Below are 114,159 nucleotides of genomic sequence, written 5' to 3'. Positions count from 1 at the left end.
AACAGCGTGAACTGGACGCGGCCCATCCGGTGCTCGGTCATCGCCCCGAAGACGTAGAGGAAGAGCATGTTGCCCAGCAGGTGCACCCAGCTGCCGTGGACGAAGAGCGCGGTCGCGGGGGTCAGGGCGGCCCGCGGGGAGCCCTCGAAGAGCTCGGCGGGGACCACGCCCCAGCGGCGGAAGTAGGCCCGCTGCGCGGCCAGCAGCGCGTCGCCGGCGCCGTATGCCGGATTGAGGCCCGAGGCCGGGCCGATGACGAAGAGCAGACAGCACAGGGCGATCAGTCCGTACGTCACCGGCGCCGCGGGGGTCCGGATCGTCCTGCCGACGGTTCCGCTCCAGTTGCCGATCATGAACACAGAGCATGACGTAACGGGACGCATGGGAGCAGAGCGCCTCGCCGCCGTGGACGGATGGGCGGCGAGTACCCGCCAGGCCGTAGGGTTACGAGCCACACAGACGGGGGAGCCTCCGGCGCGACCCCCCACCGAAGGCACGACACTAGAAGGAAGCGGACAAGTCACGATGACGGTTCCCCTGCCGACCGCCGCGACGCGGTGGCGCTGCACCCTCTGCGGCAACCTCACGAGGTTCGACGTGACGCGCTCGTCGAAGGTCGTCGAGTACGTCCACCTCGACCTCGCGGGCGAGCCGAAGGTGGAGGAGCGCGAGGTGGTCAGTGAGACCATCGAGTCGGTGCGGTGCCGCTGGTGCAACGCCGTGGACCAGGTGGAACTAGTGGATCGGCCGGGCGCCGACTCCTGACGGAGGCGGCCCCGCACAGGCATTGTGGGGTGTGACGGATGGTGGAGAGCGCAGGCGGGGGGCCGGGCGACGGCGCCGCTGAGGTGCTCGACCGTCCGCTGCCCGACGGCGTGCGCCGCCGGGTCGTGCAGATCGTCTCCGACGGTTTCGGCGGGCTGACCGTCGGCGAACTGCCCGCGCAGCTGCGGCAGTACGCCCGCTTCGCGCCGAACCGCCGGGCCAAGTTCGCGGGCAACGCGATGGCGGCCGCGCTGGAGGGCGATCCGCTGTTCCGGCAGCGCATCGCCGAGAAGTTCAGAGAGGCCCAGCCGGAGCTCGCCGGCGCCCTCGACTCCGGCTCGCCGCCCCCGGCCGCGGACCCGCTCGACGTGGCGGCCGCGGCCTATGTGCTGCGCCCCGTCGGCTGGGTGAAGCTGGTGACCGCGGCCGGCGAGGAGGCCCAGCGGGCGGACGCCGAGCGCGCCGACGAGGAGACCCGGGCCGAACTGGAGGGCCTGCGTGAACAGCTCGGGCAGGCCCGGGAGCAGACCCGGGCCGAGACCGAGCGGCTGCGCGCCGAGCTGGACTCGGCGAAGAGGGAAGCGGAATCGCTTCACCGCAAGCTGCGCGCCGCTCTCAGCGACGTCAAGCGGGGCGAGGCGGCCCTGCGCAAGGTGCAGGCCGAGATGGAGGCCGTGCGCAACGAGGGTCAGATCCAGGTCTCGGCCGCCGAGAGCGAGAGCCGGCGGCTGAAGGCACGGCTCGGGGAGTCGGAGGCCGCCCTGGAGGCCGCCCGGCGGGCGGCCCGCGAGGGCCGCAGCGTCGAGGACATGCGCGTACGGCTGCTGCTCGACACGGTGCTCGAGGCGGCCCAGGGGCTGCGCCGGGAGCTGGCGTTGCCGCCGGTGTCGGTGCGGCCGGCGGAGACCGTGGACGCGGTCGAACCGGGACGGATGACCCCCAAGGACATCGCGGCGCGCGCTCTTTCGGAGAACGATCCGGCCATTCTCGATCAACTCCTGGCGCTTCCGCAGGCGCATCTGGTCGTCGACGGCTACAACGTCACCAAGACCGGCTATCCGCAGATGCCGCTGGAGAAGCAGCGGCTGCGGCTGCTCGGGCAGCTCTCGCAGCTCGCCGCGCAGACCGGCGCCGAGGTCACCTGCGTCTTCGACGGGGCCGAACTGCTCGCTCCGGTGCTGCTCGCGCCGCCGCGCGGCGTACGGGTGCTGTTCTCCAAGCCCGGAGTGACCGCCGACGAGCTGATCCGCCAGCTGGTGCGGGCCGAGCCGCCGGGCCGGCCGGTGATCGTCGCCTCGACCGACCGGGAGGTGGCCGACGGCATCGCCAAGGCGGGCGCCCGACCGGTGGCTTCTGCGGTACTCCTGAAGCGACTGTCCTGACTGTTCTAAACGTCAAGATCCAGGTTTAATGCCCGAATTGACGCGATCGTCACGCAACGTAGCGTCAATCGAGCATCACTGCATGTGAGTTGAGTATAAATACTGCGTTGCGTGACGGGTTTTTTTCGCCAGGGGATTTGAACTGATCACGGCGAGGTCACTAAGGTCTGGTGATCGAACCTCCACACGGGTGATCACTCAAAAGAAGGAGCCCGTCTCCGTGGCGTCCCACCGTCGACCGAAGCAGCCGAGTCGCGCACGCGTGACCGTGCTGACCACCGCAGCCGCCGCTGCCGTCGTTCTGAGCTCGCAGGCCGCCAATGCCGCGCCGAGCGAGAAGCTCAGCAAGGACGAGGTCAAGTCCAAGGTCGACAAGCTCTACGAAGAGGCGGAGCAGGCCACCGAGAAGTACGTGGGGGCCCGGGAGAAGCAGGAGAAGCTCCAGAAGGAGATCTCCACCATCCAGGACAACGTCGCCCGCGGCCAGGAGGAGCTCAACGAGCTGCGCGACTCCATGGGCCTGGCGGCCGCCGCCCAGTACCGCACGGGCAGCATCGACGCCTCCCTCCAGCTCTTCCTGTCGTCGAACCCGGACGACTACCTGGACAAGGCGTCCACCGCCGATCAGCTCAGCGCCCAGCAGGTCGAGGCGCTGAAGAAGATCCAGGAGAAGCAGCGCGAGCTCGCGCAGGAGCGCTCCGAGGCCTCCGACAAGCTCAAGGACCTCGCCTCCACCCGCACCGAACTGGGCAAGAAGAAGAAGGAAGTCCAGACCAAGCTCGCCGCCGCGCAGAAGCTCCTCAACTCGCTGACGGCGAAGGAGAAGGCGGCTCTGGCGGCCGAGCAGGACCGCGCGAGCCGCTCCTCCACCGAGCGGGTCGACCTCGGCGACACCGGCACCGCCTCCGGCCGGGCCGCCGCCGCCTTCTCCGCCGCCCAGTCCAAGATAGGCGTGCCCTACGTCTACGGCGCCTCCGGCCCGTCCTCCTTCGACTGCTCGGGCCTGACCTCCTGGGCCTACGCCCAGGCCGGCGTCTCCATACCGCGGACCTCGGAGTCCCAGGCCAACATAGGCACGCGCATCTACTCCACCAGCGACCTGAAGGTCGGCGACCTGGTGTTCTTCTTCAACGACCTGCACCACGTCGGCCTGTACGCCGGCAACGGCCAGATCCTGCACGCCCCGCGCACCGGCACGGTCGTCCGCTACGAGTCGATGAGCACGATCGGCGGACCCTTCATGTTCGGCGTCCGCGTCTGATCCTCCCCGGTGCCCGGATCCGGTGACGCCGGGTCCATCACTCCCACGGATCCGTTCCAAGATCAGGACACGACGCCGCCCGAACGGGCGAATCGCGACAACCAGAAGTGACCCCACGCCCCGCCGGTGACCTGCGTCAGCGGCGGGGCGTCACTTTGTGTGCCCGCCGAGGTCTTTGGTCACCCCCCTGACACGGGGCTACTGTCTGCCGCGTTTCCTGTCCGCCAGTGGAAGGAGCGCGGCTTCCCGTGGGGTCCCATCGCCGTCTTGCACCGTCCGGGTTCGACCGGGGCGCCGGCAGCGCCCTGTGCGTACTGTCCGCCGCGGCCGCCGCACTCGGCGCCCTGTCCGCCGTACCGGCCACGGCCGCGCCGCACGACGACACCCGGGCCGAGGTGGACCGGCTCTACGAGGAGGCCGAGCAGGCCACCGAGGCCTACAACCGGGCCGACGAGCGCGCCGACACCCTGCGCGAGCAGGTCGGCGACGCGCAGGACCACATCGCCCGGCAGCAGGAGCGCATCAACGGCCTGCGCGAGCAGCTCGGTTCGCTGGCCGGCGCCCAGTACCGCTCCGGGGGCCTCGACCCCTCGCTGGCGCTGCTGTTCTCCGACGACCCGGCCGACTACCTCGACAAGGCGTCCGTCCTCGATCGGATCACCGCCCACCAGGCCGGCGAACTGAGGGAGCTCCAGAGCGTGATGCGCGATCTCGCCCAGGAACGCGCCGAGGCCGCCGGCAAGCTCGCCGCTCTGGAGCAGAGCCGCAAGGCGGTCGTGAGCCACAAGCGGACGGTCGAGCAGAAGCTCGCCAAGGCCCGGCGCCTGCTCGACTCCCTGCCGTCCGCCGAGCGCGACGCCTATGACCGCGCCTCGCGCTCCGGCCGCTCCGAGATGCCCGACCCGGCAGGCGGCGTCCCCGCCTCGGGCCGTGCGGCCGCCGCCCTCGCCGCCGCCCGCTCCGCGCTCGGCAGGCCGTACGTGTGGGGCGCCAACGGCCCCACCGGGTTCGACTGTTCGGGCCTGATGCAGTGGTCGTACGCGCAGGCCGGGGTCTCCCTGCCGCGCACCTCGCAGGCGCAGGCGCACACCGGGCGGCGGGTCCCGCTCTCCCAGGCCCAGCCCGGCGACATCGTCACCTACCGCTCCGACGCCAGCCATGTCGGCATGTACGTCGGCAACGGCCAGGTCATCCACGCCCCCTACCCGGGCGCGCCGGTGCGCTACGACCCGGTCGGGATGATGCCGGTGTCCTCGGTGTCCAGGCCCTGACCGGAGCCCGCGCCGGGCCGCCGCCGTACGATCGTCGACGATGGCTGGTCGAAGGCGGGCGCGCGGATCCGGGGTCGGGGGGCTCTGTCTGCTGCTCGTCTGCGTGCTGTGCCTGTCCCTGACGGCGTGCGGCGCACGGCCCGCGGCCGACACCACGCGGGCCGACGTGCAGCGGGTGCTGGACCGGCGGGCCGCCGCCTTCCTCGGCCGGGACGCGCGCGGGTACGCGGCCACCGGCACGTCGGCCGGATACGCCGAGCCGGCGGCCGTGCCCCTGGCCGCCTGGTCCTACCGGGTGACCGCCGTGCACCGGGACGGCGACTCCGCCACCGCCGACGCCGAGCTGAGCTATCGCGTCGAGGGCTACGACAAGGCGCCGGTGACCGCGGACCGCGTCCTACGGCTGACCCGGGCCGCCGGCGCCGCCGGGAGCTGGTCCGTGGCCTCCGAGAAGCCCGCGCCCAAGGCCGGCCAGCAGTTGTGGGACCAGGGCACGGTGACGGCCGTGCGAGGCGCGCACAGCCTCGTCCTGGGGGTCGGACAGTCGCGCGCACGGCTGCGGTCCTTCGCGGAGCTGGCCGACGACGCGGTGCCGGCGGTGTCGGCGGCCTGGGGCACCGACTGGGCCGGGCACGTCGTCGTCCTGGTGCCGAAGTCGTTGGACGGCATGGCGGGACTGCTGGGCTCGCCCGCCTCCGCCTACCGCGGGATCGCCGCGGTCACCACCGGCGAGAGCGGCGGACCGGCCAGGGCCCCGGCGGACCGGGTCATCGTCAACCCCGACGCGTACGGCCTGCTCGGCGCGGTCGGCCGGCAGGTGGTCCTCACCCATGAGACCACCCATGTCGCCACCCGCGCCCACACCGATGCGGCCACCCCGCTGTGGCTGTCCGAGGGGTACGCCGACTGGGTCGGCTACCGAGGCACCGGGCGGACCCCGGGCGAGGTCGCCCCCGAACTCCAGCACACGGTCGCCGAGGGGAACGCCCCGGCGGAGCTGCCGACCGACGCCGACTTCGGCTTCACCGGGGACGCGGACCGGCTGGCCCGGGCGTACGAAGGCGGCTGGCTGGCCTGCCGACTGATCGCCGAGCGGTGGGGCGAGGTGAAGCTGGACGCCTTCTACCGGGCCGTCGGGGAGCACCAGGAGCGGGCCGGGGCGGTGGAGGACGCGACGAAGAGCGTGCTGGGCGTCTCCCTGGAGGACTTCACGGCGGACTGGCGGGACTACCTCGAGGCTCAACTCGGCTGAGCCGCCTCGGGGCTCGGGGTTCAGGCCTGCCTCAGGGGTCAGGCCTCGGGGCTCAGTCCTGCCGGGACAGCTGCTCGATCGCCTCCGTCAGCCATGCCCGCTCCGCCCGGCCCGTCGCCCGCGCGACCCGCAGCATGCCCTGCCGGAACAGGTCCTCCGTCTCCTCCACGCCCATGGGTCTGCCGTCGGCGTAGAAGAAGCTCGCCGGCGTCTGGAGGAAGTCCAGCCGGCGGCGCAGCACGGCCGCCTGCTGCTGTCGGTCGGGCAGCTGCCGTAGGAACGCCAGGACCGTGTTGAAGCGGACCTGGTCGGTGATCTCGGCCTGCTTGGGCCGGCGGAGCCGCTCCAAGAGGTCCTCGCGGCCGGTCTCGGTCAGGGACAGGACCCGGCGGGGGGCCGCGCTCGTCCCTTCCTCCGTGTGCTGGTCGAGCTTGCCCGCGGCGACCAGACGGGTGATCGCCGGGTAGAGCGCGCCGTCGCTGACCGGGCGGACATGGCCGCTGAGCGCCTTGATCCGCTCCTTCAACTCATAGCCGTGCAACGGCTCTTCGGCCAGGAAACCCAGGATCGACAGCTCCAGCATGTGTCCCCTTCGTGCTTCTCCTTGCGGACGCGGCGGACCCCATGGTACCTCTAATCGAGCTACCTCTAAACGAGGTATGTCTAAACGAGGTATAGCGAGGCGCATCTCATCGAGGTGCGCCCGATCGAGGGAGTTCCGTGGTGAACGCTCATCGCCGACAGCTCATATCGCTCGCCCACCCCGTCTACTTCTCGCTCCTGGCCTCCGTCGCCGCCGGGATCATCAACACCGTCTGGGTCTCCCGGCTCGGCGGCCCCGCGGTCGCCGCCGTCGCGGTCGCCACCAACGCCGAGAACGTGCTGCTCGGCGTCGCCCTGGTCTTCGCCTCCGGGACGACCGTGCTGGTCGCGCACGCCAGAGGCGCCCGGGATCCGGCGGCCGTACGGGCAGCCGTACGCGGCGGCTGGGCGCTGTGCGCGGTCGTCACACCGCTGGTCGCCGTGGGCGGGTTCCTGCTGCGCGCGCCGCTGTCCCGGCTCGTCCTCGGCGGGGACGGCGGCCCTGCGCTGCCGCTCGCCGTCGCCTACTTCGCGATCTCGATGCCGGGCACGGCCGTGTTCTTCGTCCAGAACCTCGTCGACGGCCTCCTCAAGGGCGCCGGCGACACGAAGACCCCGCTGCGCCTGGCCCTCCTCGCCAACGGCCTGATCCTGGTCGCGGACCCCCTCTTCATCCATCTCTACGGCGTCCGGGGCGCCGCCGCCTCCACCGTGCTGTGCCGCTGCGCTGCCCTGGCGGTCGGGCTGGTCGCGCTGCGCCGCAACGCCCTGCTGCGGACGGCCGCCCGGGTCCCGGCCGGCGTCTCCAGGGGCGTCGCCCTGCGCCGGACCCTGCGCACCGGGCTGCCGATGTCCGTCGACTTCACCGTCCGCCAGGCCGGAACGCTCGGGCTGGTCGCGGTGGTGGCGCGGCTCGGCGTGACGGCGGTGGCCGCGTACGCGATCGCCTACAAGGTCATGTACGTGGCGACCATGGCCTTCTACGCCGTGCGTCAGGCGGCCTCCATCCACACCGCGCACACCCGGGGCGAGGGCAGGGACCAGCGGCGGGCGATCGGGCGGCAGGCCGTGGCCGTCTCCGGGAGTGTGGGCGTGGTCGCCGTTCTGCTGCTGGCCGGCACGGCCCCCTGGATCATGGCGGCCTTCGGCGCCGGGCCCGCCGTGGCCCACGAGGGCGTGCTGTTCCTGCGGTGCGTCGGGCCCTATCTGCTGCTGATGGCCGGGTTCATCGCGCTCGGCGGGGTCTTCGAGGGCAGCGGGGGCGCGCCGGTGCTGCTCCGGGTGACCGTGCTCGGCACGGCCGTCCAGCTGCCGCTGGCCTACGCGCTGTCCGGGCTCGGGCTTCCCGGGGTGTGCCTGGCGCTGGCGCTCGCGATGGCGGTGCAGTGTGCGGCCGTGGGGGCGGTGCTGCGGCGCCGGGCGTGGCGTCAGGAGGAGGAGCCGGCGGTCTCGCTGGTGCGGGCCGCCTGACCGGGGGCGGGGTCCGGGGACCGGTGCTCGGGTCGCGGGCCCGTCGAGCGCCGCAGCCGTACGGCCGCCAGGAGCGCGGCGGCCACCAGCAGGCCGTTGCGCAGCAGCAGGAGGGTGACGCCGAGGGCGTCGCTCGCGACGACGTCCGCGAACCACACCGGGAACTCCAGCACCGTCACGAACGACGCGGCCAGCACCAGGAGGGCGGGGGCCGTCATGGGACTGGCGCGGAAGCACAGGCACACCGCCGCGAGCCCGACCAGCCACACCAGGTACTGGGGGCTGATCACCCGGCTGGTCACGGTGAACAGCAGGACGGCCGTGAAGGCCGCGTCCGCGAGCGTCCACGGCGCGAACCGCTTCGCCCTCAGCCGCCACAGCAGCAGCCAGCCGAACGCCATGGCGCCCAGACCGAGGGCCACATCGCTCACCACGCCCACGTACGGGCCGAGGAACTCCACCGAGCCGTAGTTGAGCAGCACCTCGCCCCGCCAGCCGAACTGCCGGGCCACATGGAAGACGAGGGCCCCCAGCGACTCCACCTCGGTGCCCCGGTCGCGCTGGAAGGCGAGGAAGGCGAACGCGCCGGGCATGGCGAGGGCGAACACCGCCGACAGCGCCGCGACGGTCACCGCCGCCGCCCCCCACGCCCGGCGTCGCACCGCGCCCGCCAGCAGCAGCGCCGGCCACACCTTCAGCAGCGCCGCGAAGCCGGTCAGCACCCCCATCAGCCGGGGGCGCCGGACGCCCGCGACCAGGGCGGCCACCGCGACCGCCGTGACCATCACGTCGTAGCGCGCGTAGACGGTCGGGCCGAGCAGGGGGACGCCCGCCGTCCACAGCCAGGCGCCCCGCGGGGAGCGGCCGGGGCGCAGGCCGGTGTTGAGCAGGAGCATGAGGACGGCCAGATCGGCGAGGAAGGCCAGGACGAAGAAGGCCGACGCGTAGTCCAGGAACGGCAGCAGGCCGGGGGAGAGGATCGCGAGGGCGGCGGCGGGCGGGTACTGCCAGGTGACGTCGGTCTGCGGGAACGTTCCGGCGCGCAGGACGTCGTACCAGCCCTGGTAGATGACGGACACGTCGGTGGTGACGTCCGGGCCGGGGAAGACGAGGACCTTGAAGACGAACAGCAGCAGCGCGAGCCGGGTCAGGCCCCAGGTCGCCAGGAGCCAGGTCAGGGGCCGTCTCGCGTCCGTGGTCTCCATCCGCGTCCCCGTCCGTCGTCTGTCCGGTACGACCGCTCTGTCCGTTCCGTCCGCTTGTCGGAGGCCCGTGGGCACATGATCCCCCGCGGGGCTGTGAGGCGCGGCCTGGGGCGGCTGTGAGATGCGTTTGAGATGCGCCGGGATCATTTGGATAAGGTCTGCTGCGATGCGCGAGACGATGCACAAGACCCTGATCGTGACGAACGACTTCCCGCCCCGCCCGGGCGGCATCCAGGCGTTCCTGCACAACATGGCGCTGCGGCTCGACCCCGACCGGCTCGTCGTCTACGCCTCCACCTGGAAGCGCGGCCGCGAGGGCGCCGAGGCGACGGCCGCCTTCGACGCCGAGCAGCCCTTCACCGTCGTACGGGACTCCACGACCATGCTGCTGCCGACGCCCGGGGCGACCCGGCGGGCCGTGGGGCTGTTGCGGGAGCACGGGTGCACGTCGGTGTGGTTCGGGGCCGCCGCGCCGCTGGGGCTGATGGCCCCCGCGCTGCGCAGGGCCGGGGCCGAGCGGCTGGTGGCGACGACCCACGGGCACGAGGCCGGATGGGCGCAGCTGCCCGCCGCCCGGCAGCTGCTCGGCCGGATCGGCGAGGCCACGGACACGATCACCTACCTCGGGGAGTACACCCGCTCGCGGATCGCGACCGCGCTGAGCGCCCAGGCGGCCGCGCGGATGGTGCAGCTGCCGCCGGGCGTCGACGAGAAGACCTTCCACCCCGGTTCGGGCGGCGACGAGGTGCGGGCGCGGCTCGGGCTGACGGACCGGCCGGTGGTCGTCTGCGTCTCGCGGCTGGTCCCCCGCAAGGGGCAGGACACGCTGATCCTGGCACTGCCCCGGATCCTGGCCGCCGAGCCGGACACGGTGCTGCTGATCGTCGGCGGCGGACCGTACGAGACGGAGCTGCGCCGGCTCGCACGGGAGACCGGGGTCGCGGACTCGGTGCGGTTCACCGGGGCGGTGCCCTGGGCGGAGCTGCCCGCGCACTACGGCGCCGGGGACGTGTTCGCCATGCCGTGCCGTACGCGCCGGGGCGGGCTGGACGTCGAGGGGCTCGGGATCGTGTACCTGGAGGCGTCGGCGACAGGACTGCCCGTCGTCGCCGGCGACTCCGGCGGCGCGCCCGACGCGGTGCTCGACGGGGAGACGGGGTGGGTCGTGCGGGGCGGGTCTCCGGCGGACGTCGCCGAGCGGATCGTCGTCCTGCTCGGGGACGCCGAGCTGCGGAGGCGGATGGGGGAGCGGGGGCGGCGGTGGGTGGAGGAGATGTGGCGCTGGGATCTCCTCGCGGAGAAGCTGAGGACATTGCTCTAGACTTTTCCGTTCGCGCTCTAGGCGGACGGCGGATTTGCGCTGATGCTGCGCATATGACAGTCAAACTGATGCAGCGTCAGCTGACGAGACGTCAAATCCTTGGTATGGCCGCCCTCCAGACGGCGGCCACTCTCGGTTTCACCCGCGTGGGCCTGCAGTCCGCCCGTGCGAACGAGCCCGCCGCGGTCGAGTCCGCCCCCGCGATCGTCATCGGCTCCGGCTACGGCGCCGCCGTCGCCGCCCTGCGCCTCGGACAGGCCGGCATCCGTACGCTCATGATCGAGATGGGCCGGCTGTGGAACACGCCCGGCGCCGACGGCAAGGTCTTCTGCAACACCGCCAACCCCGACCAGCGCTCCATGTGGTTCAAGACCCGCACCGAGGCGCCGCTGGCCAGCTTCCTGTGGCTGGACGTCGTCAACAAGGACATCAACCCCTACCCCGGCGTCCTGGACCGGGTGCACTTCGACAACATGTCCGTCTTCGTCGGCCGCGGGGTCGGCGGCGGCTCCCTGGTCAACGGCTCGATGGCGGTCACCCCGCTCCAGTCCTACTTCGCCGAGCAGTTCCCGACCGTCGACGCGACCGAGATGTACTCCACGTACTTCCCGCGCGCCCGCGCCATGCTCGGCGTCAACACCGTCGACCCCACCTGGTTCGAGTCGACCGAGTGGTACCAGTTCAGCCGGGTCTCCCGTAAGCACGCGGCCAACACCGGCCTGAAGACCACCTTCGTGCCCAGCGTCTACGACTTCCCCTACATGCAGCGCGAGGCGGCCGGCACGGCGACCAGGTCCGCCCTCGGACAGGAGGTCATCTACGGCAACAACTACGGCAAGAAGAGCCTCGACAAGACGTATCTGGCGTCGGCGCTGGGCACCGGGAACGTCACCATCCACACCATGGAGAAGGTGCGCACCATCACCCGGGCCGCCGACGGGACGTACGTCCTGACCGCCGACCGCATCGACTCCACCGGCGCGGTCGTCGAGACCAAGCAGTACGGCTGCACCTACCTCTTCCTCGGCGGCGGCAGCCTCGGCACCAGCGAACTCCTGGTCCGCGCCAGGGAGACCGGCGCCCTGCCCGCACTCGACGCCAGCGTCGGGACCGGCTGGGGGACCAACGGCAACGTGATGCTCGGCCGGGCCAACCACCTGTGGGACACCGTCGGCGCCAACCAGTCGACCATGCCGGTCATGGGCATCGACGACTGGGCCAACACCGCCAACCCGGTCTTCGCCGAGATCGCCCCGCTGCCCACGGGACTCGAACACTGGGTCAGTCTCTATCTGGCGATCACCAAGAACCCGCAACGGGCCGCGTTCACCTACGACACGGCGAGCGGAGGCGTCAAACTGGGCTGGAGCGCGGCCCAGAGCGCGGTCTCCGTCGGCATGGCCAAGAAGCTGTTCGACCGGATCAACGCGGCGAACTCCACCATCTACCGCTACGACCTCTTCGGCTCCTCCAACAAGGTCTTCGCCGACGACTTCACGTACCACCCGCTCGGCGGCTGCGTGTTGGGGAAGTCCACCGACGACTACGGCCGGGTGAAGGGGTATTCGAAGCTGTACGTCACCGACGGCTCGCTCGTCCCGGGCAACATCGGGGTGAACCCGTTCGTCACCATCACCGCGCTCGCCGAACGCACGATGGCGCGGGTCCTCGCCGAGGACACCGCGCCATGACGCACCATCAGGAGAACTGAGGGGGCAGCCGCTTCGTGTAGAGAGGCCCGCTACTTCGCGTAGATCGCCTCGATCTCCGACGCGTAGTCCTTCGCCACGACATTGCGCTTGAGCTTCAGCGACGGCGTGAGGTGGCCCGAGTCCTCCGTGAACTGGGAGGAGAGAATGCGGAACTTCCGCACAGATTCCGCCTTCGACACCGCGGCGTTGCCGTCGTCGATCGCCGACTGGATCGCAGCCGCCAGGTCGGCGTCCTCGCGCAGCGACGCCGCGGTGGACCCCGCCGGCTTGCCGTGATCGGCGGCCCAACGGCCCAGGAACTCCTCGTCGATGGTGACCAGCGCGCCCACGAACGGCCGCCCGTCGCCGACCACCATGCACTCCGCGACCAGCGCATGCGCCCGGATCCGGTCCTCGATCACGGCCGGGGCGACGTTCTTGCCGCCCGCGGTGACGATGATCTCCTTCTTGCGGCCGGTGATCCTCAGGTAGCCGTCCTCGTCCAGGGTGCCGATGTCACCGGTGTGGAACCAGCCGTCGGCCAGCGCCTCCGCGGTCGCGCCCGGGTTGTTCCAGTACTCCCTGAACAGGTGCTCGCCGTGCAGCAGGACCTCGCCGTCGTCCGCGATGCGCACCACCGAGCCCGGCAGCGGCTGACCGACCGTGCCGATCTTCTGGCGGTCCCACGGGTTGAAGGCGGTGGCCGCACAGGACTCCGTCAGGCCGTAGCCCTCCAGGACGGTGAAGCCGATGCCGCGGAAGAAGTGCCCCAGACGCTCGCCCAGCGGGGCGCCGCCCGAGATCGCGTACTCGCCCTTGCCGCCGAGCACCGCGCGCAGCTTGCTGTAGACCAGCCGGTCGAAGACCTTGTGCTTGATCTTCAGGCCCAGGGACGGGCCCGCCGGAAGCTCCAGCGCCTTGCTGTAGGCGATCGCGGTGTCCGCCGCCTTGTCGAAGATCGCGCCCTTGCCGTCCGCCTGCGCCTTGGCGCGCGCCGAGTTGTAGACCTTCTCGAAGACCCGCGGTACGCCCAGGATCAGCGTCGGCCGGAAGGCCGCCAGCTCGTCGGTGAGGTTCTTGATGTCCGGGACGTTGCCCAGCTTGATCGGCGCCATCATCGGGGCGATCTGCACCAGCCGGCCGAAGACGTGCGCGAGGGGCAGGAACAGCAGGACGCTGCACTCGCCCGTGCGGAAGAGGGGCCGCAGCCGCTCGACGACGTTCCCGCACTCGGCGAAGAAGCTGCGGTGGGTCAGCACACAGCCCTTGGGCCGGCCGGTGGTGCCGGAGGTGTAGACGATGGTCGCCGGGTCGTCGGCCTTGGCGAGCGAGCTGCGCTCCTCGACGGTGGCGTCGGAGACGTCCTTGCCGAGCCGTCCGAGCTCCTCCACGCCCCCCGCCTCGATCTGCCAGACGTGTTTGAGGGCGGGCAGCGCCTCGCGCACCGACTCCACGGCGGCGGTGTGGTTGTCCAGCTCGACGATGCAGGCGGTCGCGCCCGAGTCGGAGAGGATCCACTGCACCTGCTCGGCCGAGCTGGTCTCGTACACCGGGACGGTGACCGCGCCCGCGCACCAGATCGCGAAGTCGAGCAGCGTCCACTCGTAGCGGGTGCGCGACATCAGGCCGACGCGGTCGCCCGGCTGGACGCCGGAGGCGATGAGACCCTTGGCGGCGGCGTGCACCTCGGCCAGGAAGGCCGTGGCCGTCACGTCCTGCCAGACGCCGCCCACCTTGCGGGCGATGACGGCGACGTCGGGATGCTGCGCGGCGTTTCTGCGGACGATGTCGGTCAGGTTGCCGTCCGCAGGGACCTCGTACAAAGCCGGAAGGCTGAACTCGCGCAAGACTGCTGCTCCTCATAGGGCGCCGGCGCCACGACGTTGTGTGCTGCGACGGTGCGGTCCAAGGCTCGGGCGGTGCTCCGGGGTCTCCCGGCGGCGGGAGGCCACTGGTTGAATTCCTGAGCACGACTGGACTGCGCGGACGTTACCCGCCGGTATGGCTTCTTCGACAGGGGGTCCCGGCGAGATGTTCGCCGCGTCACACAGATGGGTGTTTCCTCGCGCACAGTAGTCCACGCCCTAAGTCACTGGCCAGTAACCGCAAGGGCGGTCACCACTGTTCACGTATGCCGCACACGCCTACCCTTGATCGACATGGCATCCACACCCCCCGGTAACGGCAGGACCCGCATCCACGTGGTCAGCGACGTGCACGGCAACGCGCGCGATCTGGCCCGGGCCGGAGAGGGCGCCGACGCGTTGATCTGTCTGGGCGACCTCGTCCTCTTCCTGGACTACGCCGACCACTCCCGCGGGATCTTCCCCGACCTGTTCGGCGTGGAGAACGCCCACCGGATCGTGGCCCTGCGCACCGCCCGCCGCTTCGAGGAGGCGCGCGAGCTCGGCGCCCGGCTGTGGGGCGGCATCGGCGGCGACCGGTTCACCCACATCGAGCGGGCGGTGCGCAAGCAGTACGCCGAACTGTTCGCCGCGTTCCCGACCCCGACGTACGCCACCTACGGCAATGTCGACATCCCGCAGCTGTGGCCGGAGTACGCCAGGCCCGGCACCACCGTCCTGGACGGCGAACGGGTGGAGATCGGGGGCCTGGTCTTCGGCTTCGTGGGCGGCGGACTGAAGACGCCCATGCGCACCCCGTACGAGATCAGCGACGAGGAGTACGCGGCGAAGATCGAGGCGGTCGGCGAGGTGGACGTGCTCTGCACCCACATCCCGCCGGAGGTGCCGGAACTCGTCTACGACACCGTGGCGCGCCGTTTCGAACGGGGCAGTCGTGCGGTGCTGGAGGCCATCCGCCGGACCCGGCCCCGCTACGCGCTGTTCGGCCACGTCCACCAGCCGCTCGCCCGGCGGATGCGGATCGGGGCGACCGAGTGCGTGAACGTGGGGCACTTCGCGGGGAGCGGGAAGCCGTGGGCGCTGGAGTGGTGACGATCCCCAGGCCGACCGCCCGGTGACGGCGGTGAAGGCGGCCGGCCGGGTGCGCGGTAGCCTTCACGCTGCACACACGTGCGCACGTTCGGCGCACGGTGTCCTCTCTCTCCCTTACCGGCCCGCATCTGGAGGAGCCCCCGCGATGGCGGAACACACCAGCTCGAGCATCACGATCGAGGCGGCACCGGCCGACGTCATGGCGGTGATCGCCGACTTCGCCCGCTATCCGGACTGGACCGGCGAAGTGAAGGAGGCGGAGGTCCTCAAGACCGACGCACAGGGCCGCGCCGAACAGGTCCGCCTCGTCATGGACGCCGGCGCCATCAAGGACGACCAGACCCTGGGCTACACGTGGACCGGCGCCAACGAGGTGTCCTGGACCCTGGTCAAGTCCCAGATGCTGCGCCAGCTCGACGGCTCCTACCTCCTCAGGCCGGCCGGCGCCGGGGCGACCGAGGTCACCTACCAGCTCACCGTCGACGTCAAGATCCCCATGCTGGGCATGATCAAGCGCAAGGCCGAGAAGGTCATCATCGACCGTGCGCTGGCGGGCCTGAAGAAGCGCGTGGAGTCGGGGGAGACGGGCACGGAGCCGGGGACCGAGACGGCCGAGAAGTAGGCCGCGCGGCGGGTACGGGTCGGCCGCACAGCGGGTACACGTCGGCCGGGCAGCCAGTACAGGCACGTCCGGGAGCGGGTACACGTAGGTCGGGAAGCGGGAACGCGTAGGTCGGGAAGCGGGTACACGTAGGTCGGGGACCCCGTCCGACCTCGGTTACCGTTCACCCTCATGCGCACCCTCCTGATCACCGGCCCGGGCGGCAGCGGCCGTACGACCGTCGCTGCGGCCACTGCTCTGCGGGCCGCCGGCGAGGGGACCAAGACCCTCGTTCTCAGCGCCGACCGCACCGACACGCTCGGCGCGGCGCTCGGGGCGCGGACGGGGCCCGCGCCGGTGCGGATCACCCCGCAGCTCACCGCCTGGCGGCCCGACGCCACCGCCGGCTTCCGGGACGACCTCGCCGGATTCCAGGACCGCGCCTCCACCGTCCTCGACCTGCTCGGCGCCTCCCGGCTCGACCCGGAGGAGGTCACCCCCCTCCCCGGCGCCGAGGAGCTGACCCTGCTGCGCGCGCTGCGGGACGCCGCCCTCGCCGAGGCGCACGACCTCCTCGTCGTCGACCTCCCGCCCACCCCGCAGGCCCTCGCCCTCCTCGCCCTCCCCGAGGAGCTGCGCCGCTACCTGCGCCGTCTGCTCCCGCCGGAACGCCAGGCCGCCCGCGCCCTGCGCCCCGTCCTCGGCCGCCTGGCCGGCGTGCCCATGCCCGCCGAGTGGCTGTACGAGACGACCGCCCGCTGGGACGTGGAGCTGGCCGCCGTCGAGGCCGTCCTCGCCGACCGGAACACCGCCGTACGCCTGGTCGCCGAGCCGGGACCGGCCGGCGCCGACGCCGTCCGCGACGCCCGTCTCGGCCTCGCCCTGCGCGCCCTGCCCGTCGAGTCACTCCTCGCCAACCGCGTCCTGCCGGAGACGGCCGCCGACGCCGACGCCGACGCAGACGGTCTGCTCGGGCGGCTCGTCGCCCAGCAGCGCAAGGCACTCGGCGAGTGGGGCGAGGCGGAGACCGTGGCCCACCTCGGCCACGACCCCCGCGGCGCCGACGACCTCGCCGCGCTCGCCGTCCCCGGCGTCAACCCGGCGGCCACCCCGGTCGAGTGGCCCGTCGCCGACCGGCTCGCGGACGACGGCGTCCTCGTCTGGCACGTCCCCCTGCCCGGCGCCATACGCGACGAGCTCGACCTCATCCGGCGCGGCGACGAACTCGTCGTCAGCGCCGGGCCGTTCCGCCGCATCGTCGCGCTGCCCTCCGCCCTGCGCCGCTGCACCGTCGACGGCGCGGCCCTGCGCGACGGAGAGCTGTGCGTCCGGTTCGCGCCGGACCCCGGTCTGTGGCCGCGGACGAGGTGAACGACGTACCGCCGTTCGGGTAACGTCGTAGAGACGAGCCGTAGTGCGCGCGTAGTGCAGGAGCCGGCGGGAGCCAGTAGGAGCCAGCCGCAGTCGTCAGGAGTCCGTCATGAGCGAAGAGCGCCCCACGCCCGACGCCGCCGGGGAAGAGACCGTGGACGAGACCCACGACGAGGCCGTCGACGAGGAGCTTCACGCGACCGACGCCGACGCCTGGGCCACCGCCTGTGCCGAGGACCTGGCCGCGGAGAAGGCCCGCCGCCGCGCTCAGCACGCCCCGCCGCCCGGCTCGGCCGCCGAGGAGCTGCGCAAGCTCGTCGACAGCGTCGCCGACCGGCTGTCCGGCATCCAGTCCCCGCTCCTCGGCGCGGTCGCCGGACCCGCGGCCCAGCAGGTCGTGCGCCAGGTCGTCCAGCAGGCCAAGGCTGCCGTCGAGCCCGTCATCGAGCGCAACCCGGACGTCTTCGACCACCTGGCCGCGGCCGGCACCGAACTCCTCGCCGCCTACCGCTCCGCCGTCCAGGCCCAGGAACAGCGCTGGACCGCCCGCACGAGCGACCCGGCCGACCCGAACAACCCCACCGGCCCGACCAAGGGCGGCCGGGGCTTCGGCGAGGGCGGCGAGGGCGCCGGACCGGGCCAGCGCATCGATCTCGACTGACGGCCCTCGTGCCTCCGTTCCAGAACCCCGTCGCGCACCTGTTCCAGAACCTCCGTCGCGCCCCAGCTCCAGAACTCCCCTCACGCCCCGGCTTCAGAACCCCCGTCGCGCCCCTGCTCCGGGACTCCCGCCTGTCCGGCGACGCGAATCCGACGGCAGGGCCTCGGGTACGGTTGGCCGTAGCGGGGCTCGACCGAAACTGAGGGATTCATGGGACTCACCATCGGCGTCGACATCGGCGGCACGAAGATCGCGGCCGGCGTGGTCGACGAGGAAGGCAACATCCTCTCGACCTTCAAGGTGCCGACCCCCACCACGCCGGAGGCCATCGTGGACGCCATCGCCTCGGCGGTGGAGGGCGCGCGCGCCGGACACGACATCGTGGGCGTGGGCATCGGCGCCGCCGGCTACGTCAACCGTCAGCGTTCGACGGTCTACTTCGCACCCAACATCGACTGGCGCCAGGAGCCGCTGAAGGAGAAGGTCGAGGCCCGCGTGGGCCTCCCGGTCGTCGTGGAGAACGACGCCAACGCCGCGGCCTGGGGCGAGTACAAGTTCGGCGCCGGCAAGGGCCACCGCAACGTCATCTGCATCACCCTCGGCACCGGCCTCGGCGGCGGCATCATCATCGGCAACAAGCTGCGCCGCGGCCACTTCGGCGTCGCCGCCGAGTTCGGCCACATCCGCATGGTGCCGGACGGCCTGCTGTGCGGCTGCGGCTCACAGGGCTGCTGGGAGCAGTACGCGTCCGGACGTGCCCTCGTGCGCTACGCCAAGCAGCGCGCCAACGCCACCCCGGAGCACGCGGAGACCCTGCTGGGCCTGGGCGACGGCACCCCCGACGGCATCGAGGGCAAGCACATCTCCATGGCCGCCCGCCAGGGCGACCCGGTCGCGGTCGACTCCTACCGCGAGCTCGCCCGCTGGGCCGGCGCCGGTCTCGCCGACCTCGCCTCCCTCTTCGACCCGTCCGCCTTCATCGTCGGCGGCGGCCTCTCCGACGAGGGCGAACTGGTCCTCGACCCGATCCGCAAGTCCTACAAGCGCTGGCTGGTCGGCGGCAACTGGCGCCCGGTCGCCGACGTCATCGCCGCCCAGCTGGGCAACAAGGCCGGGCTGGTCGGCGCGGCGGACCTGGCACGGGAGCCCGACCCGATCATGTGACCGGCTTGATCCGCCGTAGGTGACGAGCCTGCTTCCGCAGGTGATGAGCCCGCCGTGCCCCGCCCCGGGGTCGGCGGGCTTCGTCGTATGTTGATCCGCATGGCGACCTCGACCCCGCTGCTGCCCAACTCCCGGACCGAATCAGACGGTTCGGCCGTCATCCGAGTCCTCAGCTACAACATCCGCTCGATGCGCGACGACACCGACGCCCTCGCCCGTGTGATCGCCGCCTGCGCCCCCGACCTGGTCCTCGTCCAAGAAGCCCCCCTCTTCTTCCGCTGGCGCAAGAAGCTCGCCCGGCTCGCCGCGGCCTCCGGGCTGGTGATCCTCACCGGCGGCGGCTCGGCCGCGGGCCCGGCGCTGCTGTGCTCACTGCGGGCGACGGTCGAGCGGACGGCGGACGTGCTGCTTCCGCTCACCCCGGGACAGTTCCGACGGGGCTTCGCCACGGCGGTCGTACGGTTCGGAGGCGCACGGCTCGGCGTACTGAGCTGTCATCTCAGCCTCCGACAGGACGAGCGGTACGAGCAGGGCGGCATGCTGCTCGACCGGCTGGCCGGGATGGGCGTCCCCCACGCGATCGCGGGCGGCGACCTCAACGACCGCCCCGACGGCCGGACCTTCCGCCGGCTGGCCGAGAGCCTCCAGGACTGCCGGGCGACCGCTCCCTGGGGCGGCGAGCACACGTTCCCGCAGCTCGGTCCGGACCGCCGGATCGACGCGATCTTCGCTACGAAGGGCGTCGAGGTACTGGGCTGCGGGGTGCCGCTCGGCCTCGAGGGCGTCACCGAAGCCGACCTGCGGGCAGCCACGGACCATCTGCCGGTGCTGGCCGCGCTGCGCGTGCAGGCTCTGGCCGACCTGCCGACCGACGGGCGGAACCGACCGCTCTCTCCGCCCTAGACGACCGCTCCCCGCCCCGGATCCCCCTCGTCCTCGTCGTCCGTGCGCATGCGCATCACCAGGGTGGCGAAGCCGCCGAGGAAGCCGCCGATGCCGACCGTCGTCAGCCACCACGTCATGTCCCAGCCCAGCAGCACCGCGATCAGCAGAAGGATCGGTCCGCCGATCACCCCGAGCCAGGCGAACTTGGCCGTGGTGTCGGCGGCGGGCAGGGGCGGCGGCTCCGGGGGCACGAAGTGGCCCTCGTCGTCCTCGTCGAAGTCCTCGTCGGCCGGCTCGGGCGTGGTGTAGTCGCGCGGGCCGACGCCGGGGGCGAAGGAGATGGAGCTGCCCAGCGGCTTGGCCGGATTCTGCTCCTCCTTCTTCTCCCCCTTCCCCCTTTTCTCCTCACCGGGCTCACCGGACTCACCGGACTCACTGGACTCACCGGGCTCGTCGGGCCCGTCGGGCCCGTCGGACGTCTTGACGGCGTCTTTCCCGGAGGTCTTTCCGGCGTCCTTCCTGGATTCCGACTTCGCGCCGAGCGTCTCGTCGTTCGTCTCCGGTTCGAGGAGCGCAAGGTCCTCGACCGACTTGAACGGTTTGGCGCCCGGCGGGTCCGGGGGCTCCTCGCCGTACCCCGCGACGATCGCCGCCCATGCGGCCTCCTCGTCGAAGGGCACGCTCTGCTCCTCCGGCTCGTGACCCTCCCGGGCATCCAGGCCGTCCCGCTCCTCCCGGTTCTCCCGGTCCTCGCGGTCGGAGTCGTGCTCAGCCACCTACGGCCGTCCCTTCCTTGCCGACACTGGGCGCGATCCGGGCGATGAACGCGTAGCTCTCCTCGAAGATCCGGTCCGCATCGAGGTCCAACGTTGCCACGTGGTAGCTCTGTTCCAGGAGGATCTCGGTCACGTCCGTGGACGACACCCGGCCGAGGATCCGGGCCGAGTCGGCCGGCGGCACGACATGGTCCTGCGCGCTGTGCAGAAGCAGCAGCGGCTGGGTCACCTGCGGCAACTCGCCGTCGACCTGCCGCAGGAAGGCCCGCAGGGAGTGCGCCGCGTGCAACGGCACCCGGTCGTACCCGGTCTCCACGGCGCCCTCCTTCGCGATGTCGCTCGCGATCCCCTTCGTCGTCCGCACGAGATGGCGGGCCACCGGAAGGGCGTACGCGGACAGACCGTGCACCTTGTTCGCCGGGTTGACGACGATGACGCCCTCGACCCCGCCCGCGGCTCCGCCGCCGCCCCCGCCGCCGAATCCGGCGCCGCCCGCGCCCTCCCCGTGCTTCGCGGCGAGGCGCAGCGCCAGCGCGCCGCCCATGGACAGGCCGGCCACGAACACCCGGGCGCAACGGTCCCGCAGGGCGCGCAGCTCGCGGTCCACCTCCGCGTACCAGTCCTGCCAGCCGGTGAGCGCCATGTCCTCCCAGCGCGTGCCGTGTCCCGGCAGCAGAGGCAGCGAGACGGTCAGGCCCTGCCCGGCCAGATACCGCGCCCAGGGACGCAGCGACTGCGGGGAACCGGTGAAACCGTGGCAGAGGAGGACCCCGACCTCCCCGCCCTCATGGCGGTACGGCTCGGCTCCAGGAAGGACCGGCACCATCGGTCTCCTGTCTTCGTCTGGTCTTGGTGTGGTCTGCGTCGGAGGGACGTGTGGTTCACGGTACGCGACCGCACTGACACCGACCAGGGTCGTCGGAGCCTTTGCAGCCGCCCCGGGATAAGGTCTGATGACACATACAGGAGGCACTGGGTTGTTGTACGGCGCGATGAAGGTCGCTATCGGAGGACCGCTGAAGGTCGCCTTCAGACCCTGGGTGGAAGGTCTGGAGAACATCCCCGCCGAGGGCGCCGCGATCCTGGCGAGCAACCACCTGTCCTTCTCGGACTCGTTCTTCCTGCCCGCGGTCCTCGACCGCAAGGTCACCTTCATCGCGAAGGCCGAGTACTTCACCACGCCCGGAGTGAAGGGCCGGCTGACGGCGGCCTTCTTCAAGGGCGTCGGCCAGCTCCCGGTGGACCGCTCCGGCGCACGCGGCGCGGGCGAGGCCGCGATCAAGAGCGGCATCGACGTCCTGGAGCGCGGCGAGCTGTTCGGCATCTACCCGGAGGGCACGCGCTCGCCCGACGGCCGCCTCTACCGGGGCAAGCCCGGCGGCCTCGCGCGCGTGGCGCTCGCCACCGGCGCGCCCGTCATCCCGGTCGCCATGATCGACACCGAGAAGATCCAGCCGCCGGGGCAGGTGATGCCGAAGCTGATGAGGCCCGGCATCCGCATCGGCCGACCGCTGGACTTCAGCCGCTACCAGGGCATGGACCACGACCGGTTCGTTCTGCGCGCGGTGACCGACGAGGTCATGTACGAGATCATGAAGCTCTCCGGCCAGGAGTACGTCGACATCTACGCGACCGCCGCCAAGCGGCAGATCTCGGACGCGGCGAAGGCCGAGAAGGAAGCCGAGAAGGCCGCGAAGGCGGCGCTTGCGCAGGCCGTCAAGGAACAGGCGGAGAAGGAGAAGGCCGAGCAGGAGCGGGCCGAGAGGGAAAAGACCGGGGAGCAGTAGCAGCAGTAGCAGCAGTAGCAGCAGTAGCAGCAGGAGCAGCAGGAGCAGCAGGCGCAGGTCCGGTCGTGGGCGGGGCGGGGCGGGGCGGGCACGGGGGCGGGGGACAGATGGCCAAGCGCGTGAAAGTCATGAGGATGTCGGTCGAGCTGCCGCTGTGGCGTGCGCTCACCGCCTACCGGGTGCTGACGATGCTCTACGCGGTCGGCCTGTTCGCCACCGCCTACGACGGGTTCGCCCGCCCCGGCGTCGCCATCGCCTACTTCGTCGTCCTGTGCGGCTGGACGCTCGCCACCCTGCCCCGTGTGCAGAACGCGGCCGCCTGCACGAAACGGTTCCTCGCCGTCGACCTCACGATCGCGCTCGGCGGCATCCTCCTCACCCCGCTCGCCGACGACCACCAGCGCATCCTCGACGGCGGCCCGACCCTGCCGTCGATATGGACCGCCGGCTCCGTCCTGGCGTTCGCCATCAAGGGCGGCTGGCGCTGGGCGGCCTTCGCCTCCACCGCCGTCGCCGTCGCCAACCTCGCCGAGCGCGGCGCCCCGGCCCGCGACACCGTCCACAACGTCATCCTCGTCTGGGTCGCCTCCATCGCCATCGGCTACGTCGTCGAGGTCGCCCGTGCCTCCGAACGCACCCTGGCCCGCGCCCTGGAGATCGAGGCCGCGACCCGGGAACGGGAGCGGCTCGCCCGGGACATCCACGACGGCGTGCTCCAGGTGCTGGCCATGGTGCAGCGGCGCGGCGCGGTCCTGGGCGGAGAGGCGGCCGAGCTGGGCCGGATGGCCGGCGAGCAGGAGGTCGCGCTGCGCACCCTGGTCGCCGGCGGCCTCCTCCCCGTCTCCCGGGTGTCGGAGGACGAGTCCGAGGGCGCGGTCGTACGGGTGGTGGAAGACGAGGACGACGAGGACGGGGCCGGGGCCGGGCACGTCGACGAGCGCACCCCCGTCGACCTGCGCGCCCTGCTCGCCCCGTACGCCGCCGCCCGGGTCAGCCTCGCCGAGCCCGGCGCCCCGGTGCTGCTGCCCCCGGCCGCCGCGAGAGAGCTGGCCGCCGCGGTCGGCGCCGCCCTGGACAACGTACGCAGGCACGCGGGTGAGGACGCCCGGGCCTGGCTGCTGGTCGAGGACGAGCCCGACGCGGTCGTCGTCACCGTGCGGGACGACGGGCCCGGCATCCCGGAGGGGCGGCTGGCCCAGGCCGAGGGCGAGGGGCGGCTCGGCGTCGCCCAGTCGATCCGAGGCCGGTTGCGCGACCTCGGAGGCAGCGCCGAGCTGATCTCGACGCCGGGACAGGGCACGGAGGTCGAACTGACGGTGCCGAAGAGCACACAGGACACGAAGGACGCACGGGGGAAGGCAGGCCGGCGATGAGCGACGAGGCGAGCGAAGAGACGAGAGGCGGGACGAGCGCGGGACAGGGGGGCGCGATCAGGGTCATGGTGGTCGACGACCACCCCATGTGGCGGGACGCGGTCGCCCGGGACCTCGCCGAGTCCGGCTTCGACGTGGTCGCCACGGCGGGCGACGGCGAGCAGGCCGTGCGCCGCGCGAAGGCGACCACGCCCGATGTGCTGGTGCTGGACCTGAACCTGCCCGCGAAGCCCGGCGTCCAGGTCTGCAAGGAGGTCGTCGCCGCCGACCCCGCGCTGCGCGTCCTGGTCCTGTCCGCGAGCGGCGAGCACGCGGACGTGCTGGAGGCGGTGAAGTCCGGCGCGACCGGCTATCTGCTGAAGTCGGCGTCCACGGAGGAACTGCTGGACGCGGTGCGCCGTACGGCGGTCGGCGATCCGGTGTTCACCCCGGGCCTGGCCGGACTGGTCCTCGGCGAGTACCGCCGCCTGGCCTCCGACCCCGGCCCCGCCGCCGGCGCCGACGAGCCGAACGCGCCCCGGCTGACCGACCGGGAGACCGAGGTGCTGCGCCTGGTCGCCAAGGGCCTGAGCTACAAGCAGATCGCCGAACGCCTCGTCATCTCCCACCGCACGGTCCAGAACCACGTCCAGAACACCCTCGGCAAGCTCCAGCTGCACAACAGGGTGGAACTGGTGCGGTACGCGATCGAGCGAGGCCTCGACGACGAGTGAGCGGCGCGCGACACTGACCCTGCGTCAGTCAACCGCGGCGAAGGGACACGTCCATGCGCGTCGGAGTACTGACCGGGGGCGGCGACTGCCCCGGCCTCAACGCCGTGATCCGGGCCGTCGTCCGCAAGGGCGTCCAGGAGTACGGCCATGACTTCGTCGGCTTCCGGGACGGCTGGCGGGGACCGCTCGAAGACAGGTCGATCCGCCTCGACATCCCCGCCGTACGCGGCATCCTGCCCCGCGGCGGCACGATCCTCGGCTCCTCGCGGACCAACCCCCTGAAGGTCGAGGACGGCATCCGCCGTATCAAGGACACCCTCGCCCGCCAGGACATCGGGGCGCTCATCGCCATCGGCGGCGAGGACACGCTCGGGGTCGCCGCCCGGCTCTGCGACGAGTACGCGGTGCCCTGCGTCGGCGTGCCGAAGACGATAGACAACGACCTGTCGGCCACCGACTACACCTTCGGCTTCGACACCGCCGTCGGCATCGCCACCGAGGCCATCGACCGACTGCACACCACCGCCGAGTCCCATATGCGGGTCCTGGTCTGCGAGGTGATGGGCCGGCACGCCGGCTGGATCGCCCTGCACTCGGGTCTGGCCGGCGGCGCCAACGTCATCCTCATCCCCGAGCAGCGCTTCGACGTCGAGCAGGTCTGCGCCTGGGTGACCTCCCGCTTCCGGTCGTCGTACGCCCCGATCGTGGTCGTCGCCGAGGGCGCGATGCCCAGGGACGGGGACATGGTGCTCAAGGACGGGACGCTGGACTCCTTCGGGCACGTCCGGCTGTCCGGCGTCGGCGAGTGGCTGGCCAAGGAGATCGAGCGCAGGACCGGGAAGGAGGCCCGCACGACCGTCCTCGGCCATGTCCAGCGCGGCGGCACCCCGAGCGCCTTCGACCGCTGGCTCGCCACCCGCTTCGGCCTGCACGCCATCGACGCCGTCCACGAGGGCGACTTCGGCGTGATGGTCGCCCTGCGCGGCACCGACATCGTCCGCGTCCCGATCGCCGAGGCCACGGCCAGACTGAAGACGGTCGACCCGAAGCTGTACGCGGAGGTCGGGGTGTTCTTCGGCTAGCGGGGTGTTCTTCGGCTAGCCGACCGGCCGCAGCGCCCCCATCAACTCCCGCACGATCACCGCCCCGTTCAGCGTCAGCACCGACTCCGGATGGAACTGCACGCCTGCGAACCCACGCCCCCGCAGCGCATGCACCTCCCCGTTCGCGGCCCGGCTCACCTCGACCCCGTGCGCGGCCAGTTCCGCCGCGGCCTCCTCGTCGCAGTGCGCCACGAAACTGTTGTAGAACCCGACGGTCTCCTCCCGCCCGAACAGGTCCACGGTCGTCTGCGCCCCCTGGAACGGCACCTCCTTGCGTACGATGTCCAGCCCCAGCTCGGCCGCGATCAGCTCGTGTCCGAGGCAGACGCCGAGGAGTCCGTGCCGGTGCTCCCGCAGCACCCGGGCGGTCAGCTCCCGAAGGAACCGCATCTTCGGGTCGGTGAGATCCGACGGGTCACCGGGCCCGGGGCCCAGCACGAGGGGTCCCTCGTGCGCGAGCACGGCCTCCCGCAGCCCGGGCACGTCGTACCGCAGGACGGTGACGTCGAGGCCGCCGGACCGCAGCACGTGCGCGAGCATCGCCGTGAAGGTGTCCTCGCCGTCCACGACGAGCGCGTGCCCGGAGAGCTCCTGCGTCCGCTCCTGCATCCGCAGCCAGAACGGCGCCAGCGAGGCCCGCCGTCCGTCCAGCGCGGCCCGCACCCGGGGATCGTCGGCCAGCCGCGGCCGTACGGCCTCCCCGTGCGGCCGCTGCTCCCGCACCCCCAGCGCCGCCAGCACGCCGGCCGCCTTCGCGTGCGTCTCCGCGACCTCGCCCGCCGGATCCGACCCACGCACCAGCGTGGCCCCGACCGGCACCCGCAGCCGCCCGGCCGCGTCGATGTCGGCGGTGCGGATGAGAATGGGGGAGTCCAGGGTCTGCGCCCCGCCGGAGTCCCGCCCGAGCAGCGCGAGGGCGCCGGCGTAGTAGCCGCGGCCGCCGACCTCGTGCCGTTCGATGACCCGGCACGCGTTCTGCACCGGCGCCCCGGTCACCGTCGCCGCGAACATGGTCTCCTTCAGGACCTCCCGCACATCCAGCGAGGACTTCCCGCGCAGCTCGTACTCGGTGTGCGCGAGATGCGCCATCTCCTTGAGCCGGGGCCCGACGACCACCCCGCCCATGTCGCCGACGGTGCACATCATCTTGAGCTCCTCGTCGACGACCATCGACAGCTCCTCGATCTCCTTGCCGTCGGCGAGGAAGCCGAGCAGGTGCTCCGGCGTCGGCCCTTCGGCCGGATAGCGGTACGTCCCGCTGATCGGGTTCATGACGACCGTGCCGCCGGCCATCCGGACGTGCACCTCCGGACTGGCCCCGACCAGCGTTCGCTCCCCGGTGTGCACGACGAACGTCCAGTACGCGCCCCGCTCGCCCACCAGGAGCCGCCGGAACAGTGCGAGCGCCTCGGCCCGGCCGAATCCGGCGATCTCACCCTCGTACGTCCGCCGGATCACGAAGTTCGCGCCCTCGCCCCGTCCGATCTCGTCCCGCAGCACCCGGCCGACGATCTCGGCGTACTCCTCGTCGGTCACGTCGAAGCCGCCGCCCTCGACGCGCACGTCGTGCGCGGGGAGCTGGGCCAGCGCTTCGGCGAGCGGGATCTCGTACGTCTCCTCGGGCGTCAGCGCCGCCAGGGGCGTCCCGTCGTCGCGGACGTCGAAGCCGCGTTCGCGGATCTGGCGGAAGGGGACGAGCGCGAGGCCCTCGTCGGGGAGGTCGGCGAGCCGGTCGTACGTGGCGACCGGGCCGAGCAGCACCTCGACCGTGTCGTGGTCGCGGCCCGGGGTGCGACGGCGCAGCAGGGCGAACGGGCGGTCGTCGTGCAGGAGGTCTGCCAGGTCCATGATTCCTCTTCCGTCGGTGAGCGGTGAGGAACGGCCCGGTGCTGGAAAACACGGAAGGCCGCCCCTCGGGCGGCCTTCGCGAAGTCTTGCGTACGCGCAGTCAGTGGGCCGCCGGATGAGCGGTCCACCACCAGTTCTGGGTCGGGTTCTGGGTCGAAAGCGCGAACATGCGAGGCACCATACCTCATGCGCATCCATGCGCATCCATGCGCATCCACGCGTATCCCCGCGCATCTGAGCGCCTGGGCGTCTCACCTGTCGAGCCGCGGGAAAACGACTCGACACGACCCCGTAATGTTGAGGGCGTGACCGTGAACGCTAAGACCAGCCCGAGTGCTGGCAACACCTGGCGAGACCTGCCCGCGGCGCAGCAGCCCGAGTACCCCGACACCGAGGCTCTGCGCGCAGTGATCGCGGAGCTCGAGTCGTATCCGCCGCTCGTCTTCGCGGGCGAGTGCGACCAGCTGCGCGCCCGGATGGCGGCCGTCGCCAAGGGAGAGGCGTTCCTCCTCCAGGGCGGCGACTGCGCCGAGGCATTCGACGCGGTGTCCGCCGACCACATCCGGCAGAAGCTCAAGACGCTGCTCCAGATGGGCGCCGTGCTGACGTACGCCGCGTCCGTGCCCGTGGTGAAGGTCGGCCGGATCGCCGGCCAGTACTCCAAGCCGCGCTCCAAGGGCACCGAGACCCGCGACGGCGTGACCCTGCCGACGTACCGTGGCGACTCCGTCAACGGCTTCGACTTCGACGAGAAGTCCCGCATCCCGGACCCCGAGCGCCTGAAGCGGATGTACAACGCGTCCGCCTCCACGCTGAACCTGGTGCGCGCCTTCACCACCGGCGGCTACGCCGACCTGCGTCAGGTGCACGCCTGGAACCAGGACTTCGTGAGGTCGTCCCCGTCCGGCCAGCGCTACGAGCAGCTCGCCCGCGAGATCGACAACGCGCTGCACTTCATGCACGCCTGCGGGGCCGACCCGGAGGAGTTCAAGACGGTCGAGTTCTACTCCTCGCACGAGGCGCTGCTGCTCGACTACGAGTCCGCGCTCACCCGCGTCGACTCCCGCACGGGTCAGCTGTACGACGTCTCCGCGCACATGGTGTGGATCGGCGAGCGCACCCGGCAGCTGGACCACGCGCACATCGAGTTCGCCTCGAAGATCCGCAACCCGATCGGCATCAAGCTCGGCCCGACGACGACGGCCGAAGAGGCGCTGCAGTACATCGAGCGCCTCGACCCCGACCGCGAGCCCGGCCGGCTGACCTTCATCGTCCGCATGGGCGCCGACAAGGTCCGCGACAAGCTGCCCGAGCTGGTCGAGAAGGTCACCGCCTCCGGTGCGACGGTGGCCTGGGTGACGGACCCGATGCACGGCAACACCTTCGAGGCGGCCTCGGGTCACAAGACCCGCCGGTTCGACGACGTGCTGGACGAGGTCAAGGGCTTCTTCGAGGTCCACAAGGGCCTCGGCACCCACCCGGGCGGCATCCACGTCGAGCTGACCGGAGACGACGTCACCGAGTGCGTGGGCGGCGGCGACGAGATCTTCGTCGACGACCTCCACCAGCGCTACGAGACGGCCTGCGACCCCCGCCTGAACCGCAGCCAGTCCCTTGACCTGGCGTTCCTCGTCGCGGAGATGTACCGGGACCAGTAGGGGTTCACCTGTTACAGGAGCGTGCCGTGGGGCGCGGATCACATACGATCCGCGCCCCACTCCACTTTTGCGGTCACCGAGTGCCGGGTAAGGTTAGGTTAGCCTCACCGATCATCGGGACGGCGACAGTAAGCAATCCCGGCGGGAGGTGGATCCGCGTGTACGTCTGCAGCTGCTTCGGTGTGACCGAGGCGCAGGTCAAGCAGCACGCGGACGGCGGCGCGTGCACGCCCCGCCAGATAGCCTCCGCCTGCAAGGCGGGCACGGACTGCGGCTCGTGCGTCCGCCGTATCCAGGCGATCCTCGGCCGCGGCGCCTACCCGCGCCGGGACCTGGTCGAACAGGGCGAGCCGGTCCTCGCCGAACTCGAGGAAGCGGCGTAGCTCAGCTCTCCGGCTGCTCGATCAGCTGCGCGAGGTAGAGCGGCTCGCCGAGCTTCTCCACCAGCTCCAGCTGGGTGTCGAGGTAGTCGATGTGGTGCTCCTCGTCCTCGAGGATCGACTCGAAGATGTTGGCCGACGTGATGTCGCCCTTCTCCCGCATCACCTTGATGCCGCGCTTGAGGCGGTCGATGGCCTCGACCTCGACCTGGCGGTCGGCCTCGAACATCTCCTTGACCGTCTGGCCCACGCGCACATGGAACAGCCGCTGGTAGTTCGGCAGCCCGTCGAGGAACAGGATCCGGTCGGTGAGCACCTCGGCGTGCTTCATCTCGTCGAACGACTCGTGCCGGGTGTACTTCGCGAGCTTCGTCCAGCCGAAGTTCTCCTGCATCTTGGCGTGGAGGAAGTACTGGTTGATCGCGGTGAGCTCACCGGTGAGCTGCTCATTGAGGAACTCGATGACCTCGGGGTCGCCCTGCATCGCAGAGGCTCCTTCCACGGTGGGGATGGGGGAGGTTGCCGCCGCATGATTTCACCGGCGCCGAAGATCGTCCAGTAAGTGCGTACTTAGTAAGTTAGTCCATGCTTAGTGGCAGATGCCCGATTCCGGATATGGCTGGTCATGTGCACCGCCCGGGGTCTGTCAGGATGGAGGCATGGGTCAGCCGGTGGAGCGCGAGTCTGGAGAAGCGGCGGTGTCCGAGCTTCCGCCGGGTCAGCGACTGCAGCGGGGCTGGCCGGTCACGCACTACGGCCCGGTGCCCAAGTTCCGGCCGGAGCGCTGGGAGTTCAGGGTCTTCGGGGCCACCGCCGACGGCGACAAGCGCTGCTGGAACCACGACGAGTTCACGGCCCTGCCGTACACCACCGTCGTGGCCGATCTGCACTGCGTGACGAAGTTCAGCATGCTCGGCTCCGAGTGGGGCGGGATCCCGGCCCGGACCATCCTGGAGAGCGCGCCGCCCGCCGCCGATGTCACCCATGTGATGGTGTGGGCGGAGTACGGCTTCAGCTCCAACCTGCGGCTGTCGGACTTCGCCTCCGAGCGCACGATCTTCGCCACCCACAAGGACGGCGAACTCCTCACCGCCGAGCACGGCTTCCCGCTCCGTCTGGTCGTCCCCCACCTCTACGCCTGGAAGGGCCCCAAGTGGGTCCGCGGCGTCGAGTACATGACCGCCGACCGCCGCGGCTTCTGGGAGGAGCGCGGCTATCACAACGTCGGCGATCCCTGGCGGGAGCAGCGGTACTCCTACCAGGAGAAGCCTGGGGACGGCCCCGAGCTCTGACTTCCGGTCCCCTCGCGGGTCAGTGGTGGTACTGGTGGACCACCGCGTGGCCCTTGCCGCGTCCGATCATCCACTTGTTGACGGGTGTCGTGACGGCGAAGGCGATGACGAGCGAGATCGCGAGCGAGGCCCAGAACAGGACGTCGGCGAGCTGTGCGTCCATCGCGTCCGGCCATAGCACGATCACCCCGTTGTCGATCAGCTCCATCACGGCGATCGACAGGGTGTCGGCGGCCAGCGCCACCCGGAAGGCGGCCCGGAAGCCGAGGCCCGCCTTCAGGATTCCGCGCAGGGTGAGCGAGTAGCCGAAGACGAAGGCCAGCGCGATCGCCAGGACGGTGGTCGGCAGATTGCCCCAGCCGAGCGCGGTGCCGATCACCATGCCGAGCACCTCGCCGATGGCGCAGCCGGTGAGGCAGTGCAGGGTGGCCTGGACGGCCATGGCCCAGGTCGCGGCGGGCGGGTGATGGTGCGCGTGCGTCTCGTGCTGCATACGTGCCCCCAATGTCGGACGACGGTTCCTGCACCGCGCATGAACCGTATACCCCCTAGGGGTATTCCAGGGCAGTGCCCAGGCTATCCGTCCCGCAACTTCTTCAGCCGCTCCACGTCCGCCGCGTGCCCCTCCTTGCCGCCGGGCGTCTCGATGATCAGGGGTACGTTCGCGGTCGCCGGGTGGGTCATCAGGGCGCGGAACGGATCCTCGCCGATGTGACCCGCGCCGATGTTCTCGTGCCGGTCCTTGTGGGCGCCGACGACGTCCTTGGAGTCGTTGGCGTGGATCAGCTTCAGCCGGCCCTCGCCGACCGTGTCCACCAGCAGGTCGAGGGTCTGGTGCATACCGCTCGGCCCGGTCAGATCGTGTCCGGCCGCGAAGATGTGACAGGTGTCCAGACAGACGCCCAGCTTCGGATGGGCGTCCAGCGCCTCGAAGTACGGCCCGAAGTCCCAGGTCCGTGAGCAGAGCGAGGAGCCCTGCCCGGCGGTCGACTCCAGCAGCAGGAACGGGTCGTCGTCATGGGTCAGCTCGTCCAACAGCGGCAGCAGACGCTCCCGCACCTGCTGCAGCGCCACGGACCGCTCCCGCCCGCCCGTCGCGCTCCCCGTGTGCACGACCACGCCCAGCGCGCCGATCTCCCGCCCCCGGCGCAGCGAGTGCCGCAGCGACTCCACCGACCGCTCCACCGTCGCCTCGGTGTGCGAGCCGAAGTTGATCAGATACGGCGCGTGCACGTACGCCGGGATCGACTCGGCCGAGCACGCCTCCCGGAAGGCCTCGTCCTGCCGCGGGTTCCCGGCGGGCGTGGCCCAGCCGCGCGGGTTGGCGACGAAGACCTGGACCGTCTCGGCCCGCAGGTCCTGGGCGTACGACAGTCCCACGGAGTGCAGTCCGCCGGCCACGGGGACATGGCCGCCGACGGGGTTGCGCGAGGGACCGGGCTGCTGATTGTTCACCCGTTCAGGGTGTCACGCGGCGGCGGGTCCCCCGGCCACGGGGGCGGTCCCGGGGGTGCTCCCGGTCATCGGATGGTGATCTTGATCGTCGAACCCTTGGGCGCGGACTCGCCGCCGTCCACGGACTGGCTCTTGACGGTGTCGCCGAACAGCCCCAGCAGTCCGCGGTCCTCCTCGACCTTGAAACCGGACTGTTCGAGGAGCGACTTGGCGTCGTCCACGCTCGCGCCGACCACGTCCGGGACCTCGACCATCTCCGGGCCCTTGGACAGCGTCAGCGTCACCGTGTCGCCGTCGGCGGCCTGACTGCCCTCGTCCGGGGTCTGCGCCGCGACCTGGCCCTTGTCGAACTCGGAGTTGATCTCCTCGGCGGAGACCTTCACCTCCAGACCGGCCTCCTCCAGCTCGGCCCTGGCGTCGTCCAGGTCCTCCCCGGTGACGTCCGGGACGTCGATCGGGCTGCCCTTGCTGACGACGATGGAGACCGCCGAGCCCGACCGCCGCTCCGTCCCGGCCTCCGGGTTGGTGCTGATCACGAACCCGTTGATGACGTCCTCGCTGAACGCCTTGGTGACCAGGCCCGGCTCCAGACCGTCCGACTTCAGCAGCTCCTCGGCCTTGTCCAGCCGGGAGCCCTTCACGTCCGGCACCTTCACGGTGTCCGGACCGTCGGAGACGGTGAGCGTCACCGAGTCGTTCTTGCGGATGCGGGAGCCCGGCTCCGGGTCCGTGCCGATGATCCGGCCGCGCTTGATGGTGTCGCTGTAGGCGTGCTCGACCTTGCCGACCTCGAGCCCGGCCGCCTTCAGCCGCTTCTCGGCCTGGCTCTGGGTCTTCGTCAGCACCGGCGGCACCTTGGTGAACTGACCGGAGTTGATGTACCAGACGCCCGTGCCGATGCCGAGCACCAGCAGGACGACGGTGACCAGCGCGAACACCCCGCGCCGGGGCCGCGCGAGGCGGCGCCGGGGCGGCAGCGGCGGCGGGCTCTGGAAGCGGGAGGTCCGGTGCACGCCGCCTTCGCCGTCGTAGGGGGCGTCGAGGCCGCCGTTCAGGAGCGGGTCGTCGTCCTCGTTGACGGGCAGCGGCCGCGGCACGGTCAGCGAGCGCGGGATCACGCTCGTGCGGTCCTCCGCGTTGTCGTGCTCCGCGGAGACGGCCTGCGGGGGCAGCGCGTCCAGCTGGTCCGCGCCGAGCGCACCGCGCGCCTCCCGCACCTGGGCGAGCAGCGCGACGGCGTCGTGCGGCCGGACGCTGGGCGTCCGGGCGGTGGCCGACGCGACCAGCTCGTCCAGCTCGTACGCCAGACCGGGCACGGCGGCCGAGGGCGGCGGGACGTCTTCGTGGAGGTGCTTGTAGAGCACGATCGCGGGGGAGTCCCCGTCGTGCGGCTTCTCACCGGTGAGCATCTCGTAGAGCACGACTCCGCACGCGTACACGTCGACCCGGGGGTCGGCGGCGCCCGGCTGCTCGATCTGCTCGGGGGCGAGATAGGCGACGGTGCCGAGGACGGCCCCGGTGGTGCTGGTCACGGTGTCCACCGACCGCACGAGCCCGAAGTCGGCGACCTTGACCCGCCCGTCGTCCCCTATCAACACGTTCTCGGGCTTCATGTCCCGGTGCACGAACCCGGCCCGGTGCGCGGCGCCGAGCGCGGCGAGGACCGGCTCCAGGATGTCCAGCGCGGCCCGCGGCTGCAGCGCCCCGCGCTCGCGCAGCACGTCGCGCAGCGTGCAGCCGGCGATGTACTCCATGGCGAGATACACATACGACCTGTCGGCGCCCTGGTCGAAGACCTGCACCACGTTGGGGTGCGCGAGCCGGGCGACGGACTTGGCCTCGCGGATGAACCGCTCGACGAAGGTGGCGTCCGCGGCGAGCGTCGGATGCATCACCTTGAGCGCGAGCACCCGGTCGAGGCGGGTGTCCACGGCCCGGTAGACCGTGGCCATCCCGCCGACCGCGATCCGCGCCTCGACGCGATACCGGCCGTCGAGCACCTGCCCGACGAGAGGGTCCTGAAGGGTCGTGTCCACATCCGCGAGTCTACGAGCCCCCGCTGACACCCCCACCGCCTCCGCCGATATCGCCGCAGGACTGCAGCTGACCTGTGACGCGAGAGCCAAGGAGGAGAGGCGCAGCGGAGGGCGGGCGAGGGGGGGACGGGCGAGGGGAGGAGGAGGGGGGCGGTCAGAAGGCGGGGCGCTCCGGGTCCAGCGTCGGCAGGCCCTCCGCGGGGGACGACGCCTCGGCGAAGTAACGGCGGGGGATCCGGCCCGCCAGGCGGGCCAGCCGTCCCGCTTCGACGCCGGCCCGCATGGCCGACGCCATCCGCTCGGGATCCTGCGCCCGCGTCACCGCCGACGCCAGCATCACCCCCGTACAGCCCAGCTCCATCGCCAACGCCACGTCCGACGCCGTACCGGCCCCCGCGTCCAGAATCACCGGCACGCGCGCGTGCTCGACGATCAGCTGGAAGTTGTGCGGGTTGCGGATGCCCAGGCCGGAGCCGATCGGCGAGCCCAGCGGCATGATCGCCGCGCATCCCACGTCCTGAAGCTTCCGCGCCAGCACCGGATCGTCGTTCGTGTACGGCAGCACCGTGAACCCGTCGTCCACCAGCGTCTCCGCCGCCTCCAGCAACTCGATCGGATCCGGCAGCAGCGTCCGCTCGTCGGCGATGACCTCCAGCTTCACCAGGTCCGTCCCCAGCGCCTCCCGCGCCAGCCGGGCCGTCAGCACGGCCTCCCCGGCGGTGAAGCACCCCGCCGTGTTCGGCAGCACCCGGATGCCCAGCCGCTCCAGCACCGACAGCACCGAGCCGTGCACGGAAGGGTCCACCCGCCGCATCGCGACCGTCGTCAGCTCGGTCCCGGACGCGACCAGTGCCCGCTCCAGCACCTCCAGGCTGGGCGCACCGCCCGTACCCATGATCAGACGGGACGCGAAGGACGTACCGCCGAGGAGGAAGGGATCGTCGGCCATGGCGCTCAACCCCCCTGCACAGCGGTCAGGACTTCCACGCGGTCGCCCTCCGAGAGGGCCGTGGCGGACCACTGCGCGCGCGGGACGACGGTCTCGTTGAGCGCGGCGGCCACTCCGGAGGGCGCGGGCGTCAGGGACCGTACGACGCTGTCGAGGGCCGTGCCGGGAGCGATCTCCCGTCGCTCGCCGTTGACGGAGACGTTCATGCGGGCTGCTCCGAGAGTGCGGCGGCGGCGAAGCGCCGGGGGGTGAAGGGGCGGGCCTCGTCCGGGAGCTCACCGGTGGCCAGGGCGTGCGCGAGGGCGTCGCCCGTGACCGGCGTGAGCAGCACGCCGTTGCGGTAGTGCCCGGTGGCCAGCAGCAGTCCGTCGAGACCGGTCGGCCCGAGCAGCGGCGCGTTGTCCGGGGACCCGGGGCGCAGCCCCGCGCGGGTCTCCGTGAGCGGCAGCTCGGTGATCCCGGGGACCAGTTCGTGGGCGTCGCGCAGCAGGCCGTACACGCCCCCCGCCGTCACCGTCGTGTCCCAGCCCAGTTCCTCGCTGGTCGCGCCCACGACCAGCTCGCCGTTCTCGCGCGGCACCAGGTAGACCTGGCTGCCGCGCACGACCGCCCGGACGGTGCGGCTCAGGAACGGCGCGTACCGCGGCGGCACGGTCAGCCGCAGCACCTGCCCCTTCACCGGGCGCACCGGCGGCAGCACGTCCGGCGGGACGCCCTCCAGCCGCCCGCTGAGACTGCCGGCCGCGAGGACCACCTGCCCCGCCGCCAGCGTCGTGCCGTCCCGGGTCACGACCCCCGTGGCCCGCTCGCCCGCCAGGGACAGCCGCTCGGCCCAGGCACGGTGGAAGACCACGCCCGCCCGCTCGCACGCGGCCACCAGCGCGCCGGCCAGCCGTCGCGGGTCGATCTGGTGATCGCCGTCCACGCGCAGCCCGCCCCGCACCCCCGGTGCGAGCAGCGGCTCGAGCCGTCGGCACTCCCGACCGGACAGCCACTCCGACTCCAGGCCCGACTGCCGTTGCAGGGTGTGCAGTTCCCGCAGATGGGCGCGGTCGTCGGAGTCCAGCGCGACCGCGAGCGTGCCGCACCGGCGGTAGCCGAGGTCATGACCGGTCAGATCGGTGAGCTCGGCCGCGAAGTCCGGGTAGCGGCGGGCCGAGGCCAGGTTGAGGCCGAGCAGGGTCTGCTCGCCGTGGTGCAGTTCGGTGACGGCGGCCAGCATCCCGGCCGCCGTCCGCGCGGCCCCGCCGCCCGGCTTCGGGTCCACCACGGCCGTGGCGAACCCGCGCTGCGCGGCCCGCCACGCCGTGACGAGCCCGATGATCCCGCCCCCCACGACCAGGACGTCTGAGGTGTCTGAGGTGTCCGAGGCGACTGCGGCAACTGCGGCAACTGAGGTCTCTGAGGTAACTGCGGTAGGTGTACGCGACATGGGCGTCCAGCCCCTCCCTTCGCCGGCATGACCCGGATCAGGTTCCTACGGTCGGAGGCCGCCAGCCTCCCTCTCAGCCCGGTGCGTCCGGACTCCCGCGAGTGCTCTAGTTTGGCCACCCTAGCGCCACGCTCCGTGACTCAGTAAGGGAGCCTCCTTCCGTGCCCCGTTCCCTCGACGGCCTCGTCCTGGCCCCCGTCGCCGACCAGGCCCCCGGTCAGGTCGGCGCCCGCACCCGCTTCACGTACCACGAGCAAGACGGCGTGATCTGGGCCGACTACGCGGGCGGCGACGTGGTACGCGGGCATCTGGTGGGCACCCGGGAGGGGGACCGGCTCGACTTCCGGTACGTGCAGCTCAAGCGGGACGGGACGACGTCCGCCGGGCACTGCGTGTCGACGGTCGTCGAGCTGCCCGACCGGCGGGTGCGCCTCGACGAGACCTGGGAGTGGGAGTCGCAGTCCGGCAGCGGGACCAGTGTCGTGGAGCAGGTCACGGAGCACGACGACTGACTGACCGTTCGTCAGCTGACTAAGGTGATCGGGTGAGCGAGCAGACGCAGGGAGAGAGCGGGCCGGTCGCGGAAGGCGGTTCGGCCGTACGGCGCGTGGTCGTCGTCGGCGCGGGCATGGCCGGGGTGCAGACCGCGGTCGCCCTGCGCGAGCAGGGCTTCGAGCAGGGCTTCGACGCGGCGGTGACGCTGATCGGCGCCGAGCCCCACCAGCCCTACGACCGGCCCCCGCTGTCCAAGGCCGTCCTGCTCGGCAAGGCCGAGGGCTCCGCCTTCGACGTCGACTTCGAGAGCCTCGGCATCGAGCTGCAGCTCGGCCGCGAGGTCCTCGGCGTGCGCCCCGCCGACCATGAGCTGGACACCGAGACCGGACCCGTCCCGTACGACGTCCTCGTCCTCGCCACCGGCGCCGAACCGATCCGGCTGCCCGGCTCCGAGGGCGTGCCCGGCGTGCATCTGCTGCGCACCCTGGACGACGCCGAACGGCTGCGGCCCGTGCTCGCCCGGCAGCACGACGTCGTGGTCGTCGGCGCCGGCTGGATCGGCGCGGAGTTCGCCACCGCCGCCCGCGAGGCAGGCTGCGCGGTCACCGTCGTCGAGGCCGCCGACCGGCCGTTGGCCGGGGCGCTGCCCGCCGAGGTCGCCGCCCCGATGGCCGCCTGGTACGCCGACAGCGGCATCGCCCTGCACACCCACACGCGCGTGGAGCGCGTCGAGCCCGGCGCGGTCGTCCTCGACGACGGCACGCGGCTGCCCGCCGGAGCCGTCGTGGTCGGCATCGGCGCCCGCCCCGCCACCGCCTGGCTGGCCGGTTCCGGCATCGAGCTCGGCGTGCACGGCGAGGTCGTGGCCGACTCCTGTCTGCGCACCTCCGTGCCGGACGTGTACGCGGTCGGCGACTGCGCCTCCTTCCCTTCAGGAAGGTACGGCGAGCGGCTTCTCGTCCACCACTGGGACAACGCCCTCCAGGGCCCGCGCACCGTCGCGGCGAACATCCTCGGCGCGGTCACCGGCGAGCCCCCCGCGGTCTACGACCCGGTCCCGTACTTCTGGTCCGAGCAGTTCGGCCGCTTCGTCCAGTACGCCGGCCACCACTCCGCCGCCGACACCACCCGGTGGCGCGGCGACCCCGCCGGCCCCGCCTGGACGGTCTGCTGGCTGCGCGAGGGCAGGCTGGTCGCCCTGCTCGCGGTGGGCCGCCCCCGGGACCTGGCCCAGGGCCGCCGACTGATCGAGTCGGGAGCCGCGATGAACCCCGAGCTCCTGGCGGATCCGGCCAGGCCGCTGAAGGCGGCGACGGCGTAACGTGCCGAAACCGCCTGGTCGGACGGGCCCGGCTTCCGACTGTCAGTGGCAGATGGCAGGCTTGTTCCCGTGACCGAGATTGACGCAAAGATCGATGCTCTCGTCCCTGCCTGGCTCACCCTGCCCGATATCGCCGAAATGCTCGATGTCGAGGTGACGCGCGTCCGGCAGCTGGTCAAGGAGGGCCAGCTCATCGCCGTACGACGTGGTGAGAACCGCGCGCTGCACGTCCCCGCCGCCTTCATCGACGAGGACAAGGTCGTCAAGGGCCTGGTCGGGACCCTGACGCTCCTGCGGGACGACGGCTTTTCGGACGAAGAGATGCTGGAGTGGCTCTTCACCGCCGACCCGAGCCTGCCCGGCACCCCCGCGCAGGCTCTGAGCGAGAATCGCGGCACGGAGGTGAAGCGCCGCGCCCAGGCGCTCGCCGTCTGAGCCGCTGATTCGAACAACCACCCGGTGTACGGGCCGCGGCCGCACGCTGTGCCGCGGCCGCGGCCCGTATGCCACCGCCCCGGGGGGACACACGCATGCCCGACACGCGTCTGCCTGACACGTCCATGTCCGCCACCGCCCGCGCCGCCCGCCTCGGCGACGCCCGGCTCTACCTCTGCACGGACGCCCGCACCCGCCAGGGCGACCTGCCGGAGTTCCTCGACGCGGTACTCGCCGGCGGCGTCGACATCGTGCAGCTGCGGGACAAGGGCATGGAGGCGGCCGAGGAGCTGGAGCACCTGAAGGTGTTCGCCGACGCGTGCGCCCGGCACGGCAAGCTCCTCGCGGTCAACGACCGCGCGGACGTCGCCCACGCGGCCGGCGCCGACGTCCTCCACCTCGGCCAGGGCGACCTGCCGGTCCCCGCGGCCCGCGCGATCCTCGGCGACGACGTCCTCATAGGGCGCTCCACGCACGCCGGGGCGGAAGCGGAGGCCGCCGCCGTCCAGGACGGCGTCGACTACTTCTGCACCGGCCCGTGCTGGCCCACCCCCACCAAGCCCGGCCGTCACGCCCCCGGTCTCGACCTGGTCCGCCGCACCGCGTCCCTCGGCGCCGACCGCCCCTGGTTCGCCATCGGAGGCATCGACCTCGGCAACCTCGACGAGGTGCTGGAGGCGGGCGCCCGCCGCGTGGTCGTGGTCCGGGCGCTCACCGAGGCGGACGACCCGCGCGCCGCGGCGACGGAGTTCGCGAAGCGACTGCGGAGCGTGTGAGCCGTGGAGCGCATGAACCGCCAGGACGCTTTTCGGTCGGAGACCTGTCCGAGGGGTGGACAAAACAGGCCGACAATTCGGGCGAATATCCGACGTCCGGTTGGGTGTCCGCCGCCCCCTGGCTAACCTGCGGGTATGGCCCTCGGAACCGCATCCACCAGGACGGACCACGCGCGCACCGTGCGTGACATGCTGGCGACCGGCAAGACGACGTACTCGTTCGAGTTCTACGCGCCGAAGACGCCCAAAGGTGAGCGGAGCCTGTGGAACGCGCTGCGCAGGGTCGAGGCCGTCGCCCCCGACTTCGTCTCCGTGACCTACGGCGCCGGTGGCTCCACCCGGGCCACCACGGTTCGGGAGACGCAGCAGATCGTCGTCGACACCACCCTCACCCCGGTGGCGCATCTCACCGCCGTCGACCACTCCGTCGCCGAGCTGCGCAACATCATCGGCCAGTACGCCGACGCCGGGATCCGCAACATCCTCGCCGTGCGCGGCGACCCGCCCGGCGACCCGATGGGCGACTGGGTCCCGCATCCGCAGGGCCTGACCTACGCCGCCGAGCTCGTCCGGCTCATCAAGGAGTCGGGCGACTTCTGCGTCGGCGTCGCCGCCTTCCCGGAGATGCACCCGCGCTCCGGGGACTGGGACGCGGACGTCGAGCACTTCGTCGACAAGTGCCGGGCCGGCGCCGACTACGCGATCACGCAGATGTTCTTCCAGCCCGAGTCGTATCTGCGCCTGCGCGACCGGGTGGAGGCGGCCGGCTGTGCGACGCCGGTCATCCCCGAGGTGCTGCCGGTGACGAGTGTGAAGGCGCTCGAGCGGCTGCCCAAGCTCAGCAACGCCCACTTCCCGGACGCCCTGAAAGAGCGGATCCTCACAGCCAAAGACGATCCGGCCGCTGTACGCTCCATTGGCATCGACTTCGCCACGGAGTTCTGCGCACGGCTGCTGGCCGAGGGAGTGCCCGGACTGCACTTCATCACGCTCAACAACTCCACGGCGACGCTGGAAATCTACGAGAACCTGGGCCTGCACCATCCGCCGCAGGCCTAGACCGGTCGCACCGACATACGACACACTGCGTAGCGGCCACTGGGAGAGGGGCGTACATGGGCTGGACGGTCCTCTACATCGCGTTCGGCATCGTCGCGTTGTGGCTGCTGGGCGAGGTCCTGCTGCAGTACAAGGCACGGCTGCGCTGGCGGCTGCTGGCCTTCGTCGGCTTCCTCGGCGTGGTTCTCGGTGTCCTGATTCCGTCGGTCGTCGTCATCGGCCTGGGCGCGATCGCCTTCGCGGTCGGCCAGACCTACGTCACCCTGTCGTTCCGCCGCGGCTTCGCCGAGGGCTGGGCCGTCCGGCGCGCGGACGCCGAGAGCGTCGAGGACCCGGGGAGCTTCGGGAACTCCGAGAACGCCGAGAGCAAGGCCGGTGGCAGCAAGCGCCGCCGCGGCAAGGCCGAGCGCCGGGACCCCACCCTCGAGGTGTCCGGCCTGGAGGCCGCCGAGGCGGCCGGCTACGACGCCGAGTCGCCGTACGGCGGCGACGACATGGCGTTCGGCCAGGACGCGAACTCCTACGGCGACAAGAGCTCCTTCGGCGACGACGACTACGACCGCGACGACGTCTTCACGCCCGCCGCCCGTGCCGGCGAGAGCGCGTCCGTGTACGAGCCGCAGCCCCTGCCCGACGACACCGGCTCCTACGGCGTGTACAGCGACGCCGCCTACGCGGCCGCCACCGGCCAGCCGCAGCCCCAGGACCAGTACGCGACGGCCGCCCAGGGCGCGGACCAGACCTACGGCTACGACAACTACTCCGGGTACAGCCAGCAGCAGTACGGCTACGACACCACCGGCGAGCAGCAGTACGCCGCCTACTCCGACCCGTACATCGGCACCCAGACCTACGGCGGCGGCTCCTACGACGCCGGCTACGGCCAGCAGCAGTACGGGCAGGGCTACGGCCAGGACCAGTACGGCGCCAGCGGCTACGGGGAGACCCCGGCCGGCGGCGTCTGGGTCCCGCAGCAGCGCAGCACCGACGATCCGCTCGGCGGCGAACTCCCGCCCGAGCAGTCGTACCCGTACCAGGGCGACGGGCAGCAGGGCGACGGGCAGCAGCAGGGGAACGGGCAGCAGCAGGGGAACGGGTACGACGAGCAGTATCGGTTCTGACAGGCGCTTCGCCTTCGGGGCCGACCGGCGGCCGGCCCTTCGGGGCTGACTGTCAGGAGCTCACCGGGAACTTGCCGGGCCTCACCGGGAGTTCACTGCGAGCCCCGGAACTCCGGTCCCTCCACGATCAGTCCGGCCACCAGCGCGCCCGACATGCCCGCGTGCGGGAGTCCGCCGCCGGGATGCGACCAGCCGCCGACGCCGAACAGGCCCTGCAGGCCCGTGGAGTTCGCCGGGTGCAGCAGCCGGCCCCCGGCCGCGGCCAGCGCCGGCGCCGGGATCGCCCCGCCCGTCGCGCCGGTCTCCGCGGCGATGTCGGCGGGCGTGCGCAGCTCGCGCCACAGGATCCTCTCGCGCAGGCCCGGTAGGGCGCGTTCGGCGACGGAGACCAGCGCGTCCGCGTGCTCGCCGCGTATCTCCGCCCCGGCGGGGACCACGGCGCTGAGCGTGACCGCCTCGTGGTCGCCGTCCGGCGTCAGCGCGGCGTCGCCGGGGCGCAGCACCGTGACCGTCGGCCGCGCGGGCACGGCCGGCGCCGTGCCGAACAGGCTCTCCAGCTCGGCCTCGCGGTCCTCGGTGTGCACCACCGTCCGATGCGCCGTCCCCTCCGGCCGACCGCCGCGCAGCGCCAGCAGCACGGTCAGCCGGCTCGGCAGGCCCCGCTGGGGGGCGACGGGGGCGACGGAGTGGCCGTCGGCGCGCGCGTGGGCGTCCGTGTGGGTGCCGGTGTGGGCGCGCAGGCCCGCGGTGTCGCCGGGGGCGACCACGAAGTCCGCGTCCACCACCGTCCCGTCGGCCAGCTCCACGCCCGCCGCCCGCCCGTCCTTCTCCATGACCCGCGTGACCTCGGCGCCGAACTCGAACGCGACCCGGCGGGCCAGACACCGCTCGTACACCGCGCGGGCCAGCTCCCGGACGCCCCCGCGGACGTGCCATGTGCCGAAGGCGTGCTCCAGGTACGGCAGTACGGCCGCGCTCGCCGGGGCGGCCCGGGGATCCAGGCCGTACGCGAGCGCGTGCGCCTCCAGGAGCGCGGCGAGCCGGGGGTCGCGCAGCTCCCAGGCGCCGATCTCGGCGAGGGTGCCGGCCCGGCGGGTGCGCAGCAGGCGCTTGTGCGGGACGGCCGGATAGGGCTCGCGGTCGGCCAGCACCGACCAGTTCGGCCACAGGGGCTCTTCCAGGAGGGGCCGGCGCGTACGCTCCCAGGCCTCGCGGGCGCGGACCAGGAAGTCGCCCCAGCGCTGCCCGGCGCCCGACCCCAGCGCCTCGTCCAGAGCGGAGACGACGCCCGCGCGCGAGGCGTTCGGCAGGGACGCCTCGACGCCGTCCGCGAACACATGCCGTGCCGACGGGTCGACCTGGACCAGCTCGACGCACGCCTCCAGCGGCTCCTTGCCGGTCTTGACGAACAGGTCGCGGTAGACGGCGGGCAGCGGCAGCAGTCCCGGGCCGGTGTCGAAGCCGAACCCGTCCCGCTCGAAGCGGCGCACCGACCCGCCGTACGTCTCCGTACGCTCGTACACCGTCACCCGGTGGCCCGCGACGGCCAGCCGGGCGGCCGCCGCCAGCGCGCCCATCCCGGCGCCGATCACCGCAATCCGTCCCATGCCCGCGACTTTATCGGCCGGCACTGACAACGCCGTCGCGGGCCCGTGGCCGGCGGCGTCACGTCATGCGCGGCTCACCAGGGCGGTGAGCCGGTCCCGCTCGCGATCCGGCGCTCCTCGCGCCGCTGGGCCCTGCCGCAGGAACCGTCGGATCCGCGAGACCAGGAGGAACAGCACCACCGGCCCGGCCGGCAGCGGCGCGCCCGCGATGGCGGCCGCCGCGCCGGAGGGAGTACGGACACGGACGCGATCGTGACCAGTGGGCCGCGTCGCGTCCTGAGGATGAGTGCGCAGGCCTGAGTACACGTACCTAGGGAGTGAGTTGAGTACGCGCGCGGATGGGGGACGACCTGCGCGGACGGGAGAGTGGAGACACGGAGAAGGGGCGCGGCTCCGGCACCGGCGACACGGGGCGCCGGAACGGAGCGGCCCTCGATCCGCTCCTTCCGCCGACCGGCGACCGGTTCGGCGGGAGCGAGGCACGGGGGGACCCGGGGGAAGGACCGAACGGGGGAACAACGGGGGAACGCAGGAAACGGGGGAGCACGAGGAAGCGCCGGTTCGCGGTGGTCCACGGGGGACGTGGCCACGACGGACCGGCGCTTTCGTGCGCACACGCGCGTGCCGTCTCCCCTGCGCGTGCGGTCGCCCTACGTGGGTCTCCCGCGCGCGCCCTCTCAGGAGCGGCCGCTCACCCGCCCCTGCAGCAGCCGGGACAGTGCCGCGTGGACGTCGTCCAGGGACCGCTCCGGCTGGAAGGCCTGCCAGTCGAGGGCGGCCACCAGGACCATGCCGACCAGCGCGGCGGCGGTCAGCTGGACGTCGATCTCGTCGCTGAACTCGCCGTCGTCGATGCCCTCGCGCAGCACGCCCTCGACGACGGCCACCGCCTGCTGGCGGACCACCATGAGCGTGGACTGCCAGGCCCGGTTGGTGCGCCAGAGCTCGGCCACGTACAGCTGGGTGAAGGACGGGTAGCGGTCGATGAAGACCAGGCCCGCGCGGATCATCGCGTCCAGGGCGTCGACCTTGCCGCCTCCCTCGCGTGCCGTGCGCTCGGCCGCCTCCCGGAGGGAGGCGGTGAGGAGGCCCACGCCGTGCCTCAACAGCTCCTCGAAGAGGACCGACTTGCTCGCGAAGTTGTAGTAGACCGTGCCCTTCGCGACGCCGGCCCGTTCGGCGATCTCGTCCACCGTGGTGGCGGAGAAGCCCTGCTCGGCGATGAGGGTGACCGCCGCCTCGTAGAGCTTCTGCCGAGTGGCCTCGCGGCGGGTGCGGCCGCCTGACGTGGTGCTGCTTTCCATGGTCCCGATTGTCACAGGAACCCGAGCCCCACGAACCCGACCTTGCGGAACCCGGCCAGGAGCCCGACCTTGCGGAACCCGGCCCTCCGAAGGCCGCGCGCTCACAGGGTCAGCTCCGGGTGCAGCCGGTCCAGGGTCCACACCTGGCGGCGGCGGGCCGACAGGGCGGTCAGCGCGAGGGCGCCCGCGGTGAAGGCGACCAGCACCACGCACGCGTGCCACACCGGTTGCAGACCGCCGCCCGTGATGAGCCTCCTGAGCGCCTCGACGACGTAACTCATCGGCAGGTAGGGGTGGATCGCGTTGAAGAAGCGGGGGCTCGTCTGCACGGGATAGGTGCCGCCCGCGGACGTCAGCTGGAGCATCAGCAGGGCGAGGACGAGGATCCGGCCCGCCGCGCCGAAGCGGGCGTTGAGCCACTGCACGAGGGCCGCGAAGCACGCCGTCACCACGAACAGGAAGCCCACGGTCCCGGCCGTCCGGGCCATCTCCAGGCCGATCGCCCAGTGCAGCACGGCCATCAGGGCCGTCGTCTGCAGCACCCCGATCGCGACCACCGGCAGCCAGCCCGCCAGCGCGATCCGCCACGCCGAGGCGCCCGCGGCGAGCGCCCGCCGGTTCAGCGGCGCGATCAGCATGTACGCCACCATCGCGCCCACCCACAGCGACAGCGGGATGAAGTACGGGGCGAAACCGGTGCCGTAGTTGGGCGCCTTGTGCAGGTCCTCGGAGGCGAGCTGCACGGGGTCGGCCATGACGGCGGTGCGCGCATCGCGGTCCTGCTCGTCGTAGTCGGGGATCCGCGCGGCGCCGTCGTGCAGTCCGTCGGCGAGTTCGCCGGATCCGTCGACCAGCCTGAACATGCCGCCATTGAGGTCCTGGGCGCCGGTCTCGAGCGCGGTCACGCCCTCGTCCAGGTCGCCGGCCCCGGTCTTGGCGGTGCCGAGCCCGGTGTGCAGCTTCTTGGCGCCCGCGGCGACCTCCGAGGCCCCGGTGTTCAGCTTGTTGACCTTGGACACGGCGTCGTCGAGGTCCTCGGAGAGGTGCGGGGCGCGGTCGGCGAGGGCCTGCGCCTGCTCCTGGAGCGTGCCGAGGTTCGTGCGCAGCGTCTTCAGGTCGCCGTCCTGGTCGGCGATCAGCGTGGTGAGGTCGTCGGCGATCGTCGCGATGTCGGCGGCCGCGTCCCTGGCCTTCTTCAGGTCGGCGCAGGCGGTGTCGGGCAGCACCTGGCTCTCGCAGCGCGCGGTGTAGACGGCGCCGAGGGCGTCCGAGGCCGTGTGGGCGCCTTCGGCGGCGGTCGGCGCTGCCTTCACCAGGGTGTCGAGGTCGGCGCGGACCGTCCCGGCGGCGTCGGCGACCAGCTGGGCGGTGTCCCCGATGGTCTTCTCGTTGTCCTTCAGGAAGGGCCCGACCTTGGCGGCGACCCCGTTGACCCTGTCGGCGAGCGCCTGGGTGCCGTCCGCGACCTTCTGCGACCCGTCCTGAAGGTCGCCGGCGCCCGTGTCGAGCTTCTTCAGGCCCTTGGACAGCTTGCCGCTGCCGCTCTCGGCGTCCTTCAGCCCGTCGGCGAGGCTCTTGGAGCCCTTCTCGGCCTTCCCGATCCCGTTCTCCAGGTCGGAGGCCCCGTCGGCGGCCTTCGCGGTCGCGCCGTGGATGTCGGAGAACGAGATGAACATCTTGTCCAGGAACGACCGCGAGGCCTTGGTGGAGGCCGCCGTGCGCACCTCGCTGAAGACCGTCCGCGAGATCTGCCCGACGATGTAGTTGTTCGCGTCGTTCGTACGCACCTGAAGGGCGCCGGTCTCGGGGGAGTCGCCCGCGCTGGAGGCGATGCGCGTGCTGAAGTCGGCGGGCATGGTCAGCGACAGGTAGTACGTCCCGTCCTCCACGCCCGCGCGTGCCTGCGCGGCGCTCACCTCGTGCCAGTCGAAGACCTCGCTGTCGCGCAGCCCGCGCGTGATGTCGTCGCCCGCGGTGATCTTCCTGCCCTCGGCGGTCGCCCCCTTGTCGTCGTTGACCAGCGCCACGGGGATGCGGTCCAGCCGGCCGTAGGGGTCCCAGAAGGACCACAGATACAGCGCGCCGTACAGCAGGGGCAGCAGCAGGAGCGCGACCAGCGCGGCCCGCGGGAGCTTCCCCCTCCCGAAGCGGCGCAGCTCAAGCGCGGCCAGTCTCGGCGAGCGCATCCGCCGACTCCTCTCCCTGCACGACGGATTCCGTCATGGATTCCTCGGCGGCCTTCTCGGCGACACCCTCGACGACGTCCTCGCCTGCTTCTTCTCCGGGCTCTTCGGCGGCCGTCGCGGCCCGCGCGCGCGTGGACACCGACACGACCCCTTCGGGGGCCTGCGCGCACACGGCGACGACCGTCGTCCCCGCCGCGGCGAGGGACCTGAGCAGCGCCCACGCCTCGCCCCGTTCGGCGTCCGTCAGCTTCAGGTCGACGTCGTCGACCCCCAGCAGCCCCGGTCGCCCGACGAGCGCCAGAGCCACCGACAGCCGCAGCGCCTCGACCCGCTCCAGATCCCGTACGGCGGTCCGCGCGCCCTTGGGCAGCGCCTCGCGGTCGAGCCCGGCGGCGCTGAGCGCGTCGTCGATCCGCAGCCGCGCCTGCGCCGCCCGTTCCGTACGCGGCCGCAGCAGCTCCCGTACGGAGCCGCCGAACCGCCGTTGCAGCAGCGCCCGTTCGCGCAGGTGCTCGCCGACGGTGAGGGCGGGGTCGAGGTCGGTGACGCCGGCGACGTTGGCCAAAGCGCTGACGCGGCGCACCGCCGCCAGCTGCTTCGGCAGCGTCGCCGCGCCGACGCCGGCCGTCCCCTCGGTGGCCTTCATCCGCCCGGTGAGCGCGAGCAGCAGACTCGTCCGGCCGGAGCCGGAGGGCCCCTCGACCGCGATCAGCGAGCCCGGCTCGGCGTCGACGTCGACGCCGCGGAACGCCCATCCGCGCGGGCCTTCGAGGCCGAAGCCTGCGGCTGTGATGCGGACGCCTCCCACTGTCCCCCCTGACTTCTGCATCCGAGTGGTGCACCGCTCCGGTGCATCCGAGTGGTGCACCAGAGTTTTTGAACTGACTGGTCAGTGCAAAAACTAGCCCGAACCTACGATCGAAGCAAAAGCGCAGGTCAGAACGGATTGTCAGTGCCATAGCTCACGATGGGCACATACGCGGCACCTCGTCGCAGGGTGTGCCGTCACACGACGACAGGAGGTTCGTCATGGCCAGCTCCCACGCAGCCGCCGCCCACCGGCGCCGCGCCACCGGCCCTGCCCCCTCACTGAACGGCCCGGCGAGCGACGTGCACCCCGTGCTGCGCCGGACGACCGCCCCGCCGGCCGCCCTCGACCTGCTCGCCCAGGCCCGCGCCGGACTGGACGAGGCGGCCGCCCTCGAGACGTCCAACGAGCGCTACGCCACGGCCCACCTCGCGGCCCTGCGCACAGCCGCCGCCGTGCTCGCCGCCCGAGGCCGCCCGGACCCCTCGCCGCGCCGCCGGGCGCGCATCCGCAGCGCCTGGGAGGTGCTCCCCGAGATCGCGCCCGAACTCACCGAGTGGAGCGCGCTGTTCGCCTCCGGAGCCCGGCGCCGTGCCCGGGCCGAGGCCGGCATCCAGGGCGCGGCCAGCCGCCGCGACGCCGACGACCTGATACGTGACGTGGCGATGTTCCTCCGCCTCGTCGAGCGCATGCTGGTCCTCCAGCCGGTCCTTCCGCAGCCACGCCAGGACGGGCGCGGCGGCGCCGACCCCGACGGCCCCGGACCGGGCCGGACGATGCCCGACGCGGGCTGAGCGGTGCTCGCCGCGGCGCACCGCAGTGCCCGGGTCCGGCGGCGGAGGCAATAGGGTGGAAGACGCCTGAAGCCTTCCCTCGGCCCGCCCGCACCGCCGGCGGTGCGCGGGGAGGCAGCCCGATCGCTCCGCCGCGCAAGAGGCGGTGCCGCGCCGAGGAGTCAACTGCCGTGTCGGACCCGATGCGCCCGCCCGTCTCCCCCCACCGCCCTCAGCCGACGTCGCTGCGCTCCGACCCCCCTCGACCCCGCGCCTCGCTCCGTACCGCCGTGGTCTGGGAGGTCCTCCAGGAGGCTCTGGAACGCCGGGTCAAGGCCACCGGCCGTGAGTCGCTGGACGTCCTGGACACCGGAGGCGGCAGCGGCAACTTCGCGGTGCCCGTCGCCCGCCTCGGGCACCGGGTCACCGTCGTCGACCCCAGCCCCAACGCGCTCTTCGCCCTGGAGCGACGCACCGCCGAGGCCGGCGTCGCCGACCGGGTGCGGGGCGTCCAGGGCGACGCCCACGGCCTCTTCGACGTGGTCGAGCGCGGCGGCTACGACGCGGTCCTGTGCCACGGCGTCCTGGAGTACGTCGACGACCCGGCCGAGGGCGTCCGCAACGCGGTGGCCGCGCTGCGCTCCGAGGGCGTCCTCAGCCTGCTCGCCGCCGGCCTCGGCGGAGCCGTCCTCGCCCGTGCTCTCGCCGGGCACTTCAACGAGGCCCGCCAGGCCCTGGCCGACCCGGACGGCCGCTGGGGCGCGGGCGACCCCGTGCCGCGCCGCTTCACCGCCGAGCAACTCGCCGCGCTGGTCGAGGGCGCGGGCCTCAGGGTCGGCGCCGTGCACGGCGTCAGGGTCTTCGCCGACCTGGTCCCGGGCGTCCTCGTGGACACCGAGCCCGGCGCCATGGACGCCCTGCTGAAGCTGGAGGAGGCCGCCGCCCAGCTCCCCGCCTTCCACTCCGTGGCCACCCAGCTTCACGTGCTCGGCGAGACACCGGGGGCCGACGAGGCCTGAGCGGCTGCCGGGGCGCAGCGCTGATCAGGGACTTGGCTGCACATGGAGTACGCCACAGGCCCCCCGTTCGAGCGCTGTGCGCCGTATGATCGAGGGAGACCGCCCGGCATGACGGGTCGGCCGTTGGGGAATGGAATCTTCAGCGGACCGGGACGTCCATGACGGGCTCCGGTTGGCCAATTGGCGTAGAGGGGCGGGTTTCACGGGGGCGATTCCCTGCCTATCCTGAAGGGACCCCCCGGGTCGCCCCGGCGACTGCACGATGAGGAGGACTCCGTGCCGCTCTCGGAGCACGAGCAGCGCATGCTCGAGCAAATGGAGCGAGCGCTGTACGCCGAAGATCCCAAGTTCGCGTCGGCGCTCGAGGGAAGCGGGCTGCGTACGTACACCCGGCGGCGGGTCTACCAGGCGGTCGCCGGCTTCCTTGTGGGTATCGCGCTCCTCATGGCCGGTATGGTCGCGAAGCAGGTCTGGCTCAGCGTCGTGGGCTTCCTCGTCATGCTGGGCTGTGCGGTGCTCGCCGTGACCGGCTGGCGCAAGGCCCCCAAGCCGGGCGAGCAGCCCGCGGCAGGAGCCTCCGGCGCCCCGCGCACCCGCGGTCAGGGACGGCAGAAGCGCTCGGTGATGGACCGTATCGAGCAGCGCTGGCAGCGCAGGCGTGACGAGCAGCAGGGCGGCGGTCAGTGACACCGTCCGTGCTTTCCGCGCCGTAGCCGCGCACAGACGCTACAGACGTTGATGAGGGGTGACCGCCCGACCGGGCGGTCACCCCTCACGCATGCCCGGCCCACCGCCCCTGCCCGCTTCCACGCCACCGCCTTCCAAGCGCTCACGGCGTCGCCGGGCCGGCCGCCGCCCCAGCCCCAGCCTTCGCCCTCGCCCCCATTCCCGTCTCAGCACAGCGTTCGGCCCCCGCCCCCGGATCTCGCCCGGGGCGGGGGCCGAACGTCGTCGTGCTGTTTCCAGCCGATCCCAGCCGATCCCAGCCGACCTCAGCCGACCTCGGTCCGCTGTGCCTCAGCCGCCCTCCTGGCCGGACGGTCGCGGGCGTCGGAGCAGGGCCGTCAGGGTCGCCAGCCGGGCCGCTCCGGCCGCCTGGAGCGCCGTCCAGCGGTCGTTGAGGTCCCACAGGGCGCGGACGGCGGAGCGCGGCGCGACGACGGCGCGCACGCGCGTGGTCCAGCCGACCTTCGCCCGCAGGGACGTCCGCACGGTGCGCACCTCGTCGGCGAGACCGGCCTCGGCCCGTGGCTGCGGTGCGAACAGCACCTGCTCCACGGCGCCCGCGACCCGGTGCACCGACCGTGCCGCCGTCTCGTCCAGCTCCCCGATCCGGACGATCCGCGCGGCCGCCCGCCGTGGCGTCAGCGCCTCGTCCGGCTCGATGCCGAAGTCCCAGGCCGTGTCGGTGAGCTCACGCCAGACCGCCAGGACATGCGCGACGGCCGCTTCCGTGGCCTCCTGCGTCGGAGCGTCCAGCCGGATTCCCGGACCGGTGTACCCGTCCTCCAGGCCGTCGGCTCCGCCCTTGCCGCGGCCGCGGGCGGGCGGCGACCCGGCCGCGGCGGACGCGGAGTGCTGGGCCGATGCCAGCCGCATCGAGCGCCGCCTCAGCCGCCACAGCATCGGCAGCAGGGGGAGGGCGATGCCCGCGGCCCCCAGCAGCGTCCAGCCGGCGATCTCGTACCAGGGCGGGCCGCCGCCGTTCTGCTGCGTCGGGTCCAGCGGCAGCGCCGCGGCGCAGCCCTCGAGCTTCTTGTCCTCGGCCGAGCAGCTGGTGCTCGCCGACGCCTCGGCCGACGGCGCCGCGTCCGCCGAACGCGTGGCCTGCGGCAGATCGGGCACCGCGTCGCCCGAGGTGTCCGGCAGCGTGTACGGGGGCGTCGTGCCTCGGGTCGGGGTCGGCTCGAAGCGGGTCCAGCCCACGCCCTCGAAGTACAGCTCGGGCCAGGCGTGCGCGTCCTTCAGGCCCACCGCCACCGAACCGTCCGCCTGCGGGGTGCCGGGGGCGAAGCCCACCGCGACCCGGGCCGGTATGCCCAGCGTGCGGGCCATCGCCGCCATCGCGAACGAGAAGTGGACGCAGAAGCCCCGCTTGTCCCGCAGGAAGCGGGCGATCGCGTCGGGGCCGCTGCCGACCTGCACCTCGGTGTCGTACTCGAAGCCGCCCGTCACCGCGAAGTAGTCCTGGAGCGCGACCGCCTTCTCGTAGTCGCTCGTGGCGGCCTTGGTGATCTCGCGGGCCTGACGCGCCACCACCGACGGCAGCGAGTCCGGCACCTTGGTGTAGGTGTTCCTGATGGAACCGGGAGCCTCCGGGGCGGAGGCCAACTGCTCCGCCGTCGGCTGCACGTCGAGGCTCTTCACCTCGTACGACCTGCCGCTGGTGTTCTGGCCGTGGTCGCCGACGAGGGTCATGCCGACCGGTTCGTACCGCCAGTTGCCCTTGATCTTCACGCCGCTCGGCGGGTAGGGCATCGGCAGCCAGCTCTGGGCGTACCCCTCGGAGGCCGAGACGCGGGTGGTGATCTCCGTGCGCTTGACGTCGGAGCCCAGGCCGGTGGGCGTGGGGAACTCGTCGGGCACGGCGACGATGTGGCGCTTGGCCGGCTTCCACGTCGTGCCGTCGAAGTCGTCCAGGGACACGATCCGCAGATACATGTCCGAGATGTCGGCGGTGTTGGTGCGCAGGTTCAGGACCGTGCGGTCCTCGTCCACGTTCAGACTGTCGCGCAGCGACACCAGCGGGTTGACCGCGGAGATCGTGCCCCCGCCGCCGTTGCCCGCGCCCACGCCGCCGCCACCGCCCAGCAGGCCCTCCTGTATCGCCGGCAGCGGCAGCAGCGGTATGACCAGGGCGACGCCCAGGGCGGCGACGCCGATCCGCCGGCCGGTGCGCACGGGAGCCACCGGGCCGGGCTGTTCGCCCGCTGCGCGCGGGGCGCCGGCGAAGACGCGGCCCCACTGGGAGAGCCGCTCCCGGCCCTCGGCGAGGAGCAGCATCAGATAGCCGGCGGCGGCGACCAGGAACCACAGCCAGTCGGTCGCCCCGTCGGACAGGCCCGCGGCGACCGAGTACAGCGCGAGCAGCGGCAGACCGGCCGGGGCCGCGTTGCGGAAGGTCACCGCGAGGGTCTCCACCGCCAGCCCGATCACCAGCACGCCGCCGATCACCATCAGCCGGATGCCGTCGGACAGCGGGGCCGGGATCGCGTACCGCCCCACGTCGTCGGCGCCCGCCTGGAGCAGGTCGCCGAAGTGCTGGAAGGCCTCCGGGCCGGGGAGCAGCCCGAGGAAGGCGTGCCCTCGGGCGAAGACCAGAGTCAGCAGCACCAGCGTGACCAGGGCCTGGGCGGCCACGGTCAGCGGCCGGGCCAGCGGCGCCCGTCGCACGGCGGCGCCCACCCCGGACTGGATCGCCAGCAGGAGCGCCGCCTGGAGGAACCACGTCGCCGGGTCCACCAGGGGCAGCATCGCGCACGCCGCCATCAGCGTGGCCGCCGCGGAGCACAGCGTCAGCCGAGCCCGACCGCTCATGATCCCGCCTCCCCCGCCCGCGTCCCGCCCGCCGTCACGACCCCCGCCTGCTCCCGGCCGGCCTGGCGCCAGAGCTCGTCAAGCGAAGCGCCCCGCGGCACGCTCAGGGCCGTCCAGCCCGCCTCGCGCAGCATCCGCAGCCGCTCCTCCTGCCTGTTCATCGGATCGGGCACGCCGTTCGGTTCACGCACCCAGCCGTCGCCGTCCAGCAGGAACGCCACCGCGCCCCCGCTGCGTCGGCGCATCTTCGCGGCGACCGCCGCCTGCTCCTCGTCGAGGTCGCCGAGGAAGGCCACCAGCAGCCCCTCGTTGCCGCGGCGCAGCACGTCGTAGGCCCGGGACAGGCCGGTGCCGTCGGAGTGGTCGACCACCGCGAGGGTGTCCATCATCAGCCCGGCCGCGTCGGCCGTCTCCTGGCTCGCCCCGGCGAAGCCGTCGGCGCCCTCGCCGGGCACCGAGTTCCCGGTGTCCGTGAGCAGCCGCACGGAGAAGCCCCGCTCCAGCATGTGCACCAGCGCGGACGCGGCGCCCGAGACGGCCCACTCGAAGGCCGAGTCGGGGCCCGCGCCCTGGTAGGCGAGGCCGCGGGTGTCCAGGAGGACCGTGCAGCGCGCCCGCTGGGGCTGCTCCTCGCGGCGCACCATCAGCTCGCCGTAGCGGGCGGTGGAGCGCCAGTGGACCCGGCGCAGGTCGTCGCCGTAGCGGTAGCCGCGCGGGATCACGTCGTCCTCGCCGGCCAGCGCCAGGGAGCGCTGCCGCCCGTCGCCGTACCCCTTGGCCTCGCCGGTCAGGCGGACCGGGGGCAGCGGCTCCACGCGCGGGATGACCGTCAGCGTGTCGTACGTCGAGAAGGAGCGGGTCAGTTCGCACATGCCGAACGGGTCGCTCAGGCGCAGCTGGAGCGGGCCCAGGGGGTAGCGGCCGCGCAGGTCGGAGCGGACCCGGTAGGACACCTCGCGGCGGCCGCCCGCCTCGACCCGGTCCAGGACGAAGCGGGGGCGCGGGCCGAGCACGTAGGGCACCCGGTCCTGGAGCATCAGCAGGCCGGTGGGCAGCCGCGAGACGTTCTCCATCCGCAGGTGGACGCGGGCCTCGCTGCCGGCGGGGACGCGCGCGGGGGAGAGCCGGCGGCTGCCGGCGACCCGGTAGCGGGTGCGGTAGACGACGCCGGCGCAGATCAGCGGCAGGGCGGCCAGCAGCAGCCCGACCCGCAGCAGATCGGGCTGTCCGAGCACATAGGCGCAGACGGCGGCCGCGACGCCGGCGGCCAGGAAGGAGCGCCCGCGGGTGGTCAGACCGGCCAGGGCGGTGCGTGCGCCGCCCTTCTCGCCGCGGCCGGTCTCCGGCAGCCCGGTCCCCCCGGCGCTCATCACAGCCTCCGCGGCGGCCGGCCGTACGCCTGCGTGCCGTGGCCCAGGCCGTAGCTGGGGCTCTGCTGGGGAGCCGCGGGCACCGAGGTGCGCTGCAGGATCTCCTCGACGACCTGCTCCGCCGTGCGGCGGTTCAGCTGGGCCTGGGCGGTGAGCAGCAGCCGGTGGGCCAGGACGGCCACGGCGAGGTTCTGCAGGTCGTCCGGCAGTGCGTAGTCCCGGCCGCTGAGGGCGGCGGACGCCTTCGCCGCGCGCAGCAGATGCAGCGTCGCGCGCGGGGAGGCGCCGAGTCGCAGGTCGGGATGGGTGCGCGTGGCGGAGACCAGGTCGACCGCGTAGCGGCGGACGGACTCGGCGACGTGGACGCCGCGGACGGCGTCGATCAGCTTCACGATCTCGTGCGCGTGGGCCACCGGCTGGAGGTCGTCCAGGGGGCTGACCCCGCCGTGCACGTCGAGCATCTGCAGCTCGGCCTCGGCGCTGGGGTAGCCGATGGAGACGCGGGCCATGAAGCGGTCGCGCTGCGCCTCGGGCAGCGGGTAGGTGCCCTCCATCTCGACCGGGTTCTGCGTGGCCACCACCATGAACGGGCTGGGCAGCTCGTAGGTCTGCCCGTCGATGGTGACCTGGCGCTCCTCCAGCGACTCCAGGAGCGCGGACTGCGTCTTCGGCGAGGCGCGGTTGATCTCGTCGCCGATCACGATCTGCGCGAAGATCGCGCCCGGTTTGAACTCGAAGTCCCGGCGCTGCTGGTCCCAGATGGACACGCCCGTGATGTCCGAGGGCAGCAGGTCGGGCGTGAACTGGATGCGCCGCACGGAGCAGTCGATGGACCGCGCCAGCGCCTTGGCGAGCATCGTCTTGCCGACGCCGGGGACATCCTCGATCAGCAGATGCCCCTCGGCGAGCAGCACGGTCAGCGAAAGCCGTACGACCTCGGGCTTGCCCTCGATCACTCCCTCCACCGAACTGCGGACACGCTCCACAGTGGCGGTCAGATCTGTGAGGCTCGCTCGCTCGTCATAGGTCGTCACCCGGCCCTCCTCGGCCCACACTTTCAACGGGCCGTCGCTCTGTGCTGCGGACCGGCCCACCCCGAATCACGTGCGCCACCCACGAAAAGCTCAGCGTGGCGTCACACCCGCATTGTTGCTGCCGTTATCGATTCGTGTCACTCGCCTGTGGACAACTGTCCGTGATATGTCGGCGTTATGACCTTTTGGGTACCCGCAGACCTGAAATCAACAGCGAAACGACAGTGAAAGACAGCGGCCGACAGCGGCCGTGATGCGTTACGCGGGGTCGATCTCGCGCAGCAGACCCGTCTTCACGTCGAAGACGAAGCCGCGCACGTCGTCGGTGCGCACCAGGAACGGCGAGGTGCGCACGCGCTGCATCGACTGCCGTACGTCCTGGTCGACGTCCCGGAAGGCCTCCACGGCCCAGGCCGGACGCTGGCCGACCTCCATCTCCAGCTCGTGGCGGAACTCCTCGGTGAGGGTCTCCAGACCGCAGCCGGTGTGGTGGATGAGCACCACGCTGCGGGTGCCCAGCGCCCGCTGGCTGATGGTGAGCGAGCGGATCACGTCGTCGGTGACGACCCCGCCCGCGTTGCGGATCGTGTGGCAGTCGCCGAGCTCCAGGCCGAGTGCGGCGTGCAGGTCGAGGCGGGCGTCCATGCAGGCGACCACGGCGACCTGCAGGACGGGGTGGGCGTCCATCCCGGGGTCGGCGAACGCGGCGGCGTACCGCCCGTTCGCCTCGACGAGGCGGTCGGTGACCGTGCCCTCGGTTATGGCGCCTTCGGGCCCTGCGGGAACCGATGCAGAAGTCGTCATAACCATGACGGTACTGGTCACGGCCGTCCCGGTCCTCCTGTGAGAAGGGAAAAAGAGCGTCATCACGTCCTCTTTGTGAGGTAAGCCACAGGGGTGAGAGGGGGACGTCCGTGCGAGTGGTTTCCACGGGTTCGCCGCTTCGCGCGCGTACCGGGCCGCGACGCGCAGGCCGGTTGATTGACCGCGAGACAGCGTGGACTAAAGTGACGCGAAGCGGGAGGCCGCCCTCCGACGGCGCGGACGGCGTTCTCCCTGCTGGATTCGAACCCGCGCCGGCAGGCCTTCCCCTCACCGGAGGGCGGGGACCGGCGGTGCGTATCTCCCGCCGGATCTGAGAGGCCCCCTTGAGCCAGAGTCGACACGTCCCGGTGATGCTCCAGCGGTGCCTGGACCTGTTGGCCCCCGCACTGCAGCGGCCCGGAGCGGTCGTCGTCGACTGCACGCTCGGCCTCGGCGGACACAGCGAGGCCCTGCTGACGCAGTTCCCCGAGGCCCGGCTCGTCGCCCTCGACCGCGACAAGGAGGCCCTGCGCCTGTCCGGCGAGCGCCTCGCCCCCTTCGGTGAGCGCGCCACCCTCGTGCACGCGGTCTACGACGAACTCCCCGACGTACTCGAGCGGCTCGGCCTCGCGCGCGTGCAGGGCGTCCTGTTCGACCTCGGCGTCTCCTCCATGCAACTCGACGAGGCCGACCGGGGCTTCGCCTACGCCCAGGACGCCCCCCTCGACATGCGTATGGACCAGACGACCGGCATCAGCGCCGCCGAGGTCCTCAACACCTACGCGCCCGGCGAACTCGTCAGGATCCTGCGGGCGTACGGCGAGGAGAAGCAGGCCAAGCGGATCGTCTCGGCCGTCGTGCGCGAACGCGACAAGGAGCCCTTCGCCAACAGCGCCCGGCTCGTCGACCTGATTCGCAACGCGCTTCCGCAGGCTGCCAAGCGCACCGGCGGCAACCCGGCCAAGCGCACCTTCCAGGCCCTGCGCATCGAGGTCAACGGCGAGCTCTCCGTACTGGAGCGGGCGATCCCGGCCGCGGTGCAGACGCTCGACGTGGGCGGGCGGATCGCCGTCCTGTCGTACCACTCGCTGGAGGACCGGCTGGTCAAGCAGGTGTTCGCGGCGGGCGCCGCCAACACCGCGCCGCCCGGACTGCCCATCGTGCCCGAGCGCTACCAGCCCCGGCTCAAGCTGCTCACCCGCGGTGCCGAACTTCCCACCGAGGAAGAGGTCGCCGAGAACCGGCGTGCCGCCCCGGCGCGACTGCGCGGGGCCGAGCGGATCAGGGAGTCCATCGAATGAGGGACGTGGGACGAGCGCAGCGACGGGCGCGGGTTGGAAAACCGAACTCAGGGGAGGGTGAGTGAGCAGGAAACCCGAACTGAAGGGGCGGGCGGCCCGGTTCGCGCGTCTCTTTCCCGCAGGCCCGCGCCAGGCGGCCCGCACCCCGTTCGTCCTCCTCGTCGTCCTTCTGCTCGGCGGCGGCCTCATCGGACTGCTCGTGCTGAACTCCGCGCTCAGCGAGGGCTCGTTCAAGATGGACGACCTCCAGAGGGACACCAAGAGCCTCACCGACGAGGAGCAGGCGCTCCAGCGGGACATCGACTCCTACTCCGCCCCGGACGCCCTCCAGCGCCGCGCGAGCGAACTCGGCATGATCCCCGGCGGCGACCCCGCCTTCCTCGACCCCGACGGCACGGTGAAGGGCGTTCCCACGGCCGCCGCCCTGCGGCCCACACAGGACGCCGCCGTACGGCCGCCGGAGGCCATCACGCTCTCCCAGACGATCGCGTCCCCGCCGCCGCCCGCCCCGAGCGTCTCGCCCGTGCCGAACGCCTCGCCCGCACCGGGCGTCTCTCCGGTGCCGGGCTCCGCTCCCTTGCAGAGCGCGGCCCCCGTTCCGACCGCAGCCACCCCCACGACCCCCGGCAGGTGACGGAAGTGTCCGACAGGGAACCGCCGCGCCGGCGCGTGCCCGGCCCCGCCCGGCCCGCCCGCCCCGCGTCCGCCCAGCGGCGCCCCGGCCCCGGCGCCCGCCCGGCCCGCCGCCCCGCCCCGCCCCGCCCCACGGCTCCGAAGGTCATCCGGCTCGGCAGCCCCCGCCCCCGGCTGCGCATGGTCGGCCTCGCGCTGGCCCTGGTGCTGACCGCCTTCGTCGTACGCCTGCTGCAGGTGCAGGCCGTCGACGCGAGCACGTACGCCGCCAAGGCCGAGCAGAACCGGTACGTCGGCCAGGTGCTGGCCGCCGAGCGCGGCGAGATCACCGACCGCAGCGGCATCGCCTTCGCGACCAGCGAGGACGCCTACGACATCACCGCCGACCCCACGATGTTCGCCCCCGACCAGCTGAAGATCGACGACGGCCCCGAGCAGGCGGCCGCGCTCCTGGCGCCGATCCTCGGCCAGGAGCAGTCCGCGCTCGTCAAGAAGCTGCGCCCCAAGAACTCGGCCACGCGCTACGCCAAGCTCGCCGGCCGGCAGACCCCGCAGGTCTGGAAGCAGATCAAGGACCTGAAGGCCGCGCTCACCGCGAAGGCCGACTCGGACGGCGTCACGGTCAACGTCCTCGCGGGCGTCTTCTCCGTTCCCAGCAGCAAGCGCGTGTACCCCAACGGCGATCTCGCCGCCGGGATACTGGGCTGGGTCAACGCCGAGGGAAAGGGCGGCGGCGGCATCGAGCAGCAGCTGAACACCACCCTCGCCGGCAAGGACGGCAAGATCCGCTACGCCCAGTCCGGCGGCCGCCAGGTGCCCACCGCGGGGGGTTCCACGGAGACCCCCGCGGTGCCTGGCTCCGACGTCGAGCTGACCATCGACCGCGACATCCAGTGGGCCGCGCAGAACGCCATCACCGAGCAGGTGAAGGCCTCCAAGGCCGACCGCGGATACGTCGTCGTCCAGGACACCCGCACCGGCGAGATCCTCGCCATGGCCAACTCGCCCGGCTTCGACCCCAACGACCTCACCCAGGCCAACTCGGCGGACATGGGCAACGCGGCGCTCCAGGACGTCTACGAGCCCGGCTCCACCGCCAAGGTCATGTCGATGGCCGCCGTGCTGGAGGAGAACGTCGCCACGCCGCTGACGCACGTCACCGTGCCCAACCGGCTGCACCGGGGCGACCGGCTCTTCCAGGACGACATCGACCACGCGACCTGGTACCTCACGCTCAACGGCGTGCTCGCCAAGTCGAGCAACATCGGCACCATCCTGGCCACCGGAGAGCTCGGCAAGACCCAGGCCGACGCCAACCGGGTCCTCTACTCCTACCTGCGCAAGTTCGGCATCGGCAGCCCCACCGGCGTCGGTTTCCCCGGCGAGACGCAGGGCATCCTCGCCGCGCCGCAGAAGTGGTCGACCTCGCAGCAGTACACGATTCCTTTCGGCCAGGGCATGTCGCTCAACGCGCTCCAGGCGGCCTCCGTCTACTCGACGATCGCCAACGGCGGCGTCCGCGTCGCACCCTCCCTGGTCCGCGGCACCCAGGGTCCCGACGGACGCTTCACGCCCGCCGCCGCGCCCAAGAAGTCCCGGGTGATCAGTCAGAAGACGGCCAAGACCCTCGCCCAGATGCTGGAGTCGGTCGTGGACGACGAGCAGGGCACCGGCGCCAAGGCGCGCATCCCCGGCTACCGCGTCGCGGGCAAGACCGGTACCGCCAACCGCGTGGATCCGGCCACCGGCAAGTACAAGGGCTACACCTCGTCGTTCGCCGGCTTCGCGCCCGCCGACAACCCCCGCGTCACCGTCTACTGCGCCATCCAGAACGCCACCAAGGGCAGCTACTTCGGCGGCCAGATCTGCGGCCCCATCTTCAAGCAGGTGATGGAGTTCTCCCTGAAGACCCTGCAGATCCCGCCCACCGGGGCGAAGGCCGCGAACCTTCCGGTCTCCTTCATCCCCTGAACCCCTGACGTCCCTGAACCCAGCCCATCACTGTTCAGCCCACTGTTCAGCGCCGAACAAGCCAGGAACCTGCCCCGTGACCATGATCACTCCCGATCCCGGGAACCACGCATCTCCCGGTTCCCCACCCGCCTCCTCGCTTCGCCCCCGGGCGGGTGCGCCCGGTACGCTCACGGCCGTGCCACACGCCGATCAGCCCCAAACCACCCAGAAGGGCGCTTCCGTGACATATCCGGGACCGCCGCGACCGGCCCAGGTCTCCGCCACACCCTTCGCGGAGCTCGCCGGTCAGCTGGGTGTCGCCGTCGCGGAGCGCGCCGCGGACGTCACGGGCATCACCCATGACTCCCGCGCCGTCCGCCCCGGCGACCTGTACGCCGCCCTCCCGGGCGCCCGCCTGCACGGCGCCGACTTCGTCACCCAGGCCGCGGGCCTGGGCGCGGTCGCCGTCCTGACCGACCCCACCGGCGCCGAGCGCGCCGCCGCGACCGGCCTGCCGGTCTTGGTCGTGGACGACCCGCGCGCGCGGATGGGCGAGCTGGCGGCCACCATCTACGGCCGTCCGGGCCGCGACCTGCTCCAGATCGGCATCACCGGCACCTCCGGCAAGACCACGACCGCGTATCTGGTCGAGGGCGGTCTGAAGACGGCCCGGTCGACCGGGCTCATCGGCACCGTCGAGACGCGCATCGGCGAGACGCGCATCAAGTCCGAGCGCACCACCCCCGAAGCCACCGACCTCCAGGCCCTGTTCGCCGTCATGCGCGAGCAGGGCGTCGAGGCGGTCGCCATGGAGGTCTCCAGCCACGCGCTGGTCCTCGGCCGGGTCGACGGCTGCGTCTTCGACGTCGCCGTCTTCAACAACCTCAGCCCGGAGCACATGGAGTTCCACTCCGGCATGGAGGACTACTTCCAGGCCAAGGCGCAGCTGTTCACGCCGGAACGCAGCCGGCTCGGCGTGGTCAACCTCGACGACGAGTACGGCCGCCGGCTCGCCCGCGAGGCCACGGTCCCGGTCGTCGGCTTCTCCGCCGAGGGCCACCCCGACGCCGACTGGCGCGCGCTCGACGTCCAGATCGGCCCGATGGACTCCACGTTCACCGTCGTCGGCCCCGACGGCGTCCGCATCGCCGCCAAGTCGCCGCTGCCCGGCCCCTTCAACGTGGCCAACACCCTCGCCGCGATCGTCGCCCTCGCCGCCGCCGGCCTCGACCCGCAGACCGCCGCGCACGGCGTCGCCGCCGTGCCGGGCGTGCCGGGCCGGCTGGAGCGCGTGGACGCGGGGCAGCCCTATCTCGCGGTCGTCGACTACGCGCACAAGACGGACGCCGTCGAGTCGGTCCTCAGGGCGCTGCGCAAGGTCACCAAGGGCCGGCTGCACATCGTCCTGGGCTGCGGCGGCGACCGGGACCGGACCAAGCGCGGCCCGATGGGCGCGGCCGCGGCCCGGCTCGCCGACATCGCCGTGCTGACCTCCGACAACCCCCGCTCCGAGGACCCCCTCGCGATCCTCGCGGCCATGCTCGAGGGCGCGGCGTCCGTGCCCGCGCACGAGCGCGGCGAGGTGCTCCTCTTCGAGGACCGGGCCGCCGCGATCGCCGCGGCCGTCGCCCGGGCGCACGCCGGGGACACCGTGCTGGTCGCGGGCAAGGGCCATGAGCAGGGCCAGGACATCGCCGGAGTGGTCCGTCCGTTCGACGACCGCCAGGTGCTTCGCGAAGCTATCCAGCAGACCCAGGGATGAACTTGTGATCGCCCTCTCCCTCGCCGAGATCGCAGCAGTCGTCGGCGGGCAGACGTACGACATACCGGATCCGTCCGTCGAGGTCACCGGACCGGTCGTCCGGGACTCCCGTGAGGTGGAGCCCGGCAGCCTCTTCGTCGCCTTCGCCGGCGAACGCGTGGACGGCCACGACTTCGCGGCCGCGGTCGTCGAGGCGGGTGCGGCGGCCGTGCTGGCGTCGCGGCCGGTCGGCGTGCCCGCGATCGTCGTGGACGACGTCCAGGCGGCGCTCGGCGCCCTCGCACGGCACGTGGTGCACCGGCTCGGCGCGACCCTCGTCGCCCTCACCGGCTCCGCGGGCAAGACCAGCACCAAGGATCTGATCGCGCAGGTGCTGCGGCGCAAGGCGCCCACGGTCTTCACCCCCGGCTCGCTCAACAACGAGATCGGACTGCCGCTGACCGCCCTGTCCGCCACCGAGGAGACGAAGTTCCTCGTGCTGGAGATGGGCGCCCGCGGGATCGGTCACATCCGCTACCTCGCCGATCTGACACCTCCGAAGATCGGCCTTGTCCTCAACGTCGGCACCGCCCACATCGGCGAGTTCGGCGGCCGCGAACAGATCGCACAGGCAAAGGGCGAACTCGTGGAGGCGCTTCCCGCGGCGGCCGAGGGCGGTGTGGCGATCCTCAACGCCGACGACCCGTTGGTCCGGTCCATGGCCTCCCGTACGACCGCGAAGGTGGTCCTTTTCGGAGAGTCCGGCGAAGCGGACGTACGCGCCGAGAACGTACGACTCACGGACAGCGGACAGCCCGCCTTCAGCCTTCACACACCCTCCGGGTGCAGCGATGTGACCATGCGCCTGTACGGTGAGCACCACGTGTCGAACGCGCTCGCCGCGGCCGCCGTCGCTCATGAGCTGGGCATGTCCGCGGAAGAGATCGCCACCGCGCTCTCCGAGGCAGACACCCTCTCCCGCTGGCGGATGGAGGTCACCGAGCGCCCGGACGGCGTGACGATCGTCAACGACGCCTACAACGCGAACCCCGAGTCCATGCGAGCGGCCCTGCGTGCGCTGGCAGCGATGGGCGAGGCCTCACGGGCACGGGGGGGACGGACCTGGGCGGTGCTCGGCAAGATGGCCGAGCTCGGGGACGAGGCGCTCGCCGAGCACGACGCGGTCGGACGGCTCGCCGTCCGGCTCAATGTCGGCAAGCTCGTCGCGGTCGGGGGCAGGGAAGCCGCCTGGCTGCAATTGGGCGCATATAACGAGGGTTCGTGGGGTGAGGAGTCGGTGCACGTGTCCGACGCACAGGCGGCGGTCCACCTGTTGCGCAGCGAGTTGCGCCCGGGGGATGTCGTACTCGTGAAGGCGTCCCGTTCGGTCGGTCTGGAGAGCGTCGCGCAGGCGCTGCTCGAGAGCGGTGCCGAGGGTGAGGTTGTCGCCCGATGATGAATCAGATCCTGTTCGCGGGCGTCATCGGCCTCTTCCTGACGCTGATCGGCACCCCGCTGCTGATCAAGCTGCTGGCCCGCAAGGGCTACGGCCAGTACATCCGCGACGACGGCCCGCGTGAGCACGCGAGCAAGCGCGGTACGCCGACCATGGGCGGCATCGCCTTCATCTTCGCGACCGTCGCCGCGTACTTCCTGTCCAAGGTGATCACCGGCAAGCCGCCGACCTACTCGGGTCTGCTGGTGCTCGGTCTGATGTGCGGGATGGGCCTGGTCGGCTTCCTGGACGACTACATCAAGATCGTCAAGCGGCGTTCGCTGGGGCTGCGGGCCAAGGCCAAGATGGCCGGCCAGCTGATCGTCGGCATCGCCTTCGCGGTGCTCTCCCTGCAGTTCTCGGACAACCGGGGCAACACCCCGGCCTCCACCAAGCTTTCGTTCATCACGGACTTCGGCTGGACGATCGGCCCGGTGCTGTTCGTCGTCTGGGCGCTGTTCATGATCCTCGCGATGTCCAACGGCGTGAACCTGACGGACGGTCTGGACGGCCTGGCCACCGGCGCCTCCGTGCTCGTCTTCGGCGCGTACACGTTCATCGGCGTCTGGCAGTACCAGGAGTCCTGCGCCAACGGCGAGACGCTGACCAACCCCAGCGCCTGTTACGAGGTGCGCGATCCACTGGACCTCGCGGTCATCGCCTCCGCGCTGATGGGAGCCTGTCTCGGCTTCCTGTGGTGGAACACCTCGCCGGCCAAGATCTTCATGGGCGACACCGGTTCGCTGGCGCTCGGCGGCGTGCTCGCGGGTCTGGCGATCTGCTCCCGCACCGAGCTGCTGATCGCCCTTCTCGGCGGCCTGTTCGTGCTGATCACGATGTCGGTGGTCATCCAGGTCGGCTCCTTCAAGCTCACCGGAAAGCGCGTCTTCCGGATGGCGCCACTCCAGCACCACTTCGAACTCAAGGGCTGGTCCGAAGTCCTTGTCGTGGTCCGCTTCTGGATCATCCAGGGCATCTGTGTGATCGTCGGACTGGGTCTCTTCTACGCGGGATGGGCAGCAGACAAGTGACCGACTGGCAGGGGCCTTCCTGGGAGGGCGCGCACGTCACCGTCGCCGGGCTCGGCGTCTCCGGCATCCCGGCGGCCAAGGTGCTGCACGGGCTCGGCGCGAAGGTCACCGTCGTCAACGACGGCGACGACGCACGCGCGCGTGAGCAGGCCGCCGAGCTCCGGGCCCTGGGCGTCACCGTGCGCCTCGGCGACGGAGCGACCCTGCCCGAGGGCACCGAACTCGTCGTCACCGCGCCCGGCTGGAAGCCCGACAAGCCCCTGTTCACGGCGGCCCACGCGGCCGGAGTGCCGGTCTGGGGCGACGTCGAGCTGGCGTGGCGCCTGCGCGGCCCCGAGGCGGCTCCCTGGCTGTGCGTCACCGGCACCAACGGCAAGACGACCACCACCCAGATGCTGGCCTCCATCCTGAAGGCGGCCGGCCTGCGCACCGCGGCCGTCGGCAACATCGGCGTCTCGCTGTTGGACGCGGTCCTCGGCGAGGAGAGCTACGACGTCCTGGCGGTGGAGCTGTCGAGCTATCAGCTGCACTGGGCGCCGTCCCTGCGCGCCCACTCGGCCGTCGTGCTGAACCTGGCCCCGGACCACCTCGACTGGCACGGCTCCATGGAGGCGTACGCCGCCGACAAGGGCCGCGTCTACGAAGGCAATCGGATCGCCTGCGTCTACAACGTCGCCGACAAGGCCACCGAGGACCTGGTGCGCGCCGCGGACGTCGAGGAGGGCTGCCGGGCCGTCGGGTTCACGCTCGGCACCCCGGGCCCGTCCCAACTCGGCGTCGTGGAGGGCATCCTGGTCGACCGCGCCTTCGTCGAGAACCGGCAGCAGAACGCCCAGGAACTCGCCGAGGTCACGGACGTCGATCCGCCGGCCCCGCACAACATCGCCAACGCCCTTGCGGCGGCGGCCCTCGCCCGGGCCTTCGGGGTGCCCGCCAAGGCCGTACGGGACGGTCTGCGGGCCTTCACGCCGGACGCCCACCGCATCGCCCATGTGGCGGACGTGGACGGCGTCGCGTACGTCGACGACTCCAAGGCGACCAACACCCATGCGGCGCAGGCCTCGTTGGCGGCCTACGAGTCGATCGTCTGGATCGCCGGCGGGCTGGCCAAGGGCGCGACCTTCGACGAGCTGGTCGCCTCCTCGGCGAAGCGGCTGCGCGGGGTCGTGCTCATCGGCGCCGATCGCGCCCTGATCCGCGAAGCCCTGGCGCGACACGCCCCGGAAGTACCGGTCGTCGACCTCGACCGGACCGACACTGGGGCGATGCTCGCGGCTGTCCAGGAGGCTTCGCGCCTCGCCGTCGAAGGCGACACGGTGCTCCTCGCCCCGGCCTGCGCCTCCATGGACATGTTCGTCAACTACAACCAGCGCGGTGACGCGTTCGCTCAGGCCGTTCGCGAACTCGGCGCCTGACCCGGCCGCCTGCCGGGCGACCTTGGGAGGGAACGCGTGGGACCGTCACGGCGTACAGCGGAGAAGCCGGCGCCCGGTGGCCGCACCGGGCATCCGGCCGTCCGCCGGACGAACCGGCCCGCCGCCTCCCGCCCGCCGCGCCGCGACAACCCCCTGCGGCAGCTCTACACCCGCGCCCAGAAGGCCTGGGACCGGCCGCTGACGGCCTACTACCTGATCATGGGCGGCAGTCTGCTGATCATCGTGCTCGGGCTGGTGATGGTCTACTCGGCCTCCCAGATCACCGCGCTGCAGATGTCGCTGCCGGGATCGTTCTTCTTCCGCAAGCAGTTCCTGGCCGCCTCCATCGGGGCCGCGCTGCTGCTGGCCGCCTCCCGGATGCCGGTGAAGCTGCACCGGGCGCTCGCCTACCCGATCCTGGCCGGCGCCGTCTTCCTGATGGCCCTGGTGCAGGTGCCGGGGATAGGGATGTCGGTCAACGGCAACCAGAACTGGATCTCGCTCGGCGGCTCCTTCCAGATCCAGCCCAGCGAGTTCGGCAAGCTCGCGCTGGTGCTGTGGAGCGCCGACCTGCTCGCCCGCAAGCAGGACAAGAAGCTGCTGGCCCAGTGGAAGCACATGCTGGTGCCGCTCGTCCCGGTCGCGTTCATGCTGCTCGGGCTGATCATGCTCGGCGGCGACATGGGCACGGCGATCATCCTCACCGCGATCCTGTTCGGCCTGCTGTGGCTGGCCGGGGCGCCCACCCGGCTCTTCGTCGGAGTGCTGTCGGTCGCCGCCACCATCGGGGTCGTCCTGATCAAGACCAGCCCGAACCGCATGGCCCGGCTCTCCTGCATCGGCGCCACCGAGCCCCGCTCCGGCGCCGCCGACTGCTGGCAGGCCGTGCACGGGATCTACGCCCTGGCCTCCGGCGGGATCTTCGGCTCAGGGCTGGGGGCGAGTGTGGAGAAATGGGGACAACTCCCCGAAGCGCACACCGACTTCATCTTCGCCGTCACCGGTGAGGAACTGGGTCTCGCGGGGACGCTGTCGGTCCTCGCCCTGTTCGCGGCTCTAGGCTATGCGGGTATCCGCGTGGCCGGACGCACGGAGGACCCCTTCGTGAGGTATGCCGCGGGAGGCGTGACCACCTGGATCACGGCACAAGCCGTGATCAACATCGGTGCGGTGCTCGGCCTGCTGCCGATCGCCGGCGTCCCGCTCCCGCTGTTCTCCTACGGGGGTTCCGCCCTGCTGCCGACCATGTTCGCCATCGGGTTGCTGATCGCCTTCGCGCGCGACGAACCCGCTGCGCGGGCGGCGCTTGCGATGCGGCACCCCCGTTTTGGTAGAAAGCGGGGGACCGGGGGCCCGGTGCTCGATCGGAGTCCCCGGAGATGGAACACGATGAGACGGCGTGCCTCGGCGGCGCGTTCGTCCGGAGAGCGGTGAATTTCGGTGCATGTCGTACTCGCTGGTGGGGGGACCGCCGGCCACATCGAGCCCGCGCTCGCCCTCGCGGACGCACTGCGCAGGCAGGACCCCACCGTGGGGATCACGGCCCTGGGCACGGAACGCGGTCTGGAGACCACGCTCGTTCCGCAGCGGGGCTACGACCTCGCGCTGATCCCGGCCGTGCCGCTGCCGCGCAAGCCCACCCCCGAACTGATCACCGTACCGGGCCGGCTGCGCGGCACGATCAAGGCCGCCGAGCAGATCCTGGAGCGCACCAAGGCGGACTGCGTCGTCGGCTTCGGCGGTTACGTGGCCCTGCCCGGCTACCTGGCCGCCAAGCGCCTCGGCGTGCCGATCGTCGTCCACGAGGCCAACGCCCGCCCCGGCCTGGCCAACAAGATCGGCTCGCGCTACGCGGCCCGGGTCGCGGTCTCCACGCCCGACAGCAAGCTGCGCGACGCCCGCTACATCGGCATCCCGCTGCGCCGCACCATCGCCACCCTCGACCGCGCCGCCGCCCGCCCCGAGGCCCGTGCGATGTTCGGCCTCGACCCCAACCTGCCGACGCTGCTCGTCTCCGGCGGCTCGCAGGGCGCCCGCCGCCTCAACGAGGTCGTCCAGCAGGTCGCGCCGTGGCTGCAGCAGGCCGGCATCCAGATCCTGCACGCGGTCGGCCCGAAGAACGAACTGCCGCACGTCCAGCAGATGCCGGGGATGCCCCCCTACATCCCGGTACCGTACGTGGAACGCATGGACCTCGCGTACGCCGCCGCCGACATGATGCTCTGCCGCGCGGGCGCGATGACCGTCGCCGAACTCTCCGCCGTCGGACTCCCGGCCGCCTACGTCCCGCTGCCCATCGGCAACGGCGAACAGCGGCTGAACGCCCAGCCGGTGGTCAAGGCCGGCGGCGGACTGCTCGTCGACGACGCGGAACTGACGCCCGACTGGGTCCGGGAGAACGTCCTGCCCGTGCTCGCCGACCCGCACCGGCTGTACGAGATGTCCCGCGCCGCCAGCGAGTTCGGCCGCCGGGACGCCGACGACCTGCTCGTCGGGATGGTGTACGAGGCGATCGCCGCCTCACGGGCACACCGTTAGGCACGTTCGACGAAAGGGCAGGGAGTGTGGCCGGATCCGCCACCGCCGAGCGCGGTGCACGCCAACAGGAGTCGTCCGGCCCGCCCCTCGTCCGGAGGTTGGGCCCCCGCCGGCTTCGTATGATCATCATCCTCGTGCTCGCCGTCGTCCTTCTCGGTGCGGGCGGCGTCTGGACGTTGTACGGCTCGCAGTGGCTGCGCGTCGAGCGGGTCTCCGTGTCGGGGACGAGCGTGCTGACGCCGCAGCAGGTGCGCGAGGCCGCCGACGTGCCGGTCGGATCCCCGCTCGTCTCCGTCGACACGAGGGCGATCGAGACGCGCCTGCGCCGCGAACTCCCCCGGATCGACGACGTCGACGTGGTGCGTTCCTGGCCCCATGGAATCGGCTTGAAAGTGACCGAGCGTAAGCCGGTTCTGCTGGTTCAAAACGGTTCGAACTTCGTGGAAGTGGACGACGAAGGAGTCCGCTTCGCCACGGTTTCCGAAGCCCCGAAAGGCGCGCCGCTGCTGAAAATGGCCGTTTCCTCGTCGGGTTCGGGCGCCGCGAGCCTGCGCCGCTTCGGCCAGGACCGACTGGTGCGCGAGGCGGTGCGGGCGGTCGGCGACCTCCCCGCCGCCGTCGCGAAGGAGACCCAGGCCCTCAAAGTCCGTTCCTACGACGACATCTCGCTGGAGTTGGGCGGTGGCCGCACGGTGGCGTGGGGCAGCGCCGAGAAGGGCGCCGCGAAGGCGCGTACGCTCACCGCTCTCATGAAAGCATCTCCCGCCGCACGGCACTTCGATGTCAGCGTCCCCACCGCCCCTGCGTCATCGGGGAGTTGACGCACATCCGCGCAGGCCAGCACCCTGGTTGGGCAGTGACATGGCTGATCACATAGGGTGAAAAGAAAAACGGGAGGTTCGGCGTGTTCGTTGAACGGGCGCCACTTGTCGACTTAGTGTCCTGTTCAGAAGACTCCAAGGAACAGACACACTGGTAACCCTAAACTTCAGCGTTAGGGTTCGGGTCGGCGAAACGGACCGTCCCATTCGGCATCAGTCGTCGGATCGCATCCCCTGCGAGGCGACGACACGTAACTCGAGGCGAGAGGCCTTCGACGTGGCAGCACCGCAGAACTACCTCGCAGTCATCAAAGTCATCGGTGTCGGCGGCGGTGGTGTCAATGCCATCAACCGGATGATCGAGGTCGGTCTCAAGGGCGTCGAGTTCATCGCCATCAACACGGACGCCCAGGCGCTGTTGATGAGCGACGCCGACGTCAAGCTCGACGTCGGCCGCGAACTGACCCGCGGACTCGGCGCCGGCGCCAACCCGGCCGTCGGCCGCAAGGCCGCCGAGGACCACCGCGAGGAGATCGAGGAGGTCCTCAAGGGGGCCGACATGGTCTTCGTGACGGCCGGCGAGGGCGGCGGCACCGGCACCGGCGGCGCGCCCGTCGTGGCCAACATCGCGCGCAACCTCGGCGCCCTCACCATCGGCGTGGTCACCCGCCCCTTCACCTTCGAAGGACGGCGCCGGGCCAACCAGGCAGAGGACGGCATCGCCGAACTCCGCGAAGAGGTCGACACCCTCATCGTCATCCCCAACGACCGTCTGCTGTCCATCTCCGACCGCCAGGTCTCCGTCCTCGACGCCTTCAAGTCGGCGGACCAGGTCCTGCTCTCCGGCGTTCAGGGCATCACCGACCTCATCACCACCCCCGGCCTCATCAACCTCGACTTCGCCGACGTCAAGTCGGTCATGTCCGAGGCCGGTTCGGCCCTCATGGGAATCGGCTCGGCCCGCGGCGACGACCGCGCGGTGGCCGCCGCCGAGATGGCGATCTCCTCGCCGCTCCTGGAGGCCTCCATCGACGGCGCCCGGGGCGTCCTGCTCTCCATCTCCGGCGGCTCCGACCTCGGCCTGTTCGAGATCAACGAGGCCGCCCAGCTGGTCAGCGAGGCCGCCCACCCCGAGGCCAACATCATCTTCGGTGCGGTCATCGACGACGCCCTCGGCGACGAGGTCCGGGTCACGGTCATCGCGGCCGGCTTCGACGGGGGCCAGCCCCCGGCCCGCCGGGACACCGTCCTCGGCTCGTCCTCGACCTCGCCCCGCCGCGAGGAGCCCACCCCGGTACGGCAGTCCGACAGCCGTCCGTCCTTCGGCTCGCTCGGCAGCGTGACCCCGAGGGAGGACCCGGAGCCGGCCCCCGAGCCGGTGGCCGACCTCCCGGTCTCCCCGCCGGTGCCGCCGTCGCGGACCTACTCGGACAGCGCGGCCGAGGAGCTGGACGTGCCGGACTTCCTGAAGTGATAGGACAGCGCGAGAGCGTGAGCGGCGCGCACTTCGCCTTCACCGACCGGTGGGGCGGGGTGAGCGCCGCTCCGTATGAGGAGCTCAACCTCGGCGGCGCGGTCGGCGACGACCCCGCCGCCGTACGCGCCAACCGCGAACTGGCCGCCAAGTCGCTGGGGCTGGACCCGGTGGACGTCGTGTGGATGAACCAGGTGCACGGGGCGGACGCGGCGGTCGTCGAGGCGCCCTGGGGCGAGCGGCCCGTGGCGGAGGTCGACGCCGTCGTCACCGCGCGGCGCGGACTCGCCCTCGCGGTGCTCACCGCCGACTGCACGCCCGTGCTGCTCGCCGACCCGGTCGCCGGGATCGTCGCCGCGGCGCACGCGGGCCGGCCCGGCATGGTCGCCGGGATCGTCCCCGCCGCCGTACGCGCCATGACGGACCTCGGCGCCGACCCCCGGCGGATCGTCGCCCGCACCGGACCCGCCGTCTGCGGCCGGTGCTACGAAGTGCCGGAGGCGATGCGCGCCGAGGTGGCCGCCGTCGAGCCGGCGGCGCACGCCGAGACCAGTTGGGGCACGCCCGCGGTCGACGTGACCGCCGGAGTGCACGCCCAGCTCGACCGGCTCGGGGTGCGCGACCGGGAGCAGTCGCCGGTGTGCACCCGGGAGTCGAAGGACCACTTCTCGTACCGCCGCGACCGCGCCACGGGGCGACTCGCGGGATATGTCTGGCTGGACCGATGAACGTGACGGATCGCAGGGACGAACTCGCCGCGAACCTGGCGAAGGTCGAGGAGCGCATCGCCGCCGCCTGCGCGGCCGCCGGACGGGCGCGGGACGAGGTGACCCTGATCGTGGTCACCAAGACCTACCCGGCGAGCGACGTACGCATTCTGTCGGAACTCGGCGTGCGTCACGTCGCCGAGAACAAGGACCAGGACGCGGCGCCCAAGGCGGCCGAGTGCTCCGATCTGCCACTTCGGTGGCACTTCGTCGGCCAGCTGCAGACCAACAAGGTGCGATCCGTGGTCGGTTACGCGGACTTCGTGCAGTCCGTCGACCGGTCCCGGCTGGTGACCGCGCTGTCGAAGGAGGCGGTACGGACCGATCGCGAGGTCGGCTGCCTCGTGCAGGTCGCGCTCGACGCCGGCGAGAGCGGGCGGGGCGAGCGCGGCGGGGTGGCGCCCGGCGGGATCGAGGAGTTGGCCGACCTCGTCGCCGGCTCTCCGGGGCTGCGGCTCGACGGACTGATGACCGTCGCACCTTTGACCGGGGAGTACGCGGGGCGCCAACAGGCGGCGTTCAGGCGGTTGATGGATTTGTCGACTGACCTGCGCCGAGCCCATCCGGCTGCGAACATGGTCTCGGCAGGGATGAGTGCGGACCTCGAGGAGGCCGTGGCGGCTGGGGCGACACATGTGCGCGTCGGCACTGCGGTACTCGGAGTCCGCGCCAGGCTCGGGTAACGTCGCCAAGAAGTCGGACCACAGCAGAAAATATGGTCATTACCGCCGGAAGGCGGGCACAAGGGCCACGTGGATCGCGGGACTTGGCAACCGTCAGCCGATCCACCACAGAGCGGAGGACTCAGAGCATGGCCGGCGCGATGCGCAAGATGGCGGTCTACCTCGGCCTCGTGGAGGACGATGGGTACGACGGCCGGGGATTCGACCCCGACGACGACTTCGAACCCGAGCTCGACCCGGAACCCGAGCGGGATCACCGGCGACACGAGCCGTCCCACCTGTCACACGGCGCACATCAGTCCCAAAGGGACGAAGAGGTGCGAATCGTGCAACCCCCCGCCCCGCGCGAGCCGGTGGCCCGATCCGCCGCGTCCGTCGCGGATTCCGGGCGCCCGGCGCGCATCGCGCCCGTGGCATCCATCACACAAGAACGTCAGTCCCTGGAGAAGAACGCACCGGTGATCATGCCCAAGGTCGTGTCGGAACGAGAGCCGTACCGGATCACCACGCTCCACCCCCGGACCTACAACGAGGCCCGTACCATCGGGGAACACTTCCGTGAGGGCACCCCGGTGATCATGAATCTGACTGAGATGGATGACACAGACGCGAAGCGACTTGTCGACTTTGCGGCCGGTTTGGTGTTTGGTCTTCACGGCAGCATCGAGCGGGTGACGCAGAAGGTGTTCCTGTTGTCGCCTGCTAACGTCGATGTCACGGCGGAGGACAAGGCCCGCATCGCAGAGGGCGGGTTCTTCAACCAGAGCTGAGACGCAAGACCGGAAACGGCAGTACAAAGAAGTACGAAGCAGTACAGAGCGGCACGGAAACTGGGGAGAGGGAAGCACCGAACATGAGCGTGGTCCTGGATGTCGTCTACATCGCGCTGATGGTCTTCCTCATCGTGCTCATCTTCCGGTTGGTCATGGACTACGTCTTCCAGTTCGCCCGCTCATGGCAGCCCGGCAAGGCGATGGTGGTCGTTCTGGAGGCCACCTACACTGTCACCGATCCACCGCTCAAGCTTCTACGGCGGGTCATCCCGCCGTTGCGTCTCGGGGGCGTGGCGCTCGACCTGTCCTTCTTCGTACTGATGATCATCGTCTACATCCTGATCTCGATCGTGAGCCGGCTGTGATCGATGTGAACTACCGTCTTGCCGATGCCGACGACTACGTTGAGGTGAAGAGATGCCGTTGACCCCCGAGGATGTGCGGAACAAGCAGTTCACGACCGTCCGCCTCCGAGAAGGCTATGACGAGGACGAGGTCGATGCCTTCCTCGACGAGGTCGAAGCCGAACTGACCCGCCTGCTCCGCGAGAACGAGGACCTGCGCGCCAAACTGGCCGCGGCGACGCGTGCTGCTGCTCAGAACCAGCAGAACATGCGCAAGCCCCCGGAGCAGCAGGACCAGCAGCAGGGTGGCATGCCGCAGCAGGGCATGCCCCAGGGCGGCGGCATGCAGCAAGGCGGTATGCAGCAGGGCGGCATGCAGCAGCAGGGCATGCAGCAGGGCGGCATGCCCCAGGGAATGCAGCAGGGCGGCATGCAGCAAGGCGGCATGCAGCAGCAGGGCATGCCCGGACAGGGAATGCCGCAGCAGGGCATGCGAGGCCCGGGCGCCCCGGTGCCCGCCGGCATATCGGGCCCGCCGCAGCAGCAGATGGGCGGCCCCATGGGCGGCCCGCCCCAGCTGCCGAGCGGTGCGCCGCAGCTGCCCGCCGGTCCCGGCGGCCAGGGCGGCCCGCAGGGCCCCGGCCCGATGGGTCAGGGTCCGATGGGTCAGGGTCCGATGGGCCAGGGCCCCATGGGCGGTCCGATGGGCCAGCCCCCCATGCAGCAGCAGATGGGCGGTCCGATGGGCGGCCCCATGGGTGGTCCCATGGGCGGCCCCGGTCAGGGCCCCGGCGGCGACAGCGCCGCTCGTGTCCTCTCGCTGGCCCAGCAGACCGCCGACCAGGCGATCGCCGAGGCCCGTTCCGAGGCCAACAAGATCGTCGGCGAGGCCCGCAGCCGCGCCGAGGGCCTCGAGCGCGACGCCCGCGCCAAGGCCGACGCGCTGGAGCGGGACGCGCAGGAGAAGCACCGCGTCGCCATGGGCTCCCTGGAGTCCGCCCGCGCCACGCTGGAGCGCAAGGTCGAGGACCTGCGCGGCTTCGAGCGCGAGTACCGTACGCGTCTGAAGTCGTACCTCGAGTCCCAGCTGCGTCAGCTGGAGACCCAGGCCGACGACTCGCTCGCTCCGCCGCGCACCCCGGCCACGGCCTCTCTGCCGCCGTCCCCGGCGCCTTCCATGGCCCCGGCCGGCGCAAGCGCCCCGTCCTACGGCGGTGGCCAGGGCATGGGCGCGCCCAGCCCGGCCGCTCCGTCCTACGGCGGGCAGCAGCAGATGTCCCCGGCGATGACTCAGCCGATGGCTCCGGTACGTCCGCAGGGTCCCTCCCCGATGGGCCAGGCTCCCTCGCCGATGCGCGGCTTCCTCATCGACGAGGACGACAACTGACGGCCAGTAGTACGCCTTAGGCGTCGGCAGCGTTCAAAGGGCGGGCCCCGGATTTCCGATCCGGGGCCCGCCCTTTTTACGCGTGTTGACGATGTTGACGGTGGCGCGGGCGCCGCCGGATCTACGGAAGGGCCCGGTCCCCTCGGGGGACCGGGCCCTTCCGTGCGCCCTTACGCCTTGTCGTTCCTTTTACTGTGCCTTGCTGTGCCCTGCTCCCTGCTATGCCTTGCGCAGGCGGAACGTCAGGGTCAGGCCCTCGTCGGTGAACGGGGCGCCGTAGGCGTCGTCCGCGTTGCCCTCGGCGAAGTCTGTGGCGAGGACCTCGTCGGCGATCAGGGCCGAGTGACCGGTCAGGGCGTCGACGGTCGCCGGGTCGGTGGCCGTCCAGCGCAGCGCGATGCGGTCGGCGACGTCGAGGCCGCTGTTCTTGCGGGCCTCCTGGATCAGGCGGATCGCGTCACGGGCCAGACCGGCGCGGCGCAGCTCCTCGGTGAGCTCCAGGTCGAGGGCGACCGTGGCGCCGGAGTCGGAGGCGACCGACCAGCCCTCGCGCGGGGTCTCCGTGATGATGACCTCGTCGGGGGTGAGGGCGATGGTCTCGCCGTCGACCTCGACCGACGCGGCCCCCTCGCGCAGGGCGAGGGACAGCGCGGCCGCGTCGGCGTTCGCGACGGCCTTCGCCACGTCCTGGACGCGCTTGCCGAACCGCTTGCCCAGGGCGCGGAAGTTGGCCTTGGCGGTGGTGTCGACCAGCGATCCGCCGACTTCGGAGAGGGACGCCAGGGACTCGACGTTCAGCTCCTCGGTGATCTGCGTGTGCAGTTCGGGGGAGAGGGCGTCGAAGCCGGTGACCGCGATGAGGGCGCGGCGCAGCGGCTGACGGGTCTTCATGCCCGACTCCGCGCGCGTGGCGCGGCCCAGCTCCACCAGCCGGCGGACCAGGACCATCTGCTTCGACAGCTCCGGGTCGATGGCGGTGAGGTCCGCCTCCGGCCAGGAGGCCAGGTGCACGGACTCCGGGGCGGACGGGGTGACCGGGGCGACGAGGTCCTGCCAGACCCGCTCGGTGATGAACGGGGTCAGCGGGGCCATCAGCTTGGTGACCGTCTCGACGACCTCGTGCAGGGTGCGCAGCGCGGCCTTGTCGCCCTGCCAGAAGCGGCGACGGGAGCGGCGGACGTACCAGTTGGAGAGGTCGTCGACGAAGGCCGAGAGCAGCTTGCCGGCGCGCTGGGTGTCGTAGGCCTCCAGAGCCTGCGTCACCTGGTCGGTGAGCGCGTGGAGTTCGGAGAGCAGCCAGCGGTCCAGTACGGGGCGGTCGGCCGGGGCCGGGTCGGCCTCGGAGGGGGCCCAGCCGGACGTACGGGCGTACAGGGCCTGGAAGGCGACCGTGTTCCAGTACGTCAGGAGCGTCTTGCGGACGACCTCCTGGATGGTGTTGTGGCCCACGCGGCGGGCCGCCCACGGCGAGCCGCCGGCCGCCATGAACCAGCGCACGGCGTCGGCGCCGTGCTGGTCCATCAGCGGGATCGGCTGCAGGATGTTGCCCAGGTGCTTGGACATCTTGCGGCCGTCCTCGGCGAGGATGTGCCCGAGACAGACGACGTTCTCGTACGACGACTTGTCGAAGACCAGGGTGCCGACGGCCATCAGCGTGTAGAACCAGCCGCGGGTCTGGTCGATGGCCTCGGAGATGAACTGCGCCGGGTAGCGGGACTCGAACAGGTCCTTGTTCTTGTACGGGTAGCCCCACTGCGCGAACGGCATCGAACCCGAGTCGTACCAGGCGTCGATGACCTCCGGCACGCGCGTGGCCGTCTTTCCGCAGCCCTCCTGCGGGCAGGCGAAGGTGACGGCGTCGATGTACGGGCGGTGCGGGTCCAGCTCCGACTGGTCGGCGCCGGTCAGCTCGCCGAGCTCCGCGCGGGAGCCGACGACGGTGAGGTGGTCGTCCTCGCAACGCCAGATGGGCAGCGGGGTGCCCCAGTAGCGGCTGCGGGACAGCGCCCAGTCGATGTTGTTGTTCAGCCAGTCGCCGAAGCGGCCGTGCTTGACCGTGTCCGGGAACCAGTTGGTCTTCTCGTTCTCCTGGAGGAGGCGGTCCTTGACGGCGGTCGTGCGGATGTACCAGGACGGCTGCGCGTAGTAGAGGAGCGCGGTGTGACAGCGCCAGCAGTGCGGGTAGCTGTGCTCGTACGGGATGTGCCTGAAGAGGAGGCCGCGCTGCTGGAGGTCCTCGGTGAGCTTTTCGTCCGCCTTCTTGAAGAAGACGCCGCCGACCATCGGGACGGACTCCTCGAAGGCGCCGTCCGGGCGGACCGGGTTCACGACCGGCAGGCCGTACGCGCGGCAGACCTTGAGGTCGTCCTCGCCGAAGGCGGGGGACTGGTGGACCAGACCGGTGCCGTCCTCGGTCGTGACGTACTCGGCGTTCACCACGTAGTGGGTTTTCACGTCCGCCGGGAACTCGACCAGCTCGAACGGACGTTGATAGGACCAGCGCTCCATTTCGGCGCCGGTGAAGGTCTGGCCGGTGCTCTGCCAGCCCTCGCCGAGCGCCTTGGCGAGCAGCGGCTCGGCGACGACGAGCTTCTCCTCGCCGTCGGTCGCGACGACGTAGGTGACGTCGGGGTGCGCGGCGACGGCCGTGTTGGAGACCAGGGTCCAGGGGGTCGTCGTCCAGACGAGGAGCGCGGCCTCGCCGGCGAGCGGACCGGAGGTGAGCGGGAAACGGACGTACACGGAGGGGTCGACGACCGTCTCGTAGCCCTGGGCCAGCTCGTGGTCGGACAGTCCCGTGCCGCAGCGGGGGCACCAGGGGGCGACGCGGTGGTCCTGGACCAGCAGGCCCTTGTTGAAGATCTCCTTCAGCGACCACCAGACCGACTCGATGTACTCGGGGTCCATCGTGACGTAGGCGTCGTCGAGGTCGACCCAGTAGCCCATGCGGGTCGTCAGCTCGGAGAAGGCGTCGGTGTGGCGCAGCACGGACTCGCGGCACCGGGCGTTGAAGTCGGCGATGCCGTAGGCCTCGATGTCCTTCTTGCCGGCGAAGCCCAGCTCCTTCTCGACCGCCAGCTCCACCGGGAGGCCGTGGCAGTCCCAGCCGGCCTTGCGGGCCACGTGGTAGCCGCGCATGGTGCGGAAGCGGGGGAAGACGTCCTTGAAGACGCGTGCCTCGATGTGGTGGGCGCCCGGCATGCCGTTGGCGGTGGGCGGGCCCTCGTAGAACACCCACTCGGGGCGGCCCTCGGACTGCTCCAGGCTCTTGGCAAAGATCTTCTGCTCGCGCCAGAAGTCGAGCACCGCGTGCTCGAGGGCGGGCAGGTCGACCTGGGCGGGCACCTGGCGGTACTGCGTCATCGATCTTCCTCCGGCGGACGTACTGCCTTCCGTCGGAGGGACGAGAGCTGTCTTTCCTGTCTACGCCGTGTGCGGCGCGCTCCCGCGGTACCACCCTCCTTGGCCCTCCGGTGCGTCCTGTGCGCCGGTGAGCCCCCTCATTGGGGTCGCGATGCCGGTTCTACCAGCCCTTCTCGGGCCTTCTTCCGGCGGCTCCGGGGTGATCTTCACGTCGCGCTCGCCCCCGGGCTTCCACCGTCCCCGGGTCGCTCTGGGCTGCGTACGCCGCTACTCGTCCCCATCCACGCTTCTCGCTCCGCCCAGTGTACGGCTCCGCGACGACAGCGGCCGACCGGTTTTCGGGGCCTCGGAGCGCGGGGCGGAGGGCGGGCGGGAGCGCCTGTCGGAGGGTGGTCTGATCTGACCCGAATGGTGGCTGTATGGGGTGATGTGCGTGTTCGGATTCCGGGACGCCCGGCTCGGCGGATTACCCGGCGGGGAGCTGGGCACAACGCAGGCAGGCTTGCCGCGTGGCGTGTGCGAGGCGGGCGAATCGGGCGGTGCGTCCCGTTGCCGCGGGCCCCAAGTCGATTTATCGTCCCAGCACGATTCGCGTGCAAGATCACAATATGTGAAGGGGCCGCGGCCATGGTGGCGAAGAAGACCGCCGTACAGCAGTCGGCGTCCGGCAGGTCCTCGCGTGCCAGTGCCTCCGACGGTGCGGCGAAGGACGTCGGAGGGAAGAAGAGCGCGCAGGGCGCGGCTACCAGGAAGGCGGCGGCGAAGAAGGCGGCGGCGAAGAAGACCGTGGCCAAGAAGGCGACTGCCAGGAAGACCGCGGCCAGGAAGACCGCGGTCGAGGAGGCGGTGGCCGACGAGGCCGTGGTCGAGAAGGCCGCGCCCCAGAGCGCTGCGAAAGCGGCAGCGAAGGAGACGGCCGCCAGGAAGACGGTCGGCAAGGACACGGCCGCCGACAGGACGGCGGTCAGGAAGACAGCTGCCAAGAAGGCCGCTGTGGGCAGGAAGAGCACGGCCAAGAAGGCGGGCGCGGCCTCGGCCGCGGAGCAGACGGGAGCCACGACGGTGGTTGCGAAGAAGACTCCGGGCACGGCCACGGCGGCGAAGACCGCCGTTCCCAAGGCACGCTTCGCCGCGGCGGAGCCGGGCGAGCTCGCGGTACGCCCCGGCGAGGAGCCCTGGACGCCCGAGGAGGTCGAGGAGGCCCGCGCGGAGCTGCTGTCCGAGCTGGAGCGGCTGCGCGCCGAGATCGCCCACTCCGAGACGTCCCTGGCGGGCCTGATGCGGGACTCGGGAGACGGCGCCGGCGACGACCAGGCGGACACCGGCACGAAGAACATCACACGCGAGCACGAGATGGCGCTGGCCGCCAACGCGCGCGAGATGATGATCCAGACCGAGCGCGCCCTGCAACGGCTCGACACCGGCACCTACGGCCTCTGCGAGAACTGCGGCAATCCCATCGGCAAGGCCCGTATGCAGGCCTTCCCCAGGGCCACCCTGTGCGTCGAGTGCAAGCAGAAGCAGGAGCGCCGGTACTGATCACCCAGGTGTCGGGAGGCGTGCCGTACCCTCGTGCTCAGTCAGGCACCTAAGGTTGAGGGACTCACGTGGCAGAGGCGGAGCGCGTCATCGGTACGCCGGATACCCCAGAGGCGGCGGGAGCTGAGCCGGAGCAGTCGTCCGGCCAGGACGGACCGGAGGGCGCCGACGCGCAGCCGCGCGGCAGGCGCCGGATCGCCGTGCTGTTCGGGGTCGCCGCGTTCGCGTACGCCCTCGACCTGATCAGCAAGATGATCGTGGTCGCCAAGCTGGAGCACCACGCGCCGATCGAGATCATCGGGGACTGGCTGAAGTTCGAGGCCATCCGCAACGCGGGCGCCGCCTTCGGCTTCGGCGAGGCCTTCACCGTGATCTTCACGGTGATCGCGGCGGCGGTGATCGTGGTGATCGCCCGGCTCGCCCGCAAGCTCTACAGCCTGCCCTGGGCGATCGCGCTGGGCCTGCTCCTGGGCGGCGCGCTGGGCAACCTCACCGACCGGATCTTCCGTGCGCCGGGCGTCTTCGAGGGTGCGGTCGTGGACTTCATCGCACCGAAGCACTTCGCGGTCTTCAACCTCGCGGACTCGGCGATCGTGTGCGGCGGCATCCTGATCGTGCTGCTGTCCTTCAAGGGCCTGGACCCCGACGGGACCGTCCACAAGGACTGAGTCGTCGAGGGCCGGCCGAAGCCTGGCCGAGGGCTGGGCGTACGGCGGTGTCGGAGCCGTCCTGCATACTCGACGGGTGAGCACGATTCCCGAGATCCGTACCCTGCCCGTGCCGGACGGCCTGGAGGGCGAGCGCGTCGACGCCGCCATCTCCCGCATGTTCGGCTTCTCCCGCACCAAGGCCGCTGAGCTCGCCGCGGCGGGGAAGGTCTCGGTCGACGGCTCGGTGGTCGGTAAGTCCGAGCGGGTGCACGGCGGGGCCTGGCTGGAGGTCGAGATGCCACAGGCGCCCGCGCCGGTGCAGATCGTCGCCGAGCCGGTCGAGGGCATGGAGATCATCCATGACGACGACGACGTGGTCGTCATCGTCAAGCCGGTGGGCGTCGCCGCGCATCCCAGCCCCGGCTGGAGCGGGCCGACCGTCATCGGCGGGCTGGCCGCGGCCGGCTACCGCATCTCCACCTCGGGCGCCGCGGAGCGCCAGGGCATCGTGCACCGCCTCGACGTCGGGACGTCCGGCCTGATGGCCGTCGCCAAGTCGGAGCGCGCGTACACGTCGCTCAAGCGCCAGTTCAAGGAGCGCACGGTCGACAAGCGCTACCACACGCTCGTCCAGGGTCACCCCGACCCGACCAGCGGGACCATCGACGCGCCCATCGGCCGCCACCCCAACCACGACTACAAGTGGGCGGTCACGGCCGAGGGGAAGGCGTCCGTCACGCACTACGACCTGATCGAGGCCTTCCGCGCGGCCTCCCTGCTGGACGTCAAGCTCGAGACGGGCCGTACGCACCAGATCCGCGTCCACATGGCCGCCCACCGCCATCCGTGCGTGGGCGACCTGACGTACGGCGCCGATCCCACGCTCGCCAAGCGGCTGCACCTGACCCGCCAGTGGCTGCACGCCGTGCGGCTGGGCTTCGAGCACCCCGGGGACGGGCAGTGGGTGGAGTTCGCCAGCGACTACCCGGAGGACCTGCAGAAGGCCCTGGACCAGGTCCGCGAGGAGACCTACGGGTGAGCGGAGACGCAAGGGTGAGCGAAGACGCACGGACGAGCGACGACGCACGGACGAGCGGCACGCGCGCGTACACGGTCCGCGTCGCCGGCGACCCCGCCGACCTGGAGGCGTGCTTCGCGGTGCGCAAGGAGGTCTTCGTCGGCGAGCAGGGCGTCCCCGAGGACCTGGAGTACGACGCCTACGACACCGTGGCCGTGCATGTCCTGGCGGTCCGGGAGGACGGGTCGGCGCTCGGGGCCGGGCGGCTGCTGTACGGCGAGGCGGCCGCGGCGAAGACCGACGGAGACCTGTCGGTGGGCTCGCTGGGGCGGCTGGCGGTGAAGAAGGAGGCGCGCGGGCTCGGCGTCGGGGTCGCGCTCGTGCGGGCCCTCGAGGAGGCGGCACGCGCGCGTGGCCTCGCGGCCGTGGACCTGCACGCGCAGACGCAGGCGCTGGGGTTCTACGAGCGGCTGGGGTACGCGGCGTACGGGCCGGAGTTCCCGGACGCGGGGATCGCGCACAGGGCGATGCGGCGCTCGCTCTAGGGCCCAGGACACGTCCGGACACATGAGGACACGGCGCAGGCGCTTCGGCGGACGGTGGTGCGTGCGAGGCTGGGGGCCTGGATGTTCTTGATCCTCTAGACCTCCGGAGCGCTGACCGTGGATCAGTTGGCCCTGTTGTTCGTCCTGTTGCTCGGGGCCGTGGTGAGCGTCCCGGTCGGGGACCGGTTCGGGCTGCCCGCGCCGGTGCTCATGACGTTGCTCGGGATCGTGCTCGCGGTGCTCGACTTCGTGCCCAACGTGGAGATCCCGCCCGAGCTGATCCTGCCCCTGCTGCTGCCGCCCCTGCTGTACGCGGCCGTGCGGCGGACCTCATGGCGGCAGTTCACGGCCAACAAACGGCCGATCTTCCTGCTCGCCGTGGCGCTGGTGTTCGTCACGACCGTGTGCGTGGCCGCCGTCGCCCACGCGGTCGTGCCCGGGCTGCCGGTCGCCGCGGCCGTCGCGCTCGGGGCGCTCGTCGCGCCGCCCGACCCCGTCGCCGCGACCGCCGTGGCCGGACAGCTCGGGCTGCCCCGCCGGCTGGTGTCCATCCTGGAGGGCGAGGGACTGTTCAACGACGTGACGGCCATCGTGCTGTACCACGTAGCCATCGCCGCGGCCGTGAGCGGGACGTTCTCGCCGTGGCGGGCCGGGCTCGACCTGGTGCTGTCCGCGGTGGTCGCGTTGGCCGTGGGCGTCGTCCTCGGATGGGGCGCGAACCGGCTGCTGGACTTCCTCGGGGACACGACGCTGCAGATCGGGCTCACCCTGCTGGTGCCGTACGCGGCGTACGTGCTGGCCGAGGAGCTGCACGGCTCGGGCGTGCTCGCCGTCCTCACCTGCGCGCTGTTCCTCGCGGAGTACGCGACCGACCCCGACGACGTGCTGACCCGGCTCGCCGGGCACGCGTTCTGGGACATCGTCGACACGCTGGTCACAGGGGTGGCCTTCGGGCTCATCGGCCTCGAGCTGCACAACGCGATCCGTACGGCGTCCGGGCGGTGGGGCGAGATGCTCGGCTGGGCGGCGATCATCGTGGCCGTGGTGATCGTCGTACGGCTGGTGTGGCTGTTGCCGGCGACCTGGCTGACGAAGAAGCTGCACGCGCGGCGGGACTCGGAGGACGAGGACATCCCGGTGAGCTGGCGGGAGACCCTGGTGATGTGGTGGTCGGGGATGCGGGGCGTGGCGTCGGTGGCGTTGGCGCTGGCGATTCCGCTGGAGACGGACGAGGGGAGCGCGTTTCCGGACCGGGACGAGATCGTGTTCATCGCGTTCGGCGTGATCATGGTGACGCTCGTGGTGCAGGGGCTGACGCTGCCATGGCTGGTGAAGCGGCTCGGGGTGCGGGCCGACACGGAGGGCGAGAAGACGTTCGAACGGGAGCTCGCGCTGCGGGCGGCGAAGGCGGCGAAGGGGCGGCTGCGGGAGATCGAGGCGGCGGAGGAGCTCCCGGAGGAGCTGTCCGAGCAGCTGCTGCGTCGGGCCTTCGAGATCGGGGTGCGGATCAGTCCCGAGATGGGGGAGGAGGAGCGGCGGGAGGGGCATGAGCATCGGGTGCGGAGGCTGAAGCGGCTGCGGCGGATCCAGGGCGAGATGATGAGCGCGGCGCGGCACGAGGTGCTGGCGGCGCGGGGCGAGGCGGGGGCGAATCCCGAGGTGGTGGACCGGGTGCTGCGACAGCTGGACGTGCGCAGTCTTCGGTGAGGCGGGTAGGGGTGCTCGCCGTGGGGTCTCCCACCCGCGCACCGTCCGTTTCCAGTCGGTTGACAGGTGACCGTCCCCCTGCGGGGGTTTCCCGCCGACGGCGGGAAACCCCCGCAGGGGGACGCCGCCGTCGGCGGCCTCCCCCGCGCCCGCGGCGACCTACGGTGAGTCGCGGTGGCCGTGCGCCCGGCGTGCCGCTCCGTCCGGGGACCGGGACTGGCCGGGCAGATGGCCCGGGGGCAGCGTCGCGTCCGCTGTGTTCACCCTCGGGAGGGCGTACGGGTGGTCGTGGGACAGCCAGCGGATCATCTGTTCGCGGACCGTGACCCGCACCGTCCAGATGTCGTCGGCGTCCTTCGCCGTGACCAGGGCCCGCACCTGCATGGTGTTCGGGGTGGTGTCCGTGACGTCGAGGCCGCAGGCACGGCCGTCCCAGGCCGGGCACTCGCGCAGGATGTCGCGCAGCTTCTCGCGCATCGCGTCGAGCGGCGCGGTGTGGTCGACGTGGAAGTAGACGATGCCGGTCATCTGCGGGGTGCCGCGCGACCAGTTCTCGAAGGGCTTGGACGTGAAGTACGACACCGGCATCGTGATGCGGCGCTCGTCCCACGTCCGGACCGTCAGGAACGTCAGGGTGATCTCCTCGACCGTGCCCCACTCGCCGTCCACGACCACCGTGTCGCCGATGCGCACCATGTCGCCGAAGGCGATCTGCAGCCCGGCGAAGAGGTTGGCGAGCGTCGACTGGGCGGCCACACCGGCGACGATGCCGAGGATTCCGGCCGAGGCCAGCAGGGAGGCGCCCGCCGCGCGCATCGCGGGGAACGTCAGCAGCATCGCCGCCGTGGCGACCACGCCGACCACCGCCGAGACCACCCGCATGATCAGCGACACCTGGGTCCGCACGCGCCGTACCCGTGCCGGATCGCGGTGCACGCGCGCGTACCGTGAGTACGACGTCTCGACGATCGCCCCCGTGATCCGGATCACCAGCCAGGCCGCCGAGCCGATCAGCACCAGCGTCAGCGTCCGGCCGATGCCGACCCGGTGCGCCTCCAGCAGCTTGGCCTGGGCGTAGGACCCTCTCAGCAGGGCCGCGCACAGCACGAGCTGGTAGGGGACGCGGCCGCGGCGCAGCAGCCCCCACAGGGACGTCTCGGGGTGTCGGTCGTCGGCCTTGCGCAGCAGACGGTCGGTGGCCCAGCCGATGAGCAGCGTGAGCACGACCGAGCCGCCGACCACGATCACGGGCCGGAGCAGGATCTCCATGCCTTCGAACGTAACCGGGCGGGCGGGGTCCTGAACCTGTGACTTCTGCCGACTTCTGTCGCCGACTTCTGTAAGGAGACGCACGCCCGGCGTTGTCGGTGGCGGCTGGCACCATGGCCTCATGAACATCATGCTCTTTCACTCGACCTATGGCCTCAGGCCCGCGGTGCGCGCGGCGGCGGACCGGCTGCGCGCCGCGGGGCACGAGGTGTGGACGCCCGACCTCTTCGCGGGGCGCACGTTCGACACGGTCGAGGAGGGCATGGCGCACAAGGAGGAGATCGGCAAGGACGAGCTGCTGAAGAGAGCCGTCCTGGCCGCCGCCCCCTATTCGGAGCGCGGGCTGGTGTACGCCGGGTTCTCGCTGGGCGCGTCCATCGCGCAGACCCTCGCCCTCGGCGACGACAAGGCGCGCGGCCTGCTGCTCCTGCAAGGCACCTCGGACCTCGCGCCCAACGTGTCGGCGGACGACCTGCCGGTGCAGCTGCACGTGGCCGAGCCGGACCCGTTCGAGACCGACGACTGGCTGAGCGCCTGGTATCTCCAGATGGGCAGAGCGGGCGCGGACGTGGAGATCTACCGGTACGCGGGCGCCGGGCACCTGTACACCGACCCCGACCTGCCGGACTACGACGCGGAGGCCGCCGAGGCCACCTGGCGGGTGGCGCTCGGCTTCCTCGAAACGCTGTAGCGACCTGGGCTCTCGCAGCGGAGGGCTACACCGGGTCGTACGTCCGCTCCACCTTCTGCGTGCCGCTGCGCGTGCGGTACGAGCGCCACCAGGTGGAGGTCGCGGTGGCGCTGGTGCGGTCGGACAGGACGTAGTAGTCCATCTGCGCGCGGGCGGCGGTGATGTCCAGGACGCCGTAGCCGTGGCGGTCGGTGTCGACCCAGTGCACATGCCGGTTGGCGAGCTGGATGATCGGCGCGGCGATCGCGGTGAGGGTGCCCTCGGGGACCTTCACGATGTCGTCGAGGTTGTCGGAGGTCACCGAGGTGACCACGAACTCGGTGGCGGCCGACGGCGACAGCGGGTACGTCCCGGCGTCCACCGGCACGTCGTTGGCCCACGCCATGTGGATGTCGCCGGTGAGGAAGACGGTGTTGCCGATGGCGTTCGACCGCAGGTGGGCCAGGAGTTCGCGCCGGTCGTCGGTGTAGCCGTCCCACTGGTCGGTGTTGAGGGCGAGCCCCTCCTGGGGCAGGCCGAGCAGCTTGGCGAGCGGCTTGAGCAGGTCCGCGGAGAGCGAGCCGATGGCGAACGGCGAGATCATCACCGAGTTGCCGACCAGCCGCCAGGTGGTGTCGGACGCCTTCAGCCCGGCCTTCAGCCAGTCGAGCTGGGCGCGGCCGGTGATCGTGCGGTCCGGGTCGTCGACCGTGCCGTTGCCGACGGCGACCTGCTGCGAGCGGAAGGACCGCAGGTCCAGCAGGGACAGGTCGGCGAGCTTGCCGAAGCGCAGTCGGCGGTAGGTGGTGCCGGCGATCGCCGGGCGCACCGGCATCCACTCGAAGTAGGCCTGCTTGGCGGCCGCCTGACGGGCCGACCAGGCGCCCTCGGCGCCTTCGGTGTGGTTCTCCGCGCCGCCGGACCAGCTGTCGTTGGCGAACTCGTGGTCGTCCCAGATCGCGATGACCGGCGCCTTGGTGTGCAGGGCCTGAAGGTCCGGGTCCGTCTTGTACTTGCCGTGCCGGGTGCGGTAGTCGGCGAGCGTGAGGATCTCGTGCGTGGGCGCGTGCTGGCGTACGACGGTGCCGCGCGTGCCGTACTCGCCGGTGCCGTACTCGTAGATGTAGTCGCCGAGGTGCAGCCAGGCGTCCAGGTCGCCGCGGGCCGCGAGATGGCGGTACGAGGAGAAGTAGCCGGCCTCCCAGTTGGCGCAGGAGACCACGCCGAAGCGCAGACCGGTCACGGCCGCGTCCGCCGCCGGCGCGGTGCGGGTGCGCGCCACCGGGGAGTCGACGCCGCCGGCCGAGAAGCGGAAGTAGTAGTCGGTGGCCGGCGCCAGACCGCGGATGTCGGCCTTCACGGTGTGGTCGGAGGCGGCGGTGGCCGTGGTGGAGCCCCGGGTGACGACGTTGGTGAGCGCCTTGTCCCGGGCGACGACCCAGGTCACCTCGGTGTCCGGACCGAGCCCGGAGCCGGGGGTCGCCTCGGCGGTGGGCGTCACCCGGGTCCACAGCAGGACGCCGTCGGGCAGCGGGTCGCCGGAGGCGAGGCCGTGCAGGAAGGCGGGGGCCTCGGCGGCCCGGGCGGGCAGCGCGGCGACGAGCGGCCCGGCCAGCACGGCGGTGGCGGCCGCGGCCTTGACGACCGTACGGCGGCGCGGTGTACGCGAGTCGGCGCGCTCTGACACGGACACGGACGCGGTGTCGGCGCTCTCGGGTGATCTGTATCGACTGGTCACGGGCGATGAGATTACTGACCAGTACGACAAAAGAGCGGGCGAACTGTAAAAGTTCGCCCGCTCTTTGACTGAGCGTCGTGTCCGGCCTGGCTCAGCCCTTGAGGGCCGCGTCGATCGCCGTGGTGAAGTCGGCGACGGACATGGGCGCGTTCCCGCTGCCGTCGGAGGCGGTCAGCGTCTTGCCGTCCATCTTCAGGGTCGGGGTGCCCGAGACGCCGCTGGAGTCGAAGGTCTTGGACATCTCCAGCGCCCACCGGTCGTAGGTGCCGTTCTTCACGGCGTTCTGGAACTTCGTGTTGCCCTTCAGCTCCGGGACCGTGTCCGCCACCTTGATCAGGTAGGAGTCGTCCTTGAACTTGTCGTCGGTCTCCTCGGGGTGGTACTTCGTCGAGTACAGCGCGGTCTTGTACTCGAGGAACGCCTCGGGGCTGACGTTGAGCGCGGCGCCCAGGGCGCTGAGCCCGTTCTTGGAGCCCTCGCCGGTCAGGCTGCGGTCGAGGAAGGTGGCGCCGACGTACTGGATCTTGAACTTGCCGTCGTCGTAGTCCTTCTTCACGGTCGCGCCGACGGTCTGCTCGAACTGGGCGCAGACCGGGCAACGCGGGTCCTCGTACATCACGAGGGTCTTCTTGGCGGTGCTCTTGCCGATGACGACGGTCGTGCCGTTCTTGCCGGTGGCGTTGGCCGGCTTGACCAGCTTGGCGGTCTTGGCCTCTTCCCAGTAGCTGGGCTTGTTGGCCTGGACGACCGCGTAGCCTATGCCGCCGGCCGCCGCCAGCACGCCGACCGCCGAGCAGGCGACGATGATCTGCCGCCTGGCCTTGGCCCGCTTCGCCTGGCGCTCGCGCTCGACGCGCAGCCGCTCCCGGGCCGCCGTCTTGGCCGCCGCGCTGTTCCGCTTGCTCATATCGGTGTTCTCCAGGTGGGACGCGTACATGCCGTACGCGGGATACGTATGGGGGACTGTCTCGTGCTCGGGGAGGTCGCTCGCGCGACGTGGGCGGCGCCGCTCAGACGAGGGCGACGGCCGAGCACGGCGGTCCACGCCGTCCCAGGGAGTGCACGAGGATCCGGTCGCGGGCGGTGGCCGTACGGCGTGCGGGCCGCGGCAGGCGGCGGGCCGCCGGGGCGCGTCGTACGGTCACCGCGGCCACCGCGAGCAGCAGGGGCCGGAAGGTGGTGGCGGTCGCCGCCCGCAGCAGCTGGGCCAGCGCCCGCTCGCCGCGGCGCAGCCAGGCGGCGGCGGCGAGGCCGACGCAGACGTGCGCGCCGAGCAGCAGCCAGGCGGCGGCCGGGTCGGCGTGGGCCAGGAGGCCGCCGAGCCTGTCCGGGTCGGCGCCCGTGACCCGGGCCAGCGGGGTGCCCACGCGGACGCCGTCGCCGCACAGCACGTCCCAGCCGACCGAGGCCAGCGGCCCGGCGACCGGACCGCCCGCGCGGCCGTAGCAGACGTGCTGGCCGGTGGTGAAGACGGTGTCGGCCGCCAGCTCCAGCGGGATCAGCAGGGCGGCGATCCGCCCGAAGCCGCGCTCGCGGCCCGCGAGCGCGTAGGCGAGGGCGAACACGGCGGCCGCGACGACGGCCACCGTGTTCAGCGGCAGGGGAGCCCGGGACAGCAGCACGTGCGACGCGGTGCTGAGCGTCACGACGACGGCCGTGAACAGCGCCGCGCGTACGGCTCTGAATCGGGTCCCGGATATGTCCATAGCGGAGGAGAGTGTGTCACGCGCTCCTGTAAGAGACCCCTAAAGGGGTCCTGTGAGAGCCCTTTTCGTTATCGATTTCGGCACCGAGCCCGCAGCGCGGATCGCGGCCGAGGTCGCGGCGGGGGCCGTGGCGGAGGTCATGGCGGGGGCCGTGGCGTAGGTCGTGGTGGATCCCGTCACAGACCCGGGATCCGGCCGTTGCGGAACAGGTCGACGAAGGTCTGGTGATCGGCACGCGCGCGTGCGCCGTAGGCGTGCGCGAAGTCGACCAGCAAGGGGGCGAAGCCCTCCTCGTCGGCCGCGATGGCCGCGTCGATGGCCCGCTCCGTGGAGAACGGGACCAGGGACTCGCCGGACTGGTCGTCCGCCGCCGCGTGCATCGTGGCCGTGGCCCGGCCCAGGTCGGCCACCACGCCCGCGATCTCCTCCGGGTCGTCGATGTCGCCCCAGTCCAGGTCGACCGCATACGGCGACACCTCGGCGACCAGCTGGCCCGCGCCGCCCAGCTCGGTCCAGCCCAGCCACGGGTCGGCGTGGGCCTGGAGGGCGCGCTGGGAGATCACCGTGCGGTGGCCCTCGTGCTGGAAGTAGCCGCGGATCGCCGGGTCGGTGATGTGCCGGGACACGGCCGGGGTCTGGGCCTGCTTGATGTAGATCACGACGTCGTTCTCCAGGGCGTCGCTGTGCCCTTCGAGCAGGATGTTGTACGACGGCAGGCCGGCCGAGCCGATGCCGATACCGCGGCGGCCCACGACGTCCTTCACCCGGTAGGAGTCCGGGCGGGTCAGCGACGTCTCCGGCAGGGTCTCCAGATAGCCGTCGAAGGCGGCCAGGACCTTGTAGCGGGTGGCGGCGTCCAGCTCGATGGAGCCGCCGCCCGGCGCGAACCGGCGTTCGAAGTCCCGGATCTCCGTCATGGAGTCGAGGAGACCGAAGCGGGTCAGCGAGCGGGCGTCGCGCAGCGCGTCCAGGAGCGGTCCCTGGGCGGTGTCCAGCGTGAACGGCGGCACCTCGTCGCTCTTGGCACCGGTGGCCAGCGCGTGGATGCGCTCGCGGTACGCGCCCGCGTACACCTCCACCAGCTCGCTGATCTGGTCGTCGCCGAGCGCCTTCGCGTACCCGATGAGGGCGAGGGAGGCGGAGAGGCGCTTCAGGTCCCAGGTGAAGGGGCCGACGTACGCCTCGTCGAAGTCGTTGACGTTGAAGATCAGCCGGCCGTTGGCGTCCATGTACGTGCCGAAGTTCTCCGCGTGCAGATCGCCGTGGATCCACACGCGCGAGGTGCGCTCGTCCAGGAACGGGCCGCCCCGCTTCTCCGCGTCGAGGTCGTGGTAGAAGAGAGCCGCCGTGCCCCGGTAGAACGCGAACGCCGAGGCCGCCATCTTGCGGAACTTCACGCGGAACGCGGCCGGGTCGGCGGCCAGGAGCTCGCCGAACGCGGTGTCGAAGACGGCGAGGATCTCCTCGCCGCGGTGCTCGTCGTTGAGCTGCGGAACCGACATCGCTGGGTGCCTCCTGGTGCAGTGCATGTACGACAGCGTCTCTGCCGTCTCCAACGCACGAAGGTACGCGGAGGTGCCCGTCGAGTGTCAGTCGCGAGGCATAGACTTCGACGCTGTCCCCCGACTGTCTATTGGAGGCCGAAGCCGTGTCAAAGCCGCCGTTCACGCACCTGCACGTCCACACCCAGTACTCGCTGCTGGACGGTGCCGCGCGGCTGAAGGACATGTTCAACGCGTGCAACGAGATGGGCATGACCCATATCGCCATGTCCGACCACGGCAACCTGCACGGGGCGTATGACTTCTTCCACACCGCGAAGAAGGCCGGGGTCACCCCGATCATCGGCATCGAGGCGTATGTCGCGCCCGAGTCGCGGCGCAACAAGCGCAAGATCCAGTGGGGCCAGCCGCACCAGAAGCGCGACGACGTCTCCGGCTCCGGCGGATACACCCACAAGACGATCTGGGCGGCGAACGCGACGGGCCTGCACAACCTCTTCCGGCTCTCCTCGGACGCGTACGCCGAGGGCTGGCTGCAGAAGTGGCCGCGGATGGACAAGGAGACCATCTCGCAGTGGTCCGAGGGGCTGATCGCCTCCACCGGCTGCCCCTCGGGCGAACTCCAGACCCGGCTGCGGCTCGGCCAGAAGGACGAGGCGCTGAAGGCGGCCGCCGAGTACCAGGACATCTTCGGCAAGGACCGCTACTTCCTGGAGCTGATGGACCACGGCATCGAGATCGAGAGCCGGGTCCGCGACGGACTCCTGGAGATCGGCAAGAAGCTCGGCATCCCGCCCCTGGTGACGAACGACTCGCACTACACGTACGCGCACGAGGCGACCGCGCACGACGCGCTGCTGTGCATCCAGACCGGCAAGAACCTCTCCGACCCCGACCGCTTCCGCTTCGACGGCACCGGCTACTACCTGAAGTCCACGGAGGAGATGTACGCCATCGACTCCTCGGACGCCTGGCAGGAGGGCTGCGCCAACACCCTCCTGGTGGCCGAGCAGATCGACACCGCCGGCATGTTCGAGGCGAAGAACCTCATGCCGAAGTTCGACATCCCCGACGGCTTCACCGAGATCACCTGGTTCAAGGAGGAGGTCCGCCGGGGCATGGAGCGCCGCTTCCCCGGCGGCATCCCGGACGACCGGCAGAAGCAGGTCGAGTACGAGATGGACGTCATCATCCAGATGGGGTTCCCGGGCTACTTCCTCGTCGTCGCCGACTTCATCATGTGGGCCAAGAACCAGGGCATCGCGGTCGGCCCGGGCCGTGGCTCCGCGGCCGGCTCGATCGTCGCCTACGCCATGGGGATCACCGACCTCGACCCGATCCCGCACGGACTGATCTTCGAGCGGTTCCTCAACCCCGAGCGCGTCTCCATGCCCGACGTCGACATCGACTTCGACGAGCGCCGGCGCGTCGAGGTGATCCGGTACGTGACGGAGAAGTACGGCGCCGACAAGGTCGCCATGATCGGCACCTACGGCAAGATCAAGGCCAAGAACGCGATCAAGGACTCCGCGCGCGTGCTGGGCTACCCGTACGCCATGGGCGACCGCCTCACCAAGGCGATGCCCGCCGACGTCCTCGGCAAGGGCATCGACCTCAACGGCATCACCGACCCCTCGCACCCGCGCTACAGCGAGGCCGGCGAGATCCGCGCGATGTACGAGAACGAGGCGGACGTCAAGAAGGTCATCGACACCGCCAAGGGCGTCGAGGGCCTGGTCCGCCAGATGGGCGTGCACGCGGCCGGCGTCATCATGTCCAGCGAGCCCATCGTCGACCACGCCCCGATCTGGGTGCGGCACACCGACGGCGTGACCATCACCCAGTGGGACTACCCGCAGTGCGAGTCGCTCGGCCTGCTGAAGATGGACTTCCTGGGCCTGCGCAACCTGACGATCATGGACGACGCCGTCAAGATGGTGAAGTCCAACAAGGGCGTCGACCTCGACCTGCTGGGCCTGCCGCTCGACGACCCGACGACCTTCGAACTGCTCCAGCGCGGCGACACCCTCGGCGTCTTCCAGTTCGACGGCGGCCCCATGCGCTCGCTGCTGCGCCTGATGAAGCCCGACAACTTCGAAGACATCTCCGCCGTGTCGGCGCTCTACCGTCCCGGCCCCATGGGCATGGACTCGCACACCAACTACGCGCTGCGCAAGAACAAGCTCCAGGACATCACGCCGATCCACAAGGAGCTCGAAGAGCCCCTCGAAGAGGTCCTGGCGGTCACCTACGGCCTGATCGTCTACCAGGAGCAGGTGCAGAAGGCCGCCCAGATCATCGCCGGCTACTCGCTCGGCGAGGCCGACATCCTGCGCCGCGTGATGGGCAAGAAGAAGCCCGACGAACTGGCCAAGAACTTCACCATCTTCCAGGCCGGCGCCAAGAAGAACGGCTACAGCGACGAGGCCATCCAGGGCCTGTGGGACGTGCTGGTCCCCTTCGCCGGCTACGCCTTCAACAAGGCCCACTCGGCCGCGTACGGACTGGTCTCGTACTGGACCGCCTACCTGAAGGCGAACTACCCGGCCGAGTACATGGCCGCGCTGCTCACCTCGGTCAAGGACGACAAGGACAAGTCCGCGATCTATCTGAACGAGTGCCGGCGCATGGGCATCAAGGTGCTGCCGCCGAACGTCAACGAGTCGGTGCACAACTTCGCCGCCCAGGGCGACGACGTGATCCTCTTCGGGCTCGAGGCCGTCCGCAACGTCGGCACGAACGTGGTCGAGTCGATCATCCGCAGCCGCAAGGCCAAGGGGAAGTACTCCTCCTTCCCCGACTACCTCGACAAGGTCGAGGCGGTCGCCTGCAACAAGCGCACCACGGAGTCGCTGATCAAGGCGGGCGCGTTCGACACGATGGGGCACACCCGCAAGGGCCTCACCGCGCACTTCGAGCCGATGATCGACAACGTGGTCGCGGTCAAGCGCAAGGAGGCCGAGGGCCAGTTCGACCTCTTCGGCGGGATGGGCGAGGAGGAGACCACCGAGCCCGGCTTCGGCCTCGACGTGGAGTTCACCACCGACGAGTGGGAGAAGACGTACCTGCTCGCCCAGGAGCGGGAGATGCTCGGGCTGTACGTCTCCGACCACCCGCTCTTCGGTCTGGAGCACGTCCTGTCCGACAAGGCCGACGCGGGCATCGCCCAGCTCACCGGAGGCGAGCACGCGGACGGCGCGGTCGTCACCATCGGCGGCATCATCTCGGGGCTCCAGCGCAAGATGACCAAGCAGGGCAACGCCTGGGCCATCGCCACCGTCGAGGACCTCGCCGGCTCCATCGAGTGCATGTTCTTCCCGGCGACCTACCAGCTGGTGTCGACCCAACTCGTCGAGGACGCCGTCGTGTTCGTCAAGGGACGCCTGGACAAGCGCGAGGACGTGCCGCGTCTGGTCGCGATGGAACTGGCGGTCCCCGACCTGTCCAACGCGGGCACCAACGCGCCCGTGATCCTCACCATCCCGGCCACCCGGGTCACCCCGCCGATGATCAGCCGCCTCGGCGAGATCCTCACCCACCACAGGGGCGACAGCGAGGTCCGGATCAGGCTCCAGGGGCCGACGAAGACGACCGTGCTGCGCCTGGACCGGCACCGCGTCAAGCCCGATCCGGCGCTGTTCGGCGATCTGAAGGTGCTGCTCGGCCCGTCCTGCCTGGCCGGCTGATCCAACAGAAGAGCAGAAGAGCACGTACGAGGGGCGCATCCGGCATCGGATGCGCCCCTCGGTGTGCCCGGGCTGCAACAGCCCGTCGTACAGCTGTCAGTTGTGTCCGAAGCGCTTCTGCCGGCCCTTGCGGGCGACGTCGGCAGGCGTCACCTGCGAGATGCGCTGCTCGGCCTGCGACTCCATCGAGGACTGCTGCGCCGCCTGCTGACCGCGCTCGGACTGGGGCTGCTTGCGTTCCTGTTTCTTGTTCTTGGCCATGGGGATCTGCCTCCAACGGGGGAACTAGGGGCCAGGGCCGGGACCAGATTCACATAGGCTGAGGTATGGCGCATTTCGGATAATTACCGTCCGTGACAGGGGTTCTCGGAGCGCATCGGCGCGAAACGCCACGCCGAAGATCGAGTTCGGGCCGTTAACCCCCGTGCGGTCGGGCAGACTCGAAGGAAGCCCGAAGCAAATCTCCCGGGAAGAGGGTGAGTCGTGTGGACCGCTGCATCGTCCTGGTGGACGCCGGGTATCTGCTGGGGGCCGCCGCGAGCCTCCTCGCCGGAGAGCCCTCGCGATCCCGGATCACCGTCGACCATCCCGCCCTCGTCCAGGGCCTGCGCGAACAGGCCGAGTCCGACACCGAGCGCCCGCTGCTGCGCATCTACTGGTTCGACGGCGCCCCCGACCGCGTCCCCCAGCCCGAGCACCGCAGGCTGCGGGTGATGCCCCGGGTCACCGTCCGCCTCGGCGCCCTGACCCGCAGCGACGGCCGCTGGGCGCAGAAGGGCGTCGACGCGGCCATGCACGCCGAGCTGACCGAGCTGGCCCGCAACCGCGCCTGCTCCGACGTCGTCCTCGTCACCGGCGACGGCGACCTGCTGCCCGGCATGATGGCCGCCAAGGAGCACGGCGTCGCCGTCCACCTGTGGGCCGTACAGGCCGCCGACGGCGACTACAACCAGTCCGAGGACCTCGTCGCCGAGGCCGACGAACGCCGCGTCCTGGACCGTACGTGGATCACCAAGGCCGTACGCGCCAAGGAGCTCGGTGGGACGTGCGCGCCGGTGCACGCGCCGCGGCCCGAGATCGCCGCGATCCTCTCCGCGCCGCTGCCCGACTCCGGCCTCGCCCCCGCCCCCGTCGAGCGGACGCGGGAGGAGGTCGAGCACGCCTCCGCCGACGACTCGGAGAACGGCGCGCAGGAGCGCGTCCCCGCGCCCAAGGGCGTCCCCACCCCCAAGGACCTCGCCGCCCTGCGCGCACCCGGCGCCCAGCCCGCCCAGCCCCCCGCCAGCGCGACCCTGCGCTGGTCCTCGGACAAGGGCTGGGTGGACCGGCCCGGCGTCGTCGCCGAGCCCTCCGAGGCCGCCCAGATGCCGACGCTCGCCCAGCTCACCTCCGCGGAGCAGCGGTGGGCCGACCGCGAGGAGGACATCACCACCGTGGGCGGCGACCCGTACGAGGTGGGGCAGGTCTTCTCGCGCCGCTGGATGGGGCGCCTCGGGGACCAGAGCCATCTGCAGAAGCTGTCGGGCATGTACCCGCGCATCCCGCACCGCATCGACGGCGAGCTGCTGCGCTACGCGGCCCGCTTCGGACTGCTCGCCCACAAGGACGACCAGATCGACGAGCACGACCGTTACGCCATCCGGGCGGGCTTCTGGCGTGAGATCGACGTCCGCACGGCCTCGGAGCGCGTGCCCGCGGGGGACTGAACCGGGCACTCGGGACGCCCCGACGGCGAGCAGACCTCCCCGACCCCGTAGTCTCGTTCCTTGTGAGTACGCGCGCGGCATCGGCCATCCGGCACAGGGACGAGGTCGTGTGTGCCGTGCGCGGTCTGACCAAGACCTATCCGGCGGTACGGGGCCGGCGCGGCACTCCCGCGACGCCCGAGGTCCGGGCCACCGACGACGTACGGCTGGACATCCGGCGCGGTGAGATCTTCGGGCTGCTCGGGCCGAACGGGGCCGGCAAGTCCACCCTCGTGCGGCAGATGACCGGGCTCATGCGGCCCGACACCGGCAGCGTGGAGATCCTCGGGCACGACATCGTGAGCCACCCCGAACGGGCCGCGAGGATCCTCGCCTACCTGGGCCAGGAGTCCACCGCCCTCGACGAACTCACCGTCTCCCTCGCCGCCGAGACCACCGGACGGCTGCGCGGCCTCGACGTGCGCACGGCGCGCCGGGAGCGGGACGCCGTCCTGGACGAGCTGGGGCTCACGCCGATCGCCGGGCGGCCGCTGCGCAAGCTGTCCGGCGGGCAGCGGCGGCTGGCCTGTTTCGCCTCCGTGCTGGTGGGGGAGCGGCCTCTGCTGGTGCTGGACGAGCCGACGACCGGGATGGACCCGGTGGCGCGGCGGGCCGTGTGGTCGGCCGTGGACCGGCGCCGGGCCGAGCGGGGCGCCACCGTGCTGCTGGTCACCCACAACGTCATCGAGGCCGAGACCGTCCTCGACCGGGTCGCCGTCCTCGACAAGGGCAGGGTCATCGCCTGCGACACGCCCTCCGGGCTCAAGGAACAGGTCGCCGGCGAGGTGCGGGTCGAGCTGGTGTGGCGGGAGCGGGCGCCGCTGGAGGTGCCCGAGGTCGCCGCGCTGCGCGAGCGGGCCGTGGAGTCCGGGCGCCGCTGGACGCTGCGGCTGGCCCCCGACGAGGCCCGTGCCGTCGTCGCCACCGTCACCGGCGGCGCCGCCTTCGCCGCCCTGGACGACTTCACCCTGGCCACGCCCAGCCTGGAGGACGTCTACCTGGCGCTGGGCGGGGCGGCCCGGCAGGGACTGGTGCGGGTATGAGCGCCGGGGTCGTCGCGTCCGTATGGGACGGCGTGAGGGGACGGCGTGCGGGCCGTCGGTCCGAGAGCCGTGCGCGTGAGGAAGAGGAGCAGCTCCAGGTGAGTGTCGTACCCGCAGAGGTTCTGCCGGGCAGCGCCCTGGCCGTGGACGAGCCGGTCAGGGTGACGGCCGAGCTGGGGCCGCGCGCGCGGCTGTGGCCGTCGCTCGTGGCCGTCTACCGGGCGCAGCTGTCGCGCGCGCGGGTGGCGCGGATTCCGCTGCTGTTCGTGGCGACCTTCCAGTCGGTCGGCATCCTGATCATGATGCGGGGCGTGGTGGACGGCGGCCGTGAGGCGGAGGCCGTGGTGGCCGGGTCCGCGGTCCTCGTCGTCGCCTTCGTCGCGCTGAACCTCCTCGCGCAGTACTTCGGGCAGCTGCGGGCGAGCGGAGGGCTCGACCACTACGCGACCCTTCCGGTGCCGCCCGCCGCGGTCGTGCTGGGCGCTGCGGGGGCGTACGCGTCCTTCACCGTGCCGGGGACACTGGTGACCGCCGTCTTCGGGTGTGTCCTGTTCGGGCTGCCGCTGACCCACCTGTGGGTGCTCGCGGCGGTGATCCCGCTGGCGGGCGCCGCGCTGTCCGGGCTCGGCGCGGCCTTCGGGCTCCTCGCGCCGCGGCCGGAGCTGGCCACCGTGCTCGGGCAGCTCGGCATGTCGGCGGCGCTGCTGCTGGGCGTGCTGCCGCCGGACCGGATGCCGGAGGCGGTGCGCTTCGCCCGCGATCTGCTGCCGTCGACGTACGGCGTCGAGGCCTTCGCGCGGACCTTCCGGGCGAGCCCCGACTGGGCGTTCGTCCTCGGTGACCTCGCCGTGTGCGCCGGCGTCGGCGTCGTTTCGCTGGCCGTCGCCACCTGGGCGTACCGCCGGGCCGCCGTCCGATGACGCGCGGCACAGACGCGCCTGGCACGATGTCAGGGTGACCGCACCGCTGACTCCGCCTCCGCCGCCGCACGAGCCGTCCTCGCACGGACCGGCCCCGCATCAGCCGGCCCCGCACCCGCCGTCGCCGTACGACGGGTGGTCGTCGGCGCCCGGCGGGTACGAGGGCGCCGCGCCCCACGTCGTCTCGTACGGACAGGACGGGCCCGGGATGAAGACCGAGCTGCGGGAAGCCGCCGTGATCACGGTCGCGGTCGCGCTGAGCGGGGCGCTCCTCGGGGTGCTGTGGGCCTGGCTGGCCACGAAGGTGCCGCTGGTCGGCGATGTGGTGGACGACAGCTGGGTCGTCTATCTCAAGGACACCGAGGGCGAGCAGGCGATCGGGGTGGACGGCACGTTCACGCTGCTGGCCCTGGCGTTCGGCGCGGTGAGCGCGGCGGCGGTGTTCGCCTGGCGGCGGCGTGGGGGTGTGCCGCTGGTGGTGGCGTTGGCGGTCGGAGGACTGCTGGGGTCGTTGCTGGCGTGGAAGGTCGGGATGTGGCTCGGGCCCGATGCCGATGTGATCGCGCATGCGCGGGAGGTGGGCAAGGGGGTGACGTTCTCGGCGCCCTTGAAGCTGGGGGCGAAGGGGGCGTGGCTGGCGTGGTCCGTCGCCGCGTTGCTGGTGCATCTGGGGTTGACCGCGTTGTTCGGGCCGCGGGATCCGGAGTATCCCCTGCAGGGGGCTGCGCCGAAGGATGGGTACGGGGCGCCGGTCTCCTAGGGGTTTCGCCCCCGCCGCCCCTTCCGGTCCCGTCCTTGGGGGCTGCCGCCCCCAGACCCCCGCTTCGGCCCTGAAAGGGCCTCGTCCTCAAACGCCGGACGGGCTGTTACGGGCGGGCGATCGGGGCCGTCTTCGCCCCGGTCAGGCTCGCCAGGTCTTCCGCGGCCAGTTCCACCTCCAAGCCCCGGCGGCCCGCCGAGACGCAGATCGTGGGGTGGGTCGACGCCGAGTCGTCCAGGACCGTGGGGAGCTTCTTGCGCTGGCCCAGGGGGGAGATGCCGCCTCGGACGTAGCCGGTGGTGCGTTCCGCGAGGATGGGGTCGGCCATGGTCGCGCGTTTGCCGCCCACGGCGGCGGCCAGCGCCTTGAGGTCCAGGGAGCCCGCCACCGGGACGACCGCGACGGTGAGGGCGCCGTCGACGTCCGCGACCAGGGTCTTGAAGACGCGGTCGGGGGAGACGCCCATCGCCTCGGCCGCCTCCTCGCCGTAGGAGGGGTGGGCCGGGTCGTGGTCGTAGGAGTGGACCGTGAAGTCCACGCCCGCCGCCGTCAGGGCCACCGTCGCGGGCGTGCCGCCGGGCTGTTGCTGCTTCTTCTTCGCCATGCGGGCCTTCTCGATGCCGTCTGTGGTGTCGGTGCCGTCAGTGCCGTCAGCGGTCTCTGTGGTGTCCGTGATGTCAGTTGAGGCTTGTCGGGCCTCGTGTCAGCTCCGACGCGGGGAGTGAAGGCAGGTTGCGGATGATCGCCGTCTCCGCGCGCAGCAGCGTCAGCTCGTCGCGCAGCCGGGAGGCGGTGTCGGGGGCTTGGAGGAGGCGCTGCTTGGTAGGGGTGTCCAGCATCATCGCCGCGGCCACCAGGTACGACACCACCGAGGGGTCGTCCGGCAGATCCGCGCCCGTGGTCAGGGAGCGTTCGCGGGCGCCCGCCAGACGCTTCTGGTACTTGCGGAAGGCCCGCAGCACGCCCTCCGCGAGGGCGCCCGCCTCCTCGCCCGGTTCCTCCGGCAGCTCCTGCAGCTCCGCCGTCAGGAACGGGCCCGACGCGTCCACGGACAGCAGCCGTACCCGGGTCGTGCCCGTGGCCAGCACCTCGAAGGTGCCGTCGGCGCGTTCGCGGATCGTCGCCGCGTCGGCCACGCAGCCCACGCCGTGGAACGCCTTGACCGGGTCGTCGCCGAAGCCCGCCGTGGGGCCGCGCTCGGGCAGCGCCGTCTGGTCGGGCAGGCCCGGGGCGGTGGTCGCCACCTCGTGGCCGTCGCGGATGGCCACGACGGCGAATCGGCGCGATTCGTCCTCGGGGGTCTTCAACAGGTCGCGCATCATGGCGCGATAGCGCTCCTCGAAGACGTTCAACGGAAGCACCAGCCCCGGGAACAACACCGAGTTCAGGGGGAAGAGCGGCAGACGGACGGTGGTCACGACGCAGAAGCCTAGTGGTCCACGGGGTGCGACGGTCCCCCGTGCTCATTCCGTGGATGTCCGGGCGGCTGTCCGGACGGCCGCGACTGCCCCGAGCGCACGCTCTCGCGGACCGTCAGGAAGTGTCCGAGCGGGTCGTCCGACAGCCGACCCCAGGGGAAGGACGTGGCGTACGGGCCGATCAGGCGCAACTGGGCGAGGGCGTCGTCGCGGCGGCCGAGGCGGACCAGGACGTACGCCAGCAGGTTGCGGATCTCGGCCGGCCAGGGGTCGACCGAGGGGAAGCGGGCGGAGAGCGCGAGCGCCCGGTCGGCGGCCGCCTCCAGCCGCTCCCGCGGCACCTCGGGGCCGCAGCCGTCGGTCAGGTAGGCGAAGGCCGCGCGGACCGGCAGCGCCTGGACGAGCGTGCCGGCCGGGGCGTCCTGCGCGGCCCGGTCGGCGAAGTCGAAGCACTCGCGGTGCGAGCCGTGCCAGGCCTGGGCCAGGTAGCGCATGGCGGCCACATGGCAGCCGTAGTGGTGCGGGGCGCGGCGGACCGCGGCCGCCCACAGCTCCTCGAAGTACTTGTGCCCGGCGTTCGCCCCGCGCGCGTGGTCCAGGGCGATCCGCCACGGCACCGGGTCGCGTACGTCGCTCTGCGCGGCCGCCGTGATCAACGGGCTGACCTCGCGCAGCAGCTCGGCCCGGGCCGGCGACTGCCAGGCGCGGTCCACCGCGAGCTGGGCGGCGACCAGCAGGAGGTCGGGGTGGCGCGGGGCGGTGGCACGCCACTCCTCGAACCACTCGGGGCGCGAGCGTGCGAAGGACGCCAGGCGGACCACGTACCGGTCGTGGTACTCCCACTCGGCGCGCTCGCGGGTGCGGGCCAGCAGGGCGGCGGCGCTCTCGTAGCCGCCCCGGCCGGCCGCGACCAGCGCGGGTCCGAGCCGATCGTCGGGCACGTCGAGGAGCACCTCGTCGTCGGCGGGAAGCCCGGCGGCGCTGTGGGGAGCGGCGGCGCTGCGGCTAGCGGCGGCGCTGTGGGGAGCGGCGATCCGCGCCGTCCGGGTGGCCCGGGAGACGCGGATGAACGGGGGCAGCAGAGCCATGGTGCCGCCCATTGAAAGCCGCAGGTCGGGGATGCGCCAGGGGGTTGGTGCAACCTGTGGAAAGTTGTACGCCGGAGAGTCAAGGAACGATAAAAAGATGACTGTTCAACTACTGTCCGTGAGCTGGGGGCCGGATGTGCGCCCGCCCGCAGCGACCTGGCCAGGCCCCCCGGGTTCTTCCCCCCAGGGTCTTCCCCGGGGTCTTCCTCCCCGGGTCCTATCCCCGGCGCAGCAGTCGCGTCGCCCCCGCCGCCACCGTCGTCGCCAGGATCCAGCCGAGCAGGATCAGTGCCGTCGACAGCCACTGCCAGCCGCCGCTCAGCCGCCACTGGCCGGCCTGTCCCAGGTCGATGACCGGCAGCAGCAGGTCCAGGGCGAAGAGGGCCGGGTTCCAGGGCGGATGCCCGTCGCGGCTGACCGGCGGGTGCGGGGCGTTCGCGAAGGCCAGGGAGCTCGCGGCCCACAGCACCGCCATCCACACCGCCGCCCGGCCCGGCCGGTAGCCGTAGGCGACGGTCCAGTCCTGTGCGTAGCCCACGAGTTTCGCCGCGGGCGGCAGTGTCTCCCGGCGGCGGCGCTGCTTGGCCAGCAGCACCTCGCGGGCGTCCTCGTCCTCCCCGCCGGCCCGCAGCACGCTCGCCAGCCGCTCGTACGGCTCCGGCGCGTACTCGGCGGTCGCCGCGGCCACCCACCGCAGCCGCTCGGCCAGCGGGAACGGGCCCTGCGGCACCAGGTTCTCGTAGGCGAAGCCGCCCATGTGCAGACTGCCGGGGCCCGGCCAGGCGCTCGCCCGGTCGACCAGGTTGATCACCCGCGCACCCGAGAGGACGACCCGGCCGCGCCGCGGCTGCTCCCCGAGGAAGCGCAGCTCGGGCGTCTGCACCCGGCGCAGCGACAGCTCCTGCTCGTCGGTGAGGACGAACCGGGCCCGCTCCAGGTCCACGGCGTCCCCGAACCGCCCGTCGTCGAGGCGCAGCCCGCCCCGGCACTCGAAGCGCTGGATGCGGGTCCCTCGCGCGGGAGTCGCGCCGCTCAGCGCCTGACCGCCGACGCCGGCCGGGGTCAGATACAGGGAGCGCCCCACAGTCATCTGGGGCGCGTTCAGCGCGAGCCGCGTGTAGGGGTTGGCCAGCCTCGCCCCGCGCAGACTCAGCGACACGCCGATCGTGGCGCTGCGCAGGCTCAGCTCGCCGTGCGACTCGAGCAGCTCCGCCTGGAGGTCCTGCCCGACGGTCATGCCGTCGGCGGCGATCGAGCGGCCGGTCCGGTCGCGGTAGACGATCGCCTGGTTGAGCAGCAGGTCCGTGCCGATGTGCGCGTCGGTGAGCCGGACGCCGTTGTGAAAACGGCAGCGGGGCAGATGCAGATCGCCCTCGGTGTGCACGCGCGCGGCCTCCAGCCGCGGAACCGAGCAGTCCACCATCCGCATCGTCGTGAAGCGCGCCTCCGGCATCAGCACCTCCCGCTCGAACCGGCAGCGCTTCAGCTCCACGTACGGCACCACCGTGCCGCCGGCGAGATCGAGCGTGCCGCTGATCTGCACGCCGACCAGCTTCAGCGAGGCCACCCGGCCGGCCAGCGCGGGCGGCCCGGCGAGCAGCAGCCAGGCGACCGTCCGCGCCCGTACGGTCCGCGCCGCGCCCCACGGATGCCCGCCGTGCGGGTCGTCGACCACCGTGTCCCCGCTGCTCAGGTCGTACACGCTGCCGTTGCGGAAGGCCTGCCACATGCCGACCTCGGCGGCGGTCAGGTCGTCGGGCAGTTCCCCGGCCTGGACGCCGGCCCCCTCCGTCACCACTGCTCACCCCTTCGCTCACCCATGCGGTTACTAGACGTGAAGGCGATCTTCCGCGTTCCGGCCACCGCCCGACCACGTTCTGTATCAGCCATTGATACGCGCGAACGACGCTCGATCCCGGTCTGAGAGAATTGACCGCGTGATCTCCCGAATCGATCTGCGCGGCGACGCCCTCCCCGAGGGCCCCGCCCTGCGCGACCTGCTGCCCCGAGCCGACTTCGACGTCTCGGCCGCCCTGGAGAAGGTGCGTCCGATCTGCGAGGCCGTGCATCATCGGGGCGACGCGGCGCTGATCGACTTCGCCGAGAGGTTCGACGGAGTGAGGCTGGAATCCGTACGGGTTCCCGCGCAGGCGATCGCCGACGCGCTGGAGCGGCTCGACCCCGCCGTGCGCGCGGCCCTGGAGGAGTCCATCCGGCGCGCCCGTCTCGTCCACCGCGAGCAGCGTCGTACGACGCACACGACGCAGGTCGTGCCCGGCGGCTCGGTCACCGAGAAGTGGGTGCCCGTCGAGCGGGTCGGGCTGTACGCGCCCGGCGGCCGGTCGGTCTACCCGTCCTCCGTGATCATGAACGTCGTCCCGGCGCAGGAGGCCGGCGTCGCGTCCGTCGCGCTCGCCTCCCCGCCGCAGGCCTCCGCCTTTGAGAACGATCCGGCCGACGGCCTGCCGCACCCGACGATCCTCGCCGCCTGCGCGCTGCTCGGCGTCGACGAGGTCTACGCCGTAGGAGGCGCCCAGGCCGTCGCGATGTTCGCGTACGGCACGGAGTCCTGCGCCCCGGCCAACATGGTCACCGGCCCCGGAAACATCTGGGTCGCCGCCGCCAAGCGCTACTTCGCCGGCAAGATCGGCATCGACACCGAGGCCGGCCCGACCGAGATCGCCGTCCTCGCCGACGAGAGCGCCGACCCGGTGCACGTCGCCGCCGACCTGATCAGCCAGGCCGAGCACGACCCGCTGGCCGCCGCCGTCCTGGTCACCGACTCCGTCGCGCTCGCGGACGCGGTCGAGAAGGAACTGGAAGCGCAGGTCGCGGCCACCAAGCACATCGACGACCGGATCGTCCCGGCCCTCAAGGGCAGGCAGTCCGCGATCGTGCTCGTCGACGGCGTCGACGAGGGACTGCGGGTGGTCGACGCCTACGGCGCGGAGCACCTGGAGATCCAGACGGCCGACGCCGCCGCCGTGGCCGACCGGGTGAAGAACGCGGGCGCGATCTTCGTCGGGCCCTGGGCGCCCGTGTCGCTCGGCGACTACGCGGCCGGGTCCAACCATGTCCTGCCCACCGGCGGCTGCGCCTGCCACTCCTCGGGGCTCAGCGTCCAGTCCTTCCTGCGCGGCATCCACATCGTCGACTACACGCGGGACGCGCTGGCCGACGTGGCGCATCACGTGGTGACGCTGGCGGAGGCGGAGGACCTGCCCGCCCACGGGGCGGCGATCAAGGCAAGGTTCGGTTGGAAGGTGCCCGGCAAGTGAGCTTCGGAATCGACGATCTTCCCGTACGGGACGAGCTGCGCGGCAAGTCCCCCTATGGCGCGCCCCAGCTCGACGTCCCCGTACGGCTGAACACCAACGAGAACCCCTATCCGCTGCCCGAGGCGCTGGTCGAGCGGATCGCGGAGCGGGTGCGCGAGGCGGCCCGGGACCTCAACCGGTATCCGGACCGGGACGCCGTGGAGCTGCGCACGCGGCTCGCGCAGTACCTGACGGACACGTCCGGCCACGAGGTCGGCCTGGCCCACGTGTGGGCCGCCAACGGCTCCAACGAGGTCATCCAGCAGCTGCTGCAGACCTTCGGCGGACCGGGCCGTACGGCGATCGGCTTCGAGCCGTCGTACTCGATGCACGGGCTCATCGCGCGCGGCACCGGGACCGGGTGGATCTCCGGTCCCCGCAACGAGGACTTCACGATCGATCTGGAGGCGGCGCGGCAGGCCATCGCCGAGCACCGGCCCGACGTCGTCTTCATCACCACCCCCAACAACCCCACCGGCACCGCAGTCCCGGGAGAGACGGTCCTCGCGCTGTACGAGGCCGCGCAGGCGGCCAAGCCGTCGATGGTGGTCGTGGACGAGGCGTACATCGAGTTCAGCCACGGCGACTCGCTGCTGCCGCTGCTCGAAGGTCGGCCGAATCTCGTCGTCTCGCGGACGATGTCGAAGGCCTTCGGGGCGGCCGGCCTGCGCCTGGGCTACCTCGCCGCGCACCCGGCGGTCGTGGACGCCGTCCAGCTCGTCCGGCTGCCGTACCACCTGTCCGCCGTCACCCAGGCGACCGCCCTGGCCGCCCTGGAGCACACCGACACGCTGCTGAAGTACGTCGAGCAGCTGAAGTCGGAGCGGGACCGGCTGGTCGGCGAGCTGCTGGCGATCGGGTACGAGGTCACGGCGTCGGACGCCAACTTCGTGCAGTTCGGGCGGTTCGAGGACGCCCACACGGTGTGGCAGCAGATCCTCGACCGGGGCGTCCTGGTCCGGGACAACGGCGTGCCGGGCTGGCTGCGGGTCACCGCGGGAACCCCCGACGAGAACGACGCGTTCCTCGACGCGGTACGTGACTTGAAGAAGGAGAAGGACGCATGAGCCGCGTAGGACGTGTAGAGCGGACGACGAAGGAGACCTCGGTCCTCGTCGAGATCAATCTCGACGGTTCGGGCAAGGTCGACGTGTCGACCGGCGTCGGCTTCTACGACCACATGCTCGACCAGCTCGGCCGGCACGGTCTGTTCGACCTGACCGTGAAGACCGACGGCGACCTGCACATCGACTCCCACCACACCATCGAGGACACCGCCCTCGCGCTCGGCGCCGCCTTCAAGCAGGCGCTCGGCGACAAGGTGGGGATCTACCGGTTCGGCAACTGCACGGTCCCGCTGGACGAGTCCCTCGCCCAGGTCACCGTCGACCTCTCCGGCCGTCCCTACCTCGTGCACACCGAGCCCGAGAACATGGCGCCGATGATCGGCGAGTACGACACGACGATGACCCGGCACATCCTGGAGTCCTTCGTCGCCCAGGCCCAGATCGCGCTGCACGTGCACGTGCCCTACGGACGCAACGCGCACCACATCGTGGAGTGCCAGTTCAAGGCGCTCGCCCGGGCCCTGCGCTACGCCTCCGAGCGCGACCCGCGCGCGGCCGGCATCCTCCCCTCCACGAAGGGCGCGCTGTAAAGCCATGACCGGACTCTCGACCATCCTGATCGTCGTCGGCCTCTTCCTGGCCGGCGGCATCTACTCCTTCGTCAAGCAGGAGATGCCGAAGAGCCTGATCGTGCTCCTCTCGATAGGCGCCGCGATGTGTCTGGTCGCGGGCGTCATGAGGCTGGAGGTGTGGAATTGACCGCGAAGAAAGTGGTCGTCTTCGACTACGGCTTCGGCAACGTCCGCTCCGCCGAGCGCGCCCTCGCGCGCACCGGGGCCGACGTCGAGATAACGCGTGACTTCGACACGGCGATGAACGCCGACGGGCTGCTGGTGCCGGGCGTCGGCGCCTTCGCCGCCTGCATGAAGGGGCTGCGCGAGGCCCGCGGCGACTGGATCATCGACCGCAGGCTGTCCGGCGGCCGGCCGGTGCTGGGCATCTGCGTCGGCATGCAGATCCTGTTCGCGCGCGGCATCGAGCACGGCGTGGAGACCGAGGGCCTCGACGAGTGGCCCGGCGCCGTCGAGCCGCTCCAGGCCGAGATCGTGCCCCACATGGGCTGGAACACCGTCGAAGCCCCGGCCGACTCCCAGCTGTTCGCCGGCCTCGACGCGGACGCGCGCTTCTACTTCGTGCACTCCTACGCCGTCCAGGAGTGGTCCCTCGAGGTGCACAACCCGCTGATGCACGCGCCGAAGGTGACCTGGTCCACGCACGGCAAGCCGTTCGTGGCCGCCGTGGAGAACGGCGCGCTGTGGGCCACGCAGTTCCACCCCGAGAAGTCCGGCGACGCCGGCGCCCAGCTCCTCACCAACTGGATCGGAACACTGTGAGCAAGCTCGAACTCCTCCCCGCCGTCGACGTCCGCGACGGCCAGGCCGTCCGTCTCGTGCACGGCGAGTCCGGGACCGAGACCTCCTACGGCTCCCCTCTCGAGGCGGCCCTCGCCTGGCAGCGGTCGGGCGCCGAGTGGCTGCACCTGGTCGACCTGGACGCCGCGTTCGGCACCGGCGACAACCGCGCGCTGATCGCCGAGGTCGCGGGCGCGATGGACATCAAGGTCGAGCTGTCCGGCGGCATCCGCGACGACGACACCCTCGCCGCCGCCCTCGCCACCGGCTGCACGCGCGTGAACCTGGGCACGGCCGCCCTGGAGACCCCGGAGTGGGTCGCCAAGGTCATCGCCGAGCACGGCGACAAGATCGCGGTCGGTCTGGACGTACGCGGCACGACGCTGCGCGGCCGCGGCTGGACCCGCGACGGCGGCGACCTCTACGAGACGCTGGCGCGCCTCGACAAGGAGGGCTGCGCGCGGTACGTCGTCACCGACATCGCCAAGGACGGCACGCTGCAGGGCCCGAACCTGGAGCTGCTGAGGAACGTGTGCGCGGTGACGGACCGGCCGGTCGTGGCGTCCGGCGGCGTGTCGTCCCTCGACGACCTGCGGGCCATCGCCGAGCTGGTACCCCTCGGCGTCGAGGGCTCCATCGTCGGCAAGGCCCTGTACGCGAAGGCGTTCACCCTGGAAGAGGCCTTGGAGGCGGTGGCCAAGTGAGCGATCTGCGACGCGTCGCGACCGGCGCGCCCTGGGAGGAGACCTTCGGCTACTCCCGTGCGGTGGAGCTGCCGAACGGGCTGGTGCTCGTCTCCGGCTGCACGTCGATAGTGGACGGCCAGATCGCCGGAGGCGGTCCCTACGAGCAGACGGTCAACGCCTTCAACGTCGCGTTCGCGGCGCTGGAGCAGTTGAGCCTCGGGCGCGACGACGTCGTGCGGACGCGCATGTACATCACCCACGCGCGGGACGTGGACGACGTCGGACGGGCCCACAAGGAGTTGTTCGACTCCGTCCGGCCCGCCGCATCCATGATCATCGTCTCCGGCTTCGTGGACCCGAGTCTGGTCGTCGAGGTCGAGGTGGAGGCGTTCCGAGGAGTGTCCGCATGACCCTGGCCGTACGAGTCATCCCCTGCCTGGACGTGGACAACGGCCGGGTCGTCAAGGGCGTCAACTTCCAGAACCTCCGCGACGCGGGCGACCCCGTCGAGATGGCCAAGGTGTACGACGCCGAGGGCGCCGACGAGCTGACGTTCCTGGACATCACCGCCTCGTCGGGCAACCGTGAGACGACGTACGACGTGGTGCGCCGCACGGCGGAGCAGGTGTTCATCCCGCTGACCGTCGGCGGCGGCGTGCGCACGCCCGAGGACGTCGACAGGCTGCTGCGGGCGGGCGCGGACAAGGTGGGCGTGAACACGGCCGCCATCGCCCGCCCGGAGCTGATCCAGGAGATCGCCGAGCGGTTCGGCAGCCAGGTGCTGGTGCTGTCGGTGGACGCCCGGCGCACCCCGTCCGGAAGCTTCGAGGTGACGACGCACGGCGGCCGCAAGGGCACCGGCATCGACGCCGTCGAGTGGGCGCACCGGGCGGCCGAGCTGGGCGCGGGCGAGATCCTGCTCAACTCGATGGACGCGGACGGCACCAAGGACGGCTACGACCTGGAGATGATCAAGGCCGTCCGCAAGCATGTGACGGTCCCGTTGATCGCCTCCGGCGGCGCCGGCCGGCTCGCCGACTTCCCGCCGGCCGTCGAGGCGGGCGCGGACGCGGTGCTGGCCGCGTCGGTGTTCCACTTCGGCGACCTGCGCATCGGCGAGGTGAAGGACACGCTGCGGGGGGCGGGACACCCCGTGCGGTGAGACTTCTTGTGGCGACGTAAGCCCCGGGCACCTCGTGGCCGGGGCTTACTCATGGCCAGATGCGAAAGAAAAGTTGCGCAAAATAAATTGCGCAACTTTTCTTTCGCATCTACGGTGAGGGCATGACAGGCAAGGAGCAGGGCCGCAAGGAAAGAGACCGCCGGATCACCGACCTGGGCACGCTCAAGGCCCTCGCCCACCCGCTGCGGATGCGGCTCTGCCGCGCGCTGACCCTGGCCCGCGTCGCCACCGCCTCCCAGCTCGCCGAACAGGTCGACGAAGCCGTCTCGCTGGTCAGCTACCACCTGCGCAAGCTCGCCGAGCACGGCCTGATCGAAGAGGCCGAGCCGCAGAGCGCCGACGGCCGGGAGCGCTGGTGGCAGCTCGCCTCCGACGGCCTGAGCATCCGCGACGAGGACTTCCGCGACGCCCCCGAGAAGGCCGCCGCGCACACCGCGGCCAGCCGGCTCTTCGCCGAGCAGCGCATGGACCTGTACCGCCGCTGGCTCGACGAACGCGCCCACTGGGGCGAGGAGTGGAACGCGGCGGCCGAGTCCAGCGAGGCCAACCTGCGCCTCACGGCGACCGAACTGGCCGAGCTGAACAAGGAGATGCTCGGCCTGCTCCACAAGTACGAGCAGCAGGGCCGGGCCGCCGAGACCGCGGGCGACACCGAGGGCCGCGAGAACGTCGCGGTGCACACGTACGGGTTCCCGTTCCGGATCTGAGAGGCCCCGATCCCGATGACGCCGACGCGCCCCGTCCCCGCTCCCGTCCCCGCGCGGATACCCGCCCCGACACCCGCCCCGGTCGTCGAGCGCCCCGCCCATCGCGACCCCAACGTCCTGCGCTGGCTCGGCGGCTACACCTCGTCCGCGATCGGCGACAACGTCTACTACCTGGCGCTGTCCTGGGCCGCCGTCCAGGCCGGCACCCCCGCCCAGGCCGGGTTCGTGACCGCGGCCTCCGCCGTGCCCCGCGCCCTGCTGATGCTCGGCGGAGGAGTGGTCGCCGACCGCTACGGACCGCGCAGGGTGGTGGTGAGCAGCACGGCCGTGCGCTGTCTGCTGGTGCTCACGGCGGCCGTGCTCCTGCTCGCGACCAGCCCCGGCCTGTGGACCCTGGGCTGCGTGGCCGTCCTCTTCGGGATCGTCGACGCCGTCTTCCTGCCCGCCGCAGGCGCCCTGCCCGCCCGGATCACCGGCCGCGGCCAGCTCGCCCGCGTGCAGGGCATGAGGGGCCTGGCCGTCCGGCTCGCCAACGTCCTGGGCGGCCCGCTGGGCGGCCTGGGCATCGCCCTCGGCGGCACCGCGGGCGCGTTCGGACTCGCCGCCCTGCTGATCGGTGTGTCCCTGCCCGTCCTGGCGACCGTCCGGACGGGACAGCCGCCCCCGGACGACACCCGGACCCGGCACGACACGAAGGGCCGCCCCAGCGCCCTCGCCGAACTGCGCGACGGGCTGCGGCACATCCGACGCGACCCCGTCCTGCGCGTCCTGGTGGTCTTCGCCGCCCTGAGCGACCTCGGGTTCGTCGGCCCGATGAACCTCGGCCTGACCCTGCTCGCCGCACAGCGCGGCTGGGGCTCCGCCGGCATGGGGCTGGTCCTCGCCGGGTTCGGCGTCGGCGCCGGAGCCGCCTCGCTGTTGCTCGCCTGGCGCGGCCGGGTGCCGTACGCCGGACGCGTGACGGCCGTGGCGACTCTTGCCGGCGCCGTCGCGATCGACGCCCTCGCGCGTGTGCCGTCCGTCGCCGCGGCGGCCTGCGTGGCCCTCCTCATCGGCCTGCTGGCCGGCCTCGCCGGCGCGCTCACCGGGGCGCTCCTGCAGGCCCGCGCGGGCAGCGCCTACGTCGGCCGCGTCACCTCGGTCTCCACGCTGGTCGGCTTCGGCGTGGCGCCGCTCACCTTCCCGGCGGTCGGCTGGGCGGTCGCCGCGTGGGGCGCCGGGCCGGTCTTCACGGTCTGCGCGGCGGTGTCCGCCCTCGGCGGCGTCCTCGCCCTGTGCTCACGCGCCCTCCGCCACGCCGAACTCCCCGGCTGACCTCAGCCCTTGTGCTGCGCCAGCTGCACCAGGTTGCCCACGGTGTCGTCCAGGATCGCGGCGATGACCGGGCCCTGCTCCACCGGCCCCTGCGTGAACCGCACACCGAGGCCGCGCAGCCGGTCGTACTCCGCATGGATGTCGTCGACGGAGAAGACGATGCACGGGATGCCCGCCGTGTGCAGAGCCAGGCGGTACGGCTCGGCGATGGGGCCATGGCCGGGCTCCAGCAGCAGCTGGAGATCCGGCTGCGCCCCCTCGGACGCGCCCACCGTGACGAACAGCGTCCCGCCGCCCAGATCCATGTCGATCCGCGTCTCGAAGCCCAGGACGTCCGTGTAGAACGCGCGGGCCTTGGCGACGTCGTCGACGTACACGCTCGTCATCGCGACCTTGATCACGGCCGGTCCTCCCAGATCCCGAGTCGGATTCCGAACCGGATCCAAAGTCAGATCCCGAGCTGCTTGCTTCCGTGCAGCTTGTCGATCGCTTCCTTCTCGCCGTCCAGCTCCACCTTCGCGGCGTCCTGCCGACCGTAGAGGAACAGCAGCAGCTCCGACGGCTCCCCGGTCGCCGTCACCACCGGCGCGGCGCGGTTGGCGACGACCGTACGGCCGTCCGCGCGGCGCAGCACCAGGCCGGTCGGGGCCCCGCGGCCCATCAGCCGGGCGGTGCGCTCCAGCCGGGACCACAGGGCGTCCTGGAACACCGGATCGAGCTCGCGCGGCGTCCAGTCGGGCTCGGCGCGGCGGACGTCCTCGGTGTGGACGTAGAACTCGATCGTGTTCGACGCCTCGTCTATCTGCTTGAGCTGGAAGGGGGAGAAGCGCGGCGGACCCGTGCGGATCAGCTGGAGCAGCTCCTCGTACGGCTTGGCGGCGAACTCCTCCATCACCCGGTCCAGGCGGGACGCCAGCTGCTTGATCAGAATGCCTCCGGCGGCGTCCGCGCGGCGCTCGCGCACCACCACGTGCGCGGCCAGCTCCCGGGTCCGCCAGCCCTCGCAGAGCGTGGGGGCGTCCGGACCCGCCGTTTCCAAGAGGTCTGCGAAAAGGAGCCGTTCACGCTTGGCGAAAGTCGACATGCAGTCAGCCTACGACCGCGTACGAGGTCCGCCCACCCGTCCCTCGGCCACCCTCCACGGCACAGCCGCCTTTCCCGTCGCCTTCCCCTCGCCTTTTCCCTCGCCTTTCCCTTCGGCTTTCCACCCAGTGGACATCGCCCCGTGACTGTCCGTGGCGCGCGGCACAATGGCACCATGACCAGCACGCCCTCGCCCAGCAGCCTCGACCCCGAGATCGCCGCACGCCTCAGGCGCAGCGCCGACGGGCTCGTCCCCGCCATCGCCCAGCAGTACGACACCGGTGAGGTGCTCATGCTCGGCTGGATGGACGACGAGGCGCTGCACCGCACGCTCACCACCGGCCGCTGCACCTACTGGTCGCGCAGCCGCCGGGAGTACTGGGTGAAGGGCGACACCTCCGGCCACTTCCAGTGGGTCAAGTCCGTCGCCCTGGACTGCGACGCCGACACCGTGCTCGTACGGGTCGACCAGGTCGGCGCCGCCTGCCACACCGGCGCGCGCACCTGTTTCGACGAAGACGTGCTGCTCAAGGACGGCGCCGATTCCGGCGCGGCCACCGCCTCGGATCAGTAAGGTCAGCCGCCATGGATCTCGAGACGTTCCGCAAGCTCGCCACCGACCGCCGTGTCATCCCGGTCACCCGCAAGCTGCTCGCCGACGGCGACACCCCGGTCGCGCTGTACCGCAAACTCGCAGGCGAGCGCCCCGGCACCTTCCTCCTGGAGTCCGCGGAGAACGGCCGTTCGTGGTCTCGTTACTCCTTCGTCGGCGTCCGGTCCGAGGGGACGCTGACCGAGCGCGACGGCCAGGCCCACTGGCTCGGCACCCCGCCCGTCGGCGTCCCCGTCGACGGCGACCCCCTCGTCGCCCTGCGCGCCACCATCGAGACCCTGCACACCCCCCACCAGGACGGTCTGCCCCCCTTCACCGGGGGCATGGTCGGCTACCTCGGCTACGACATCGTGCGCCGCCTGGAGAAGATCGGCCCCGGCGAGCGCGACGACCTCAGGCTCCCCGAGCTGACCATGCTCCTGACCAGCGACCTCGCCGTCATGGACCACTGGGAGGGCTCCGTCCTGCTGATCGCCAACGCGATCAACCACAACGACCTCGACACCGGCGTCGACGAGGCGTACGCGGACGCGGTGGCCCGGCTGGACGCCATGGAGGCCGACCTCTCCCGCCCGGTCGCCCAGCCCCCGGCCGTCCTGCCGCCCTCCGAACTCCCCGAGTACACCGCCCTGTGGGGCGGCCCCGACTTCCAGCGGGCCGTCGAGGACGTCAAGGAGCGCATCCGCGCGGGCGAGGCCTTCCAGGTCGTCCCCTCCCAGCGCTTCGAGACGCCGTGCACGGCGAGCGCGCTGGACGTCTACCGGGTCCTGAGGGCGACCAACCCCTCGCCGTACATGTACCTGTTCCGCTTCGACGGCTTCGACGTCGTCGGATCCAGCCCGGAGGCCCTGGTCAAGGTCGAGGACGGGCAGGCCATGGTCCACCCCATCGCCGGCACCCGGCACCGCGGCGCCACCCCGCAGGAGGACCAGGCCCTCGCCGACGAGCTGCTCGCCGACCCCAAGGAGCGCGCCGAGCACCTCATGCTCGTCGACCTGGGGCGCAACGACCTGGGACGGGTCTGCGAGCCCGGCTCCGTCGAGGTCGTCGACTTCATGACCATCGAGCGGTACTCGCACGTGATGCACATCGTCTCGACGGTCACCGGCCGGGTCGCGCGCGGCCGGACCGCCTTCGACGTCCTCACCGCCTGCTTCCCGGCGGGCACCCTGTCCGGCGCCCCGAAGCCCCGCGCGATGCAGATCATCGACGAACTGGAGCCGTCCCGCCGCGGCCTGTACGGCGGCTGCGTGGGCTATCTGGACTTCGCGGGCGACTCCGACACCGCCATCGCCATCCGCACGGCCCTGCTGCGCGACGGCACCGCCTACGTCCAGGCCGGCGCCGGCATCGTCGCCGACTCCGACCCGGTCGCCGAGGACCAGGAGTGCCGCAACAAGGCGGCGGCGGTGCTCCGCGCGGTCCACACGGCGAACCGCCTGGGCGAGCAGACGGCCGGCAAGTGATCAACGCGGCGACCGGCAGACGACCGGCGGGCGACCAGTAGGACGCGTCTCACGTGTGCCCCGGGTGCCGGTTCGCCCGGGGTTCAGGCGATAGTGGACTCCGTGACTGCTGTACCTCACCCCCGTTCCGCTTCCGCCGCCCCCGCCAGCTCGGGCCGCCGGAGCCTCGCCCTCGCCCTGCTGAGCGGCGCGCTGGGCGCGGCCGTGGCCCTGCTGTCCACCCGGCAGCGCTGGTCGGAGGGCACGGTGACGGTGCCCGGCGGATCCTTTCCCCTGACCGCCAGGGGCAGCGACGTCA

106 protein-coding genes and 1 riboswitch (2 of these 107 only partly in view) are annotated in these 114,159 nt (G+C 71.7%); of the genes, 70 read left to right on the top strand and 36 right to left on the bottom strand.

Annotation, left to right across the window (positions count from 1 at the left end; genetic code table 11):
- A protein-coding gene (locus OG562_RS10380; protein ID WP_266396067.1) for a rhomboid family intramembrane serine protease crosses the window boundary here: on the bottom strand, positions 1–353 show its 5' end (the start). The gene continues 400 nt to the left of window position 1, outside the view; the window shows 353 of its 753 coding nt (coding positions 1–353); its start codon is at positions 351–353; its stop codon lies off the left edge, out of view.
- 172 nt (positions 354–525) lie between these two features.
- On the opposite strand from OG562_RS10380, the gene OG562_RS10375 reads away from it, so the two are divergent.
- The 5 genes from OG562_RS10375 (at position 526) to OG562_RS10355 (ending at position 5,931) form a co-directional block, all read left to right on the top strand.
- Positions 526–765 carry a hypothetical protein gene (locus OG562_RS10375; protein WP_093773279.1) on the top strand — a complete coding sequence of 80 codons (240 nt, stop codon included), beginning with the start codon at positions 526–528 and terminating at the stop codon, positions 763–765.
- A gap of 38 nt (positions 766–803) precedes the next feature.
- Positions 804–2,147, top strand: coding sequence for an NYN domain-containing protein (locus OG562_RS10370; RefSeq protein ID WP_266396066.1), 1,344 nt, complete (start codon positions 804–806; stop codon positions 2,145–2,147).
- Between the two features lie 220 nt (positions 2,148–2,367).
- Entirely contained in the window at positions 2,368–3,408 is a 1,041-nt protein-coding gene (locus OG562_RS10365; RefSeq protein ID WP_266396064.1) for an NlpC/P60 family protein, read from the top strand.
- 248 nt (positions 3,409–3,656) lie between these two features.
- The gene (locus OG562_RS10360) at positions 3,657–4,679 is read left to right on the top strand and encodes an NlpC/P60 family protein (protein WP_266396062.1); all 1,023 of its coding nucleotides are present in this window, start codon (positions 3,657–3,659) and stop codon (positions 4,677–4,679) included.
- Positions 4,680–4,719: 40 nt separating this feature from the next.
- Positions 4,720–5,931 carry a hypothetical protein gene (locus OG562_RS10355; RefSeq protein WP_266396061.1) on the top strand — a complete coding sequence of 404 codons (1,212 nt, stop codon included), beginning with the start codon at positions 4,720–4,722 and terminating at the stop codon, positions 5,929–5,931.
- Positions 5,932–5,983: 52 nt separating this feature from the next.
- On the opposite strand, the gene OG562_RS10350 is transcribed toward OG562_RS10355, so the two are convergent.
- The gene (locus OG562_RS10350) at positions 5,984–6,514 is read right to left on the bottom strand and encodes a PadR family transcriptional regulator (protein WP_266396059.1); all 531 of its coding nucleotides are present in this window, start codon (positions 6,512–6,514) and stop codon (positions 5,984–5,986) included.
- Positions 6,515–6,654: 140 nt separating this feature from the next.
- On the opposite strand from OG562_RS10350, the gene OG562_RS10345 reads away from it, so the two are divergent.
- Entirely contained in the window at positions 6,655–7,983 is a 1,329-nt protein-coding gene (locus tag OG562_RS10345; RefSeq protein WP_266396058.1) for an MATE family efflux transporter, read from the top strand.
- On the opposite strand, the gene OG562_RS10340 is transcribed toward OG562_RS10345, so the two are convergent.
- Positions 7,941–9,188 (bottom strand): glycosyltransferase family 87 protein, encoded by a 1,248-nt coding sequence (locus OG562_RS10340; protein ID WP_266396057.1) that lies wholly within the window; start codon positions 9,186–9,188, stop codon positions 7,941–7,943. The two genes, OG562_RS10345 and OG562_RS10340, sit on opposite strands and share 43 nt — an antisense overlap.
- 178 nt (positions 9,189–9,366) lie before the next feature.
- Here OG562_RS10340 and OG562_RS10335 point away from each other — a divergent pair, with 178 nt between their 5' ends.
- Positions 9,367–10,509 (top strand): glycosyltransferase family 4 protein, encoded by a 1,143-nt coding sequence (locus OG562_RS10335; protein ID WP_266409164.1) that lies wholly within the window; start codon positions 9,367–9,369, stop codon positions 10,507–10,509.
- A gap of 104 nt (positions 10,510–10,613) precedes the next feature.
- Entirely contained in the window at positions 10,614–12,200 is a 1,587-nt protein-coding gene (locus OG562_RS10330; RefSeq protein WP_266409161.1) for a GMC oxidoreductase, read from the top strand.
- 50 nt (positions 12,201–12,250) lie between these two features.
- Here OG562_RS10330 and OG562_RS10325 read toward each other — a convergent pair whose 3' ends face one another.
- A complete protein-coding gene (locus OG562_RS10325; protein ID WP_266396055.1) occupies positions 12,251–14,047 on the bottom strand; it encodes a long-chain fatty acid--CoA ligase in 1,797 nt (598 codons plus the stop codon).
- A gap of 354 nt (positions 14,048–14,401) precedes the next feature.
- On the opposite strand from OG562_RS10325, the gene OG562_RS10320 reads away from it, so the two are divergent.
- From OG562_RS10320 to OG562_RS10295, 6 genes are all read left to right on the top strand, one after another.
- A complete protein-coding gene (locus OG562_RS10320) occupies positions 14,402–15,157 on the top strand; it encodes a metallophosphoesterase (protein ID WP_266409159.1) in 756 nt (251 codons plus the stop codon).
- A gap of 145 nt (positions 15,158–15,302) precedes the next feature.
- Positions 15,303–15,779 (top strand): SRPBCC family protein, encoded by a 477-nt coding sequence (locus OG562_RS10315; RefSeq protein WP_266396053.1) that lies wholly within the window; start codon positions 15,303–15,305, stop codon positions 15,777–15,779.
- A gap of 171 nt (positions 15,780–15,950) precedes the next feature.
- Entirely contained in the window at positions 15,951–17,129 is a 1,179-nt protein-coding gene (locus tag OG562_RS10310) for an ArsA family ATPase (protein ID WP_266396052.1), read from the top strand.
- 109 nt (positions 17,130–17,238) lie between these two features.
- Positions 17,239–17,790 (top strand): DUF5304 domain-containing protein, encoded by a 552-nt coding sequence (locus OG562_RS10305; protein ID WP_266396050.1) that lies wholly within the window; start codon positions 17,239–17,241, stop codon positions 17,788–17,790.
- Between the two features lie 210 nt (positions 17,791–18,000).
- Positions 18,001–18,954, top strand: coding sequence for an ROK family glucokinase (locus tag OG562_RS10300; RefSeq protein ID WP_266396048.1), 954 nt, complete (start codon positions 18,001–18,003; stop codon positions 18,952–18,954).
- A gap of 99 nt (positions 18,955–19,053) precedes the next feature.
- Entirely contained in the window at positions 19,054–19,857 is an 804-nt protein-coding gene (locus OG562_RS10295; RefSeq protein ID WP_266396046.1) for an endonuclease/exonuclease/phosphatase family protein, read from the top strand.
- On the opposite strand, the gene OG562_RS10290 is transcribed toward OG562_RS10295, so the two are convergent.
- Positions 19,854–20,558, bottom strand: coding sequence for a hypothetical protein (locus tag OG562_RS10290; protein WP_266409156.1), 705 nt, complete (start codon positions 20,556–20,558; stop codon positions 19,854–19,856). The genes OG562_RS10295 and OG562_RS10290 overlap by 4 nt on opposite strands.
- Before the next feature lie 49 nt (positions 20,559–20,607).
- Positions 20,608–21,438 (bottom strand): carboxylesterase, encoded by an 831-nt coding sequence (locus OG562_RS10285; protein WP_266409153.1) that lies wholly within the window; start codon positions 21,436–21,438, stop codon positions 20,608–20,610.
- Positions 21,439–21,607: 169 nt separating this feature from the next.
- Here OG562_RS10285 and OG562_RS10280 point away from each other — a divergent pair, with 169 nt between their 5' ends.
- From OG562_RS10280 to OG562_RS10265, 4 genes are all read left to right on the top strand, one after another.
- The gene (locus OG562_RS10280; protein ID WP_266396045.1) at positions 21,608–22,402 is read left to right on the top strand and encodes a 1-acyl-sn-glycerol-3-phosphate acyltransferase; all 795 of its coding nucleotides are present in this window, start codon (positions 21,608–21,610) and stop codon (positions 22,400–22,402) included.
- 107 nt (positions 22,403–22,509) lie between these two features.
- Positions 22,510–23,775 carry a MacS family sensor histidine kinase gene (locus OG562_RS10275; protein ID WP_266396044.1) on the top strand — a complete coding sequence of 422 codons (1,266 nt, stop codon included), beginning with the start codon at positions 22,510–22,512 and terminating at the stop codon, positions 23,773–23,775.
- Positions 23,776–23,840: 65 nt separating this feature from the next.
- Positions 23,841–24,488 carry a response regulator transcription factor gene (locus OG562_RS10270; protein WP_323187649.1) on the top strand — a complete coding sequence of 216 codons (648 nt, stop codon included), beginning with the start codon at positions 23,841–23,843 and terminating at the stop codon, positions 24,486–24,488.
- A 53-nt stretch (positions 24,489–24,541) separates the two neighbouring features.
- The gene (locus tag OG562_RS10265) at positions 24,542–25,570 is read left to right on the top strand and encodes a 6-phosphofructokinase (protein ID WP_266396042.1); all 1,029 of its coding nucleotides are present in this window, start codon (positions 24,542–24,544) and stop codon (positions 25,568–25,570) included.
- A gap of 15 nt (positions 25,571–25,585) precedes the next feature.
- Here the strand turns inward: OG562_RS10265 and OG562_RS10260 are convergent, their stop codons facing one another.
- Positions 25,586–27,439, bottom strand: a complete 1,854-nt coding sequence (locus OG562_RS10260) for an anthranilate synthase family protein (RefSeq protein ID WP_266396041.1) — start codon at positions 27,437–27,439, stop codon at positions 25,586–25,588.
- 100 nt (positions 27,440–27,539) lie between these two features.
- A complete protein-coding gene (locus OG562_RS46225; protein ID WP_353962850.1) occupies positions 27,540–27,608 on the bottom strand; it encodes a trp operon leader peptide in 69 nt (22 codons plus the stop codon).
- Between the two features lie 136 nt (positions 27,609–27,744).
- On the opposite strand from OG562_RS46225, the gene OG562_RS10255 reads away from it, so the two are divergent.
- Positions 27,745–29,097 (top strand): class II 3-deoxy-7-phosphoheptulonate synthase, encoded by a 1,353-nt coding sequence (locus tag OG562_RS10255; protein ID WP_266396040.1) that lies wholly within the window; start codon positions 27,745–27,747, stop codon positions 29,095–29,097.
- Between the two features lie 158 nt (positions 29,098–29,255).
- Positions 29,256–29,480: a bacterioferritin-associated ferredoxin gene (locus OG562_RS10250; RefSeq protein WP_266396039.1), complete on the top strand. Its 225-nt coding sequence runs from the start codon at positions 29,256–29,258 to the stop codon at positions 29,478–29,480.
- 1 nt (position 29,481) lies between these two features.
- On the opposite strand, the gene bfr is transcribed toward OG562_RS10250, so the two are convergent.
- The gene (bfr, locus tag OG562_RS10245) at positions 29,482–29,961 is read right to left on the bottom strand and encodes a bacterioferritin (protein ID WP_266396038.1); all 480 of its coding nucleotides are present in this window, start codon (positions 29,959–29,961) and stop codon (positions 29,482–29,484) included.
- A gap of 175 nt (positions 29,962–30,136) precedes the next feature.
- On the opposite strand from bfr, the gene OG562_RS10240 reads away from it, so the two are divergent.
- Positions 30,137–30,769, top strand: coding sequence for a sulfite oxidase-like oxidoreductase (locus OG562_RS10240; protein ID WP_266396036.1), 633 nt, complete (start codon positions 30,137–30,139; stop codon positions 30,767–30,769).
- A gap of 19 nt (positions 30,770–30,788) precedes the next feature.
- Here OG562_RS10240 and OG562_RS10235 read toward each other — a convergent pair whose 3' ends face one another.
- From OG562_RS10235 to thiO, 6 genes are all read right to left on the bottom strand, one after another.
- Positions 30,789–31,262, bottom strand: coding sequence for a DUF4396 domain-containing protein (locus OG562_RS10235; RefSeq protein ID WP_266396034.1), 474 nt, complete (start codon positions 31,260–31,262; stop codon positions 30,789–30,791).
- Positions 31,263–31,345: 83 nt separating this feature from the next.
- Positions 31,346–32,224, bottom strand: a complete 879-nt coding sequence (locus tag OG562_RS10230; RefSeq protein ID WP_266396033.1) for a deoxyribonuclease IV — start codon at positions 32,222–32,224, stop codon at positions 31,346–31,348.
- A 65-nt stretch (positions 32,225–32,289) separates the two neighbouring features.
- Positions 32,290–34,260 carry a Stk1 family PASTA domain-containing Ser/Thr kinase gene (pknB, locus tag OG562_RS10225; protein ID WP_266396031.1) on the bottom strand — a complete coding sequence of 657 codons (1,971 nt, stop codon included), beginning with the start codon at positions 34,258–34,260 and terminating at the stop codon, positions 32,290–32,292.
- A gap of 154 nt (positions 34,261–34,414) precedes the next feature.
- Positions 34,415–35,209 carry a thiazole synthase gene (locus tag OG562_RS10220; RefSeq protein WP_266396030.1) on the bottom strand — a complete coding sequence of 265 codons (795 nt, stop codon included), beginning with the start codon at positions 35,207–35,209 and terminating at the stop codon, positions 34,415–34,417.
- 5 nt (positions 35,210–35,214) lie between these two features.
- On the bottom strand, positions 35,215–35,415 hold the full coding sequence (thiS, locus tag OG562_RS10215; RefSeq protein WP_266396029.1) for a sulfur carrier protein ThiS: 201 nt from the start codon (positions 35,413–35,415) through the stop codon (positions 35,215–35,217).
- Entirely contained in the window at positions 35,412–36,545 is a 1,134-nt protein-coding gene (thiO, locus tag OG562_RS10210; protein WP_266396028.1) for a glycine oxidase ThiO, read from the bottom strand. Before thiO ends, thiS begins: the two co-directional genes overlap by 4 nt.
- A 93-nt stretch (positions 36,546–36,638) precedes the next feature.
- Positions 36,639–36,750: riboswitch (TPP riboswitch) on the bottom strand.
- 52 nt (positions 36,751–36,802) lie between these two features.
- On the opposite strand from thiO, the gene OG562_RS10205 reads away from it, so the two are divergent.
- The 6 genes from OG562_RS10205 (at position 36,803) to OG562_RS10180 (ending at position 41,848) form a co-directional block, all read left to right on the top strand.
- Positions 36,803–37,153 (top strand): hypothetical protein, encoded by a 351-nt coding sequence (locus tag OG562_RS10205; protein WP_266396027.1) that lies wholly within the window; start codon positions 36,803–36,805, stop codon positions 37,151–37,153.
- Between the two features lie 116 nt (positions 37,154–37,269).
- Positions 37,270–38,457 carry an NAD(P)/FAD-dependent oxidoreductase gene (locus tag OG562_RS10200; RefSeq protein ID WP_266409150.1) on the top strand — a complete coding sequence of 396 codons (1,188 nt, stop codon included), beginning with the start codon at positions 37,270–37,272 and terminating at the stop codon, positions 38,455–38,457.
- A 69-nt stretch (positions 38,458–38,526) separates the two neighbouring features.
- Positions 38,527–38,892, top strand: a complete 366-nt coding sequence (locus OG562_RS10195) for an Rv2175c family DNA-binding protein (RefSeq protein ID WP_266396026.1) — start codon at positions 38,527–38,529, stop codon at positions 38,890–38,892.
- A gap of 110 nt (positions 38,893–39,002) precedes the next feature.
- The gene (gene thiE, locus OG562_RS10190; protein ID WP_266409147.1) at positions 39,003–39,668 is read left to right on the top strand and encodes a thiamine phosphate synthase; all 666 of its coding nucleotides are present in this window, start codon (positions 39,003–39,005) and stop codon (positions 39,666–39,668) included.
- 135 nt (positions 39,669–39,803) lie between these two features.
- Entirely contained in the window at positions 39,804–40,727 is a 924-nt protein-coding gene (gene metF, locus OG562_RS10185) for a methylenetetrahydrofolate reductase [NAD(P)H] (protein WP_266396024.1), read from the top strand.
- Positions 40,728–40,783: 56 nt separating this feature from the next.
- Entirely contained in the window at positions 40,784–41,848 is a 1,065-nt protein-coding gene (locus OG562_RS10180) for a hypothetical protein (protein ID WP_266396023.1), read from the top strand.
- A gap of 92 nt (positions 41,849–41,940) precedes the next feature.
- On the opposite strand, the gene OG562_RS10175 is transcribed toward OG562_RS10180, so the two are convergent.
- From OG562_RS10175 to OG562_RS10160, 4 genes are all read right to left on the bottom strand, one after another.
- Positions 41,941–43,455, bottom strand: a complete 1,515-nt coding sequence (locus tag OG562_RS10175) for an NAD(P)/FAD-dependent oxidoreductase (protein ID WP_266396022.1) — start codon at positions 43,453–43,455, stop codon at positions 41,941–41,943.
- Positions 43,456–44,132: 677 nt separating this feature from the next.
- Positions 44,133–44,759, bottom strand: coding sequence for a TetR/AcrR family transcriptional regulator (locus tag OG562_RS10170; protein ID WP_266396021.1), 627 nt, complete (start codon positions 44,757–44,759; stop codon positions 44,133–44,135).
- A 101-nt stretch (positions 44,760–44,860) separates the two neighbouring features.
- Entirely contained in the window at positions 44,861–46,945 is a 2,085-nt protein-coding gene (locus tag OG562_RS10165) for a YhgE/Pip domain-containing protein (RefSeq protein WP_266396020.1), read from the bottom strand.
- Positions 46,917–47,774, bottom strand: coding sequence for an ATP-binding cassette domain-containing protein (locus OG562_RS10160; protein WP_266396018.1), 858 nt, complete (start codon positions 47,772–47,774; stop codon positions 46,917–46,919). The genes OG562_RS10165 and OG562_RS10160 overlap by 29 nt, the downstream gene beginning before the upstream one ends.
- 200 nt (positions 47,775–47,974) lie before the next feature.
- On the opposite strand from OG562_RS10160, the gene OG562_RS10155 reads away from it, so the two are divergent.
- The 3 genes from OG562_RS10155 to OG562_RS10145 all read left to right on the top strand — a co-directional run bounded on the left by OG562_RS10155 (position 47,975) and on the right by OG562_RS10145 (position 50,232).
- Positions 47,975–48,547: an SAV_6107 family HEPN domain-containing protein gene (locus OG562_RS10155; protein ID WP_266396017.1), complete on the top strand. Its 573-nt coding sequence runs from the start codon at positions 47,975–47,977 to the stop codon at positions 48,545–48,547.
- 170 nt (positions 48,548–48,717) lie between these two features.
- The gene (locus OG562_RS10150) at positions 48,718–49,545 is read left to right on the top strand and encodes a methyltransferase (RefSeq protein WP_266396016.1); all 828 of its coding nucleotides are present in this window, start codon (positions 48,718–48,720) and stop codon (positions 49,543–49,545) included.
- 276 nt (positions 49,546–49,821) lie between these two features.
- On the top strand, positions 49,822–50,232 hold the full coding sequence (locus OG562_RS10145; protein ID WP_266396014.1) for a DUF3040 domain-containing protein: 411 nt from the start codon (positions 49,822–49,824) through the stop codon (positions 50,230–50,232).
- Positions 50,233–50,562: 330 nt separating this feature from the next.
- On the opposite strand, the gene OG562_RS10140 is transcribed toward OG562_RS10145, so the two are convergent.
- The 4 genes from OG562_RS10140 to OG562_RS10125 form a co-directional block, all read right to left on the bottom strand.
- On the bottom strand, positions 50,563–53,082 hold the full coding sequence (locus OG562_RS10140; protein ID WP_266396012.1) for a DUF3488 and transglutaminase-like domain-containing protein: 2,520 nt from the start codon (positions 53,080–53,082) through the stop codon (positions 50,563–50,565).
- The gene (locus OG562_RS10135) at positions 53,079–54,452 is read right to left on the bottom strand and encodes a DUF58 domain-containing protein (RefSeq protein ID WP_266396010.1); all 1,374 of its coding nucleotides are present in this window, start codon (positions 54,450–54,452) and stop codon (positions 53,079–53,081) included. Before OG562_RS10135 ends, OG562_RS10140 begins: the two co-directional genes overlap by 4 nt.
- Positions 54,452–55,486, bottom strand: coding sequence for a MoxR family ATPase (locus OG562_RS10130; RefSeq protein ID WP_266396008.1), 1,035 nt, complete (start codon positions 55,484–55,486; stop codon positions 54,452–54,454). Before OG562_RS10130 ends, OG562_RS10135 begins: the two co-directional genes overlap by 1 nt.
- Before the next feature lie 258 nt (positions 55,487–55,744).
- The gene (locus OG562_RS10125) at positions 55,745–56,290 is read right to left on the bottom strand and encodes a carbonic anhydrase (protein ID WP_266396007.1); all 546 of its coding nucleotides are present in this window, start codon (positions 56,288–56,290) and stop codon (positions 55,745–55,747) included.
- A gap of 344 nt (positions 56,291–56,634) precedes the next feature.
- Here OG562_RS10125 and rsmH point away from each other — a divergent pair, with 344 nt between their 5' ends.
- The 16 genes from rsmH to OG562_RS10045 all read left to right on the top strand — a co-directional run bounded on the left by rsmH (position 56,635) and on the right by OG562_RS10045 (position 74,646).
- Positions 56,635–57,591: a 16S rRNA (cytosine(1402)-N(4))-methyltransferase RsmH gene (gene rsmH, locus OG562_RS10120; protein WP_266396006.1), complete on the top strand. Its 957-nt coding sequence runs from the start codon at positions 56,635–56,637 to the stop codon at positions 57,589–57,591.
- 61 nt (positions 57,592–57,652) lie between these two features.
- Positions 57,653–58,225 (top strand): septum formation initiator family protein, encoded by a 573-nt coding sequence (locus tag OG562_RS10115; protein ID WP_266396004.1) that lies wholly within the window; start codon positions 57,653–57,655, stop codon positions 58,223–58,225.
- A 5-nt stretch (positions 58,226–58,230) separates the two neighbouring features.
- Entirely contained in the window at positions 58,231–60,195 is a 1,965-nt protein-coding gene (locus tag OG562_RS10110; protein WP_323187498.1) for a penicillin-binding protein 2, read from the top strand.
- Between the two features lie 223 nt (positions 60,196–60,418).
- Positions 60,419–61,939 carry a UDP-N-acetylmuramoyl-L-alanyl-D-glutamate--2,6-diaminopimelate ligase gene (locus OG562_RS10105; RefSeq protein ID WP_266396000.1) on the top strand — a complete coding sequence of 507 codons (1,521 nt, stop codon included), beginning with the start codon at positions 60,419–60,421 and terminating at the stop codon, positions 61,937–61,939.
- 4 nt (positions 61,940–61,943) lie between these two features.
- On the top strand, positions 61,944–63,374 hold the full coding sequence (gene murF, locus OG562_RS10100; RefSeq protein WP_266395998.1) for a UDP-N-acetylmuramoyl-tripeptide--D-alanyl-D-alanine ligase: 1,431 nt from the start codon (positions 61,944–61,946) through the stop codon (positions 63,372–63,374).
- Positions 63,371–64,444: a phospho-N-acetylmuramoyl-pentapeptide-transferase gene (mraY, locus tag OG562_RS10095; protein WP_266395997.1), complete on the top strand. Its 1,074-nt coding sequence runs from the start codon at positions 63,371–63,373 to the stop codon at positions 64,442–64,444. The genes murF and mraY overlap by 4 nt, the downstream gene beginning before the upstream one ends.
- Positions 64,426–65,859: a UDP-N-acetylmuramoyl-L-alanine--D-glutamate ligase gene (gene murD, locus OG562_RS10090; protein ID WP_266395996.1), complete on the top strand. Its 1,434-nt coding sequence runs from the start codon at positions 64,426–64,428 to the stop codon at positions 65,857–65,859. Before mraY ends, murD begins: the two co-directional genes overlap by 19 nt.
- 36 nt (positions 65,860–65,895) lie before the next feature.
- Positions 65,896–67,293 carry a putative lipid II flippase FtsW gene (gene ftsW / locus OG562_RS10085; RefSeq protein WP_266395995.1) on the top strand — a complete coding sequence of 466 codons (1,398 nt, stop codon included), beginning with the start codon at positions 65,896–65,898 and terminating at the stop codon, positions 67,291–67,293.
- Between the two features lie 6 nt (positions 67,294–67,299).
- On the top strand, positions 67,300–68,397 hold the full coding sequence (murG, locus tag OG562_RS10080; RefSeq protein ID WP_266395994.1) for an undecaprenyldiphospho-muramoylpentapeptide beta-N-acetylglucosaminyltransferase: 1,098 nt from the start codon (positions 67,300–67,302) through the stop codon (positions 68,395–68,397).
- Between the two features lie 26 nt (positions 68,398–68,423).
- On the top strand, positions 68,424–69,218 hold the full coding sequence (locus tag OG562_RS10075; protein WP_266395993.1) for a cell division protein FtsQ/DivIB: 795 nt from the start codon (positions 68,424–68,426) through the stop codon (positions 69,216–69,218).
- Positions 69,219–69,495: 277 nt separating this feature from the next.
- On the top strand, positions 69,496–70,692 hold the full coding sequence (ftsZ, locus tag OG562_RS10070) for a cell division protein FtsZ (RefSeq protein ID WP_266395992.1): 1,197 nt from the start codon (positions 69,496–69,498) through the stop codon (positions 70,690–70,692).
- Entirely contained in the window at positions 70,689–71,420 is a 732-nt protein-coding gene (gene pgeF, locus OG562_RS10065; RefSeq protein ID WP_266395991.1) for a peptidoglycan editing factor PgeF, read from the top strand. Before ftsZ ends, pgeF begins: the two co-directional genes overlap by 4 nt.
- A gap of 2 nt (positions 71,421–71,422) precedes the next feature.
- Positions 71,423–72,142, top strand: a complete 720-nt coding sequence (locus OG562_RS10060; RefSeq protein ID WP_266409146.1) for a YggS family pyridoxal phosphate-dependent enzyme — start codon at positions 71,423–71,425, stop codon at positions 72,140–72,142.
- A gap of 128 nt (positions 72,143–72,270) precedes the next feature.
- Positions 72,271–72,912, top strand: a complete 642-nt coding sequence (locus OG562_RS10055) for a cell division protein SepF (protein ID WP_266395990.1) — start codon at positions 72,271–72,273, stop codon at positions 72,910–72,912.
- Positions 72,913–72,995: 83 nt separating this feature from the next.
- Positions 72,996–73,280, top strand: coding sequence for a YggT family protein (locus OG562_RS10050; RefSeq protein WP_020129925.1), 285 nt, complete (start codon positions 72,996–72,998; stop codon positions 73,278–73,280).
- Positions 73,281–73,332: 52 nt separating this feature from the next.
- Complete coding sequence (locus OG562_RS10045) at positions 73,333–74,646, top strand: DivIVA domain-containing protein (protein ID WP_266395985.1); 1,314 nt, start codon at positions 73,333–73,335, stop codon at positions 74,644–74,646.
- A gap of 219 nt (positions 74,647–74,865) precedes the next feature.
- On the opposite strand, the gene ileS is transcribed toward OG562_RS10045, so the two are convergent.
- Entirely contained in the window at positions 74,866–78,009 is a 3,144-nt protein-coding gene (gene ileS, locus OG562_RS10040; protein ID WP_266395984.1) for an isoleucine--tRNA ligase, read from the bottom strand.
- Positions 78,010–78,636: 627 nt separating this feature from the next.
- On the opposite strand from ileS, the gene OG562_RS10035 reads away from it, so the two are divergent.
- The 5 genes from OG562_RS10035 (at position 78,637) to OG562_RS10015 (ending at position 83,468) form a co-directional block, all read left to right on the top strand.
- Positions 78,637–79,548 carry a TraR/DksA family transcriptional regulator gene (locus tag OG562_RS10035; RefSeq protein ID WP_266395983.1) on the top strand — a complete coding sequence of 304 codons (912 nt, stop codon included), beginning with the start codon at positions 78,637–78,639 and terminating at the stop codon, positions 79,546–79,548.
- 68 nt (positions 79,549–79,616) lie between these two features.
- On the top strand, positions 79,617–80,216 hold the full coding sequence (lspA, locus tag OG562_RS10030; RefSeq protein ID WP_266395982.1) for a signal peptidase II: 600 nt from the start codon (positions 79,617–79,619) through the stop codon (positions 80,214–80,216).
- A 76-nt stretch (positions 80,217–80,292) separates the two neighbouring features.
- On the top strand, positions 80,293–81,237 hold the full coding sequence (locus OG562_RS10025; protein ID WP_266395980.1) for an RluA family pseudouridine synthase: 945 nt from the start codon (positions 80,293–80,295) through the stop codon (positions 81,235–81,237).
- 14 nt (positions 81,238–81,251) lie between these two features.
- Entirely contained in the window at positions 81,252–81,761 is a 510-nt protein-coding gene (locus tag OG562_RS10020; protein WP_266395979.1) for a GNAT family N-acetyltransferase, read from the top strand.
- Positions 81,762–81,878: 117 nt separating this feature from the next.
- Positions 81,879–83,468: a Na+/H+ antiporter gene (locus OG562_RS10015; RefSeq protein ID WP_266395977.1), complete on the top strand. Its 1,590-nt coding sequence runs from the start codon at positions 81,879–81,881 to the stop codon at positions 83,466–83,468.
- A 159-nt stretch (positions 83,469–83,627) separates the two neighbouring features.
- On the opposite strand, the gene OG562_RS10010 is transcribed toward OG562_RS10015, so the two are convergent.
- Positions 83,628–84,737 carry a mechanosensitive ion channel family protein gene (locus tag OG562_RS10010; RefSeq protein ID WP_266395976.1) on the bottom strand — a complete coding sequence of 370 codons (1,110 nt, stop codon included), beginning with the start codon at positions 84,735–84,737 and terminating at the stop codon, positions 83,628–83,630.
- Positions 84,738–84,858: 121 nt separating this feature from the next.
- Between OG562_RS10010 and OG562_RS10005 the strand changes: the two genes are divergently transcribed.
- Complete coding sequence (locus OG562_RS10005) at positions 84,859–85,428, top strand: dienelactone hydrolase family protein (protein ID WP_266395975.1); 570 nt, start codon at positions 84,859–84,861, stop codon at positions 85,426–85,428.
- A gap of 25 nt (positions 85,429–85,453) precedes the next feature.
- Here the strand turns inward: OG562_RS10005 and OG562_RS10000 are convergent, their stop codons facing one another.
- The 4 genes from OG562_RS10000 to OG562_RS09985 form a co-directional block, all read right to left on the bottom strand.
- Positions 85,454–87,100, bottom strand: a complete 1,647-nt coding sequence (locus OG562_RS10000; RefSeq protein WP_266395973.1) for an alkaline phosphatase — start codon at positions 87,098–87,100, stop codon at positions 85,454–85,456.
- Between the two features lie 136 nt (positions 87,101–87,236).
- The gene (locus tag OG562_RS09995) at positions 87,237–88,052 is read right to left on the bottom strand and encodes a DsbA family protein (RefSeq protein ID WP_266395971.1); all 816 of its coding nucleotides are present in this window, start codon (positions 88,050–88,052) and stop codon (positions 87,237–87,239) included.
- A 103-nt stretch (positions 88,053–88,155) separates the two neighbouring features.
- Positions 88,156–88,851: a hypothetical protein gene (locus tag OG562_RS09990; RefSeq protein WP_266395970.1), complete on the bottom strand. Its 696-nt coding sequence runs from the start codon at positions 88,849–88,851 to the stop codon at positions 88,156–88,158.
- Between the two features lie 176 nt (positions 88,852–89,027).
- Positions 89,028–90,353 (bottom strand): DUF2252 domain-containing protein, encoded by a 1,326-nt coding sequence (locus OG562_RS09985; protein WP_266395969.1) that lies wholly within the window; start codon positions 90,351–90,353, stop codon positions 89,028–89,030.
- A 146-nt stretch (positions 90,354–90,499) separates the two neighbouring features.
- Between OG562_RS09985 and dnaE the strand changes: the two genes are divergently transcribed.
- On the top strand, positions 90,500–94,039 hold the full coding sequence (dnaE, locus tag OG562_RS09980) for a DNA polymerase III subunit alpha (protein WP_266395967.1): 3,540 nt from the start codon (positions 90,500–90,502) through the stop codon (positions 94,037–94,039).
- A gap of 96 nt (positions 94,040–94,135) precedes the next feature.
- Here the strand turns inward: dnaE and OG562_RS09975 are convergent, their stop codons facing one another.
- Complete coding sequence (locus tag OG562_RS09975) at positions 94,136–94,300, bottom strand: hypothetical protein (RefSeq protein WP_266395965.1); 165 nt, start codon at positions 94,298–94,300, stop codon at positions 94,136–94,138.
- A 224-nt stretch (positions 94,301–94,524) separates the two neighbouring features.
- Between OG562_RS09975 and OG562_RS09970 the strand changes: the two genes are divergently transcribed.
- The 4 genes from OG562_RS09970 to OG562_RS09955 all read left to right on the top strand — a co-directional run bounded on the left by OG562_RS09970 (position 94,525) and on the right by OG562_RS09955 (position 98,507).
- Complete coding sequence (locus OG562_RS09970) at positions 94,525–95,745, top strand: NYN domain-containing protein (protein WP_266395963.1); 1,221 nt, start codon at positions 94,525–94,527, stop codon at positions 95,743–95,745.
- A gap of 107 nt (positions 95,746–95,852) precedes the next feature.
- Positions 95,853–96,827, top strand: a complete 975-nt coding sequence (locus tag OG562_RS09965; protein WP_266395961.1) for an ABC transporter ATP-binding protein — start codon at positions 95,853–95,855, stop codon at positions 96,825–96,827.
- A gap of 98 nt (positions 96,828–96,925) precedes the next feature.
- Positions 96,926–97,747, top strand: a complete 822-nt coding sequence (locus OG562_RS09960; protein ID WP_266395959.1) for an ABC transporter permease — start codon at positions 96,926–96,928, stop codon at positions 97,745–97,747.
- Positions 97,748–97,781: 34 nt separating this feature from the next.
- The gene (locus tag OG562_RS09955) at positions 97,782–98,507 is read left to right on the top strand and encodes a hypothetical protein (RefSeq protein WP_266395957.1); all 726 of its coding nucleotides are present in this window, start codon (positions 97,782–97,784) and stop codon (positions 98,505–98,507) included.
- 106 nt (positions 98,508–98,613) lie between these two features.
- Here the strand turns inward: OG562_RS09955 and ybaK are convergent, their stop codons facing one another.
- From ybaK to OG562_RS09935, 4 genes are all read right to left on the bottom strand, one after another.
- A complete protein-coding gene (ybaK, locus tag OG562_RS09950) occupies positions 98,614–99,111 on the bottom strand; it encodes a Cys-tRNA(Pro) deacylase (RefSeq protein WP_266395955.1) in 498 nt (165 codons plus the stop codon).
- 73 nt (positions 99,112–99,184) lie between these two features.
- Positions 99,185–99,925, bottom strand: coding sequence for an LON peptidase substrate-binding domain-containing protein (locus OG562_RS09945; RefSeq protein WP_266395954.1), 741 nt, complete (start codon positions 99,923–99,925; stop codon positions 99,185–99,187).
- Between the two features lie 11 nt (positions 99,926–99,936).
- On the bottom strand, positions 99,937–101,025 hold the full coding sequence (locus OG562_RS09940) for a hypothetical protein (protein WP_266395952.1): 1,089 nt from the start codon (positions 101,023–101,025) through the stop codon (positions 99,937–99,939).
- A 205-nt stretch (positions 101,026–101,230) separates the two neighbouring features.
- Complete coding sequence (locus OG562_RS09935; protein ID WP_266395951.1) at positions 101,231–102,808, bottom strand: oxidoreductase; 1,578 nt, start codon at positions 102,806–102,808, stop codon at positions 101,231–101,233.
- 142 nt (positions 102,809–102,950) lie between these two features.
- Here OG562_RS09935 and hisD point away from each other — a divergent pair, with 142 nt between their 5' ends.
- From hisD to OG562_RS09885, 10 genes are all read left to right on the top strand, one after another.
- Positions 102,951–104,291: a histidinol dehydrogenase gene (hisD, locus tag OG562_RS09930; RefSeq protein ID WP_266395950.1), complete on the top strand. Its 1,341-nt coding sequence runs from the start codon at positions 102,951–102,953 to the stop codon at positions 104,289–104,291.
- Positions 104,288–105,397, top strand: coding sequence for a histidinol-phosphate transaminase (locus OG562_RS09925; RefSeq protein ID WP_266395949.1), 1,110 nt, complete (start codon positions 104,288–104,290; stop codon positions 105,395–105,397). Before hisD ends, OG562_RS09925 begins: the two co-directional genes overlap by 4 nt.
- Positions 105,394–105,987 (top strand): imidazoleglycerol-phosphate dehydratase HisB, encoded by a 594-nt coding sequence (gene hisB / locus OG562_RS09920; RefSeq protein ID WP_266395948.1) that lies wholly within the window; start codon positions 105,394–105,396, stop codon positions 105,985–105,987. Before OG562_RS09925 ends, hisB begins: the two co-directional genes overlap by 4 nt.
- Positions 105,988–105,991: 4 nt before the next feature.
- Positions 105,992–106,156, top strand: a complete 165-nt coding sequence (locus OG562_RS09915; protein ID WP_266395946.1) for a hypothetical protein — start codon at positions 105,992–105,994, stop codon at positions 106,154–106,156.
- On the top strand, positions 106,147–106,791 hold the full coding sequence (gene hisH / locus OG562_RS09910; RefSeq protein WP_266395944.1) for an imidazole glycerol phosphate synthase subunit HisH: 645 nt from the start codon (positions 106,147–106,149) through the stop codon (positions 106,789–106,791). The genes OG562_RS09915 and hisH overlap by 10 nt, the downstream gene beginning before the upstream one ends.
- Positions 106,788–107,513, top strand: a complete 726-nt coding sequence (gene priA / locus OG562_RS09905) for a bifunctional 1-(5-phosphoribosyl)-5-((5-phosphoribosylamino)methylideneamino)imidazole-4-carboxamide isomerase/phosphoribosylanthranilate isomerase PriA (protein WP_266395943.1) — start codon at positions 106,788–106,790, stop codon at positions 107,511–107,513. Before hisH ends, priA begins: the two co-directional genes overlap by 4 nt.
- Positions 107,510–107,905 carry a RidA family protein gene (locus OG562_RS09900; RefSeq protein WP_266395942.1) on the top strand — a complete coding sequence of 132 codons (396 nt, stop codon included), beginning with the start codon at positions 107,510–107,512 and terminating at the stop codon, positions 107,903–107,905. Before priA ends, OG562_RS09900 begins: the two co-directional genes overlap by 4 nt.
- The gene (hisF, locus tag OG562_RS09895; protein ID WP_266395941.1) at positions 107,902–108,657 is read left to right on the top strand and encodes an imidazole glycerol phosphate synthase subunit HisF; all 756 of its coding nucleotides are present in this window, start codon (positions 107,902–107,904) and stop codon (positions 108,655–108,657) included. Before OG562_RS09900 ends, hisF begins: the two co-directional genes overlap by 4 nt.
- A gap of 122 nt (positions 108,658–108,779) precedes the next feature.
- Positions 108,780–109,385 (top strand): transcriptional regulator, encoded by a 606-nt coding sequence (locus tag OG562_RS09890; RefSeq protein ID WP_266395939.1) that lies wholly within the window; start codon positions 108,780–108,782, stop codon positions 109,383–109,385.
- 15 nt (positions 109,386–109,400) lie between these two features.
- The gene (locus OG562_RS09885) at positions 109,401–110,699 is read left to right on the top strand and encodes an MFS transporter (RefSeq protein WP_266395937.1); all 1,299 of its coding nucleotides are present in this window, start codon (positions 109,401–109,403) and stop codon (positions 110,697–110,699) included.
- A gap of 2 nt (positions 110,700–110,701) precedes the next feature.
- On the opposite strand, the gene OG562_RS09880 is transcribed toward OG562_RS09885, so the two are convergent.
- Positions 110,702–111,100, bottom strand: coding sequence for a VOC family protein (locus OG562_RS09880; protein WP_266395935.1), 399 nt, complete (start codon positions 111,098–111,100; stop codon positions 110,702–110,704).
- 47 nt (positions 111,101–111,147) lie between these two features.
- Positions 111,148–111,783 carry a TIGR03085 family metal-binding protein gene (locus tag OG562_RS09875; RefSeq protein WP_266395934.1) on the bottom strand — a complete coding sequence of 212 codons (636 nt, stop codon included), beginning with the start codon at positions 111,781–111,783 and terminating at the stop codon, positions 111,148–111,150.
- Positions 111,784–111,957: 174 nt separating this feature from the next.
- Here OG562_RS09875 and hisI point away from each other — a divergent pair, with 174 nt between their 5' ends.
- The 3 genes from hisI to OG562_RS09860 all read left to right on the top strand — a co-directional run.
- Positions 111,958–112,356, top strand: a complete 399-nt coding sequence (gene hisI / locus OG562_RS09870) for a phosphoribosyl-AMP cyclohydrolase (RefSeq protein ID WP_266395933.1) — start codon at positions 111,958–111,960, stop codon at positions 112,354–112,356.
- An 11-nt stretch (positions 112,357–112,367) separates the two neighbouring features.
- Positions 112,368–113,861 carry an anthranilate synthase component I gene (locus OG562_RS09865; RefSeq protein WP_266395931.1) on the top strand — a complete coding sequence of 498 codons (1,494 nt, stop codon included), beginning with the start codon at positions 112,368–112,370 and terminating at the stop codon, positions 113,859–113,861.
- 93 nt (positions 113,862–113,954) lie between these two features.
- On the top strand, positions 113,955–114,159 hold the 5' portion of the coding sequence (locus OG562_RS09860; RefSeq protein ID WP_266395929.1) for a TIGR02234 family membrane protein. 446 nt of this gene lie beyond the right edge of the window; the window shows 205 of its 651 coding nt (coding positions 1–205); it begins with the start codon at positions 113,955–113,957; its stop codon lies off the right edge, out of view.

Origin of the sequence: Streptomyces sp. NBC_01275 (genome assembly GCF_026340655.1) — a bacterium.
Classification (GTDB): Bacteria; Actinomycetota; Actinomycetes; order Streptomycetales; family Streptomycetaceae; genus Streptomyces.
Note: the sequence above shows the minus strand (reverse complement) of the source record. Positions and strands in the feature narration are given on the sequence as shown.

What these genes read in the sequence shown, in the direction of transcription:
- OG562_RS10375 (WP_093773279.1), top strand. Translation starts at nt 526, where the DNA reads ATGACGGTTCCCCTGCCGACCGCCGCGACGCGGTGGCGCTGCACCCTC.
- OG562_RS10370 (WP_266396066.1), top strand. Translation starts at nt 804, where the DNA reads ATGGTGGAGAGCGCAGGCGGGGGGCCGGGCGACGGCGCCGCTGAGGTG.
- OG562_RS10355 (WP_266396061.1), top strand. Translation starts at nt 4,720, where the DNA reads ATGGCTGGTCGAAGGCGGGCGCGCGGATCCGGGGTCGGGGGGCTCTGT.
- OG562_RS10350 (WP_266396059.1), bottom strand. Translation starts at nt 6,514, where the DNA reads ATGCTGGAGCTGTCGATCCTGGGTTTCCTGGCCGAAGAGCCGTTGCAC.
- OG562_RS10340 (WP_266396057.1), bottom strand. Translation starts at nt 9,188, where the DNA reads ATGGAGACCACGGACGCGAGACGGCCCCTGACCTGGCTCCTGGCGACC.
- OG562_RS10335 (WP_266409164.1), top strand. Translation starts at nt 9,367, where the DNA reads ATGCACAAGACCCTGATCGTGACGAACGACTTCCCGCCCCGCCCGGGC.
- OG562_RS10330 (WP_266409161.1), top strand. Translation starts at nt 10,614, where the DNA reads ATGGCCGCCCTCCAGACGGCGGCCACTCTCGGTTTCACCCGCGTGGGC.
- OG562_RS10315 (WP_266396053.1), top strand. Translation starts at nt 15,303, where the DNA reads ATGGCGGAACACACCAGCTCGAGCATCACGATCGAGGCGGCACCGGCC.
- OG562_RS10310 (WP_266396052.1), top strand. Translation starts at nt 15,951, where the DNA reads ATGCGCACCCTCCTGATCACCGGCCCGGGCGGCAGCGGCCGTACGACC.
- OG562_RS10305 (WP_266396050.1), top strand. Translation starts at nt 17,239, where the DNA reads ATGAGCGAAGAGCGCCCCACGCCCGACGCCGCCGGGGAAGAGACCGTG.
- OG562_RS10300 (WP_266396048.1), top strand. Translation starts at nt 18,001, where the DNA reads ATGGGACTCACCATCGGCGTCGACATCGGCGGCACGAAGATCGCGGCC.
- OG562_RS10295 (WP_266396046.1), top strand. Translation starts at nt 19,054, where the DNA reads ATGGCGACCTCGACCCCGCTGCTGCCCAACTCCCGGACCGAATCAGAC.
- OG562_RS10280 (WP_266396045.1), top strand. Translation starts at nt 21,608, where the DNA reads ATGAAGGTCGCTATCGGAGGACCGCTGAAGGTCGCCTTCAGACCCTGG.
- OG562_RS10275 (WP_266396044.1), top strand. Translation starts at nt 22,510, where the DNA reads ATGGCCAAGCGCGTGAAAGTCATGAGGATGTCGGTCGAGCTGCCGCTG.
- OG562_RS10270 (WP_323187649.1), top strand. Translation starts at nt 23,841, where the DNA reads ATGGTGGTCGACGACCACCCCATGTGGCGGGACGCGGTCGCCCGGGAC.
- OG562_RS10265 (WP_266396042.1), top strand. Translation starts at nt 24,542, where the DNA reads ATGCGCGTCGGAGTACTGACCGGGGGCGGCGACTGCCCCGGCCTCAAC.
- OG562_RS10260 (WP_266396041.1), bottom strand. Translation starts at nt 27,439, where the DNA reads ATGGACCTGGCAGACCTCCTGCACGACGACCGCCCGTTCGCCCTGCTG.
- bfr (WP_266396038.1), bottom strand. Translation starts at nt 29,961, where the DNA reads ATGCAGGGCGACCCCGAGGTCATCGAGTTCCTCAATGAGCAGCTCACC.
- OG562_RS10240 (WP_266396036.1), top strand. Translation starts at nt 30,137, where the DNA reads ATGGGTCAGCCGGTGGAGCGCGAGTCTGGAGAAGCGGCGGTGTCCGAG.
- OG562_RS10235 (WP_266396034.1), bottom strand. Translation starts at nt 31,262, where the DNA reads ATGCAGCACGAGACGCACGCGCACCATCACCCGCCCGCCGCGACCTGG.
- OG562_RS10220 (WP_266396030.1), bottom strand. Translation starts at nt 35,209, where the DNA reads ATGGCCGACGATCCCTTCCTCCTCGGCGGTACGTCCTTCGCGTCCCGT.
- thiS (WP_266396029.1), bottom strand. Translation starts at nt 35,415, where the DNA reads ATGAACGTCTCCGTCAACGGCGAGCGACGGGAGATCGCTCCCGGCACG.
- OG562_RS10200 (WP_266409150.1), top strand. Translation starts at nt 37,270, where the DNA reads ATGGCCGGGGTGCAGACCGCGGTCGCCCTGCGCGAGCAGGGCTTCGAG.
- metF (WP_266396024.1), top strand. Translation starts at nt 39,804, where the DNA reads ATGGCCCTCGGAACCGCATCCACCAGGACGGACCACGCGCGCACCGTG.
- OG562_RS10180 (WP_266396023.1), top strand. Translation starts at nt 40,784, where the DNA reads ATGGGCTGGACGGTCCTCTACATCGCGTTCGGCATCGTCGCGTTGTGG.
- OG562_RS10175 (WP_266396022.1), bottom strand. Translation starts at nt 43,455, where the DNA reads ATGGGACGGATTGCGGTGATCGGCGCCGGGATGGGCGCGCTGGCGGCG.
- OG562_RS10170 (WP_266396021.1), bottom strand. Translation starts at nt 44,759, where the DNA reads ATGGAAAGCAGCACCACGTCAGGCGGCCGCACCCGCCGCGAGGCCACT.
- OG562_RS10165 (WP_266396020.1), bottom strand. Translation starts at nt 46,945, where the DNA reads ATGCGCTCGCCGAGACTGGCCGCGCTTGAGCTGCGCCGCTTCGGGAGG.
- OG562_RS10160 (WP_266396018.1), bottom strand. Translation starts at nt 47,774, where the DNA reads ATGCAGAAGTCAGGGGGGACAGTGGGAGGCGTCCGCATCACAGCCGCA.
- OG562_RS10155 (WP_266396017.1), top strand. Translation starts at nt 47,975, where the DNA reads ATGGCCAGCTCCCACGCAGCCGCCGCCCACCGGCGCCGCGCCACCGGC.
- OG562_RS10140 (WP_266396012.1), bottom strand. Translation starts at nt 53,082, where the DNA reads ATGAGCGGTCGGGCTCGGCTGACGCTGTGCTCCGCGGCGGCCACGCTG.
- OG562_RS10135 (WP_266396010.1), bottom strand. Translation starts at nt 54,452, where the DNA reads ATGAGCGCCGGGGGGACCGGGCTGCCGGAGACCGGCCGCGGCGAGAAG.
- OG562_RS10125 (WP_266396007.1), bottom strand. Translation starts at nt 56,290, where the DNA reads ATGACGACTTCTGCATCGGTTCCCGCAGGGCCCGAAGGCGCCATAACC.
- mraY (WP_266395997.1), top strand. Translation starts at nt 63,371, where the DNA reads ATGATGAATCAGATCCTGTTCGCGGGCGTCATCGGCCTCTTCCTGACG.
- murD (WP_266395996.1), top strand. Translation starts at nt 64,426, where the DNA reads ATGGGCAGCAGACAAGTGACCGACTGGCAGGGGCCTTCCTGGGAGGGC.
- OG562_RS10055 (WP_266395990.1), top strand. Translation starts at nt 72,271, where the DNA reads ATGGCCGGCGCGATGCGCAAGATGGCGGTCTACCTCGGCCTCGTGGAG.
- OG562_RS10050 (WP_020129925.1), top strand. Translation starts at nt 72,996, where the DNA reads ATGAGCGTGGTCCTGGATGTCGTCTACATCGCGCTGATGGTCTTCCTC.
- OG562_RS10045 (WP_266395985.1), top strand. Translation starts at nt 73,333, where the DNA reads ATGCCGTTGACCCCCGAGGATGTGCGGAACAAGCAGTTCACGACCGTC.
- ileS (WP_266395984.1), bottom strand. Translation starts at nt 78,009, where the DNA reads ATGACGCAGTACCGCCAGGTGCCCGCCCAGGTCGACCTGCCCGCCCTC.
- OG562_RS10035 (WP_266395983.1), top strand. Translation starts at nt 78,637, where the DNA reads ATGGTGGCGAAGAAGACCGCCGTACAGCAGTCGGCGTCCGGCAGGTCC.
- OG562_RS10010 (WP_266395976.1), bottom strand. Translation starts at nt 84,737, where the DNA reads ATGGAGATCCTGCTCCGGCCCGTGATCGTGGTCGGCGGCTCGGTCGTG.
- OG562_RS10005 (WP_266395975.1), top strand. Translation starts at nt 84,859, where the DNA reads ATGAACATCATGCTCTTTCACTCGACCTATGGCCTCAGGCCCGCGGTG.
- OG562_RS09995 (WP_266395971.1), bottom strand. Translation starts at nt 88,052, where the DNA reads ATGAGCAAGCGGAACAGCGCGGCGGCCAAGACGGCGGCCCGGGAGCGG.
- OG562_RS09990 (WP_266395970.1), bottom strand. Translation starts at nt 88,851, where the DNA reads ATGGACATATCCGGGACCCGATTCAGAGCCGTACGCGCGGCGCTGTTC.
- OG562_RS09985 (WP_266395969.1), bottom strand. Translation starts at nt 90,353, where the DNA reads ATGTCGGTTCCGCAGCTCAACGACGAGCACCGCGGCGAGGAGATCCTC.
- OG562_RS09975 (WP_266395965.1), bottom strand. Translation starts at nt 94,300, where the DNA reads ATGGCCAAGAACAAGAAACAGGAACGCAAGCAGCCCCAGTCCGAGCGC.
- ybaK (WP_266395955.1), bottom strand. Translation starts at nt 99,111, where the DNA reads ATGGCGAAGAAGAAGCAGCAACAGCCCGGCGGCACGCCCGCGACGGTG.
- OG562_RS09940 (WP_266395952.1), bottom strand. Translation starts at nt 101,025, where the DNA reads ATGGGCGGCACCATGGCTCTGCTGCCCCCGTTCATCCGCGTCTCCCGG.
- hisB (WP_266395948.1), top strand. Translation starts at nt 105,394, where the DNA reads ATGAGCCGCGTAGGACGTGTAGAGCGGACGACGAAGGAGACCTCGGTC.
- OG562_RS09915 (WP_266395946.1), top strand. Translation starts at nt 105,992, where the DNA reads ATGACCGGACTCTCGACCATCCTGATCGTCGTCGGCCTCTTCCTGGCC.
- hisF (WP_266395941.1), top strand. Translation starts at nt 107,902, where the DNA reads ATGACCCTGGCCGTACGAGTCATCCCCTGCCTGGACGTGGACAACGGC.
- OG562_RS09890 (WP_266395939.1), top strand. Translation starts at nt 108,780, where the DNA reads ATGACAGGCAAGGAGCAGGGCCGCAAGGAAAGAGACCGCCGGATCACC.
- OG562_RS09885 (WP_266395937.1), top strand. Translation starts at nt 109,401, where the DNA reads ATGACGCCGACGCGCCCCGTCCCCGCTCCCGTCCCCGCGCGGATACCC.
- OG562_RS09875 (WP_266395934.1), bottom strand. Translation starts at nt 111,783, where the DNA reads ATGTCGACTTTCGCCAAGCGTGAACGGCTCCTTTTCGCAGACCTCTTG.
- hisI (WP_266395933.1), top strand. Translation starts at nt 111,958, where the DNA reads ATGACCAGCACGCCCTCGCCCAGCAGCCTCGACCCCGAGATCGCCGCA.
- OG562_RS09865 (WP_266395931.1), top strand. Translation starts at nt 112,368, where the DNA reads ATGGATCTCGAGACGTTCCGCAAGCTCGCCACCGACCGCCGTGTCATC.